Raw genomic sequence first — 115,343 nt, 5'->3', positions numbered from 1 at the left:
GGTCATTACTTAATCGCGATGCGGTGATCACGATATGCAGCGCTTTGAGGTTAATATCGGTGTAATACTTAAGCGCTTCAGAAAGGGGGATAGACAGGTTGTCAACTTGCCCACGCACCGTGGCTAGGCGGCTGAACTTACGCTCAAACTCATCGAGTTCTTTGGCCATTTCGGGCATCAAATCCCAGTGTTTTTGTTTTTCTTTTAAAGACGCTAAAAGCCTATCTGTTTGATTGCGCTGTTGGCGCAAGTTGTCTCTAAACTTTGCTCCCTTTGAACCTATAAAGCCCGCGGATGCCCCGCGCTCCTTTTGCGTTTCATGGATCACGCTCAGCACGGCATGACTTAAAAACGCATTATATTCTGCATCATAAGCGTCATTCATCCGCTTCGCCGACACAGATACATCATAAAAAATCACCGCTCCTAGCAGTAAGCACGGTAGTAACACAACAGTAGTCATATGACTAGATACGTATCGAGCAATTGCTTGTAACATCACTGCACCACTATATTTTATTCAACACAACTTATACGACTGTAAATAATTTACAGCTCACACTCTTACAGAAAAAATCATTATTTTCTAGTTAAATAAATGAAAACACTAAAATAAATAACTAAAACTTTTTTCCTATACCTAATTAAGGGAAAATATCGCCTTAATTTGGTTTTTTACTCTAAAAATGTAGACGATATTTTGTGCAGTGCTCGTGTAAAATGACTTTCATAACAGTGATACGATACAAGGCATATTTATGATGTCTTCATCACCTTGCAAATATGCCCAATTATAACCACTTTATTTATCGACCTTCGCCGATCCGTGCTTTTACCCAAGCCCCCGCTTCTTTAAGCTGGCTGTCAGTAAAGTTTTGATTTGTACAAGCACCCCGCTTGAATACGGCACCACTGCGAAAATCATCCGAGTAATTCCAGTTTGTCCAACTGATTTTCTTTCGTGCCATCAAGTCAATATATTGCTGCGCACTGACAAAGTCATTGGGGCCATCGCCATCATAATTTTGCGTGCCCCACTCACTGACAAACACAGGTAAAACATCTGACGCTTGGTCGAGCACGGTACGATAGTAGTCTTTGTGTGATGCCGCGTAAAAATGGAAGGTATACATAATATTATCGAATTTCACAGGGTCATTGAGTACATCTTGAACACTGCCCCCCGAAGACGCACCAAATGTAGACCAACCGTGTGTCCCCAATAAAATCAATGCATCGGGTTGAATATTTCTGATGACCGGAATCACCTGCTCTGCATAGTGGCGGATCTGAGACCACTCGACTTTATTTGGCTCGTTGGCAATATCATAAATCACATTTTTGCGATGTTTATTGCTGGTGACAATGTCGGTGAAAAACTGTTTTGCTAAGTCCAAATTAAAATTCGGATCGCCCGGATTGAGTTGGTGCCAATCCACCAGAACATAGAGCCCACGCTGACTGGCTTTATCAATTAAGGTATTCATTTGCGCAGTAAACCCTGCTGGATCATTTTCGTAACCACCTTCTTGTACATACAAGCTCAAGCGCACAATATCAGCCTGCCAGTCATACGCTAAAACATCCAAGCTCACATCCGTCATACACTTACCAAGCCCATACCACTGCAATCCATGGCTGCTCATGCCTCGCAGCTGAATGCGCGCGTTGTGTTCACTACACAGCCCTGTACCACACACCTGTAAACGGCCATATTTTTCAATCGGGGATACTTGCGTGCCATCACTGCACCGCCCTAGGTATTGCCATGCCGCATTGCTACCGGGCTCAGATTTGGTCCACCAATTCGCCTGATAGAGCTTATTATCATGCTGCATTTTGTCACCCGTATCGGCATGACTTGGTTTACCCTGCCAATCCAGTTGTGGCCAATTTGGGTAGGCATTTACTCCATCACAACTTTGCGCGTATGCCTGACTACACCCTAACCCAACAGCCAAAGAGATGGCGCTTAGATAAATCGATTTCATTTTGTTTCCTTTACATGTTGTTTACTTTTTAGTTCCCAATAAGGATATACACGGTTGCGCACAAAATGCTTAGCGCTGAGCGTGGTTTTGATCGCAAAGTATTAAAATTAGCGTGATATGTTTAAGGATTCGGGGAGATACAAAGTTCAAAAATGACGAGCAACCTCCATGGCTGAAGGTCAAAACCCCTTTCAGCACTCTTGTATATACAACTTAATTTAGGCGCATGTGCTTAACCTTTAGAGCTAGAAGCTGTCACGGCTGTTATCTCTTCAAATAAATTACGTTTATTCATTAATAGGGCGAAGCCTTCTTTGTCACGGCGCATAAACAGGATAAAAGTACATGTTAAATAAATTCCTTTTGCTATTGTGGGTACTGTGCTTTACAGCCTCCACACAAGCCGCAATAACACTCTTTAGCAACGAACAAATCATTGGCCTAAACAAACAAGGGACACCGGTTTTTCGTAGCCTTGATACCCCAACGGTCGTTACTTTTTGGGCTTCTTGGTGCCCGTATTGCAAAAAAATATTGCCGTTACTAGAGGGACTACAACGTAAGCTGGGCACAGATAAAATCCGTATTATCGTCGTCAATACCCGAGAAGAGGGCACGCTCAGACAAACAAGACGCACATACAAAAAACTTGTGAAACAATTTGAGAAAAAAGGCCTGCAGCTGGAGTTTGTGTTTGATAAAAAACATGCCTTATACAACACACTCAACAAGCCCGGCCTCCCCTATACCATGGTGATCGATAAACAAGGCAAAATCACCTATGCACAAGCAGGTTATAGCGAGCAAATAGCACAACCTATGCTAGCGGCTATACAAGCGGTATTAAGTGACAGCAGTACTGCAAAACATTAAAAAAGCCCTGCAAGCTAACGAGCTTGTAGGGCTTTGCAAATACAAATTTTTAATTGTCAGGCATTGAACTTATTTTAGCTCGCCTGCCTCACATTCACGCCATTCACTCAAAATGCCGTCATTGGCTGCACGCCAGTTTTCTAGTACGAAGGTCACTTCTGGGATCTCTTTAATGTTAAACGAGAAATGGAAACCTTCCGCTTTGTCATCCGTACGGATACACGGTACTTTCGGGTAGGTGGTCTGGAAGTTCAATGCATCACCTTTGGCAATCACTAAGCCTTCACTCAACCCTTCAAAGCGGGGTGTTAAATCGTCTAACCCACCATTAATGTGGCTTACTTTGACATTCTCGATGGTGTAATCACCGTCTACTGCCGTCATGGACCACTGTGTAGCGCCTTCTTCTAAATACGGTTTAGAGCTAGAGTAAAAGTCGCTGGCGAAAGGCGGTTTGTTCTCGTACGGTAATGGGTGCCATAGGCTCTCACCATCTGCGTTTAGGCTACGCAATCTCACCCCTTTGGCATCTTCCATAGAGTCGACATTAACTACAAAGTCGTAGTTCTCGGCGTCATTGATTAAGTCAGTCGCGTAGTAACGGAATACGTAAGTGCCCGGCTTGCTAAATACTTGGCCTCGGCTATCTGGGCAATCCGCTTTGTCTGGGTAGCTGGTAAACGTACCACCACTTGCCGGTGTGCTCACTAGCTCTTGGTGCCAATGTACTTCGTCGCCATCAGCATCCACAATCACTGGGCGATGTAGCAACGACATACAAGGCAAGATTTGATAATAGTTTTCGCCTTGGCTCAATCTGCCCCAACTTCTTGCCCACACTACAGAGCGGATCTCAGGCACGGTGTTCGACACTTTCGCAAACCCAGTGTCTTGTGAATATGACTTCGCCATCAGGCCACGATCGTCTTCAACAATCAAACGCGCGGTATAAGACCCCGGCACATCCGTTTTGACTCTAGCGCGGCGGTATTCTTGGCTTTCTGGCTCAATTACCGCCTCAATCACCGCATTACTGCCATCTGGCTTATCTACTAACTCCCAATGGAATGTCATTGGGTCATTGTTTGGATCTTTACTCGACGCATCAAATACTAGGTCGTTACCGACAATCACCGATTTCGATTGGGCATCGACTCCACGGGTTGAAGGCTGACCATTTACGTTACCAATTTTAGCTTCCATTGACGCTTCTTTGGTGACTTGATTGACGCCGTCAGTCACCGTCATGCGGACAACATAAGTCCCTTCTACATCCAACTTTTGGATCTTTTTTCCAAGCGGTTTCCATGAGCCAATATCAACCAGCTCAACCGTACTGCCTTCTGGTTTTTGGATAAGCTCTGCATCCACAATTGAAATGTCATCGGCTTCTGGGTCATAACCGATAAAGTTAAACTCAGCTCTTAAACCTACTTCTTGCTCGCCAATACTGTACGATGGGTAGTAACCCGTTGCGTGCAATTTACCAATGGGTGCTGCATTGCTCGTCGCTTCAGGATCTTTCTCAACGGTTACTTTAATTTCAGCCGTGTCGCTTTTTTTGTCGCCATCAAAAACAAACATGGTCAAGGCGTACTCGCCCGCCGCCACAGGCGTGAATTTCAGTGTACTTGTTTTGTTACCTTCCAGCGTTGGCAATGGCACATTATCAGGTTCAACTGGGCTGTACGCCCACTGCCAACGGTATTGCAGTGCTTCACCTTCAGGGTCGAAGCTTTCGCCAGCATCTAACACAGCTTGCTGACCTAGCGTGATCGTTAAGTCTTCAACTTTAGCCACAGGAGCAACATTTGCGGTATATATTTTTACAATCACATCTACTGGGTCAGCGGCATTGTCACCTAAGCTCACAACTAGCTGCATCTTGTATTCACCAACCACATCAACGTCTAGCTTCGCGAGTTCTTGATCGCTATCATTGAGCTTTGCGGCACTGTCTTGTGGCTTTTCTACTAGGGTCCAGCTGTAGGTTAATTCGCCTTCAGCACCGGTCGGCAAGATACTGTTACTGGCATCTAAATCGACTGTGGTGGTGCCAAGTGGTTCTTCATAGCTGGTTTTTGTCACTGCAACAGGTTTAGTACTCGTTGCAGTAAACTGCATGGTTGAGGCTTCACTCTCTTTTTCACCGTCTTTAACTGTCAGGCGAACTACATAGTCGCCAGGCAGGTCCGCGGTAAATTGCGTATCCACACCGTCTTCGCTATTTAAAACCGCTTTACTAAATGGCGGTAAAGTCGTGATTTCCCAGTCGTACGTTAATGTACTGTCGGCGCTGCCTTTACTTTCTGCGCCACTGAGTGTGACGGTGACATCCCCTTGCTCAACAGAGAATGAACTGCCTTCGCTCGAGGTAACGTTAATTGCTGCCACTGGCTTTTCGGTCGTTGTGCCCGTGCCTGTTGAAGGCGTCGTTGGTGCTGTAGGCGTAGTCGTTGGGGTTGTTGTATTGTTATCAGAACTGCCACCACAGGCAGTTAGTGTGACTGACACCCCTAATGCAGCCAAAATACTGAGAGCACGATTCATGCGATTCTCCGTTGTTCAGGGTTGGATTGGTCTAAAACGCAAGCGTTAAGCTGAGTTTTGCGGTTCTGCCAGGAGCAGGCACTAAACCTAAACTCAGGGCATCTAAGTAGTAACGATCTGTGATGTTGTCTATGGTTAAGTCCACTGACACCATGTCGTTAAATTTGTATCGAGTGTAAAAATCAATTAGGCGGTAACTGTGCCATTCCACAGGCTCAAGAAAGCCAAAGTCATCGTTGTATTTTGGAATAGGGTTTCGTTTACCCATTAACGTACCGCGCAGACCAAGCTCAAGTTTTTGCTCTAGCAGCTTGTAGCCAAAGTGCACGCTCGCGTGCCACTTAGGGGGCACCATGTTGTTGAAGTAACTGTTTGGTATGCCCCAGTCGGTGCAGTGGTATCGTACAAAGCTCCCCTTGTTACACACCTCTATTTTGCCGTAATGGGTACCACTGAATTCAAATAGCCAATCTGGCGTTTCATAGCTCAGATTGATTTCCACGCCATTTAAGTCAACGCTGTCGATATTCCTCAGGCGAAATTCATCTAACGCACTGCGCTTGTCTTCAAAGGCATTGCGCTGTGTTCGCGTTAAGTAGTCATCCACATGGTTGCTAAATAGCGCCAATTTTGCGCCAAAAACATGGCCCGCATCGAGTGTGTTTTCATTAAAGTAATTAATCCCGATTTCTCTATTTAAAGCGCGCTCAGCCTTAAGCGGAATATCAAGCGCTGGACTGACAGAAAACCCAGAGGTATTTTCAAACAAGCTGGGCATTCTGAGCGCCTCGGCATAACGCAGGTACACTTGAGTATGTTTGGCAAAGGCCCACGTCGCAGACACCATGGGCGCACCACCGGAGTGCTTATTACGGTAGTAAACCGGTAAGCAGCCGTCAGCACCATCTGAGATACATGCCGCATTGTCTTTTGCCAGTGGTAAAGGGTTGTTATCTTTTGAAGAAAAACGGATGTAACGCAACCCCGCTTCAAAGGTCCAATCCTGCCATGGTTGCCAAGTCAGGTTGGAAAACGCACTGAACTCATCTTTATTGCCGCTTCTTGAGCCTGCGTAAAACCCCTCTGAAGCCGGCGTATTGGTATCCACCTCTTCCCACTGGGCGGCAATACCGTATTGCCATTTCAATTCACCCATTGGATAAAACAGCATAGTGTTAGAGACATCAGCACCCAAGCGCTGATAATCATCGGTTCTCGCCGTATTGCTTTCTAGGTCAACTGAGCCGACGCCCGGCGTATTCAGATCTGTCACTGAGTCGGTATGCCACAGGTTGGCTTCCAAATCTATATTGTCGAGATCTACAGGTTGCCACCCATAAGCCAAGGTAAAGGTTTGATTGAGCACCTCACTGTTTAGCCACTGTCTCGATTGGCCAAACGATTTCACTTGTGATGGCATCATCTCACCATACTCGCTGTTGTAGCGAATATAGCTCAGCTCTAAACTCTGATCTGCGGGCATCAATACGGTTGAACTCACCAACCATGATGTGCTCTCAAAATTGGTATTGGGAATGCGCTCACCTGCGCGAAATCGCGACACCCCATCTCTTTCGACCGTTGTCTCCTTATACCAAGCAGCCTGTTTAGGTTCGCTGTATGTCAGCGTCGGCGCTGGGCCATTTGTGCCCGCATAATAGTTGCCCTGTTTACGCTTCGCATAGGCGATCACCAAATCGCCCCAATCGAAGCGCTGTGCGCCAGCAAAGCTGCCCGCATAGCTCGAAAAATCAAACAGACTGGGTCTGTCCATGCCTTCAACAGGCGCGAAGCGCTCTGGCATTTTGCGGTTTTCTGGACAGTTAACACTGTTCTCAAATCGGCAGTCTGAAATATACACTTTATGCGGTAAATAGTAGCCGGCATAAGTACCAGGCTGTGGCTGTGCACTGCTATTGCCAATGCCACTTACGCGCGCTCTAAAACCACTGAGCTCTCCCTCTTTGACAATGTCATCCGCACGCAACGTTTTTACCGTCACTAGACCGCCTGTCGCGCCGGTGCCCGCTGCCGACATTGTTGGCCCTTTATTTATTTGCATAGAGCCAATCAGATCTGGGTCGATATAGCTGCGACTAGACACGCCGGCGTAACCACGATAAACCGTGGTCTCCTGACGGCTGCCATCAACCACAACAGGCACTCGCCCCTGCCCCTGCATGCCGCGAATATTGATGTCCAGCCCGCCGGAGTTTCGATTTTCACTCACTAGCACACCTGCCACACCCTGAAAAATATCACCGACACTGGTACCTCTAAATCGCTCGATATTTTCGCGCGTTACCACATTCACTGACGATGAACTTTGATAGGTTTTGGCTTTCGCACTGTCGCTGTGTGTTTGCACCTGAATGGTGTCGAGTGTCATCACATCTTTACTGGAACTGGCTTGAATGATCCACGCGCCTGCACCCACAGGGATCGCCTGCAAATTGGTGTTGCTCAATAGCGTCAGCAACATCGTTTGGCTGTCAAATACACCTGATATCGCCGGTACCGTCACCCCTTCTACAAGGTGCTCTTCAAAAGATAGCGTCACACGCGCCTGACGAGAGTACATATTGAGCACATCGCCTAACTTACCCGCTGGCAGCTGAAACTCGATTGCGTTTGGTGCCATCACAGCATCGCTGGCGTAGGCAGGTAAACAAATACAATTTAAAGCCACCGCTAATACAGTTGGGACAAAAGGTAAATTAGTGCGATTATGCATTGAGTTTTGGTTCCAGTTTTTTGTTTCTCACTTAAAGAGCCGAACCAACCCTCAAAACCCGTAAAGAAAAATGAAATTTATTATCATTTAAGTATTTTGAGGGTTTAGAAATTCCGGAGATTTGGAATTAAGCGATTGATTTTGCTTTAAGTTGCACCCAAAAACGCGTGCGATATTGAAGTTCAGCACCCACGGTACGTGCGAGTGTTTTTAAAATAAGGTCGTGGTCATTGAGTTGAAATACACCGGAGATCAAATGATTTTCAAGCGTAGGTTCGCTGCGAAGTAACCCCGTCCGGTAACGAGATAACTCTAATAACAAGGTCTTAAGTGGAATATCTCTGACTGAAAACACGCCATCGACCCAAGCACTGTAATCAAACCGCTCAGCATTCATACTGTTTGCTGCCAAATCAGCAAGCTTTACCACCTCACCGGCGCTGATTTGACGTGAATAGCCGCTATTAGCATGCATCCATACTTCACCGTCATCCACTTGCAACAGTGAATAATCATCTTCTTCTCTGAGATTGAACGTCGCTTGCTGGGTTTTGAGTACACCTTGACTCACAGTCACTTCTAAAGGTCGACGGTCGGACGCCGCCGTCAGGTGTATTTCGCCCCTCGCAGCCTTGATTGCACGCTTGGTATCGGTAAATTCAACTTGCACACTAGAGTGCTGATTGAGCCACAGCTGACTGCTATCAGCAAGCTTGACCAACGCTTTACTGCCATCCGTAACATGATCGGCATAGATAGGGTCGAGCCAACCTTGCTCGTACGATATCCAGCTTACAGCCAGTATGCCACACAGGGATCCACCCATATTTTTTAAAGCTTGTCGGCGAGACAGGCTCTCTAACTCAGAGTCGGTTTCCATGATGGTTTGTTTGGCAAGTGTTGGGGCGGCTTGGGCAACCTTGTTAAACGTCGAGTCTAAATTACAGAGCCTTTGCCAAGCCAGTTCATGCTCTGGTTGAGCCAAACGCCAGCGCTCGCAAGCTTGCAAAGTTGCGCCATCTTGACCGCGAGATTCCAGCTTAATACGCCACGCGATTGCTTGGCGTACTACCTCTTCGGGTATCGCGACGGAGGTACGTTGACTTGAATTCATCGCGGCTTACTCATCCAAACCATAGGTGTTCATGTAACAAGTCATCATCGCCTTGGCGACATATTTTTCGGCAGAAGACAAACTCACGCCAAGCTGCTTCGCCACTTCTTTGTATGCTAAGCCCTCTAGTCGAACCATTAAAAAAGCGAGCTTTTCTTTTGGTTTTAGACCATTTAACAGTTTATCGATTTGATCCAGCAGTTCCAGTGTTTCCCACTTTTGTTCAGCTGACGGCGCCATGGCTTCTGGCATGTTCGCCAACATGGCTAAATAGTTTCTTTCTAAGATTTGACGACGCGCTTGGTCAATGACGAGGTTGTCAGCAATTTTGGCAAGCCATGCTTTGGTACTTTTAATCCCCTCGGTCTTATCTGGTCGACCCAATAGTTTGACGAACGTATCTTGCGCTAAATCTTGTGCGTCTCCCCAGTTTTGAGTACGGCGCGCGATCCACTTTACCAACCACTCGTAGTGCGCTTGGTATAAGCTATTTAAACTGTTTGAGGTGTTACTAGACAAAAGTGTTCTACCCGTGCTGTATGCTGGAAATCGCAAAAGTGTAAATGATATTCAATCTCATTTAAAGCGTAAATTCCAATAATTTATTCCTTTAAAAATATTTTCATTTTATTTTACGGGTTTACGGATCCCACCCGTCTATAAAGGTAGAAGCTGTAAAATTATCTACTGCCCAGCGTCAGTAAAACCAGCACAAAAAAATTTAAAATATTGATTTTACTATTTAAAAAATCAATACCACCTTTCTTTAGGAGTTACCCATGCCTCTTCGTCCCTCTCTGTGTTTTTTATTAGTGAGTCTACTCGCAGCGACTCCAGCACTTGCAGGCGAGACTGAAAGCGCTTTTTCTGGCCATGATCTGTCTCCATGGGGGATGTATCTAGCAGCGGATATTATTGTCAAAATCGTAATGATAGGGTTATTGTTGGCATCCGTTGCCACATGGGGGATTTGGCTATACAAAACCATTCAAATTACCAAGGCCAAAAAAAGCGCCCATCAACTGCTTACTCACCTTGTAAATAGCCAAAGTTTCAGTGATGCAGATCAGGCCACCACTGGCACAGAACACGAGGTCATGCTGCTGGTACATGCGACCAAACACGAGCTAAAACTTTCAGCTGCCGGTGCTGTTTCAGACGAGGGCCTCAAAGAGCGTATTGTTGCTCGATTAGAGCGTGTTCAAGCCACTCTTAGTGCAAATATGAACCAAGGCACTGGTGTACTTGCAACCATTGGTTCGGTCGCCCCCTTTGTTGGTCTATTCGGCACCGTGTGGGGGATCATGAATAGCTTTATTGGCATCGCCAAAACGCAAACAACCAACTTGGCCGTTGTTGCGCCCGGTATTGCCGAAGCACTGCTCGCCACTGCCATAGGGTTAGTCGCGGCTATTCCAGCAGTGGTGATCTACAACCACTTTTCACGCTCGATTGCCAGCTACACGGCTCAAACCGCCGATATTGTGACTGCGCTTATGGTGCTTATTAGCCGTGATTTGGACCGCGATCACCCCCATGCCAGAGCACTCTCTAGCAAACTGACGCTAGAATCAACAAAAGACAAAACAAACTTAAAGGCAGCAAGCTAATGGCCTTTTCAAGCACAAATAAAAACCCGTCGGTTCCCAGTGAGCAACATGAAATCAATGTCACACCCTTTATCGATGTCATGCTGGTATTGCTGATTATTTTTATGGTTGCCGCACCGCTTGCAACGGTCAATGTGCCTGTCAATCTGCCCGCTATTGCTGAGGAGGCAAAGCCGCAAGAAGACAAACCGATATACCTCACTTTGCAAAAAGATCTCTCTTTAGCACTGGGGGATGATATCAAGGTGGCTCAATCACAGCTGATAAATACCTTGCAAAACCAAGAGATTGAAAAAACCAAAACCATCATGATCCGCGCCGACAAAGCAGTGCCTTATGGCGACTTTATCGAGCTGATGAATCAGTTGGCAACTGCGGGATATAGCAAAGTAGCCCTCGTCGGCACTGAGCAGGTAGACACCGCCCAATGAGCCTTCTCGCAGGTCCAAACCACACCGCACGCAAGCATGCTCGTAGAAAATGGGTGCTTGCTACCCTCGCCGCATTCGCGCTGCATATCGCAATTGCGGCGGTGCTGATGTGGCAAACACCGCAATCTCTGACGCCACCGCCAGCCTCCAGCCCTAACGCATTTGAAGTCAGTATTGTTGCCGCCTCAAAATATGAACCAAGCAAGCAACCTGTCGGTCCTGAACAACAGGCTGCAACGGCTGTCCAGCCGCAGCAAGTTGCGCCACAAACACCACCAGAGGCACAGCCTAAAACGGCAATTAAACAGATAAAGAACACGCAATCCAAAGTGAAGGTTGCTAAACCTAGCGAGAAGCCGAAACCAAAAGAGCCTAAAAAAGAGACTCCCAAACCTACCGAAGTTAAAAGTCAGCCCGAGGAAGTCAAACCGAGCAAAAAGACCACGAAAAAGCGCCTGTCAGAGAGTCAAACAAGCAGCCAAGCAAGTCAACCAGACAGTGCCCCGCAAAAAGCGACACAGAATACCTCAACTGCTCACAAGGGGGCCCATAGTAACAGCCATATTCAAGCTCAAATGGTGTGGAAAGGGCGAGTTCAAGCTCATTTAGAGCGCAAAAAACGTTATCCGCGCAGCGCCAAAATACGTGCACAACAAGGCGCACCTTGGGTTAAATTTAGTATTAATCGCCAAGGCGAAGTGCTCAGTGTGAGCTTATACAAGGCCAGCGGTATCACAGCACTCGATAAAGAAGCGGTCGCTTTGGTTAAACGTGCTCAACCATTGCCTCCCCCACCAGACAGCATAGAGGGTAACCCCATTACGATGGCAGTTCCTATTGCCTTCTTTATTAAGAAATAAATACCTTGTTATTGGCCCTATTGGGGATTTATTTCAAGAATACTTTGAGGGTTTTCAAAACTCGTTCGTTCTTATTTATAAAAGCCAACGAGTTTTAAAACAGATGAGTAATTTAAGAGCCGCCAACTACCCAAGAATGAGCAAACTGAGAACCTCAACATCGAGTGTGCACGATCAACTTGATAAAAAAATCATGGCGCAATCGCCGTTTGAGAGTAAAGCAAACTATGGTCAGTTTTTGCGTTACCAATACCACCTTATGAAACATGTCGAGTCTCTGTATCAAGATGTAAAGTTAGCTGAACTGATCCCGGGCTTAGCAGCCAGAGATCGTACTCAACAACTCACTTTAGACTTTCAAGACCTTGAACTATCGCAACCTGAGCCGATTCAAAATCTCGAAGCCGTCACTGTATCTCAATACGAAAGTTTAGGCTGGTTATACGTTATCGAAGGTTCTAAGCTTGGCGCGGCCGTGCTCGCCAAAGAGGCTGAAAAACTAGGGCTAAATGGCGAGTTTGGCGCACGCTTTTTAGCGGGCTCAGATATCGGCAGAGGCTATCACTGGCGTCAGTTTATGCAAGGCATTGAAGATGCGCCGCTTAATGAGCAACAAGAGCAAGCCATGTTAGCGGGCGCACAAGCGGCCTTTAAATTTGCCAATCAGCTGGTTGAGCTGAGCTACACACAAGCTCCGAGCCCCCATGCCGCATAATTTAAAGCGTACTGCTGTAAAATATAGCTACCTCCTGGGTGGCTTTTTTTCGCTTGGTTTGGCCTTTATTGGGGCCATCTTGCCGGTGATGCCAACTACGGTCTTTTTGATTATCGCACTGTGGTGCTTTTCTCAATCATCCGACAAACTTGAAAACTGGCTACTTACGCACCCAAAGTTTGGTAAAACCCTCAGCAACTGGCAAACACGGCGCATAGTGCCCAAAAAAGCCAAGTACTTTGCAGCCATCAGTATGGGGGTAAGCTTAGTTATTTCTGGCATGACACTGTCATTTGGTTGGCTACAGGTAGCTCTGCTCATTTTGTTCGCATTTATCTGTAATTACTTATTTGCCAAACCCAGTGAAGAAGGCGAGCATGCAAATCGCTCACGCGAAAAACAACTGAATATGATATTAATTTTAATGACAATCGTCGTCGCGCTTATTTGGGGAGTGACACATTAATTGGCCATAGTGTCGACCCCCAACGCCTTGCGCTTGCCAAGTTATACCAACGATTTAAAGCATAAGCTCGACTGCTATTTAAGACTGAAGAACGCCCCCACAACGCAATGAGTTATTTATGCCATGGTGACATATTCGATTATCCAAAAATATTATACTCGCGTACTCATATTATTTTCCTGACCGGTATAATGAATAAATGGACAGTCAAAATCATCGCCAAAAATTAAGTACATCTCATAGAGTTGGGCCACGGTCATCACCGTTTTACCGGTTTCGAAATTACTGATAGTGGCCTGATCTACATTGAGTTTTGCACCCAACTGGCTTTGTGTCAGCTTGTTTCTTTTTCTTAGTCGACGTAAGTTATGCTGCACTTCCGTCATCAGGCTATTCACTTTTATCTTTCTTCTCACTACATTGTTTTTCATCGCTTCCCTCGCCAATGCGCTCTATCAACTGTGTTTACTCATTTCCATATTTACTTATGAAAATACATTGTTAATAATATAAGGCGCTTAATGCGGAAAAATCTTCGAATTTTATAAAAAGGATTATTTATCAGAAATTTTCTTGCCATCAGCATTTTTAGCAAACTAATCAAAGCTTGATTAACCTCTCAACACGGCACTGGATAGAGGCCATTTAGATCAACCTAGGTGTTAGTAGGTAAAACTTTGATATTTGCACAATAAGGAAATCAAATGTGATAAGCGGTGACGACCTCAAAGCCATGAGGAAAAAAGCAGGTTTAACTCAAAAACAAATGGCCGATAAGCTAAATATCACCAGAGAAACTGTGAGTAATTATGAGCTTGGGGTAGGCGAGCCAAGGATCAGTCATTTTTTCAAATGGTTGGCTTATTGTAAAATTGACATTAACCCTCTGATGATACAGATTAGCAATATATCGAACAAATTGACTAACCAAGAAGATATTAAAGATAAGGAATAATGATGAGATCTCTGGATAAGGCATTACTGAAGGGAGTAGTTGGCGGTTCAGTGTTTAAGCCAAATAGACCGCACTCAGCTAAAATCTGCACGCCTGAAAATACAACGCTACCAAAACAAAACCCGTAAATTTTAGATGGTATTGCTTCAAGCGAAACCTTTTCATCACCAGAAAACCAAGCTTGAAAATACATACTGACTAAAGCTCGCAACATAAGTCATTAACTATATGAAAATAGTACATTTGATACTTATTACAGTCATTGCACTTGTCGCCTTCTATATTCAAGTAGATAACCCTGTTTATTCAATGCAATTTTATCTGTCAGTCTTAGCTTTTTGCTTCGTACTTGGTGTATTGAACCAAGAGCCCAATATTTGGCATATCTCGCTCCTGCTCACCTTTATAGCAGTGGCTGAATATAGTCTATTTGCAACAGGGGTAATAGATTTAGGGCAACATGACGATAACTACCTAGTTATTGGTACGATTGTTTTTGGGTTACAACTCTTAATAAATATATTGGCGGTGTTACTTTTTGTGTTTAGAGTTCAAATATCTCGTTTGTTCTCAAGCTCTAGTAAAATCATACTCACAGACTTTGATGGTTTGTTTCACTGGTTATTTATAGCCGCAGGGGTTGTGAATGTTTTAGCCTTAATTGAAAATGCGTTAAGAAATGTATTTGGCTGGCATTCACTGACGTTTGTCTACGACACCTATGAGATATATGGCTATGCGTTGATGGCCATAGCCTGTGGTCTGTTGCTAACTATGCTGATCTTAAAGGTGAAAAATAAGCAGCTTACTTAACGCTTTATAGTCATTTTTTAACTTCTAAAATATGAAATATTGCATATTAATGAGTTACACAAAGGAAAATATCAAGGAACTAATATGAAGAAAATTTTGTGTCAGGAGTCATCTAAAACAAAGCAGCAAAAGCAAATTAAACTATGCCAAAAGCAATGTGATGCGGTATTTGGCGCAGGCCCTTGGCAACCTGAAGACCCTTACGCACTCGCGCCAAGACAGTAACACTTAAAATTTGACGAGCCAGTTCACACTGGCTCATATCACTGCCCGTTATACTTTTGGTATTAATACAGAGCATCATTACCCCTTTCCTGTTACGCCAATTATCAGCCACTCTTCTAGAATTAAGCTAACATGTCTAATAACACCACTCGAGTCGCCATAGTCGTTTAAGTTTTTCATTACGGGGTGTGCTGGCGCACCGTCTATGGCAAAAAACCTTTAAGGAAAGATGTCAAAAATGACTACTCAACATGCTAATAGCAACCTCGTGATGCTGCTCTCTGTTTTGGCGATGTGCATTGTTTTTGCTGTCGACTCACATATTCCGTTGGGTGTTGCGGGCGGGGTGCCTCATATCATTCCAGTTCTGATCTCTTTGTGGGCCAAAAACATAAGATTCACGTTAGTTTTAGCCGTGCTCTGTTCATTATTCACTGTGATCGCTTTTTTCAGCTCTCCTAGTGGTGGAGAGCTCTGGAAGGTGTTTTTTAACCGTGGTATTGCGCTCCTCGCCATTTGGTCCTGCGCTTTACTCACCATTAAGTACTTTAACGAGCTCATCAAACATGCTGCGTTAGAAAAAGAGCTAGAAAAAATCTCGGTATATCGCGAAACCATTTCTGGCGTTAATCATTTGGTGAGGAATTTACAAAGCAATTTCTTAATTATCAACCATTCGCCAAACCTGAAAAATGATTTAGGAGAGGAGGTCATTGACGCGCTGAATCAATCTTCACGCGAAGTCTGTGAAATTCTAGATAAGCTGGGGGATTTAGACGAAGTAACACCTGAAGTAATTTCTGAAATAGCTTATTCGAATGTTGAAAAGGCGAAATAACTTAGCAAGCTCGGCACAACTGCTACTGTGTATTCAAACGATACCCGCTTGCAATCCTCCTTGCGAAGATACAATGAGCAAATAGATTACCCCCTTTGATGTATGACTATTTCGAATCAGTCACTATCAAAACTATCTACCTCCGAGTACTCTACTCAACACATGCTTGTTAGCTTAGTTGTATACTCATTGGAATACACCACCTTCTCACAGCAGGCTGTACCAGTAAGCCCGTGACGACAAGGCTCAGCCATAAAGGTTCGATTTGTAGACTATTAAGCGCCATTATCTGATTTTGCCAACCAAAAAGGCGCTTGCGCGCCTTTTTCAAATCAACCAAATTACTCAACCGTTACTGACTTAGCTAGGTTACGTGGTTGGTCAACATCAGTGCCTTTAATTACGGCAACGTAGTATGACAACAGCTGTAGTGGGATTGTATATACAACAGGCGCAATAATGTCTTCTACGTGGTTTACGTTCATTACACGCATTGTGTCATCAGATGCAAATGCGGAGTCTTTGTCAGCGAATACATAGATAATACCACCGCGTGCACGCACTTCTTCAACGTTTGATTTAAGCTTTTCAAGTAGTTCGTTGTTTGGTGCAACAACAATGATAGGCATGTCAGCGTCAATCAGCGCCAGTGGGCCGTGCTTTAATTCACCTGCCGCGTACGCTTCTGCGTGAATATATGAGATCTCTTTAAGCTTTAATGCACCTTCCATCGCAATCGGGTATTGAGAACCACGACCTAGGAATAGTGAATGATGCTTGTCTGCAAACTCTTCCGCCAGCACTTCAATGCCATCAGCCATGCTCAGTGCTTCTTCTAACTTATTAGGTAGCGTCTTGATTGCGTTAACAATAACGCTCTGGTCACGGCCTTTTTCTTGTGCGATAGAAGCCGTTAGCATCAATAAACCAACAAGCTGTGTAGTAAATGCTTTGGTTGAAGCAACACCGATTTCTGCACCCGCTTTGGTCATAAATGCCAAGTCTGACTCACGCACTAACGAAGAACCAGGTACGTTACAGATGGTCATAGAGGCCATGTAACCTTGCTCTTTTGCCAAGCGTAGTGCCGCTAAGGTATCTGCCGTTTCACCTGATTGTGAAATCGTGACTAATAAGCTATTTTCGTGAACAAACGACTCACGATAGCGGAATTCTGACGCAATTTCTACATTGCAGCTCACGCCTGCAAATTGCTCAAGCCAGTAACGTGCAACCATACCCGAGTGGTATGACGTACCGCATGCAATGATTTGTACATGCTTCACGTCTTTGAAGATTTGATTGGCGCTGTCACCAAAAGCATCAATTGCCACTTTGTCGTTTTCAAGACGGCCTTCAAGGGTGTTACGAACAGCCAGTGGTTGCTCGTAAATTTCTTTTAGCATGTAGTGACGGTATTCACCTTTACCTGAAGCATCTTGCGTGATGTTTGATTCAATCACTTCACGCTCTACTGGGTTACCCTCAACGTCAAAGATTTCAACCGTATCACGCGTTATACGCGCAACATCGCCTTCTTCTAAAAACATAAAGCTGCGTGTAACAGGTAACAGTGCCAGCTGATCAGAAGCGATAAAGTTTTCACCAAGGCCTAAGCCGATAACCAAAGGGCTACCTGAACGTGCCACGATGATTTCGTTGTCATTATCTTTATCGAATACAACAGTGCCGTACGCACCTTCTAACTGCTTGGTCGCAGCCTGAACAGCCTCAAGTAACGTCTTATGCTGTTGGCGTAATTGATGAATAAGGTGCACCATAACTTCTGTATCTGTATCCGATAAGAAGGTATAACCGTCATCTCGCAGTGCAACACGCAATGCTTCGTGGTTTTCAATGATGCCGTTATGCACGAGTGCGATTTGCTCATTTGATAAATGTGGGTGAGCGTTCGCTTCGGTTACACCACCATGTGTTGCCCAGCGTGTGTGTGCAATACCGGTTGTGCCTTTAACATTCGCGCTATCCAGTGCGCTTTCAAGGTTAACCACTTTTCCAACCGCTTTGACTGTATTCAAAGTACCTGCATCGCTCAAAGCAACACCCGCTGAATCATAGCCGCGGTACTCTAAGCGCTTTAAACCTTCAATTAAAATTCGGTTAACTGGGCGTTCTGCCACAGCTCCTACGATTCCACACATAATCTCTCCATTTTTTGCACGTTTGTGTGTTTAATCTTGTGTGATCTCTGCACAGATCACGTTCACGCCATGGGCCTCGATCGCTTGGCGCATGTCTGGCGCCAAGGTGTTGTCGGTGATCAAGGTTGTGACTTGCTGCCAAGGCAGCTCTAAATTTGGGATTTTGCGACCAATCTTCTCAGACTCCACCAGCACAATAACTTCTCTGGCTGACTCTGCCATCACCTTGCTCAAACCAATTAACTCGTTAAACGTCGTTGTGCCACGAGCCACGTCAATGCCATCTGCGCCAATAAATAGCTGATCGAAGTCATAAGAGCGTAGCACTTGTTCTGCAACTTGGCCTTGGAACGACTCAGAATGGGGGTCCCAAGTACCACCGGTCATCAATAAGGTGGGTTCGTTTTCTAGCGACAGCAGACGGTTAGCAATGTTGATAGCATTGGTCATCACCACCAAGCCTCGTTTGCTCGCAAGTTCTGGGATCATGGCAGCAGTTGTTCTACCGCTATCAATAATTATCCGATTATGATCTCGAATAAGTGCCGCGGCTGCCTTTGCAATTGACACTTTGCGATGTGGGTCTTGTTTATCCACATTGGTTGCAACAATTTCTTTTGGTAATGCCACTGCACCTCCGTAACGGCGCAGCAACAGACCGCTCTTTTCAAGTGCGGTTAAATCCTTTCGAATCGTAACTTCTGATGTTTCGAACTCAGCGGCTAAAGCCTCAACACTCACTTCACCTTCACTATTTACTCGTGAGACTATGGTATGTCGGCGCTGTTGTGTATTACGTTTAGTCATCAAATGTGCACTTAAGTTTCGTTTCGAAATTTAAGTGCATTGTAGTCGAAACTTTGCTGTTTATTCAAGCGCTCTTTGTTTAAAAAACTTGCGACCACTCACAATAATCCCTAAAATCTCAACAAATTGTCTAAATCACCAACAAATTCAAGAGTAAAGATGAAACTTATCATTTTGTTATTAGGTGTATTCTTCCACACCTTTACCTATGCCGCTGTCACTCCTTGGCTTGACTTTACATATAAAAATGGCCTCATTACGATTCCAGTCAAAGCGTCTGGTATCGATAGTTACGCCGTTCTAGACACTGGTGCAAGCATCAACGCTATCAACAGCAGCTTTGTAAATGCAAACAAACTTGACTATACGCATAGCGGCAACATGCACATCCAAGGTGCATTCGATACGCAACGTAATAAAGTCTACCAAAAGGTCCCGGTCTCATTTTTTGGCATAGAAACCTCTTTAGAAGGGCTCCCGGAAGTGACTTTTGATGACGAGACCACGTCTTTACTATTTGGCCGAGGTTTTTTTCAATTATTCAACACACAAATTGATTACCCGAATAAGCGTATTCGCTTATTAACGCATGATCACCTAGATTTGAAAAAGTTTGAAAATATTGATTTTAAAATCCAAAAAGGCTTTGGCCAACCTATTGTTAAGATTGACATTCAGGGCGAGTCAGCGTGGATGTTATTAGATACCGGATTTACGGGTGGAATTATGATTGAACGCCGCTTTGCTGACAGATTTGGTTGGTTAGAATCAGAAAACCAAGTATCCACATTTTCTGGCGTTAATAGCACAGGCAATATGGAAACAGCCAAAGCAAAAGAAGTCACCTTTGGTCCTTTTACGTTGTCAAACGTACCGGTTTCTTTTCCAGCCAAAGGCAATAATGTCAATCTTGTCAGCCAATATAGTTCAACGGCCAGCCATGTAAAAGGCACTAAGGTCAGAGGTATTGTCGGCTACCAAGTCTTTAAACACTTTGTGATGACGATGGACCTTAAAAAGGGCAACATGCATATAAGCACACCGAAAAGCAATTAATCACAAAGCAAAAGGGTCAGCAAATGCTGACCCTTTTTGATTTTATTCATAGCGTAAAATCAGTGACGGGCGCACACTGGCAGCACGAAAGGCCAGTAATGCCACCGTTAGCCACGTACTTAACGCCACAAACACGGCACTGCATAAATATACCCAAGGCACTTGCGAAATACGCTCGTTAAAGTTGCTCAACCAACCCTCCAAGAACCAGTAACTCATAGGAAATGCCAGTAATACCGCCACCGCGATTAATACCAAGTATTCCCGAGCTAAAAGATTCACAAGGCTATATCGAGAAGCGCCCAGTACTTTACGTACCGCCACTTCCTTTTGTCTGCGCAGTGCAGAGAAAGAAGCCAAACCTAGCACCCCAAGGCAAGTTAAAAACACCGCCAATGAGCTGAAAAATAAGACTAACTGTTGAACACGGTGCTCACTAATATGCGCTCGCTGGTATTCATCTTCAATACGCGTGATAGACACTTCATGTAACTTAAGTTGCTCAACGACCATCGTCTGAATTTGTCTCGATACCTGCTCAGTCGATACACTCTTATCCAGTTTTACAACAATGTCTGCTCCAGGTAGGCTATTGACGCCCAAGCGGAAGGAAAGCGGTAGCTTTTGCTGTTTCGCTGATCCCAGCTTTACATCCGCAACGACGCCAACAATGGTCACTTGCGTGCGTCCTCGATGCGCAGTTGCTTGCTTGCCGATGATGTCATTTGGGTTGTCATAGCCTGCCAATTTCATCAAGCTCTCAGTGACTAAAATGGCATAATGTCTGACACCTTGGTCATCCGTGTGTGCCCAGTCAGAGCCATACTGGGGCACAAAATCACGCCCTGCCAGCAGTGTCAGTCCCAATGTATCAACCGCATGGTAGCCCGTTGATACCGTAGGTTGCGTACCTTCAATTTGCTCACCATTGGGCCACGTTAAGAATAACTCACCATTCATATCTACCGTTAAGTTCGTATTGCTGATCGTCACCTGTGATACTCCCGGTAGCGCACGAATACTATCAAATAGTCGGTTATTATCCGCTTTGAAAAGTAATTCGGATGGCAGTGATTTCACCAGTAGTCTGTCTGTTTTGCCATAGCCAACTTCTAACTCATTCACCAGCGCCATTTGTTTGTAGATAGTTACCGCAGCGATGATCAAAGCAATCGACAGGACACTTTGTAAATACAAGGTGAGTTTTCGCACCCAAATAGCAGTTTGGCCTCGCTGTAAATCTCCACTCAGGACACGTTTTGCGCTAAATGAAGAAATAAACAGCGCGGGGTATAACCCAGACAGTACGCCTACTAACATTATCACCCCAATCACAGAGACTAAAAACCAAGCCGAAAAGTCTAAACTTAGGTTTCTGCCCAGCATTTGATTCACCCAAGGCAATGTTATTTCGACTAAAGCCAGTGCGATTAAGCCCGAGATACTGACCACCAACAGTGCTTCAGTTAGAAATTGCTGTATTAGCTGCAACCGACTGGCGCCCAGTGCTTTTCTCACTCCGACCTCTTTTGCACGTCTGGCTGCGGCCGCTATATTCAAGTTAATAAAGTTAGTGCTTGCCACGAGTAGTAAGATGACAGCTAATGCGACGCTTACCCACATCACTTGCTCAGAACCACCTTGCTTCATTTCAAATGGGCCATTGCTATTAAAATACACATCCAGTAGCGGCACCATATGCAAAGTTAGGGTTTTTCTGCGCCCCTGCTGTCTATCATTAAACGTGCGGTTGAGCTCCGCTTCAATCGCCGTTGAATCTGCATTGGACGCTAAACGCATGTAAAGGTAACCATGCACATCTGGATCCGCATGCTTAGGAACCGCTGTTAGAGTATGAAAATAAAAGTGCGTATTTTCGGGTAAATCTTCAAACACAGCGGCAACGGTGTAACTGCCCGAGTCATGATTTAGTTGCTCTCCAACGACATTGGTGTGGCCAAATAAGCTAATCGCTGTACTTTGGCTGAGAGCCAGTTGATCGGGTAGTGAAATGGCATCTTGTACCGACCCTGACAATACGTTCAGATTGACAAAGTCGAGCAAATTGCCTTTGACGGCATAAAAGCTTGGTAGCTGCACCTGTCTGTCAGCCACCTTCACTGTTAGCGCCAATGCAGCATTGTAAAACTCTAAGCCGTCGGCACTCGCAAGTAATAAAACATCCTCAACTTGTGTATGTTCTTTGAGCATTTCTGGGGCATCGCTGCCTGCCGTGCCAACTAATTGTAAACCCCAACTACGGTAGTCTGTATGTACGCGATAAACCTGCTGCGCATGTGGCTGAGTGCGATCAAATGACAGCTCATATACTGCAAACAAAGTCACCATAATTGCCGCTGCCAAACCGATGCTAAGACCCATAATATTTAAAGCAAAATGCTGTTTATGGTTGGAGAATGCGCGTAACGACGTTTTAAGATAATTTGAAAACATAATACCTCCTAGGGCTCCTTGCTGGCCTCGGGTGTTAAGCAACACTCGCTGTGTGATTTACCTGACTCGCTTTATCTACAATGATTGTTCCATCAAGGAGACGTATTACCCTGTCTGCATATTTTCCTTCGGTTTCAGAGTGCGTCACCATAATCACCGTGGTGCCGTCTCGGTTTAACTCTCGTAGCATGGCCATTACTTCTTGAGAATTTTTTGAATCAAGGTTACCCGTTGGCTCATCCGCTAAAATCAGTTTCGGGTTGATCACCAGCGCGCGTGCTACCGCCACCCGCTGCTGTTGGCCACCCGAAAGCTGTTGCGGTAAGTGACTGGCTCGATGGTCGATTGCCACACGTTTTAAAATTTCTTCCACACGCTGAGTGCGCTCGGCCTTAGAGACATTTTGATACTGCAATGGCAGTGCGACGTTTTCAAATACGGTTAATTCGTCGATTAAGTTAAAGCTCTGAAAGACAAAGCCAATCGACGCTTTGCGTAAATTTGCCATCTGTTGCTCAGAAAACGCCGCAACCTCAGTCCCATCAAAATTGTAACTACCGCTAGAGGGAGCATCCAACAACCCTAAAATAGAAAGTAAAGTGGACTTGCCACAGCCGGAAGGTCCCATTATGGCTACAAACTCCCCTTGCTCAACCGTGAGATCAATGCCATTCAATGCGGTTGTTTCGATATCATGTGTTCTAAACACACGATGTAAATTAGACAGCTTAATCATGATTGTTCCTTAATGTTTTATAGGTGCTTATCGTTTTTAGTTTGTTAAATTTAATACTTGGGCTTTGTCAAAATTACCGTAGTTGGAGGTAATCACTTGCTCTCCTGGTGCAAGACCAGAAATCACCTCATAGTAATGTTGATTTTTCTTGCCTAAACGCACGTCACGGCGTGTCGCTTGGCTACCTTCACGATTGAGTACAAAGACCCAATGCCCACCACTGGTGGTAAAGAATGCCCCGCGTGGCAACAATGTCGCCTGTGCTTGTTCGTCGCTGAACATCAATTGAGCATCTAAACCTTGTCCACGTTTGATGTCTTGAATACCAGACGGCAATTCGGCTTCAATTTGAAACTGCGCATTGGTCACTCGGCTATCAATTTTGCTGATTTTTGCTTGCAACATGTTGCTGCCATGAGATATCTCCACAGCCATACCTAACGATACTTGTGTTAAGTAAAACTCATCTAAGCTCACTGCTAATTTGTACTCTCCTGGAATATCTATTTGACCTAAACGCGCGCCAGCTTGCTTGGACTCACCAACTTGCACATCTAGTTCACTGAGATATCCAGATACAGGTGCAGTAACTTGTAAACTTTCAAGATTTTTACGCGCAAATTGCAGATTGTTTTGCAGCATCTTGGCACTGTCTTCCAGTTGAGCCAGTTGCACTTCACGAATGCTGGTCTCTTGCTTTTGACGCTCTAGGGTTAATTTATGAATATCGCGGTTGTACTGTAGGTCTTGACGGATCTCATCCACTTCATCTTGACTCGTTAGGCCCTTTTTAAGCAGTGCCTCAGATTGTCTAAGCCTGCGCTCTAGGTGGCTTATCTGTAACTCTATGTCTAACAAATCGCGCTTAAGGTTTAGCGTGTTAGTGGTCATGGTCATCTGGGTGTTGCGTAAAAAGTTAAGTTGTTCAGTGACTTGAGCTTCACGACTCATCACATCTAGTTGTAAATTGGTGTTAGAGAGCCGCACCAAAGGCTGTCCTTGCTCAACATAAACACCTTGCTCCACCAATTTCCCCTCTACACGGCCACCAGACACTGTGTCTAGAAATATGGTTGTTTTTGGCACAACTTGCCCGCGAATATTCAACGCGTTTTTAAACTCACCACTGATCACAGAGCTGACAGTCACCCCAGCCTTATTAACGGTTTGCATTTGTCCCTGCTCTGCCGACTGGCTCAGACTATATGCGCCAAAACCAACCAACAAAGCGAAGCAGCTAAATAGTGCTGGCTTGATGTAACGACGGTGATTTTTATTAGAGATTTTCTTATCCATAACATCAGCTCCTTTTGCCTAGTTACCTAATTACTAGTCAATTTTGGTGCCAACAAAAAAACTATTAAAATACAATCAGTTAATATAAATATGGAAGGCAGAAACTAAATAAGTGTCCGTTTACAGTACACTTATCTGTCCATAATTGGACACTTTCTGTGGTTTTGCGGTAAGCTGCTCGGGTCAAAAAATAACTACATTGAGTCGCCGGCATGGAAAAGCAGGGAACTATACTGATCGTGGATGACAATACAGATGTATTGCTCGCCGCTAAGCTGCTACTAAAGCAACATCACAAAAAAATCCTCACCACAGACAACCCTTTTGACGTAGAAGGGTTACTTAACATCCATCAAGTAGATGTCATTTTACTCGATATGAATTTTAACCGAGATGCAATTAGCGGGCAGGAGGGGTTTTATTGGCTCAAGAAAATTCATGAACAAGAGCCCTGTATTGCAGTGGTATTGATGACCGCTTATAGCGATGTGCAGTTGGCTGTTGAAGCCATCAAAAATGGCGCGACAGACTTTATTGCCAAACCTTGGCAAAACGACCAATTATTGACCGTCGTTGCTACCGCACTCGCCCACGCGCAAGACAAGCAAGCGATTCATCAACTCTCGCGACAGACTCAAGGGCTGAGTCAGGCACTTAGCCAATCCCAAAGTAAGTTTATTGGGCAAAGTGATGCGATGTTACACGTTTTTGATACCCTGCATAAAGCAGCCAAAACTGATGCCAATATTCTAATCACAGGAGAGAGCGGTACGGGCAAAGAATTAACAGCGCATGCTATACATCAACAGAGTACCCGAGCACATATGCCATTTATCAGCTTAGATATGGGGGCCGTCTCGGGTAGTTTGTTTGAAAGTGAGCTATTCGGCCACAAAAAGGGGGCATTTACCGATGCAAAAACGGATAGAGTTGGTCGTTTTGAATTAGCTCATGGTGGCACCTTATTCTTGGATGAAGTAGGTAATATGCCGCTTGATCAACAAGTGAAATTGTTAGCAGCATTACAAAATAGGCAAATCACCCCGGTTGGCGGCAATCAACCCATCGATGTCGACATTCGTTTGGTCTGTGCGACCAATGATGCCCTGCCACAATCAGTTGTAGATGGTCAGTTTCGTCAAGATTTATTGTATCGAATCAATACCATAGAAATTAACCTCCCCCCTCTACGAGAGCGAAAAGAGGATATTCCCTTGTTGGTTGAGCACTATATGCATAGTTACCAACAAAAGTATCGCCGCGAGCTGACACTTCCGCCCAGTGCGTTGCGGACACTGTGCGAGTATTCATGGCCGGGTAATGTACGTGAGCTTGCCCACACCATAGAACGCGCTGTTATCCTCTCTGAAGGTAAAGAGCTGGCGATCCACCATGTACTCATTGCATCTAATGCGCCAACGTCTGCGCAACCTGTCCATTTGCAAGAATATGACACGTTTGATTTAGATGTGCTTGAACAAAGAGCAATTCGGGCTGCATTAAAACACCATCAGGGCAATGTTAGTCATGCGGCTAAAGCATTAGGTTTGACTCGTGGCGCCATGTATCGCCGCTTAGAAAAGTACGGGCTGTAATCATGAACAGTCAATTTAAGGTGCTGATGGCGGCATGCAGTTTAGTTGGTATGGGTATGTTACTGCAGCTGGCTATTGTCACTTTCGGGCTCAGCGCCACCACGATTGTCATTACCTTTTCGGCAATATTATTGGCCGTTTGGCTTCACCATATTTTTCGTAAAGAAAAACGAGTACCTATGGAGTTGTTCCGAGCGCTTGCGAATGGTGATCACACCTTGGGGTTACCAAGTAACCATCCTTTACGCCAAGACTTTCGTAGCGCACAAGCACAAATGCAAGCTGCACAATTAGCAGCCGAGCAGCAAGTACAATTTATCGACGCCGTATTTAGCCATATGGATCTGGCTATGCTTATCTGTAATGATCACGGTCGAATCATCGAGCAAAGTGCTGCGGTCACAAAGCTGCTGGGCTTGAAAATCAAGCATATAGATGCCCTAGCAAGCAACAACCCGCAAATTAGTGACTTTATTAATAAGACGCTTAAAAACAGCCGTCAAACCTTCTCTTGGCAAAACAATGAGCTCCATGACACCTTGTATATACAGGTAAGTACACTGTGGATCCAAACTAAGTTATACAAAGTTATTACCTTGCAATCGATTAAAGAGGAGCTCAATGCCAAAGAGCAACACGCATACAAACAGCTCACAAAAGTACTTACCCATGAGGTCGCTAATTCAATCACCCCGCTCTCTTCAATGGCACAAACTTGCATCGCATTGTTGCCAGACTCATTGAGTTTTGATGAAGAAGAAGACAAGCAAGACCTCCATTTAGCACTGTCTACTTTGGCGTCAAGAAGTGCCCACCTAAGTGAGTTTATTCAAGAGTTTAGAAAGCTGAGTAGCTTACCTGCACCGCAGCTCACCACGGTTGATCTTGGCGAGCTCTTAAAAAATATTAAACAACTCTTTTGTATGCAGCATACCGGTGTGACCTTTATGACCGAAGTGCCAGACAATGCACGGTGTGTGCTTGATATTAATCAGATAGAACAAGTTTTAATAAATCTCTGTAAAAATGCAGTAGAGGCACTTGATATATGCGACCAAAACAACCCCATGATCACGTTGAAGATCATCAAAAATGACCGTAACAAGCTCTGTGTGGATATCATCGACAATGGCCCAGGGATCACCGAGCAGGCCCAGGCTATGATGTTTGTGCCCTTCTACACCACCAAGCAACAAGGCTCGGGCATTGGCCTGAGCCTGTCTAGGCAAATCATGCTGCAACATGGTGGTGAACTCGTGTATTTGCAAAAACCACAAGGAGCCTGTTTCCGCTGTATATTTGGTTAGCAATATAAGTTCATAATATCGTCGCAATAGTATGGGAAAGTGCCTGAAATTAGGTAAACTAACCCTGCGTTTCTGATTTAGGGTTATATGATGACAGAGCAATTAAAAAAGGAATGGGCCATTTCCATAGGAGGCTGGAGTGCACTGATCTTATTTTTAACTGGCACTTACATACTCTATGACTTTGCTATGCCCGCCTCTCAACAAATTAACAATCACCCCGCATGGGCATTGCAAGAATGGGGGATATGGTACTTGCTCACACCCATAATCTTCCGTCTCTTAGATCAATATCACAGCAAACAACAATTAACACATCAAAAGCTGATTGGTATTTTGGCGCTGATGCTGTGTATTTCTATGACATACCAAAGTATTTTCGATTTATTCGTCTTTGATGACAGCATCGCATACACCTTATTGTATTTTGCGCCGTCACACCCATTGGTCCTGTTCGTCATTAGTTATATTTGGCACACATTTTTACGGGCTGAGCACTGTATCGATAGCAGCATCGAGGTTGAGCGCGGCGCTAAAAAGTCACAGCTTAATTATGATGATATCACCCACATAAACTCAGCCAGCAACTATGTGGAATTTCATACCCAAGAGCAGCAATTTTTAAAACGCACGACGCTTAAACAAGTCGAGCAACAATTACCAGACTCGCAATTTATACGCACCCATCGTTCGCACTTGGTCAATCTAAACTTTATCGAGCGAATTCAAATTAAACCTTCTGGCAGTGGCCTAGTGCTGCTAAAAAACGGGCAATCTGTCGCTTTGAGTAAAGCGTTTAAACCAAAAGTTAAAGCGCGATTAAACAATGCCGCTTAGACACTTCCTATCCACTCATCCCTAAATTCATAGGGATGAGTGCACCGCATCGGTCCGCTCATCCCAAAGTGCGTCCAATAACCCCTAATACTTTGATTTAAGTAGTTTGTTTTTATCCAATAAGCGCAGGATTTTATGTAATTGGAAGCTTAAAAAGCCATGGAAAAGTCACTCAACAAACACTTATCAATGTTAGGGGTGCTCCTCTATACTGCGGCCGCCTCGGTTTCGGCGGCGCCTGAATATACAGATAGCCAAAGCACGATAGACCCGCCACAATTTGCAGTACTCAATTATGATGGTCAGGCACTAGAACAACTATATGGGCAAAATGCACTTGATAAAATTGAACAGATCCCAGGCTTTGCATTAGTGCAAAATACCGCCAGCCGGGGTTTGTCCGCCGCAGGAGGGAATGTACTGATCAATGGCGCTATGCCCGCTTCCAAGAGCGAGTCATTGAGCCAGATACTGAGCCAATTACCTGCCGCGCACATTACCGCTTTGCACTTCTACAGTACTGGGCATCCTTTTGGCAGTGTCAGCCAATATAATCAAGTGATCAATGTGCTCACACACACCAGTAGCATCACAACCAATTGGCAAGCACATAGCAAGCTAACTTCTGCTTACCAATCGTATCGCCCCAGTGAATTGGCAGCGCAGTTGTCTGTTCCCATGGATGTATGGCAACACCAAATCAACGTTCATTATCAGGATGATAGACATCAATCGGTATCCTCTATTGCGTCCCAATCTGCGCAGCAAGTTATCACCGAAGTGGGCTCTGAAGATTTTTTTGAAAAATTGAACAGCCGATTACTGTCGCTGAATAGCACCCGACAGCAAGCTGCAAACCGCTTAATACTCTCAGCAAAGACGCTGCAAGATGATTGGCAAACAGACTTTAGTAGACTCTATGACCGTATGCATCATCCGCTCACTCACACTTGGCAGTACAATGAATCCATTGATACGGTTGAATATGAATTCAGCGCCGACTGGTTGAAAAAATTAGCGCAGGGCAAGCAATTACAACTAGTTGCATTACAGAATAAGAAAACAACAAATAACCTTTCAGTCACCACAGAAACAGGTGAGCAAAACGACATTTTTAAGCAATACAAGTCACATAAAGAGCAAGTAATGCAGTTTCGCTTTGGCGCGCCGCACAGCCTTTTAAAGCCGGAGATCGGCATTGAAATCAGCCGTAATCAACTCGATGCCGTTACACAGGCCAGTGGTAGCCAAATTGCCAGTCGAGTGTCTGAAATTAGGTACCTACCATTTGTTGCGTTCACTTATACGATGAACAAACAATGGCAGCTTTATACCCGGCTCAATACAGAGCATACCAAGCTCAAGAGCATGGCGGCATCGACCCATCGTAGTGACCTGAATTTCGTAAAGCCGCTGGTACGCTTAAGTTATGAAAGCAAGCATAATTGGGACTTTGCACTCACAGCTAGGCACCATGTTGATCAACTCGACTTTCAGCACTTTGTGACCAGCCAAGATGCAGGGTTTGATCGCAGCCAGTCTGGCAATCACCGATTGCAACCGAGTAAATTCAGTGAATTGGCTGCGCAGCTAAATACCCGCCCAACGGACTCCCTCTTTATCAGCCTTAAGGTATTCAATCAGTGGCAAAAAGATATTCATGAGATAGTTACGCTGACAAATGGCAGCGCGGGCCTTGGCAATGCAGGCAATGCGACGCTTTTAGGGAGTACGTTCTCTGCGACTTTGAACACAGATAACTTTTTATCGGGTAGCCAGCTGTCGCTTGACTACGAATATTCAACCGCACGTTATCACGATCCGCTTACAGGTACTCGCGCAACGACAGGGTTAACACCACATAGTGCCAGCATAGAATTTAGACGCGACATGCCAAATTACAGCTGGGGCGTAGACATTAGTCTCCCTGAGTCTGCGACTTATTTTTATCAAGATGAAATCTTTGTCGAGCGCGATCACACTGAAATAAATGCGTTTGGTGAATATTCTTTGTCCAACTCACTGCGCGTCAAAGTCACAATAAACGCGCTAAATTCGGCAAAATATACCTATACGCAAACCTATTTCGACGCAAAGCGAGGTGACATATTCGATGGGGAAACTCGTTTTGATGAACAGGTGCAACCGGTGGTCAAACTGTCTTTGACAGGCACCCTATAACACGGGGCGTTTACGCCCCAATTCTATCTAATGGACGAGTGGCAACTTAAATCGACAGTGCCCATCGCTGACACTGCCTACCATTTCGTCGTAGGCGGTTTCCATATCAAAAGTGGCTTCTTTGGCTCCAAGCTCAACCAGCTCAACCTCAGCTTCACGCAGAGAGTTATATGTGACGATTTTCCCCTGTTTATCGGTGATTAGATGATAATTACCTAGCACATCTAACCCACCAGCGAGGTAATGGTTAGAATCTGCGTAACTCAAAATGACGGGATCCATGTAGCTGTGCTCAAATTGCTCTTTCAATTCTGTGCGGTCCATAAAAATACCCCTTACTGAATGGAACTACTTTACTTAAACGCAACAAACCCAATTTTAGTTCAAAAAAACAGCAATCACTATGTAAGACCTTCAACTTGTACCAGTTTTTTTAACTTGTCTATTTATTTCATAAGCTTATAAAATAGCAGTACAAAAACAACAATAAAGGGACTGAATCATGCTCAAACGTCTATTGCTCATCTCCACTATACTGATGCTCACAGCTTGTCAGTCAACTCAGGTAACAGAGGAAGTCCATGATGTTCCATCAGAAATACCGGAATATCAAAAGACCAGCAGCCACCAAAGCGCGACGGCACCACAAGACATTAATACTGATAGTGCACCTCCTACTGCGCCAGAAGATGCAAAAGATGTGTGGCAGCGTATACGCCAGCAGATTAGCTTCGCGCCATCAGAGCACAGCAGAGTAAAAAAGCGTATAGAGTGGTATTTAAAGCACCCAAACTATATGCACACAATCAGCGAACGCGCAGAGCCCTTGCTTTACTACATCGTGACTGAAATCGAAAAACGAGGTTTACCCATTGAATTAGCGCTGATGCCGCTCATTGAAACTGATTTCGATATGCAAGCCTATTCTCATAAACACGCCTCAGGACTTTGGCAACTCACCCCACTTATTGCAAAACATTATGGTCTTAAAATAAACCCTTGGTACGATGGTCGCCAAGATCTAATAGACTCAACCAATGCAGCGCTGGACTTTCTCACTTACTTACACCGTCGCTTTGACGGCAACTGGTACCATGCTATTGCGGCATATAATACCGGAGAAGGCCGCGTATTTAGAGCAATAGAAAAAAACCGTAAAGCAGGAAAATCAACGGACTTCTTTGCATTAGAATTACCGCGACAAACTCGCCATTATGTACCTAAGTTACTCGCTGCAACCCAGCTACTTAAGCAGCAGCTGATGAATTTTCCAGCCATTGCGAATGCACCTGCGATCTCTGTGGTTTCACTACCCAACGCCACCATACTCGACAACAGTCCAGAATGGTCAATGCTGGCAGAACTGAATACGGGTTATGCCCGCTTTCCTGCGCTGCTTGGCGGCCCTAATCGACTGATTATGCCCGCTAATAAAGTAGAAGATTGGCAGCTCTACGCACAAAACCTGCCGACTATGCCCAATGAACAATGGCAATCCTATACCATACGTCGCGGTGATAGCTTGAGTGTGATCGCACAGAACTACGGATTGAACGTATCGCAACTAAAGTCTTTCAACCAATTACGTTCAGACAAAATTCGCGTTGGCGACAAGTTGATCTTGCCCATCCTCGCAGATCAGCAGTACACCTATACGGTCAAATCGGGTGACAGCCTATGGCGTATCGCCAAACAATTTAACGTCTCAGTGAATAAACTCAAACAATGGAATCAGCTATCTCACTCCACCTTGCAAATAGGCAAGCGGCTCACCATTTTCTTAGCCGCGCCATAATAGGAAGCCAGAGATGTCCACTGAACAGCCAGCAGAACATAATAACGCTGTAAAATTGAAGAAGTTTAAATGGCGCCTTTCTCGTTCGAAGATGAACAGCATATTGGCGCTCTGTGCAATTTTAATCTCCGCGGCTTCTTTTTATGCCACTTATATGCAAGCAAAAGCGGCACAAGAGCAAGTCGCAGCAGCAGAGCGACAGCTTTACGCAGAAACTTGGCCTTGGTTACAAGTGAGCTACAGTGACTATGACCTTGAGGCAGATCGTGCTCGTATGACGGTCAAAGTCACTAACTCAGGCACCGGCCCCGCGCTAATAAAATCCATGCAATTTGAGTTTCAAGGCACAACATATCAAAACCTCAGAGCATTATTAAATGACTGCTGTAGTCTCGATGCCTACAAAGCGGCCTTGACGGAAGTACAAGCCGATAACAACAACATTAATTACATGAAAAAATTTGGCTGGTACGTCACCAGTAACCCCAATAATGCACTATTGGCAGACGGCAATGATTTAGTTTTGTTTGCAATGACTCGCAGTAACTTTAACAGCAACCTATGGGAAAAAATCAGTGAGATGGTACCTGATATCGAGGTAAATACTTGCTATTGCTCCCTACTCAAGCAATGCTACACAGTTAACAAGGCATCAGAAGTCAAAAAGGTTGCGAAGTGTTCCAGCTAAAAACATTAGACCGCCACTTAGCCGCTAAACATATCTGTTTATATGAAGGCGTTATTGCCCACCTATACCTTGATACACGTGGTAATGTAACCCTAGGTGCTGGCTTTCTCATTGACGATGCAAAAATGCTGGCGAAAATCACTTTAAGAGAAAAGTCGACAAAGAAAGCGGCGAGCAGAGACCTTAAAGCGCAAGAGTTTGCCACGATTTCAAAACTCCCAGAAGGGCGGCGCGCTAGTTGGTATGAGCAACACTGCCAGCTATATTTGCCACACGAAGAATGCTTAAAGCTGCTGGATAAAAAGTTGAGCGCTTTCGAGTGTGAGCTAGACACTTTATTTTGTTCTGAAAACGGTTACATTCCTTTCAAAAAAATGCCCAGTCATGTTCAGTTGGCACTCCTTGATATGGCCTATAACCTTGGTACCCCAAACCTGAGTCGAGCGTGGCCAAAATTACTCAACGCCATACGAGCTGAGAATTGGTCAGCCGCCGCAGATGAATGCCACCGTAAGCATGTCAGTGCTGCGCGAAACAAAGCAACTGCCAAGTTATTTCGTCAAAGTGGCTCTGTGAGCATCATACGCCGACTCGCGCATTTTTTACTAACCCAACTCAGCCAACGTATTAAGCGCTGAGACCAAATGAGGCTATTGGCGTATAGTGCAAACCATCTTGTAACGTATGCGAATGATACAAGTGAAAGTTTGACACTGTCAGCGTAAAGGGCTCTATAGATGCTCGCACTTGAGGTATCGGTTTATGATTACGAAACAACGTAATATGTGGTGAATACGCATACGGGTTGGTATACAGTTGCCATTGTTCTGAAATATCTCGTAGTGGCGCAGCCAAGCTTTTCAAAGCTTCGCAAGGTGATGGGGATAAATAAAAAATACCATTGTGTGACCAGTAGCCTGATTGTGCAAAATGAAGTTCAAAGGGCGCACTGTCAATCTGGCTTGCAAAATCAATCAATGCGTCGGTTGTGGGTGTGTCCACTTGTGCTAAAAAGGCTAGTGTGACGTGCCAATTTCGCGACAAAGTCGGCGCTTTACGATACGCCACTGAATCGTCTAGCCATCGCTGAATTACATCCGTTGCTGGACTATCCAAACCGATCCCAAAAAATAACCTTCGCGTTGACATCACTTAAACTTAACTTGTTTGTTGCTCGGACGATAAGTTCTTTGCTCAGGGTTAGTCCACTTGCCATTTTTTAGGTATTGCGTCGAAACGGTGAATGCGCCATGTTTGAAACGACTTGTCGACTTCACTTCAGTAATACCATCTTGATTCCCTTCAACGGACTCATAAGCGACAAACTCATGCTCACTGACGACCTCGATTCTGCCCGAAGTGTAAAAGCCCGCAGTGGTAAAATAATAGAAGACAATACTCTGCTTTGCTTTATCCCAAAACAGCAAAGACTCACCACCATAGGCACCGTCATTAATCGAGTGCAATGTTCGAATGGCAGTGCCATTGAGTGCTCGCTCCCACTGACTTACATCTGTAACCGCAGGTTGCCCACTCGCCATTGAAAAGCTGGCTTGCCATGTTCCTAAGTACGGTTCAAACACCTTGAGTTCATCTGCAATGTTCGCCGCCCACGCACTTTGCACACACAACAATATACCGCCAAACATGCCAATTAAACGTCTCATCTCATTACCTTATTATGTAAAGTTATCTCTATATATAGCCATAGCGCGTAGCTTTAGCTCGTATTAGGCATAAAAAAAGCGCCTTAAATGCGCTTTTCATTATTTATTAAGGCTTACGCTTTTTTATCTGCAGAAAAATACTTACGACGCAGTAAATCATGAATAACCAGTTCTTGTTCACGGCCATAGGCTTTGAACATACGGTTGTTATGCATGTGCAGTAATGAGCTAAGCAAGGAGTTTCGAGTACAATTTAATTGCCCTTCTGCGATTTGTCGGTTAAGCACCTCAATCACAGGCGCAACGCTTGCTTGCCACTGCTCTAGAATAGCCAATATCGCGCTTTGCACTTCGTCACATTGCTGCGCTTGCTCTGGCACCAGCTTGATAAAATCGTCGTCCATCTGAGTTTGATATTCGCGATAACGGTTTCCTAGCTGCTTACGTAGCGCGCTCGTTTCATTAAACTCTCGGCCAAAGGCATCTCTAAGGTGGCTAACCAACTTGAGTCGTGCATCATCGCTATATTCAAACAAGTTAAGTAATCTATGCGTACAGGCCAAAGCGACGCGCCAACGGACATGTTCACCAAATGCGTCAATGAGCCCACACGTTTGCGCTATCAAACGGCTGTCATGCATAAACAATGACTCGACCAAACTCATCGACTCTGGACCACCATAGCGCTCTACTTCACGTTCATAGGTCATCAACTCCACTTTGTGTAGCTCGCCTGACTCTATTTTAGGATCCAGTAACGCATTTAAGCGTGGTAATAGCTGACCACATAGCAAACTAGGGTCACCATGAAAACGCAGTCGAATATGCCAATCTGGATCGCCATATCGAATAAAGAACCACTTGTCATACAGCTCCGAGTTTTGCTCTATCAGCGGCAAGAGTTCTTCGGTAAGCAGTTGCTCAACCAGTGAGTTACCAGAGTAGATCTTGAGACTAAGCCATTCAGAGCCTGCACTAAAGCGGCGTTTAATTGGGGCTGCGGTAATGTTGGCATGAGGGTCATCAGAGAAATGCGTATGCGTTTTTGCGTGCTCATTGATAAAAGGCACTATGACTTCATTGCTGTAATGCATACCCAAGTTATCTACCACGCGGGAACGATAGCTATTAGAGAGCACTTCTTTTAGCTCAACATTGGTATGGCCTTTTGTCTCTGCCAGCAAAATAGCGAACATGTCAGGGTTACGTAAATCAAGCTGTAATACATTGTCTGATATCGCAAAGCTCACTTGTGCATCCAGCGCATACTTGGCGATAAGCGCATCTAATTTTTCACGATTAAACTGCCCTTTTTTGCTTATGGCTTCTAGTTCAGTACGTTCAATACGCCAAACCTTTTCGCTTAAAATTAAATTATCTAACATTACGCGCGGAACGAAGGCTGCACGTTCGGTACTAGACGGCATTCTAAAGTGAGGCGGTCGTCCTTCTTGGCTTTGCAACATACACAAGAATTTATAGGCACTTAAACTGCGAGCTGAATAGTTATGCGCACTAGATAAACGCGGAATGACTTGTTTATCTAAGCGTTTACTCCAAAGCTTCACCTTTTGTCCTTCTACCCATACATGCAAATCGCTGAGCGGGATCTGATAATCTTCATCCAGTGAACTATCCGCCATAAAGACAATTTCATAATCTCTCAAGTGGGGGCGTGCAATCACGTTACCTGGTCGTCCCTCTGGCATATGAACCACTTCAGCAAAGACCACATTTTCACTGTGTGCCTGTTCTTGCTTCAAATGCTCTATCACGTCCTCTTTGAGCGCTGAATCAAGATGACAAAAACGCCCTAATAGGTTGGCTGATGAAGGGCCATAACACCCGTTAAACTTGTATACAGGGTGGCCTTTATCGTCTTCAAACAGACTCAACATAGTGCCAAACGAGAATGGAAAGTTTTGTACAGCCTCTTGGTTATTTACTTTGGATTTGAGCTCTTTGCTCTTAAGTACAACACAGTCTTTATCACGATTTTCAGGTAAGCTAAGGGCGCGCTCTACTAGATTTTCGATCATGCTGACTTCTGGCACAGTCGCTTTATTCGAGCCGCCACGCGCCAAGTTAAGACCCGCAACTAGCGGCGCTTCATACCCAGTTTCGGTGGAGATCCCAATTCCGGATTCATCATCCAAGATCACATCAAGAGGCACAAACTGACCTTCAAAACGGCTATTAAATTGGCTGATAAACTGGCTTAATCCACGAGCAGGCTCTGTGACGGTAAGGCCCGCTATCAACTCAAGTTGCTTTTGTACGCGCTTAATTTCCATTTCAGAGAGACTGCACTGCTCAAAAGCCCGATAGATGTCACTTTGGAAAAGCTTATTTTCTTCCGCTTTTACAGGTAAACTTTCTAAATGCGATAACAGTTGTTTATAAGGCGAAATTTCGCCGCTAGACGCTTCGTCCAATTTATCTATTTGCGATAACGCAGTTGCTAATTTGTCCGCTGCATCAAACTCTTTAATTTCTGAAATCGATTTCAGTAATGCATGATCTGGTGAATCTCCCGTGAGTGGCAATGGTATATCAGCGAGTAAAACGCCTTCGTCGATAAGGTCTTGAATATAGCTTTCAACTTCCTCTTGATCTGCCTCAGGGTAATGGCCCGCAAAGCGTGACACTAGCTCGTTGAAACTTATCCCAGGTTTCGCAAGTGCCAGTGCAAACCTAAAGTATTCGTCACTTTCCACCGCACTTAATCGGTATTGCATGGTGTCATCAGAGAGATATGTTTCAATATAGCGACACTGCTGTGCGACAAAATAGTGGGATGAGTTAGGTTTGTAAGTTAAGTTGTCAGAACGAGAAGCATGCTTGATAAAGTGCTCCTTCAAAGCCGATAAATAAAACATATCTAAGCGTGTTTTACGGCTATCATTGCGATGATCAGCGGGAGTTAATGCGGTATTAGCTGCGACAATGCCCTTGTGAATACCTGAAAATAACCCGAATGGTGTGGGTCTTGAGCACATGCGCACCATGTATTTAATCAGTGCATGGGCAACCTTTTTACCTTGTTTAGAGTCGGGTTTAGTGCGCCACAGTTCAATGCGTTCCAGTAGTGATGGGCTGGCTAAGTAGATCGCTTCTTCAACACCCGGCGTCGCAAGCCAAGCGCTTAATAGTAAGTTGGTATCTGCGCCTTCTTCACCAAAAGCAGATAACTGTTCAAGGGCTAATCTTGGTGTACGAATTACAAAAAAGTTGTCGTTTTTTAGTTGTTTTGTAGACATGTACTTCTCCTTAAGACATCAGTAGGCATTCAGTCCAGCTTGAATCACCATTCAACAAGCTAATAAACGCACAACCAATACCGGCATATCCCATTAAAAAACCAAAGTCTTCTACATGGACTTTCTCTACTCCATTGTATGAATAGAATGCTTTGACGCCGTCTTCGCGGAACTTTTCAAGGCTGTATTCAAGCCAAAAAACACTTCTGGCTTTAAGCTCTGGATGTGGCATCAACTCATCGAGTAAATTGAAAATCAGGGCTAAACCAACGAATCCATGGCATACACCCGCATCGTTAATGTAGCCATCAACAGCACCGCGTTTACAAGCATGAAGAGCGACCTCTAATGCATGCTCAACATAGCTTGGGCGATCGAGTGCTTTACCTGCTCGGGCTAATATCATGGCAATAGTCAAATCACCGTAACACCACCCCAATCTAGAGTGTTCATCTGAACCTGCACACGAACCATAGCAAGAGTGACGCTCGCTTTCGTTATCGCTGTTATTTTGATGTGCGATTAACCAGTCACATGCCCCAGACAATAATTTGCTGACTCGCGCATTCAGAGAAGGGATATTGTGTGCAGGTAAAAGAGCCGCAATCATACCTGGAACCCCGTGTGCCAAACCAAGGTTAAACTCCGGTTTGTCTTTGTCATCTGTATCAAATCGATACACAGACTCCGCAGGTTGAGACCAAGCGATGTGGCCATTGTCAAAATACGTTGCTGTACTTTCAAGGCCCGCAACGATTGTGCTGTATAATTTATGCTGCTCAGAATATTTGGCGCGGCGAGCCGCGTACGGTGCATAACCGCTCAAGCCGAGTACCATTTCAATCTCACCGGGCCAAGGGTCATGATCGAGTGCCTGAGCGAATAGTTCGTCGACATCATCTAGTAGCTGCGGGTCATAGTCTTCTTGATCTGCTTGGTTAAAATACTCAAGTACCCAGGCTTGCCCCGCAAGGCCATTACTTAGTTCAAAGCTTTGATCGGTGAGTTGCTCTTGTAACGCTTCTAGCATATCGCTGAATACAGCTTCATCCACCATACTTTGGTCAAATTGATAAGCGTTGAATAAAAACAAGAGCTGGCCCGCAATACCACTCAAAAGGCCATTTTGGTGTGCTTGCCCTGATTTAAGATTGTCACTCACGCGGCTTGCCAAGAGCGCGATGATCTCCGTTACTTCCTGACGTTGGTTGTCTGTGATAGATAGCTCTGCCATGATCTTCCTTAGATAATAAAGCGTTATTCTTTTTGTTTTATCAATAGAAACTAACTGAAATAAATACACAGCTCAACAGTTAATATCCATTCAAATGTTTATTGAGTTAGGTTGTTTAAACTTTATTTTCGGTGCGCGAAAACATTGCACTCAATCAAAAGTCAGGAAATAAAAAAGTGCTACGCCCCACAAACAGGGGCGCATTCAATTATTCACTTTCCGGTTGGAGTTCTTCTACCTTTACTTTCTGTAGTCGAATCTCGCGATCTGCCGATGCTATCGTCTCTTTACGATGCGCAATGATAACGCGGGTCATATCAAGCCTGCTGACAGCCTCATTGATATCCGATTCTAAATTGGTATCCAAATGGCTGGTGGCTTCATCCATAAACAAAATTTTAGGTTGCTTGTAAAGCGCCCGAGCTAAGATAATTCGCTGCTTTTGGCCACCTGAAAGTGAGGATCCCATATCGCCGATTAAGCTGTCATACCCCATAGGCATTTGACTGATATCATCGTGTATCGCCGCCATTTGTGCGCAATAAACAACTCGCTCCATATCGATTGGCGAGTCAAAAAAAGCGATGTTATCTGCGACCGAGCCAGATAACAGCTCATCATCTTGCATCACCGCTGCAATTTGCTGTCGATACTGCCGTGCACCAATTTGCTCAATGGGTACACCATCAATCAATACATCACCACTTTTGGCTTGGTTAAGCCCCAGCATAATTTTTAATAACGTTGATTTACCGCAACCAGATGGGCCAGTAATGGCGACCGATTCGCCTTCATTAATTTCCAAACATAAGTTGTTTAAAACATTTGGCGTGGCGTCAGAGTATGAAAAGCAGATGTTTTTCAGTTCAACTTTACCTGCAACAGTGTGCTTCTTAAGCTTTTCAGGCTGCAGTGTCTCCTTGTCTGTCAGCGCAATATCCGCAATACGGTCAAAGTGCAAACCTACCATCTTAAATTCGATGAGCTTTTCTATTAAGTTAGCCGTCTTGTCCATAAATTGGCGCTTATAAGACATAAATGCGAACAGCATACCGGTACTAAAACCACCGTCCAAAACAAGGTGTGCCGCTAAGTAAACGACGAGAATATTCTCGATCCCAAACAATGCACGGTTAATGGCTTCGTATCCAATTTGAAAGTTACCTAGCCGAATGCTTTGGTTTATTGCATTTGCGTATCGATTCTGCCATTGCCCCTCGCGTTTTACCTCTGAGCCAAATAACTTGATTGTTTGAATGCCACGCACCGTTTCCATAAAATTGGAATTCTCTTCAGCGCGCGCCATGATCTCTTGCTCACTGATACTTCTAAACGGCTTATACATGGCCACCCTAACCAATGCATAGGCAATGACCGCTGTTAATACCACCAGCGAGAGTGTTGGGCTGTAAAAAAAGATCATCGCAAGTGTAATGATCGCCATCAAACCATCGATGATGGCTTCGATCACACCCGTTGTCAGGATTTGCTTAACTTGCTGCAATGAGCCAAACCGTGAAACCACATCACCCATATGGCGCTTCTCAAAATAAGAAATCGGTAAACGCACCAAGTGGTGAAATAAATTGGCACCCAGTTGGATGTTCATTTGATTACCAAAGTGAAGTAACGTGAACCCTCGCAGCGCATTTGTGGCAATCTCAAACACCAGGACCAAGAAGAAGCCAGTAGCCAATACGGTCAATAAATTTGTATCCCCTGTCAGAACGACATCATCTATGACAAGCTGGATATAGTATGGCGCCGCAAGCGTAAATACCTGCAACAAAATAGACAACAAGAAAATGAGCAGTAAAGAGCGCTTTAAACCAGTAATGCGACTCCAAAAGTCCGCAAATCGCAAACTTGGCTTTTTCTCTTGCTTTTCAAAACTCTTGGTCGGTGTAAGCTCTAGCGCAACACCAGTAAAGTGTTTTGAAGCCTCTTCTAAAGTAAATGTCTTTTCGCCAGAAGCCGGATCATGAATAACAATGCGTTTTTCATTGGCTTTTTTTAACACTACAAAATGGTTCATATCCCAATGTAGGATACAGGGGGTTTGCAACGCGTCTAGATCTTCTAACTCTATTCTCAAAGGTCGAGAACTGAGCTCCAATTGCTCAGCAAAATGCATAATATCAAGTAGCGTTGCGCCTTCTATTGATATACTAAATTTTTGCCTCAAGGTCGTCAAATCACTGTGATAGCCGTGGTAAGCAGCCACCATTGCTAAACTGGCTAGCCCACATTCCGCGGCTTCAGACTGCAAAATAATAGGCAGTGAATTTCTCGACCAAAACTGTAATTTTTGTACCGGTGAATTGTCTTCCTCGTACATATTAAGCCTTTTATTATCGTTATTGCAGCTTACAGCTGTCCTTTAATACTAAATACCGGATCAAATAACCATCGTAATAGCGAGCGCTCTTCAATGATGATATCTGCATCTAACATCATTCCTGCACGCAATGGCGTTGATTTTCCATATGCCTGAATCTCCTGTTCAGACAGCGACACGATGACGCGATAAGCTGGTTCACTAATAATACCGGGAATAATGGCTTCCTCAGGCAATATCAGACTGGTACTAACTTGTTTAATTTCTCCACCGTAAATCCCAAACTTCTCGTAAGGGAAAGCGTGATATCGCAACTTCGCTTGTTGGCCTTGCTCTATAAAACCAAACGCCGAAGTTGGCACATAAATAACGGCCTGCATCTGGCTATTTTCTGGGATCACACTTAATAATTTTTGCCCCGAGGTGACATTTTTCCCGACTTTAGCGAGTAGCCCGGTTACAACGCCAGCTTTAGGCGCTCTTAACTCGCCTAGCCTCTGCTGCTCTATCGATGTTAACTGTATTTTAAGCTGAGCACGTTCAGATTTAAGTTGATTAATGCGCTCATCATGCGCCAGGGGGAGCTTTTCAAGCTGTGTATTAAATTGTTCTATCTGCGATTCTAGATTGAGCTTTTCCGAACGCATATTTGACGACTGTTGCTGAAGAGATAAAAGCGTGTCTTTTTGCCTTTGCAACTCTAGCTCAGAGATATATCCAGTCCCTTTTAAAGTACTGATTTGATTAACCATTTGCTTATTTAATTCGAGACGTTGCGAAAATGTGGCTTGCTGACTGTTTAATTCATCTAAACGCTTTTCTGAGCTGATTTTTTGCTGTGTTAATTCGTTTAAATCTAGCTGATATTGTTGTTCTTGCTGCGCGATGAGGCGTTCGAGATTTTGTAATTGAAAAGTGTATTGATTGACCAATGCCTGATTTAACTCTAGCTCTTGCGTACTGTGCTTTGCAGAAGCAATCCTAAGTATCGGCTGCTCGGCCTCTACAAACTGCCCTTCCTCTACCAACACTTGCGCGATCACGCCTTCTTGCGTAGCAACCATGTTCAGAATACCCGTATTTGGTTCTAATACGCCAGATACACGTTCCTTTCTCGCATAGCTTCCAACGGCAAGATATATAATGCTGATAATCACCACAAATAAGATCAGAAAGGTGAGTGTTTTAAACACGGGTGGTTGAACTAAACTCACAGCTCCTTCTAATCGGTGTCGCTTATTCTCTAGTACTTCTTTGCGAAAGAGATTTTCCATAATAACTTGTACACCTGAATTAATTGTTTTTATTGTTAAATTTTAATTAACCTCTCTTAATGTATCATTTTGGATTCGAGAAAGAAATGAGATACAAAAAAAGGGAATTAAATTCCCTTTTTAATATCAGTTAAGCTTTTTTGGTGGGTCGCTGCCAACCTGAGATATTACGCTGCTTCCCTCTAGCAACCGCCAACTGCTGGTCAGCAACTTTAGTGGTTATAACTGAACCCGCAGCCACAGTCGCTTGTGCCCCAACGTTAACTGGCGCAACTAGCGAAGAGTTCGAGCCAATAAATGCCCCATCACCAATCACAGTTTGTGACTTGTTCACACCGTCATAATTGCACGTAATGGTACCTGCGCCAATATTCACTTTTTCACCGACAATGGTGTCGCCCAAATAAGTAAAGTGGTTTGCCTTAGAGCCAGATCCTAAACGAGACTTTTTCATCTCTACAAAGTTGCCAACATGCGCGTTTTCTTCCAATAACGCACCTGGTCGTAATCGTGCAAATGGACCCACAGTACACAGCGCTTTGACTTGTGCTTCTTCAATTACTGAGTTTGCTTTTATCACTGCACCATCACCAATTTGGCAATCTTTTAATACGCAGTTTGGTCCGATACGAACATTATTTCCAATTTCAACTTTACCTTCAAAAATAACGTTGATATCTATTTCAACATCTTGTCCAGTGGTCACTTCACCACGCACATCAATACGTGCTGGATCAGCAAGGCTTGCACCATTTATCATTAATTCATGAGCTTGGCGGGCTTGGAAAGCACGCTCTAACGCTGCAAGTTGAACACGGTTATTAGCACCTTCAACTTCCATCGCATCATCAGGCTGCGCAGAGTTAATTTCTACACCTTCAGCATGCGCCATCGCAACGATGTCAGTCAGATAGTATTCACCCTGTGCATTATTGTTAGATAACTGCCCTAGCCACTTTTTAAGTAGCCCACCGTTAGCAGCCATAATGCCCGTATTTATCTCTCGAATTTCTAATTGCTCTGCAGAAGCATCTTTTTGCTCAATAATGCCGACCAATTTGCCATTTTCTCGCAGCATGCGACCATAACCCATAGGGTTATCTAGTGTAACCGTCAACACAGACAAACCGTTTTCTGGTGTCGAAGCCAGAAGCCTCTCTAGAGTAGAACGCTTAGTAAGCGGTACATCTCCATACAACACTAGTACAGTATCGTCATCAGCAATATGCTCTTTAGCCACAGCCACAGCGTGCCCAGTGCCAAGCTGCTCTTCCTGAAGTACCCAATTAACTTCATTGTGCGCTAAGTGCTCTTTTAATAACTCTCCGCCATGACCATACACCAAGTTGGTGGCTTTTGCCCCCATGGCAACAGCATTGTCGATAACGTGCTGAACCATTGGTTTGCCAGCAACTGGGTGAAGAACTTTAGGTAAGTTCGATCGCATACGAGTACCTTTACCCGCGGCTAAAATAACTGTATTTAGTGACATCAGTGATGAATCCTTTTTTTACTTACTATCCCCTTTACATTTCACACACTTTAAGACTGCCACTCCATGTGTACAGTCAAACATATTCGCAGTTTGTAAAATGAGCCGGAAATGATTGCTGATATTTTAACTATATTTATCTCAATTAATAGTCAAATTAACGCTATTAACACTCATCTGACGAGCAATGTCGTGTGTTTATAGAGTATTCACTAGGTTCTATAAGCAAATTGAATTTATTATCCACCTTCTATTTAAACAATCATGATGTTAAAACGGGTCTACGGCACATTTGCTCCGCCAAAATAGGCACACCCAAGTGGTGTACTTACCTTAGTTTCCCCAGAAAAACACTGGCAAAAATCGCAGTAATTGGCATAAAAATTGGCCAAAAAAAACGATAAAAAGTTCTAATTAAACCATTCAAGAGTATACCAAAGCTTATAAAACAAAGATTTACACCAAAACCTTATATACAAATCATAACCTTCTAGTAATTAACTTTTGCGAAAATCTTGTTACCTTAGGAACCAGGTTGTAGCGCAGACAAAAACACTTCAACCAACGGAAGTAAAACAAGATAAATAACTAAAAAGAATTACGAGCTCTACATAAAAAATAAGTAAATAAAGGACACACAATGAAACTTGCTATCACAAAGAAGAACATTAAAAACCTTAGCCAAGATAAAAAGCGTCTTCCTGCTGATATGACGAAAGTTATCAAAGGCGGCTCAATGCCAGATTTACATGGCGGCAGCTCCGACACTTCAGTCACGGTTCCTTCTGGTCCGGATCACCAAGCTTAATGCGCAGAGGGCATGAATATGAAACTAGCTATTAATAAAAAGAACATTAAAAACCTTAGCCAAGATAAAAAGCGCCTTCCTGCTGATATGACAAAAGTTATCAACGGTGGCTCAATGCCAGAATTACATGGCGGCAGCTCTGATACGTCGGTCACAGTTCCCTCAGGCCCAAATAATTAAGCATAAACTAAAATATCAAACACCAAGGACACGATGATGCATCTAACAATTATAAAAAAGAACATCAAAAACCTTAGCCAAGACCATAAACGTCTACCCGCTGAAATGACTCAAGTTATTAATGGTGGGGCAACTTCTCAATACAAGCTTAAAACAACAAGCACTCCACCTGTATCGGATGATAGCTCTGACACATCTGTGACTAGCCCTTCTGATATTTAATGAAATACATTGAATGGAGTAGTAGCAATGAATGCAGCACTTTCTACAAAAATGACCACGGACAATTGCACCCAGATTGCTTTTAGTAATATCGTTAAAAAAATAGATAATGTTAAAACAGAAACTGACTTTCGCGACTTAGTAGCTGAACTTCAGGGACCTTCTGTATCTGGATTTGTGGGCTTCATTGCTTTCAATCACATCACACCGACTTCACTTGAAAGTAAAGTATTTGGGCGCCTGCCCGGTGACATACGTCAACTGTTATTAAGAAAGGAAATACAGGAACACTGTCATCGTGATGCCTTACCTGTCGCTTTACATCAATTTGGCAACCTATATCCTCGAAATCTATATTTACTGCCTGTTCACGCGGGCCACAATGAGCATGGGGCAATACTTTTACATATTGAAAACCCCCAAGAAATCGAACATTTATGCTGGTATTGGTCACCCATAGCAACGCATTTAGTGCGTGCTTATATAAAAATATCAAAGCAACAGTTGATACCAATAACTAAGCGGGAAAGAGATTGTTTACTGTGGGCCTGTGAAGGTAAAACGTCGTGGGAGATTAGCCAAATTTTAGGGGTGTCGGAACGTACAGTAAACTTCCACCTCGCCAATTGCATTGAAAAGACCAATAGTGCGAATAGGCTGCAAGCAATCGCAAAGTGCGTAGTATCCAACATCATTTAGAATTGTAAGGAACAACAATGCGAGCGGTTAAATACATTGGACTGTGTTCAGCAATGCTGGTAGTGGCGTGCAACTCCAACCAAACGCCGCTACCAGTTATTAAAAAGCACGCAGACTCTGTAAAACCCTTTGAAAACCTTTATGATTCGCCGTTTGAGGAGCTTTTGCCACGTCATAAAATCGACACGATGGACTTTTTAACAACCGAAGAAAGGAAACCGATAGCAGATAGTTTTTTTCGACTGGCTTATTCAGGGTTCGATAAAAGTCATGGTTATAATTTTGCAAACAACCAGTATCCAACATCAATAAACCGTCAATCTCGTAATGTGATTACTTGGTTAGGCCATGCAAGTTTTTTAATCCAAGATGGTTTGGGCAATAGTTACTTAACTGACCCTGTTTTCGGAGAGTTCGATGGCATTGTAGGCAAGCTTGGCACTATGATATTTGATGAGCTGAAGCGCTTGGGACCTGCGCCTATTGAACCCAAAGATTTAGCCTTTGTTGACAGTGTACTGATATCCCACGGTCATTATGATCATTTTTCAAATGAAACATTATCAAAACTTGGGAAAGACGTAGATATATTTTTACCTTTGGGGATGCAAAGCGAATTAGTCGGACGCTACAACAATGTGTATGCTTTAGACTGGTTTACTGAAGTTAAATATAAACAAAGCAATATTCATTTTGTTCCAGCGCACCACTATTCTAAACATGGTATTTTTGGCCAGCATGACAGCCTTTGGGGTGGCTGGATCATTAAAGCAGGTGAACAGACTATCTATTTTGCAGGTGATACGGGCTATAGCCCTATTTTCAAGGATATTCAAAAGAAATATGGAAATATGGATGTGTGTATGATGCCGATTGTTACCTACGGAAAACATTTCAGAAGTGTGCATTTATCCCCAGAAGATGCGCTACAAGCAGCCCAAGATCTTCAATGTAAAGTATTTGTCCCCTGGGGATATGGTACTTGGCAACTGGGCTTTGAACATGTCAATGAACCCCTGCGCAGATTGGCTTACGCAGCCAAAACATTCAAGCCAAACTTTAAAGTGCGAGTGCTTGGCATGGGAGAGTCATTTAAGTTCACTGAATTACTGTAATCGCGTTACCGACTAATTTTACAAGCGTCCTTACAGCCAGCACCCGTGTCCGCTGATTGTTTTAGGGCGCTTTTTCACTTCTGATTCGCAGACTAATTCAATATTAGGCCGGCTTATGCACCGTTTATAACGCGCTTAATACCGTATAAACGGCCCTAAACCAGAGTTACTTCCTGTCTAAGATGCACATTAATGTATCCTCTAATGTACCTTGTCATACCGACTCTATAAGTTGTGGACCGAAATAGGCACGGCACATTTGAGTGTTCCCATACAGGGTGCTGTCAGCCTTCACCTTAATTAAACAATAGTCCCTTGCTGCTCCTTCAAAAACGAGCATCGATTGAACACCGCTCCTTATTAAATCTGTATTATTGCCATATCTTAAACAGCCGACAGTTCTGTTATCTCCAGAAACCATTTAACCAAATTCAAGTCCCTAAAAGGCATAAAATTGAATAGCACGCAGCAACAGAATTGAAAAATGCGGCTCTAAATGATTCGGAATAATTAATAAATCATAGCCTGCGCTAACATACGTATGAAGATTCTATTACACAACCATTTTAATTATAATAAACAACCTTAAATCATTGTTTTTACTGTTTATTTTTTTAAATTTAAAAATTTGCAAGGAAATACAATTAACGCCACTATACACATAACCAATGCGTATCAAATGCGGGAATTGAGATGACTAACAACAACTTAGAAAGTACATTTGCAGACATACTGAGTTTTAAACCACTCATCAATAAAGCAGAAAGGATTCACTCACTAACTCAAATAGAGGAATGGTTGAGTGAAGTTGCAACTATCACTCAATGCAACTCTATACATATGATAGGTTTCCAACCACTGTCCCCAACCTCTTATCACCATCACATCGTTGGGACTCATTGTCGAGATATCGAAGAAGAAACCTCATTAGACCTAATTTATGAAAATTGCAGAGAATACTGCAGCGCCTACTCGATAGATCTGAAAGGTTGTGCACATGCTCTGGCGATTCCTATTAGAGGTGTGAGTGGTATTTTAGGTTCTATATTCATCACAAGTAGTGCCTTTTTTTCCTCGCAACAACAAGAGTGGTATTGGAGTATTTTAGGGCCCCATTTATTACTTGCTTTAAAAAGGTGTTTATCTAAGGAGAGAATTAACATCACAAAACGCGAACGCGACTGCATTCTATGGGCGTCAGAAGGAAAAACATCATGGGAGATCAGCCAAATACTGGGGATTTCAGAGCGGACGGTGAACTTTCACTTAAGTAACTGTATTATAAAAACCAACAGCGCAAACAGACAGCAAGCAATCGTAAAATACTTATTCAATCACAGCCTCTAAAGAGGCTTTCATCCCGCCTAAACAGTATTATCGCTTATCCACTCAAGCACCAGTGCTTGATTCTGCCTCTTAAATAAAGCTGAATCAGTAAAAGCAAAGCTGTCAAATCACTCCAGCCAAGCTCGCGGTTCGAATTAGCACATGCTATCTAAACCGCGGCGCATTGAAGATATCATAATCACCAAGCCATTGTTTGATGTATGGCGAGCTTTGACACCACCAGCAATGCACATTGCCTCTTGCGCCTTGTCCTCAGTGCTTGTGATAGATAACTTTGGGAAATTGCAATTTCTTAATTTTATTTTCATGATATTACCCTGCTTTTAGTTTTTAAGGAATAAATATAGGCAGCCCTACATCTCCTCTTAGCGGATTTGGTGCCACTGTGCCTGAATCTATACGTCCTCCGGCTATACTCGGTTAGCGTATTTGCCAATATAGAATAGGCCTGTTGTAGGAGGGTTGGCGTCCTTGCCAAAAACGAAAAGGCAAAACTGAATAGTAAACCCAATTACGACCGATCTACTTCAATACCGCACTTTGCTGTGCTGCACTTTTCTGTATCTCCTTATATCAATTGGTGAGGTTAGCTCCCTTGCCAGAAAACGAAAAGGCATTCCGATTCCGTGAGTCAAAGCGCTCCAGTCCTGCCTCAAGCTATCACTATTCTTCCCTGCGAGAACTCAGTATGGTCGGCATCTTGCCCTAATCCGAAAACTCAGATGTGTGTCATAGTCTCCATACTGTTTATTCGCCACTCCCTGATGTGACATCCTTGTCACGACCGAATTTCTCTCTTTATTATTATTTTTAGTGCGCGAACTTCAGTATCCTTTATGCACTCCTTTTACTACTTAATTGGTTGCAACTTTGCTATATCCTTTAAGCCAATAAATCGCATACAGCTATGTATTTGAACAGCCTTGAATACTGTGCATATACCAAAATCGCCTTCAGGAATATTGCTTAACGCGCACGCCCATAGTAGTAAAACAGAAGAATCAGAGTAACTGTCATTTTTTACAGAAGCAGTAAAAAATAGGCGCCCAAAAATGCGTCATGCGACGTCATCGCTGACAGTAAAAATTATCAGTGAATTGAACTTAGCATATAGAAAGCAATGCCGGTGAGTGTAAAGAGGCTAACAATGTATACAGCAATACATAGCATGTAGTCGCTTTGCGCTTCTCTCATATACATAATTAATGAATTACAACGAAAGAAGCTTTTAAGCTGTCAATGGGTAATATGGAGGTAAATTGCGAGCTCTTATTTAATTACAATAGATTGAGCTCAAAACATTGCTTATTTGGCAACCGACACATTCAACAAGTGATTATTTTGCAACCGCTTAGCATAGACATACACTTGCCCTTCTTTAGCCCCTGTAAAAATACCAAAGAAAGAGTCTGTTTTACGCTCAACATTTAATAAACGTGTCACAACGAGACTATTCAAGTCCATTTTACTTACGCTATTACCAGAACTAAAGTAAACAAAATTGCCAGTGATAGACCAACTTAAATGGGTTGTATCCGATAAGTCTAACAGCTCTAGCTCCTTGCCTGTCACAATGTCACGTTTAAAAAGCCTGTAACTCTTATCAAAATAATATAAGTGATGTTCATCTATCATTCTGGCAGAGTGAATGCCCTTTTTAGTCAAGCGGACAAATTTTTTCTCAGCAAGATTATAACTCCATGCATCGCTCGTATCCTTCACTAGCGTCATCAAAATATTGTTTTGAAGTCCCCAATTAGCATCTGCGATTGTGTCACTAACAGCAATACTATCGACAACCTCTAAATTACTCATAGCAATGATTTCTAGGTAATTTTGGTATGCGACGAGTATCTGGCTATCATCTGCAGATAGCGCAATATCAACGATTTCAGTGGTTGGCAACTCTAATAACTTGGTGCGTACACCTTCAATAATTTTCCACAATGATTGATTCCTAGCACCTCGGGCCAGGTATATCCCGCCATTTGCATGGTTGAATGGTGCCACTAAAGATTCTGTCGCATCCGATACAGAGAAGGGAATTAACGAAGGTACGTCATCACCTTCATCAATTCGATAGATATTACCATCTAATAACTTAGTCGAGAATATTAGCTGCTCAGGCGACACAACCATATAACCGTGTATTTCTTTCTCCAGTGGGTAATAGGTGCTCGATACAATTTTTGTCGCTAATTCATAGGTCATAAGCTTGTTTTCATTATGATCAAACCACATTACTCGGCTGTCATCTTCTGACCATTCAACCGAACGAAGCTTATAGTTTAGACGCACTAACAACTCTTGATCACTGCCATCAGCATTGGCTTTGAAAATGGCAGTGCCATTTTTGATCGAGCGTAAAAACAAAATATCATGTTTGTTATGAGACAATTTAACGTAAAAATCGCCACTAAAACGAATATTGGGTGAGGTTACCTGAAACTCAGTCCCACTTTTTAAGTCTTTGCTAAAAATAGCTGATATATATGGCCTGTCGCGATAATCATATTTAGTGTACAGCAAGGTATCATCCATACTCGTTACACTCATTCTACGCTCAGCACTGCAATCCCAGACTTTCTCATGTCGCGCATCGAGCAACCCCGGTTCAAAGGTCGCTGACCAAAGCTCGCAAACTTTATTTTCTCCGATACTGCTTACTTGATAATAAAGCTGTAAATGGTCTTCAGCCCACCCCGTAGGCATGACGTTCACACCTTCCTTTTTCACCAATCTAATATTTTGTAAGGACTTCATATCCTTAACGTAAAGTGCTGAGGTGCGCTCCCCTTCAGCTAAAAATGAATATGCTAATAGTGCACTATCTGGAGACATTTCTTGGAATGCCACAGACCCCTTGCTCCACGTTAGGATCTCTTTATCGAGCTGCGTAACATAGTCATTAAAGTTACCTCTGCTCGAGCCAGGATGTGCGTTTACATTAGGCGAAGATAAATATGAATTGATTAACACCCCAACAAACATACAGGCGCTCAGCGCCACCGAGCCCCACATAAGCTTTGCGTTGTAACGAGTAGAAGTGTTTTTAGAAATATAAGGGGATTGTGAATCCGGAGCCCTCGTACTGTCTTGAGCTAGCCCTTGAGGCTCCTTCGCGAGATGCTGTTTAGCGTCCGTTCCTTTATAGATGATCTCCACATCTAAAACAAAGCTATAGCCAGTCCGATAATGTGTCTTCAAAGTCTGGCCACGTTGCTTGTCAGATTTTAGTGCTTTGCGTAATTCTGAAATCGCTCTGTTAATAGCATTATCATCAACATAAGGCTGTTGCCAAACTTCGTCTGTGAGCTCTTGGCGCGTGACAATGCGATGACTGTTATCAATAAAATATAACAGCATTCTAAATAGCAAAGGCTCCAACTCCCTTTCAATTTTATCGTTGTCTGTTAGTAATTGTTTTTCTGGATATATCGTCCATGATTCCAGTTGTATTTTTTCTATATTTTTACAAAACGCAACAATATTCATATTCTTATTTGAGGATATAGGAATAACAGCAGTGTAAATATGTAAGCTCTTGTATGCTTGCCCACAAGAAAAAGAGCTGACTATTTAATACAATGCACTTAAGTTAAGTACGCCATGGCTGACGCCCAAATATAGGACCTTTAGCTATACTATTTTAAATATCCATGAATGTGAACAATTCTTCACTCAGATTCGATGAATAGTTACTAATAGACTAAAGCATAGATAGTACGCCCCAGCTTAAGAACAGTACCTTTTAATCAAAACTAAAAAGTTAGATAATAAATAAGGACCAGCTTAAACTGCTTTTTCATTCATCCCTTTTCTTTTCGAAGCTGGACTATGCTCTCTATCCCTATGAATAACACCAAGCGCATCAATCTAGACGGTATTGACACACAATAGTTTTACACCCCTATTGCAGAGGTTAGCTTTTTCGACAAAATAAAAAGCCCACGCTAAGTTACCCTAGCGTGGGCTTTAAACCAAATAGGTGGTTGGTTATTTGCGCAACTGGCGAATAACGCGTAGCTGTGCAAGCGCTTCTTCTAGCTGTACAGCCGCTCGATTATAATCAAGATCAGCTGTTGAGCCTGAAGAGATTTGCGCTTGAGCTTCACGTCTGGCTTCTTCAGCAGCTTGCTCATCAAGCTCTTCACCACGGATAGCAACGTCCGCTAGAACAGTTACTGTCTTTGGTTGAACTTCAAGCGTACCGCCTGCGACGTAGATGATCTCTTCTGCACCATCTTCTTTAACCAAACGTACCATACCAGGTTTTAGGCCAGTCAGGAGTGGCGCGTGGCCAGGGTGAATACCTAGTTCACCTTCACTACCTGTTACTTGAATAGTCGCTACAGAACCTGAGAATACACTCTTCTCTGCGCTCACTACGTCAAGTTGTACTGTCATTGCCATAACAACCTCCTAATTACATGTTTTTAGCTTTATCAACTGCTTCGTCGATTGAGCCAACCATGTAGAATGCCTGCTCAGGCATATCATCGTAATCACCGTTTAGGATGCCCTTAAAGCCAGAGATTGTGTCTTTAAGAGATACGTATTTACCAGGTGCACCAGTGAATACCTCAGCAACGAAGAACGGCTGAGATAGGAAACGCTGGATTTTACGTGCACGAGATACAACTTGCTTATCTTCGTCAGAAAGCTCGTCCATACCTAGGATCGCGATGATGTCTTTCAGCTCTTTATAACGCTGAAGTACAGTCTGAACGCCACGTGCTGTCTCATAGTGCTCGTTACCGATTACTTGAGGGTCTAGCTGACGTGAAGTTGAATCTAGTGGGTCTACCGCAGGGTAGATACCTAGAGACGCGATGTCACGTGAAAGTACTACTGTTGCGTCAAGGTGCGCGAACGTTGTAGCTGGTGATGGGTCAGTCAAGTCATCCGCAGGTACGTATACCGCTTGGATTGAAGTGATTGAACCAGTCTTAGTCGAAGCGATACGCTCCTGTAGTACACCCATCTCTTCTGCAAGCGTTGGCTGGTAACCTACCGCTGAAGGCATACGACCTAGAAGTGCTGATACCTCAGTACCTGCTAGTGTATAACGGTAGATGTTATCTACGAAGAATAGTACGTCACGACCTTCGTCACGGAACTTCTCAGCCATTGTAAGACCAGTCAGTGCAACACGTAGACGGTTACCCGGTGGCTCGTTCATCTGGCCATATACTAGAGATACTTTGTCTAGTACGTTTGAGTCGTTCATCTCATGGTAGAAGTCATTACCCTCACGCGTACGCTCACCAACACCTGCGAATACAGAGTAACCGCTGTGCTCGATTGCGATGTTACGGATAAGTTCCATCATGTTTACGGTTTTACCTACACCGGCACCACCGAATAGACCAACTTTACCACCTTTAGCGAAAGGACATACAAGGTCGATTACCTTGATACCCGTTTCTAGTAGCTCAACTGAACTTGATTGATCTTCGTATGAAGGCGCAGCACGGTGAATAGACATACGCTCTTCTTCACCAATTGGACCTGCTTCATCGATAGGCTGACCAAGTACGTCCATGATACGACCTAGGGTCTTAGTACCAACTGGAACCTTGATTGGCTCGCCTGTGCCTTCTACTGAGATACCACGACGTAGACCGTCTGTAGTACCAAGTGCGATACCACGTACCACACCGCCACCTAACTGCTGTTGCACTTCTAGTGTCAAACCAGCTAGGTCGCCTTCTGTAACTTTTAGTGCGTCATATACGGCTGGCACGTTGTCTTGTGGGAACTCGATGTCCACAACGGCGCCGATAATTTGGACGACCTTACCTAAACTCATGTCTATTCCTCTCGTTAAACTTTGCCGAAGCGTTAAACAGCAGCCGAACCGCCAACAATCTCACTAATTTCTTGTGTGATTGCAGCCTGACGTGCTTTGTTGTAAACAAGTTGCAGCTCATCCATTAGGTCGCCTGCGTTATCAGTTGCGGCTTTCATCGCAACCATACGGGCAGCCTGTTCAGATGCAGCATTTTCTACTACACCCTGGTACACCTGTGACTCAATGAAACGAACCAATAGCGTCTCTAAGATCGCTTCTGGATTTGGCTCATATAAATAGTCCCAAGCGTGGGCTGATACTTCTTCTTCAGCTTTTGGCAAAGGTAATAACTGTTCGATCGTTGGCTCTTGCTTCATTGTGTTAACGAATTTGTTGTACACAACGAACAAGCGGTCAATTTTGCCTTCAGCAAATGCATCTAGCATTACTTTTACAGGACCAATTACGTCCTGAATTGAAGGTGTATCTCCAAGACCCGCTTTTTTAGCGAGTAATTCACCGCCAAAACGTTGGAAGAAACCGGCAGCCTTGCTACCTAAAGTAGCATATTCAGCGTCAACGCCTTTTTCTTTCCACGCCTTAACGTCTTGTGTGATTTTCTTAAACTCATTTGAGTTTAAGCCACCACACAGACCACGGTCAGTTGAGATAACAATATAACCAACTCGCTTAACATCACGGTCCTCTAGGAACGGGTGATGGAAGTCAAGATTTGCTTGAGCAACACGACCGATCACTTTGCGTAAGTTCTCAGCGTATGGACGGCTTGATGCCACACGGTCTTGCGCCTTCTTCATTTTAGAAGCGGCAACCATTTCCATCGCGCTGGTGATCTTCTGAGTATTCTTAATACTCCCGATCTTGCTTTTTATCTCTTTTCCGCTGGCCATGACTCTCTCTCCGAATCAGTGGTGACCGAAGCCACCATGAATAACTAAATTACCAAGTTTGCGTCGACTTGAACTTCTCTAGAAGTTCTTTAAGTTGCGCTTCAATCTCAGCGTTGTAGTTACCAGTTTCGTTGATTTGAGTCATCAGCTCTGCGTAAGTGCTGTTTGCGAAACCGATTAGGCCTTCTTCGAAATCACCAATCTTGTTGATTTCGATGTCTTGTAGGAAGCCTTTTTCAGCAGCAAATAGAGACAGAGACATTTCAGCAACAGACATAGGTGCATATTGCTTCTGCTTCATTAGCTCTGTTACGCGCTCACCGTGCTCAAGCTGTGCACGTGTTGCATCGTCAAGGTCTGAAGCGAACTGAGAGAACGCCGCTAGTTCACGGTACTGAGCTAGCGCTAGACGGATACCACCACCTAGTTTCTTAACGATTTTAGTTTGCGCTGCACCACCTACACGAGATACCGAGATACCAGCGTTAACAGCTGGACGGATACCTGCGTTGAATAAGTCAGTTTCTAGGAAGATCTGACCATCGGTGATTGAGATAACGTTAGTAGGTACGAATGCAGAAACGTCACCACCTTGAGTTTCAATGATTGGCAATGCCGTCAATGAACCTGTTTTACCTTTCACTTCACCGTTAGTGAACTTCTCAACGTAATCAGCGTTTACACGTGATGCACGCTCTAGAAGACGTGAGTGAAGGTAGAATACGTCACCTGGGTATGCTTCACGACCTGGTGGACGCTTAAGTAGTAGTGAGATCTGACGGTAAGCAACAGCTTGCTTAGAAAGATCATCATATACGATAAGCGCGTCTTCACCGCGGTCACGGAAGTATTCACCCATAGTACAACCAGCAAATGGCGCTAGGAATTGAAGCGCTGCTGATTCAGAAGCCGATGCAACAACAACGATTGTGTTTTCAAGTGCACCGTGCTCTTCTAATTTACGTACTACGTTTGCAATAGTAGATGCTTTTTGACCAACCGCTACATACACACACTTAACGCCTGTGTCTTTTTGGTTGATGATTGCATCGATTGCAAGTGCAGTTTTACCAGTCTGGCGGTCACCGATTACTAGCTCACGCTGACCACGACCTACTGGGATCATCGCATCGATAGACTTATAACCAGTTTGTACTGGCTCGTCTACTGATTGACGCTCGATTACACCTGGTGCAATTTTTTCAACTGGCTCGAAACCATCGTTGTCTAGTGCACCTTTACCATCGATCGGTGCACCTAGTGTGTTTACAACACGACCTAGTAGACCACGGCCTACTGGTACTTCAAGGATACGACCTGTAGATTGTACTTTTACGCCTTCTTTAAGGTCTGCGTAAGGACCCATAACTACTGCACCTACTGAGTCACGCTCAAGGTTCAATGCAATAGCATAACGGTTGCCAGGAAGCTCGATCATCTCACCTTGCATACAGTCAGCTAGACCGTGGATGCGGATGATACCGTCAGTAACAGATACAATAGTACCTTCGTTACGTGCTTCACTTACAACTTCAAACTGCTCAATACGCTGCTTGATCAGTGCAGAAATTTCTGTGGAATTAAGTTGCATGCTCTTTTTCCCAATTACGATTGTAGCGACACTGCTAGGCGGTCTAATTTACCGCGTACGCTACCGTCAATTACGGTATCGCCAGCTTTGATAACCAAACCACTTACTACGGTTTCGTCAATGCTACAATTCAGCTTAACTTTGCGTGCGAAACGTTTTTCTAACGCAGCGCCCAATTTATCTTGCTGCTCTAGAGCAAGTTCAGTTGCAGAAACCACGTCAACGTCGATTTCTTTATCATAATCCGCTTTTAATTCAGCGAATTGTTCAGCAACTGCAGGGACTGCAGATAAACGCTCATTTTCGGCCATCAGCTTGATAAGATTTTGACCTTGTTCGTTGAGTTGCTCAGCACATAGCTTGATGATGACTTCAGACTGCTCAGTTTGAGTAGCAATACTACCCAATAGTGCCTGAACCTGTTCATCGCTAGTCACTTGACCAGCGAAGAACAGCATTTCATTCCAAGCTTCAACAGCACCTTTCTCAACGGCAAGTTCAAAAGCCGCTTTAGCGTATGGGCGAGCGATAGTAGTCAATTCAGACATGCTCATACCCTCCTAATTAAAGCTCAGCAACTAGCTTATCAACGATATCGCTGTGTGCGTCTTGATTAATTTCACGCTCTAAAATCTTTTCAGCGCCAACCACTGCTAAAGTAGCTACTTGAGAACGTAGTTCTTCTTTAACACGGTTGCGCTCTGAATCAATTTCAGAGTGTCCTTGAGCAATAATCTTCTCACGCTCTTGTTGACCACGAGTTGTCTCTTCGTCAACGATAAGCGCAGCACGCTTTTTAGCTTGCTCAATGATTTCAGCAGCTTGAGATTTCGCTTCATTTAGCTCAACCGCGGCTTCTTTACGAACGCGCTCAAGCTCTTTTTCAGCTTCATCAGAGGCAGCTAAACCATCTTCAATTTTTTTCTGGCGAGCTTCAATCGCACCATTTAGTGGTGGCCATACGTACTTCATACAGAATAATACGAAAACCACAAATGCGATTAATTCACCTAGTAGAGTGGCGTTTAAGTTCACAACCGCTCCTCCTTAAAATAGTAAGCTGTTCAAAAAATAAGGCTATTAAAGTACGAACAACAATACCATCGCGATACCTACACCGATCATTGCTACCGCATCGATTAGACCAGCTAGGATGAACATTTTAACTTGTAGTGAAGGTGCAAGTTCAGGCTGACGAGCACACGCTTCTAGGAATTTACCACCCATGTTACCGAAGCCGATAGCAGTACCGATAGCACCGAAACCGATAAGTAGAGCAACAGCGATGTACTTAAGACCTAATACTAGTTCCATTTTTTTCTCCAAAGTTTCATTTGTAAATTAAAGTTAAAGTTAAAAAATCTTTTTAAAAATTATATTCTTAGTGGTTATCTGAGCTAGCCATGCTTAGGTATACGATCGTCAGCATCATGAATACGAATGCTTGAAGAACGATAACTAAGATGTGGAAAGCAGCCCAAATGAAGTGCAGAGGTAACTGCATCAAACCAACTGCGCCGATCAAGATGAAGATCAGCTCACCCGCGTAAAGGTTACCGAACAAACGTAGTGCAAGCGAGAAAGGCTTAGCAACTAATGCGATTGTCTCTAGTAATAAGTTACAAGGGATTAAGAAAATCATGCCGATTTTGTTCTTAGTGCTGAACGGGTGAAGCGTTAGCTCAGCAATAAAACCGCCGATGCCTTTCATTTTGATTGAGTAACCGATCATCAAAAAGAATACGCCTAGCGCTAATGCAGCAGTCATATTGATGTCTGTTGTCGGTACAATCTTCATGTATACATCATGTGAGTCCATACCAAATGCTGTTTCACCAACGAAACCAGCGAATGCAGGTAGGAAATCAACCGGAATTAAGTCCATTAAGTTCATTAAGAACACCCAAACAAAAATTGTTAGGGCTAATGGTGCGATTAAAGCGCTTTTACCGTGATAAGTATCGCGTACGTTGTCACCAACGAACTCAACAATCATCTCGATGAAGCACTGGAATTTACCAGGAACACCTGTAGTGGATTTTTTAGCGGCGCTACGGAAGATCCATAAAAATACAAGACCTAAACCGATTGACCATGCGAGGGTATCTACGTGCCATGTCCAGAATCCACTGTCCGCACATGCTTTATTGAAGGCTAGACCGGCATCGGTCGAACACATCTTGGCATTGGTCAAGTGGTGCTGAATATGGCTTGATAGAGTAACTTCTTCTGCAGCCATGTTTTATCCCAAAAGTTAATGATTAAAAAAAATCGGTGCTAGCCACTGCGAAAACATCACGAGTATGTAACAGCAGAAAAATGGCAACGCCATGACACTTAAATGTTTAAATACCAGTGCAAATATGCAAATGGTTAGCAAAAATTTTAATCCTTTGCCTCGTTTTAACGAGTCATATACTTGCTCTGCTTTACTTGCGCCAACATATCTGAAGGCATACAAAGCAAATACGAAGTTTGGCAGCACAATTGCAACACCGCCCATCAAAGCTGACAGACCGGCTTGTGCTCCCCAACCTACTAAAACTATTACTGCAGCAAACAGTGCTACGATACCCTGAAGCAAGACACCTTTTAATGCGGCACGCCTATACGGGCCAGCTAACGAATGAGTCACTTTATATTAACCTTAATGACGCTAAAATTTATCAGGGTATAAAAACTGGCGAAATTATACTGATTTCTGCTCAATTTGCAACTTGACGCGACGAATTGACGCATAAAATAGGCACACAATTCGTCGCAATTTTGACCTTTAGGAGGGTTGTTGTAAATCTGGATGGATCCGCCCAAGAATGCCGTCTAATTCATCAAGATCAGCGTAAGAAATAACCAGCTTTCCTTTGCCTTTTTGATTGTAGTTGATCTCTACTTTAGCGCCTAAGTTTTCTGCTAGCTGCTGTTCTAACAGTTTGACATCAGGGTCCTTTTCTTTTGTTTCTTTTTTAACCGCAGGTTCTTGCATTGCACGGACAAGTTTCTCGGTTTCACGTACCGTTAAACCCTTCGCGACTGCTGTGCGTGCAGCTTCAGATTGGGCTTCCCCTTGCAGTGATAATAGGCAACGTGCGTGGCCCATTTCGATATCACCATGTTCTAACAAGATTTTTACATCATCATTGAGATTGATTAAACGCAACAAATTAGTAACGGTTGTACGCGATTTACCTACAGCATCGGCCACTTGCTGATGGGTCAATTCAAACTCATTGAGTAATCTATCCAGTGCAACCGCCTCTTCCATCGCGTTTAAATCTTCACGTTGGATGTTCTCAATGAGCGCAATCGCAACGGCGGCATCATCTTCAACCTCTTTAAGAAGACATGGAACGACGTCAAGACCAGCCAACTGAGAAGCTCGCCAGCGGCGCTCACCTGCGATGATTTCGTACTGTTCAAGCGCAACTTTACGCACAACGATGGGCTGTAACACCCCCTGTGCTTTGATTGAATTAGCCAGCTCTTCCAATGCCTGTTCAGACATATCTTTACGCGGTTGATATTTTCCGCGTTGTAAAAATTCAATAGGTAAATGCTGCAATTCGTTCTCAGAAACAACAATTTGCTCAGTAGCAGGCTCACGAGGGGAGACCTCACTCGGTTGCGCTTCTAAAGTTTCCTTTGGTGCGGCAGCTGGTGGCTTGGCAGAGCTGAGTAATGCATCCAACCCTCGTCCCAATCCTCTTTTTTTTACCGACATGTTTTTATTATCCTCTTATGCTACTGCTGCAGCTTGCTTTTCTTGACGACGCAACATTTCTCCAGCCAGTGCAAGGTAGGCTTTTGCACCGCTTGAAGCGCGATCATAATACATCGCTGGCGCACCAAAACTTGGCGCCTCGGCTAAACGAACATTTCTTGGAATGACTGTGCGGTATACTTTTTCACCAAAATGCTGTTTCAATTGCTCAGATACATCATTCGCTAAACGGTTGCGCGGATCATACATAGTACGAAGAATACCCTCGATTTGTAATGATGGGTTAACCAATTTAGACAGCTGAGTAATTGTGTCCATGAGTGCCGTTAATCCCTCAAGTGCGTAATATTCGCACTGCATTGGTACCATCACCGAATCAGCGGCAGCCATAGCATTGACCGTCAACATATTAAGTGAAGGTGGACAGTCAATGAAAATAAATTCGTAATCATCTTGAACAGTTTCAATTGCATTACGCAGACGCACTTCACGCGCAAACAGTTCCATTAGCTTTACTTCAGCTGCGGTTACATCGCCATTTGCAGCGATTAGATGATATTCACCTGAAGTTTCGGTGCAAATCACTTCATTGATTGGCGTCTCTTCAATCAGCAAATCGTAAATCGTCGCAACATCAGAATATTTATCAACACCACTGCCCATGGTGGCATTACCTTGAGGATCCAGATCGATCAGCAATACTTTTCTTTTTGTTGCTGCCATCGAGGCAGCAAGGTTAACCGCAGTGGTTGTTTTACCAACGCCACCTTTTTGGTTTGCAATTGCAATGACTCTAGCCACAGTGTCCTCGACTTTTAGTCTTTTGTAAGAATAATTAAATGACGTTCACCTTCCAGTTTAGGTACTTGCAAGGTGATATTCTGTTCTAAAGAAATGCCATCAGGCAGATTATCCAGCTCATCTTGCGGATACATTCCCTTGAGTGCTAAAAATCGCCCAGATGTATCTATCAAATGTGTACACCATTGCACCATGTCTTGCAAAGATGCAAAAGCGCGACTCAGCACACCGTCTAATTTAACACTTGGTTGATATTCTTCAACACGAGACTGCACAGGCGTCACGTTTTTTAGTCCAAGCGCATGTTTTACTTGGGTTAAAAATCGTACTCTTTTTCCAAGACTGTCAAGTAAAACAAATTCAGTATCAGGAAGTGCAATCGCTAATACAATACCAGGTAAGCCTGGGCCTGTTCCTACATCAATGTAATGTTTGCCTGTTAAATGTGGCGCGACAACCAGTGAATCCAAAATATGCTTAATCATCATTTCTTTTGGATCACGCACAGATGTGAGGTTATAAGCTTTATTCCACTTGTCGAGCAGCCCGACGTAATCGACCAGCTGCTGTTTTTGATTTTCGGTCAGCGTAATGTCTGTTTCAGATAACAGAGCGTTGAGTTGTTCTAATAACACAGTTTTCCATCGCTGTTACGCCGACTTGCGCAACAGCCCTTGCTTTTTCAGATACACTAATAATAGCGAAATAGCCGCTGGGGTGATACCAGAAATACGCGAAGCTTGCCCAATGGTTTGCGGTCGCGTATCAGTTAACTTAGCCACAACTTCATTTGATAAACCACTCACTTGGCTGTAGTCAAACTCTGCCGGTAGCACAGTTTCTTCATGACGTAGTTGCTTATTGATCTCATCCTGTTGTCTCGCAATGTAACCTGCATACTTGGTTTGTATTTCTACTTGCTCAAGTGCTTGCCAATTATCATACTCACTCGCCAATCCTTCAATTGCAGTTAGATCTTTGTAATTTACTTCAGGACGACGGATCAAATCTTCTAAGCTTGCCTCACGAGTTAAAGGTGACTTCAACAAACTATTTACCTGCTCAAGCGCTGGATGATCCTTATGGATCCAAGTTGAGCGAATGCGTTGTGCCTCTAGCTCCATAACCTCAAGTTTGTTATTAAATGCAGCCCAGCGTTCATCATTTACTAATCCTAGTTCACGACCTTTTTCAGTTAATCGCAGATCTGCGTTGTCTTCACGCAGTAGCAAGCGGTACTCGGCACGACTCGTAAACATACGATAAGGTTCTTTTGTACCTAGTGTCGCAAGGTCATCAATTAATACGCCCGTATATGCCTCGTCTCTACGAGGTGTCCATGGCGCTTCACCTTTAACTTGTAACGCAGCATTCATACCTGCGATCAAACCTTGAGCACCAGCTTCTTCATACCCGGTAGTACCATTGATTTGACCAGCAAAGAATAAGCCGTTAATAAACTTAGTCTCTAAAGATTGTTTTAAGTCTCTAGGATCAAAGAAATCATACTCAATTGCATAACCTGGACGGCAAATATGCGCATTTTCAAACCCTTTGATTGAGCGCACAATTTCTAGTTGAATATCAAATGGTAAACTAGTTGAAATACCATTCGGGTACAATTCATAGGACGTTAACCCTTCCGGCTCGACAAATATTTGATGTTTTTCTTTATCGGCAAATCGTACGATCTTATCTTCGATTGAAGGACAATACCTTGGTCCAATACCTTCAATAACACCTGCATACATTGGCGAGCGATGCAGATTATCACGGATCACATCGTGGGTTTTCTCGTTGGTATAGGTGATATAACAAGGGATCTGCTGTGGGTGATCCGATTGTTTACCCATAAAAGAAAATACTGGCGTAGGTGTATCTCCTGGTTGCACTTGCATAACAGAAAAATCAACCGTCCGTGCATCAATGCGGGGAGGAGTACCAGTTTTCAGTCGATCTACACGAAATGGTAATTCACGCAAACGATCTGCAAGCGCGATAGAAGGTGGATCTCCAGCTCTGCCACCTTTGAAGTTTTCTAAACCGATATGAATTTGGCCACCAAGGAAAGTACCAACAGTCAAAACGACTGTTTCAGCACTGAAGCGTAACCCCATTTGAGTTACAACACCTTTCACTTGATCTTGTTCAACAATGAGATCATCGCAGCTTTGCTGGAAAATCTTTAAATTATCTTGATTTTGCAAAGTGTCTTGGATCGCTGCTTTATACAATGCGCGATCTGCTTGCGCTCTGGTTGCTCTTACAGCAGGTCCTTTAGAAGAATTTAAAGTTCTAAATTGGATCCCACCTTTATCAATGGCTTCTGCCATTGCGCCACCTAAGGCGTCAATTTCTTTTACTAAGTGCCCTTTTCCGATCCCGCCGATCGCTGGGTTACAAGACATTTGTCCCAGTGTGTCCATATTGTGAGTTAACAATAAGGTATTCATACCCATACGTGCAGCTGCAAGTGCAGCTTCAGTACCAGCATGACCGCCACCAACAACGATTACGTCAAAATGTTCATGATAAATCATTTACGGGATCCTACTTAAATACAACCAGCAAATTTCGAAAGGATGCGTATTCTACCTAGAAAAACGCAGAAGTGAAACGATTAAATTTTAACCTATAGGTAAAATGGATCACTTAATATATATAAGGATCTTTTTAAAGATCTTTATTGATCTTATATTTAGTAACGCCCTGATCTGTGAATAAGGCTATATTCTCACTATGATCCATAGACTTAGCTTAGATCAAATGATGTGAATTAGATCGGATCATAGGGCGTATAAGCTTTGATCAAAACGGCTATTTATACACAGCCACTCAAGCCAATAAAATTATCCAATGGATAAGTAAGTGTAGATCAGCAGTTAGATCAAGGGTTATCCACATATGGAATGAAATATACGTAAATATGTGGATAACTTATGAGAAACCGATCTTGTGCTAACTTGCTGCCACGATTTCACTAAACTCGGGCAACCATTCTAGGGCTGTATCTTCTGGTAATGCTTCATCTAATACATCTATCTTTAGTATTGGCAATAAAGCTTGAGCACCTTTGTCTGATAAGAGCTTGGCACCATTGATTGCAGCATAGTTATAAGTATCGTAACTTGAATCGCCAATACCAACCACAGCGAACTTTATATGGCTCATATCTGCCTGTTCTTGGAGTTGTGAGATAAAAGGCAATAAGTTTTCTGGGTAATCACCGGCTCCGTACGTAGATGTGACGATTAGCCAAGTGTTGCTAGTGCAATTCGATAGATCGGGTTGTTCATGAACATTACATGACACTGATCTCGATTCAAGATCCTCCGCCAGCTGCTCCGCAACATATTCAGCAGATCCCATTTGGCTACCAATTATGATCTCTAAGTTACTCATTTTTTCTCAAATTAGCACTATTTATGCCGCTCATAATAAAGCCCCGTGAGCAGAAGTAAAGAGATAGTTTTTGCCTTGGATAAATTTAGACTGACTAATATTTGATTTTTTGTGGAGAGTTACCTCTATCTATCTGTTTATAAAGTCTTTAATAAAATATTCCTGGCGAGTAAGGTGCTGAATTGCTGTGGATAAGCAGGGTGCAAGATCGGGTTTTATGTGATCCAACAAGTCACAAGATCTGCTTGTTTACTGTGTTACTCACTTAGTGTGGATAGTTTTATGCTTAAACTGATCGATCTGAAAAAATCGATCTGATTGTTTGGGATCTATAATTTGTGCTTTATATAATAAAATGTTCTAAAAAAATGTGTTTGTTACCTCGTTGTGTGGAAAATCGCAGGCCATTTACGGGAAAATCGTACAGCGTGGGTGTTTAATTCGCCGGTTTTTCTAAGTTAAGTCCGATACTAAAGCTCAAGATAGGGCATGAGTGGCGTAAGACATGTGTTCATTGTCGTTAAAAAATGACTGAATGTTGAATAACTAACGGGCTTTAATAAAAGACTTAGGCAACCTAGTCTGCGTTACCATTAGGTGCTCAAATGCGGCAACAAGTTGTTGTAGACGCGCTCAATGCATGCAGACATCAACATGGCGAGCTTCCGTTGATGTATCACTCAAGGCCAGGTTAAGCACTTTGAGCAATCGGATATGCGCTTTATTAAGTAATACATCAAAAAGATTGAGTGTTTGAAAGAGAAACTAACATGCGTTCATGGTAGGGCCCGTTAACACGGGTAAAAATATCTCGATAAGGCCATGCTACGAAGAGTTATAATGCTTTTTTAATACTAATGACAGGTTCTATACACTTAGTCGTTAATAAGTGGTGCTTTAGAGGCGAGTGCTTTGATATTATATTTAGATGTAGCGTTATTTGTACTTGATGATGTAAAAAAACCTTAACAACCCAAGTTGCTAAGGTTTAATGTAATATTTATAAATATTACAGGCTACGGCCGCCTACACATTCTTGTGCACAAGGCTGATCATCACATGTACGACATGGTCTGCAACCATCATCATGTGGTGTACCGCCTGAAACTTCATCAAGTAATGCTGATTCAATTAGTTCAACTTTGCTTAACTGCTCTAGTTCATTAGCATTTTTCATAATATACTCCTTTTTATTGCTAAATAATTACTTCCTGTTTTGGAAGTGTTATTAATATATTTTATAGTTTATTATATTTCAAGTTATTTATTTAATATTTCTCTTTTTTATTTTTTAAATTAAAACAAGTTGGCATCACCTTTTTACTGCTTTTAAAAAGTGATGTTGCTTCTGTTTTTATTGTTTTAAGTGATTGTTTTTAATGGTTTATTTTTATGTTGCGTTTCCCGCTTTTATTTTTAAATGGATTTATTAAATTATACTAAATGTTTCATCGTTGTTTAGTATTCCTCCAAATGGAGCTAATGATTCTGTAATTAAATCTTCTATGATGTCTAACTTAATAGATAAATCACTTTCTTTTAATGATGTTTGTATTTTTTTATATGTGTTAGGTCTTAAGGTTTTAATATCTTTAAATACTTTCTTACTTGATTTTTCCCATGATTTTTCTTCAAGGCAAATAAATCGATATATTAATTGTATTAGTTGAATGTGCATTAATTGAAAAGACATCGGGTCATCTAGCGCATCCTTAAGGTCAAATAAGAGGGTTCTTGTTAGACTCCTACTTTGATTTATATACTTCATATCGTCGACCAAGGACGATCCCAAAGCACAATGGGTTTGTGCTTTGGTAATCACTTTTTGGCCAAATCCATTTTTATCAAAAACAAGACTGCTGTCAGAAACTGAACGGGTAAAGTCACTGGCTCTAAACTCCATTATTTTCATTAAACGGCGAATATTAATATGCATTACTTCAAAATCGATGCCACCAATATTGATAATGGTTTTCTCATAGCTGTCTGATTTAGATAAAATGATTAGATCAATATCACTGTTTTCAGTAAAACGACCATTGAAATATGAGCCATGGCCTAGAATTGCTTCAATGTTTATTGAACGCTCAAAGTAAGCAACAGCTTCTTGAAAGTACGGCATGTGCTGCTTTTTGATATGGTTTAGAGATAGATCCATGTCTAAATTTCCTTCATCGTATCGTTAGGTGGAGTCGGTTGATCATGTTTTTTTTGAAAATAGGCATCTTTTTCTAATTGGAAAATTCCTTTCTTAGTTAGTTTGAGTACTCTATCTGCACTGCGTATTGTTTGTGGGCGGTGTGCCACGACAATGCGGGTGATGTCTAATTGGGAAATTGCCTGATTTACGGCTTTTTCAGTCACCATATCTAGATGGCTTGTTGCTTCATCCATGATCAATAATTTAGGCTTTTTATACAGTGCACGTGCAAGAATAACTCTTTGCTTTTCACCTCCTGACAATGCGCCACCCATGTGGCCAATTAAAGAGTTGTACCCCATTGGTTTTGACATAATATTATTGTGCACTTGTGCTACCTTTGCGCACTCCTTTGCCCAGTCTAAGTCTGGTTCAGGTTCAAAGAAGGTTATATTGTCCAGTAGAGTGCCTGTGTAGAGTTTATCGTTTTGTAGTACTGAAGCGGTATGACGCCTAAAGTTTTTACGGCCAAATTCAGCAAGTGGTTTGCCATCCACCAGCACGTCACCTGAAGACGGTTCTAAAAGACCCAAAAGGATCTTTGTTAGGGTGGATTTACCTACGCCAGACGGGCCGGTGATTGCCACGTGTTCACCGGCATTTATATCTAAATGTATATTGTGTAATACATCTTTCGAGAAATCGTCATATTTAAAGGCAATGTTTTTAAGTTTGATATTGCCTGAAAATGTCTGTTTGTGATCTACAGGTAAGTCTCTTATTGGTTGCGTTAATGCAACTTCGGAGACTCGCTCTAGATGTAGGCCGAGCATTCTAAATTCCATTATTTTATTGATTAGATTGCCATATCGCTGAATGAAGATCCCTTTGTAGGCGATATAGGCTGTTAGCATACCAATAGAAAGTTCTTTAGAAAGAATACCTTGTGCTAAAAAGTAAATAACAAGAATGTTCTCGATACCAAAAATGATACCGTTGATAACCTGATACCATAAACGTGTTTTTCTAACTTCAATGGCACTATTTACGTAGTCAACATGTAAGTTACTCCATTGCGAAGATTGCTTATGTTGCGCGTCAAAAGACATGAGTGTTTGAATGTTTTGAATGTTCTCAATAAAGTTACTGCGTTCCTTGGCTCTAGAGCGGATCTCGTTCTCATTAAGGCGTCTAAATGCCTTAAACGCGATGATGCGAAACCCTGTGTAGAGTGCGACAAAAAAGAGCACTAAAAAGGTTAAAGAAGAATCGTAATAAAACATCAAAGCGATAATGCTTATGGCCATAAAGCCATCAATAATGGTTTCAACAAAGCTAGTTGTTAAGAACTCTTCAATTTTCTTTAATGAATCAAAACGCGTGACAATGTCACCTACGTCTCGCTTTTCAAAAAATGCAAGGGGCAGTCGCAAGAGGTGATGGAATAAATTACTCGAGACTTGAATACTAAATGCGGAACTCAGATGGAGCACCACGTAGGTACGGATTAATGTAGTGGCTTGTTGGAAAACGAGCACGAGTAAAAATGCACTGGCTAAAATAATCAGTAAGTTTTCATTGTAGGTTGGAATGACCCGGTCTATGACAGTTTGCAAATAGTAGGGGGTCAAAATAGTAAAGAATTGTGCAAATAATGAGAGAACAAAAATTTTAGCCATGCTGCTTTTCAAGCCAACAATGTCACTCCATAGTTGGCGCATTGAGAAGACCGATTTTGGCTCTTTCTTTTTAAAAGTGGTTTTTGGTAATAATTCTAGCGCTACGCCAGTAAATCTTTTATTCACTTCTGCAAAGCTTATCTCACAGCAGCCTTTCCCTGGATCATGAATAATGATGCTTTTAGACTTAACCTCTTTTAACACGACAAAGTGGTTCATATTCCAATGCAATATACAGGGGGCTTTTAGTGCTTTGAGTGCATCAGGCTCTAGTTTCAATGGTCTAGACGATAGCTCTAGATCATTTGCAATTTGGATCATGCTGTCTAACGTTAAGCCATTAGATGAAATACTGTATTTTAGTCTGAGCTCCAGTAAAGAAGTTTCAAAGCCGTAGTAGGATAAAACCATAGCTAAGCTGGCTAAGCCACATTCGGCCCTTTCAGATTGATGTATAACAGGAAGAACTCTTTTCAATTTTTTTACCTATTACTGCATTTTATTTTTTATTTCTAAGATCGGGCTTAATATATATTCTAAGAATGATTGTTCTTCTAAAATAATATCGGCGTCTAAAAGCAGGCCATTTTGTAATTGCAGGACTTTTCCATTTGCGTGTATTTCTTGTGCATGTAATTTTGCTCTAGCGCGATAAACTGGCATGTTGAGGCCTACAGGATTTGGCCATTCTGATGGTTGGATCAACATCCTTGAAACTTCAAATATCTCGCCTTCAATATCGCCATACAACTGCGTCGGAAAAGCTTCAAACCTCAGCCTCACTCCTTGACCTTGTTCTACGAAGCCAATGGCTCGCGTTGGTATATACAAGTCTGCTATCAAGACTGTGTCATTGGGGGCGATACTAAATAGAGGGTAATTAGCGGAGACTCTCTCACCTTCGCGGGCAATAATGTTAGTAATAATACCTGCGTTTAGCGCCTCTACTTTATACTCTGTGTCGCGTGTCAGGCTGAGAAGCTGAAGCTGTAATTTTGAGATGTTGTTGTCCAACTCAATTAAAGCACTGGCTTGTTCTATTGGTAGAGATTGGGCGTCGTTTACGAGTGCTTGTCGTTGTCCAGATAGATCTGCGAGCGTATTGGTTTGATCAAGTAGCGTTTCCTGTAATTTGAGGTAGTCGCTTTCAGAAGCATCAATGTCTAATTTAGAAATCCCGCCATCATGTAAAAGGGTTTTTTTGTCTTCGAATATGCGTTTAACGATAACAATTCGTTCTTCAAGAATTTTTCGCTTCTCTTTCAGTGATTGCGTTTTAGCATCTATGTTGGCTATTTTTTGGCTAATTATCTCTTCTTGTAATGTTAGCTTCTTTACCAATTGCGCTTTTGATTTAATCAAATTTTGAATTTGATGATTAACTTCTTTTATTTCAAGATCAACACTCGCATTGCCCTCTATTTGCAAAAAGTCAGCTCTTAAATCGAATAGAAGTTGTCCTTTTTCAACCGTTTGGCCTTCTTCAACATATGACTTTTCTATGATTGCAGAGGAGGGGGGATAGACTTTTAAAATACTTTGATCGCTAATTAAAGAACCCTTTACGGTTTCATAATTGCTGAATTTTGAATTTGCAACGAAAAATATAACGACGGTAAAAAATAACACTAAAAAAGCAATTATCGCATTATAAGAAGGCGATTTTATTAGGACTACTTTTCCTTCTAACCTGTTTAGATTAGTTTCAACTGCCTCTTTTCTAAAAAGATCCGACGCTTTCAACCTTTTCTCCATGCACTTTTACCTGTGGCATTAACCGGTTAGAGAGATAAATGAGTTTTATATACCTCTCTATCCAGGGTAATTTTTTATTAGTTGTTCGTACAGATGCACCTAGCGTTACAGCCGCTTGGTGGTGCGCACATATCTGGAGCATCTGGATCTCCTCCACTTACTGATTTAATTAAAATTTCATCAATAAGCTCTGCTTTTTCTTTTGCAATTATCTCACTAAAATCGCTCATTTTATTTCCTTTGATTGATTTTTATTTATATTCTTATCGAAGAGGAAACTTTACTCTTTTAAATACCCCTTCGGTTTTTACATCAGGGTAAGAACTGGTTAATAAGTGCTGAGTGTACTCATTTATTAATTGAGACCTTACGTCTATACTAATCGTACTCATCACTTTATCTAAAACGTTATGTAACTCAGGGAACTCTTCAGAGATATGCTTTCCTTTTAGCACTGGGCTTTCAAATGGCGGCTTTTTCTTCACCATACAATTGAGTTTATAGCACTCGTCACTCCAATCTGACATATAACGAATAAACATAAATTTATTAGATTGATGTTGCTCTAACTTTCGAGCGCAATTGGCAATAAAGGCTTTGCAATTTTTAATATCGAATTGATTAGGCGGTCGTTGCGTCTCTTGCGCATATTGCTGGATGCGATTTAAGCACTGGGACACTCGATTATCTGTGTCTTTGATTAGGTGTGCCGTACGCAATGTTTCTTGTAGAAATGCGAAGAACTTTCCTTTTGTTGCACTGAAATACAGAGCTTTCAACGAACATACGGTAATATCGAAGCGGACTCCTTCAAAAAATATTGATTTTTTTACATACATATCAGTGTCTTTTATGACATAAATATCAATGTCACTTTTCTCATTATATGTATTGTTGAAGTATGAGCCTACACCAAAAGCACCAAAGCATGATTTAAAATCTTCTAACTCACCCATTGCTCTATTAATAATGCACACAAATATACCTTAATGAATTTACTAAATTTTAAGCACGACATTTCATACCCATCAAAATATTGATAGGTTTTTTAGTAAATATCTTATTTCTTTCTTAATTCAAGAATTGATGAATAAGTATATTTTTGGGGATATAAATGATACCAACTAATAAAGGTCTCTTTACCAAGAACATCATACACCAACTCTAATTGGCGTCTTTTTTCGGCGGTTCTTTCTTCAGGAGTAAGCTTTTTATATTCTTCTATTTCTGAGTTTCTTGTTGGGGAGTGGTGAATATACATACCGAAGTATTTATGGCAAAACTTGAAGTAATCATTTGTATATAGAATGAACGTATGCCACATTTCATCTATTATGAGTAAGTTTTTATCTATCGTTCTGCTGCCCTGCGTATCAGGGTGACGACAGTACCATAGCCACTTTAAAGTGTCTTTAAAAATATTATTAGCTTCTTCTTCCGTAACATCTAACGATTTTAAAAAACCGTCAATAATATCTTGATTATGATATGCAAGAACCTCTTCTAGAGGTGGGTGATTATGAACCTTAGGTTGGTTCTCTTGTTCTAATGCTAGGCCTACCACGTACAACATTCCTTCTAAAGTTTTAGATCCTATTTATCGAAATGATACTAATAGATAATATCAATATTGTAAATATTTAATTATTTTAATTAATAGGCTTTATGAATTGGCTATTTTAAAAGCAGGTAGGTTTTGGATTTTAGATTTTATTTAATTTATTATTTTTGTACTTAAACATAACAGATAGTTACAATGAAATATCTGCTATGTTTATATGAAATTTTGTTCAACTATTTACCAATACAGAAAGAGCTGAAGATCTTTCCTAAGAGATCATCGGATGTAAATTCACCAGTAATTTCATTTAAATATTGCTGGGTTAGTCGCAGCTCTTCTGCCAAAATTTCGCCTGCCACATGCATTTCAAGTTGAGTTTGGCCTATTTCTAGGTGTTCAGCAGCTCGTTCAAGTGCATCTAGGTGCCTGCGGCGTGCCATAAAGCCCCCTTCATTAGCACCAGTAAATCCAATACACGCTTTGAGATGTTCACGCAGTATATCAATGCCGGTATTGGTCTGTGCGCTCAGCCTGAGTACGGGGTAATCCCCTTGTTGGCATAAACCTTGATGCTCATTACATAGATCGATTTTATTGCGTATGACCGTAATATCCATGCCTTGAGGTAATTTTTCCATAAACTCAGGCCAGATCTTTAACGGGTCTGTTTCAAGCGTTTCAGTGCCGTCTACCATAAACAACACATGATCTGCACCACTGATCTCTTCCCATGCGCGCTCAATACCGATTTGTTCGACTTTATCTGGGCTTTCTCGTAGACCTGCGGTATCAATAATATGCAGTGGCATGCCATCAATATGAATATGTTCTCGCAGTACATCTCGCGTCGTACCAGCTATGTCTGTGACGATGGCGGCTTCGCGACCTGCCAATGCATTAAGTAAAGAAGATTTACCTGCATTGGGTCGCCCTGCGATGACTACGCGCATGCCCTCACGCATGATGCTGCCTTGTTTAGCCTGTTGTCTGACTTCAGCTAGTTGCGTAATGATAGCTTGCAAGTCACCTGCTACTTTACCGTCAGAAAGGAAATCAATTTCTTCGTCTGGGAAGTCAATTGCCGCTTCAACATACATGCGCAAATGAATGACTTGTTCAACTAAAGTGTTGATATGTTTAGAAAAATCACCTTGTAGTGAATGAAGCGCGCTCTTTGCTGCTTGTTCACTGGTGGCGTTAATCAGATCAGCAATGGCTTCTGCTTGAGTAAGATCGAGCTTGTCATTCATAAAAGCACGTTCAGAGAATTCACCGGGTTTAGCCAATCTGACATCTTCTAATTGGCTTATTTCTTTGAGCAGCATATCGATCACAACTGGCCCACCATGGCCCTGTAATTCAAGTACATCTTCACCGGTAAACGAGTTTGGCCCTTGGAAGAATAGCGCAATGCCTTGATCCAAGTTTTCACCTGAAAGAGTGTTAAACGGCAGATACTCTGCGTATCTTGTTTTAGGACATTTGCCGAGAATTTTTTCGGCTACGACTTTGGCTTTACTACCCGAAATACGGATGATCCCCACGCCACCGCGACCTGGTGCGGTGGCCTGAGCTGCTATGGTGTCTTGTGCAATCATATTGTCTCTTGCTGAATGACTGTGTTCTGACGTTAATTGTACAGCAATTGGCTTTTCTCAGGTATAGTGGAGAGAAATGAATAAAAATAATTACTCGAGATGTAGAGATAAGGATAATCTAAACCGTGTTGTTATTCGGTCAATTTCGTTTCGACTCTGAACGCTTGGTGCTTTATTGTGGGCAGCAAGAAATCGCCTTGCGCCCTAAGGTTGCTCAATTACTTGCCTACTTTGTTGCCCGACCAAATGAATTGGTTAAGCGGGAAGTCGTGCTTAAGGATCTATGGCAGCATGGTGAGTTTCGAGAAGCGGCGCTGAATCAAAGTATCACCGAATTGCGTCAAGCGCTGGGAGATAGCGCTAAACATCCACTGTTCATTAAAACTTTACCACAACAAGGTTACATGTGGATCTGTGACGTAAAAGTAGCGCCTTGCCTTCGAAAACGAAATCGAATTTTGATTGGTATTGCTTTAGGGGTGGCAGTATCACTCGGTAGCATGGTGTATCTGTACAATAACTCTCCGTTTGCTCACAGCCAACTTCAAGCACAACCGCAACTAATCATCCATTCCATGCAAAATCATACTGGTGTACAAGCAAATGCGTGGTGGGGATATGCACTCGAAGGTGTACTGCGGTCGCGTTTACAGCAGGACTACCAGCTACTGCCAAAAAGTCGTACACCTGATTATATTGACAGTGTCACTAAAGAGGCGCCACAGCAATTTTATTTATCGCTCAAGCCTTTGCAACAGCGCTTTTTACTGCAAGCGGAGCTGGCTGGGCGCAGCACCGAAGTGATTGTTGAACAGCTTGATGATAACTTTTCTGATATCGCGACGCAGCTGATTGCATCTTTAACCGATAGCTCAGGATTTGTTGCAGATCAACCTCTGGCTGTTAACGGTCTCAGTGACTACTATCGGGGCGTGCAAGCATTAACGGAGCATGGTCCACAGTTAGCTGAGCAATATTTTGAAGCCGCTTTGATACAAACCCCTGAGCACGTTCCCTCACGCTTAGAATTGGCTAAAATAGCTTGGTTGCAAGGTGATATACCTAAGGCCAAAGCACATTTTTCATTAATCGAGTTATCTCCCACCTCACTGGCTTTGCGAGCTCGATATTATTTATATCTTGGTACTTTTGAGAAAGCGCTAGGGGAGTTTGACAATGCCAAACACAGTGCGCAGCTGGCACTTCGCGCTGCACAAAAGAGTCAGCAAATAGAGTTAATCGCGAGTGCTTATCAGTTGATTGCAGATGCAGCGTGGAGCACAACACAGTGGCAAGACTATACGCATGCAATGAGTGCGGCGTATGCATTAATAGGTAGTCGTTCTTTTGCTTATAGTGAAGCACAGCGCTCTTTTTATCTCGCTAATCCACCAGCTGCTGGCCCACAGCAAAAAAATACGCTTAATTTGGCACAAAGCAAAGAGGTGCTCGAGGTTGCCACTCGTTACTACCGACAAACAGAACGACAGATTGATTTGGCGAGAAGTTTATTTGCTTATGGGCAAAATTACTTGGTCCCAGTGTCAGAAAGTGAGGACAGTCTATTAGAAGCTCTGGAAATCGCTTCAAGCAGTGGTGATAAGTATTTTAAGGTGCAAGTGCTTACTTACTTGGGGTTTTACTATATTCAGTTACATCGAGGTGATGAAGCGCTGAGTTATCTCAATCAAGTCGATATAGATGACGCCTTTATACCTGCTATTGAGCAGTTGAGCGTACTGAAGGCGATGGCATATATGGACATTGGTTTAACCACCAACAATCATGAGCCATTGCAAGAAGCGCATCGGCGTTTAACACAGTTGTTAGCCAATGAAAAAACATCAGCAATGACGCATGCTAACGCTCAACTACTGTTGGCTTGGGTTGCGCTTAAACAAGGTGATGTTGACAATGCCGAGTCCCTCACTCAAAGCGCTTTTCAGGCTTATAAATTGAGTGGGCTTGACGATGCTATTGTTTATGCAAAGTATACGCAGATGTATATTTACCTGTTACGCAACAAACCCGATCAAGCGCTTGATTTAATCGATTTTGAGCAAGATAAAGAAGCCCATTTAATGTTATTTTACGCCTCAGTAGCTGCACATATGGCAAAAAATGATGTTGTACTTATGCGGTCAAAGCGGATGCTCGGTGAACTTCAAAACAGTCAAATGTTACTTGAACAACTGGGCCTACTCACACAGCAACCGCAGAAAAGCGTCGAGCTGATCACCGAGTTGCTCGACGCACCTTACAGCGTTTACTGCCAAAGTAAGTGGATTTTAGAGTGACAAATGGTGTTTTTTAGGGGGCGTGTTGCCCCTGTAGATAACCGCTCCTTGGCTGTTTTGCACTATCCAGTAGGGCAACTCCGATACTTCAAAGTATCTAAATAACTGGTTTTGATAATCAAAGGTCATTTGATGGTTTACCTGAAAACGCTGTTGATAGTTACGTGCACTGGTCTCATCGGCATAAAAGGGTTTTATAATCGTCAGTATCTTATCTGGCATTTGTTCCGCTAGTTGGTTGTTTTGTGCGATACGCTGCTGGCAGTGCGGAATGTGCTGAAATGGACATAGGCTGTCACTAAAAAATAATACCGCGTATTCATGCCTGATTTTATTGAGGTCTAAGCGCTTTCCTGACAAAGTGCGCAGTGCTTTGTTGACGGCTGTGTTGGTGATGGCTTTGGGCTTTTGCAATAAAGGCTCTATTGATTTTACGGACCCTTCATGAACGATTACGCGGGTAGGGGTTTGCCTTACCTGATATTTAAACATCAATTGATTGTGGGTATCGATAGTGATGTTTTTATACTTTGGATATCTATCCGCAAATTGCTTCAGGCTCGCTTGGTCAATGTTGATGTCTGGTTGCAGAAAAAGTCGTTCACCCAGTTCGACAGGCAAAATGGTTGTTTGATTATATTCATCCCAAATATTAATAAAAACATACTCTTGAACTTTTGATTTGGTGCTATAGCTGACAACCAAGAGGCACAATAGAACATGTTTGAGCAGTTGTATATACATTAGTTTGTCTCCTGTAATTGTCTTAGTTTTTGCGCAAGTTCATCGGTGAATAGTGCACTGCGATATAGCTCGTTTCCTTGTTCATCAAGCAAAATATGCTGTGGCGTACCCAGCACTGAATAGTGCTTTGTTATTGCGCCATTCCCATCATATACAGTAGGGAAGTTATACTTATTTTTGGTTAAATAGTGCGTCACTCTGTCACGGTTTTGGTTGAACCCTATATTGATAGATACCACCTGATAAGTGCCATTAGCGCTATTATGGCTTTGCTGAAGAAGTGGCATTTCTTCGACACAATATGCGCACCAGGTGGCCCAAAATTTTAAGTAGGTCACTTTTCCCTGTGTAGAAATGGTACGGGCATCTAATGTTTGTGCCTGTAAAGGGAGGTATTGTTTAGCATGTGCGGTCGCACTGAATAAACACATTAGCCATACGAGAGTTCTCATTTTTAATGTCCTTTAATGGTAGGTTAAAGCCAGCTTTTGCCCGCTTGGATCAGAAAGTACTGCGCCATAACAAGGAGTATGAGCGCTGTTAACGTGTTGATATAGGAAAGCCATTTTCCTGAAGGTGGTAAACTGGAAAGTACCCGAGCACTACAGCCTGCACATAGCAACAAAGCGCTCATGCCGAGCGCAAAGCTAAATAGCAATACACCGCCCAGTATTGGTTGTTGCGTTGTCGCTACAAACAATAACAGGCCACCTAGTACTGGGGACGTGCAGGGCGCTGCAACCAATGCGCTGGCCATGCCCATTATCAAAGGGAGTGAGCTACGAGATCTTTTTGAAGGGAGTGAGAGAGATGGCATGGTTAAGATACCTTTATTGATTGCAGCTAAATAAATCAGTCCGTTGGCAAACAGCACAAGTACCCATGGGTTAGTGGCTACTAGGCCAAATAAGTGGCCACTCCAAGCGGCAAAAAAACCGAGGGCGGCATAAATGAGTGCAAAGCCGATACAATACAAAAGAGGTGCAAAGCGCGTGTGTTTACGATGTGAGAAAGTGGCAATCGTAATTGGCAGGATAGGATAAACACAGGGAGTTAAGCTAGTAAGTATACCAACCAGTAATACTGTTGGAATATGCCACCAACTTATCTCATGTGTGCTTAGTGTTTCTACAAGAAGTGATTCCATAACATTAGACTCATCGATTTCAAAGTTGTCGCTGAGCATCTATGAAACGGCTAAGAAGGCCTATCAAGGGGCTATCAAAAAGCAGTAAAATTTTATCAAATATATGTTTTATATTGATAAAAACTGAGTGCGAATTGAGCAGCACAGCTCTTTTTAAGTCACCCGAATAAACTACGGGTACTGTGATGGTCGTTGGAAAAAGGAGTGTTAATGTTTGAAGAACGCGAGTCTAGCAGGGTTAACTGTACTTGTATGTACAACTTCAGTTGAAACAAAAACGCCCGCAAATAAAGCGGGCGTTTTTATAGTGTATCGAGATATTAGTCTCTTACTTTGATGCCTTTTTTCTCCATACCGCGGTAGATGATAAGCATCTGCGCAATAGAGATAAGGTTAGACACTAGCCAGTAAAGAACCAGACCAGATGGGAACCAGATGAAGAAGACAGAGAATACCACCGGCATATATGTCATCATTTTCTGTTGCATTGGATCTGTAATTGTCATTGGCTGCAGCTTTTGAGTTAAGAACATACTTGCACCAAATAAAATTGGTAGCACATAGTATGGATCCATTGCTGAAAGGTCTGTTAACCACAGACCAAATTCTGCGTGTCGCAATTCTGTAGATTCTAAGAATACATAGAATAGGGCTAGGAAGATTGGCATCTGAAGGAGCAGAGGGAAGCAGCCACCCATTGGGTTTACTTTCTCTTTGCGGTACATTTCCATCATTGCCTGACCGAATTTCTGACGGTCATCTCCATAACGTTCTTTTAGTTGCTGCATCTTTGGCTGTAATGCACGCATTTTTGCCATCGATGTGTACTGCGCTTTAGTCAGTGGGTACAACAGTGTCTTAACAAGGATAGTAATACCGATGATTGCGAGACCCCAGTTGCCTAATACACCATACAATAGCTTAAGCAACACTAATAAAGGCTGAGAAATAAACCATAACCAGCCATAGTCTACAGTTAAGTCCAAATCTTCATGAAGTGCTTCTAGCGCATTCGTGTCTTTTGGGCCCATGTAGTAAGTCGCAGACAGCTTCGCTTCTGAATTTGCCTGAATGTTTACTGGTTCACCTTTTGCACCGATGATGCCTTGGTTATTTCTAAGTGATGTATAGATAGTGTTGTTGATATCTTGCTTTGGTACCCATGCACTTACAAAGTAGTGCTGAATAAAAGACACATAACCACCTAGAGTATTCTTGTTAAGGTTTGCTTCACGCATCTCGTCAAAAGAATACTTCTCGTAAGGCTCGTCCTGAGTACCGTATGCCGTACCTAAGTATGTTTGGTCAACCATACTGTCTTTGTCTTGAACTGAACGCTTAATCTGCGTATAGAGCTGAACTTGGACTGGGGTATCAGTTGTGTTTACGACATCATACTCTACAGATACGTCGTATTGACCTGCTTTAAATACAAATGTCTTGGTAAATTGAACGCCTTTGTTATCAACAAAAGTCAGCGGTACGCGCAGTTCATCACCTGATAAAGTGTAGGCGTTTTGCTCTGTTTGGTAGACTGGGCGGCCAGCACTTGACGCGTCTGGACCATTAAGACCTATCAGACCACTTTGTGCTAAGTATTGCTTCCCATCAAATTCACCAAGTAGTAGATAAGGTGTATCGCTACCATGCGTTTCAGCATGTTGAAGTAGTTTTGCTTCAACAATATCACCACCTTTAGTATCAATTTTAACGGCAAATACGTCAGTCGTTACTGTAATGACAGAACGGACTGCTTGAGTTTGCGCAACCGGTACATCCGCTTCGCTAGAAGCTGGAATATCCGCTTGATCGTTATTTGAAGGTGAAGTGGCCACTTGTGTGACAGCACTGGTATCGGCTTTGCTTTGAGCTTGTTCGTCTTGCCATTCACTGAATAACAAAAACGACACTAAAAGCAATCCGATCAATAAAAACGTGCGTTGCGATTCCATAACAGCTCTTATTTCTCGTGTTGTTTAACTTGATTCGATTTCTCAGGGACGGGGTCATCCCCACCTGCGCTTAAAGGGTGACATTTTAATATGCGTTTAACCGCTAACCAACTCCCTTTTGCAATTCCGTGTAAATTAATTGCCTGAATTGCGTAACTAGAGCATGTTGGATTGAATCGGCAATGAGGTCCAAGCAAAGGACTGATAAATTTTTGATAACCACGAATGATTGCTATCAATAAATTACGCATTGCCAAAAGCGGATAATCCACTCGTCGTTTACTCTCACTCTTTGTCTTCAAGGCGTGTTTCATAGTTGCGAGATAGACTCGATAATAGAGTGATTAAAAGGTGAGCTAACCTTACATGAATTAGCGTAAAATAGCCATGACTGGAGGTTTGTTAACACAAAAATGTGGTGTTATTTTTTGGCTTTATGACCACGCGATGGGCGTTTCTTATGTGGCTTAGGTTTGGGGGCACCTGGTTTACAACGTTCATTGACTTTACGCCAAAGTTTATTAAGTTGCTTAGTCAGCTCTTCGTTACTTTGTTCATCTACACCAGTTTTAACCATCAAGACAATATCAATGTTATCCAACTTGTGGCGATTTAGACGAAAGCTTTCGCGTGCTAGTCGCTTGATGCGATTTCGTTGGCATGCAAGTTTACAGCGCTTTTTAGCGACAGTAAGACCAAGACGAGGATGACCTACATCATTAGGTTTAGCTAGAAGAGTAAATACAGGGGTTGCTGCGCGAGCAGGCTCTTGAAATATTCGGGAGTAATGCGAGGGAGTTAACAGACGTAACTCCCTGCTGAAGCCAAAACCTTCCACTTATATTAAGCAGATAGTTCTTTACGGCCTTTAGCACGACGACGTGCTAGTACTTTACGGCCATTTTTAGTAGCCATGCGAGCACGGAAACCGTGAGTACGCTTGCGTTTTAGTACGCTTGGTTGAAAAGTTCTTTTCATAACTAATCCATCCGATCGGTTAAAGTTAAAACATCCTATGCAGGTCGCGATCCTGGCACAGGTGCCATTGCGAGCGCGAGATATTAAAGCCGACGCGCGTGAAAGTCAATCATATTTGTGCCGATAAGCTTATTTTATGGCCTAAATAGGTAAAAAACGGTGTTCATTATATAGAAGAGGGTCGCTTATACGGTTTATTACGGTTATAGAGTGACTATATATAGAGTAGGTTAAATTGAGCTGATCGTGGCATTTGATCTTGTTATAAAGATCAAGATCTGGGGTTGTGGATCAAGTGTGTTGATCTTTGTAAGGTTTTCCACAGTGCTTGGGTGAAAATTGGCGACATCCTCTGGAAAACTAAAATTGATCTCAATTTTTTGGTGAGATCTTGGTGTTTTTTTGATAAGATCTTTATAAATAAGTGAAATTAAAAATCCTTTTTAAACAAAGAGTTGTGTTTTTTGATGGTTGAGATCTTATTTTTTATAAAAGTCAATATTGATGTTGTGGATAAGATCGCTTCATAATACCCGGCTTCCACCTGTGAATAATTGATAATATACAAACTTTTCCGTTGATCTTTGAGTTAGCTGTGAATAACTCTGTTGGTTACTTTGTAAATAATAATAAATAACCAACACTATTGATGTACGGGAATAATAACTATTTCGGAGTGCAATGTGTATCTGTCGGTTTGGCAAAGTTGTTTATATGTTTTGCAAGATGAGCTGCCGTCGCAGCAGTTCAATATGTGGGTTAGACCACTACAAGCAGAAAGTACCGAAGATACTTTAACCATCTATGCACCAAATCGCTTTGTGTTAGATTGGGTTCGAGAGAAGTACTTAAATCGAATTAACGAATTACTGATCGAAATTTGTGGTGATGAAGCACCTGAATTACGTTTTGATGTAGGTAGTAAGCCTATGACGCAAGCGCAGCCGCAAGTTTCAGTTGAAACACATGCGGGAGAAGCGCCTGCGCAATCACCTCAAGTTGCAACCAGAAGTACGGCACAATCACCTGTTAGCGAAGCGAAAGTAGAACCAGCTCCGAAATCGAGCGTGAAATCAAATATCAAAGAGAATTACACCTTTGATAATTTTGTCGAGGGTAAGTCAAACCAGCTCGCAAAAGCTGCTGCAACACAAGTTGCAGATAACCCAGGTTCTGCTTTTAACCCCGTATTTATTTACGGTGGTACAGGCTTGGGTAAAACACACTTATTACATGCAGTTGGTAATGGCATCATCGACAAAAAGCCGGATGCCAAAATTGTATATATGCATTCTGAACGTTTTGTGCAGGATATGGTTAAGGCGCTGCAAAATAATGCAATCGAAGATTTTAAACGTTACTACCGAAGTGTAGATGCTTTAATGATCGATGACATTCAATTCTTTGCAAACAAAGAGCGTTCGCAAGAAGAGTTTTTCCATACGTTTAACGCTTTACTTGAAGGCAATCAGCAAATTATTTTAACGTCAGACAGATACCCGAAAGAAATTGAGGGTGTTGAAGATAGGCTGAAATCTAGATTTGGCTGGGGCCTCACGATTGCAATCGAACCACCTGAATTGGAAACGCGAGTTGCCATTTTGATGAAAAAGGCACAGCAAAGTAATATTAACTTACCCCATGAAGTCGCGTTCTTTATTGCTAAAAAGCTGCGCTCAAATGTGCGAGAGCTCGAAGGGGCGTTAAACCGAGTTATTGCCAATGCAAACTTCACAGGTCGTCCAATCTCGATTGAATTTGTCAAAGAAGCACTGCGAGACTTATTGGCGTTACAAGACAAGTTAGTCACCATTGACAATATCCAGCGCACGGTCGCTGAATATTATCGTATCCGTGTATCTGATTTACTGTCAAAGCGTCGTAGCCGCTCGGTAGCGCGCCCAAGACAAGTTGCTATGGCCTTGTCGAAAGAATTAACCAATCACAGTTTGCCTGAGATTGGTGATGCGTTCGGGGGTCGTGACCATACGACGGTTCTACACGCATGTCGTAAAGTGAAAGAACTTCGTGAAGAAAGCCACGAGGTAAAAGAAGATTATCAAAACTTGATCAGAACATTGTCATCTTAAGGGTTAAGTGATGCAAATAACGATAGTAAGAGAACAGTTTTTAAAGCCGTTAATGCAAGTGTCAGGTGCGATTGAGCGTAAACACACACTACCTATTTTGTCTAATGTGCTGCTAGAAGTTAAAAATGGCGTGTTAGCCATGACAGGCACAGACTTAGAAATTGAGTTGGTAGCATCTGTCATTTTGCAAAACGACACCGCCGATGCAAAACTGACTTTACCTGCTAAGAAGCTGCTTGATATATGTAAAAGTCTACCAGATAGCTCAGAAATAAACTTGTCTACACAAGAGCATCAGGTGCTGCTTACAAGTGGTAAAAGCCGTTTTTCGTTGACTACACTTGCCGCTGAAGATTTTCCAAATTTGGAAGAATGGCAGGGCGAGGTTGAGTTCAAGTTGACGCGAATGGAGCTTCGGAAATTACTCGAAGCGACGCATTTTTCAATGGCTAACCAAGATGTTCGTTACTACTTGAATGGTATGTCATTTGAAGTTGACGGGAACGAAATCAAAACGGTAGCGACAGATGGCCACAGGTTAGCGATTGCGCAAAAGCAAATCGAGCAGTCTTTGGGTGCTCAGCGTCAACTGATTATCCCAAGAAAAGGGGTGTTGGAGATTATGAGATTGCTTCCAGCTGATGACGAAGAGTTGACTATACAATTTGGTGCAAACCATTTCCGCATTATTGATCAAGAAGTTATCTTCACTAGCAAGCTAGTTGATGGACGTTTTCCTGATTACCGACGCGTACTTCCTCGTGGTGGAGACAAGATTGTTACGGCGAACAGAGAGTGGATAAGAAGTGCTTTTCAACGAGTTTCTATCTTATCTAACGAAAAATTTAGAGGCGTTCGCTTAAATCTCAGCAATGGCATTTTAAAGATTAGCGCCAACAACCCAGAACAAGAGCAAGCTGAAGAGACGGTTGAAGTGAATTACCAAGGTGATGACCTAGAGGTTGGGTTTAACGTTTCTTATTTGTTGGATGTACTTAATACATTGAAAACTGAAGATGTTCAGTTTACGCTGGCGGATTCAAACAGCAGTGCATTGATTGAAGGTGCTGGTGAAGAAGACGCAATGTATGTCGTAATGCCAATGCGTTTATAAATAATAGTAGCGCTCTATATGAGTTTGACACATATTAGCCTCAATGATTTTAGAAACATTGAGGCAATCTCTTTTTCTCCTTCCAAAGATCTCAATTTAATTTTAGGCCAAAATGGCAGTGGCAAGACGAGCTTACTAGAGGCCATTTACTTTTTATCCAATGGACGCTCATTTCGTACTAACAAATACAAAATGATGATTCGCGGTGGGCAGGATAAATGTGTCGTGCACGGAAAAAAGCAACTACACAACTTGTCTATACCAATCGGAATCAGTAAAAGTCAAAGCGGTGAAACCCAGTTAAGGATTCAAGGTCAAGCTAGTAGGAAAATCGCAGAGCTAGCACAAATATTACCAGTCCAAGTCATCACGCCCGAAAGCTATGAGTTATTTTTTGGAGGTCCAAAGGAGAGAAGAAAATTTCTCGACCTTGGAGTGTTCCACGTGGAACATTTGTTTTATGAAGTGTGGAAAAACTTTAATAAAGTACTCAAGCAAAGAAATGCACTCCTTCGGAATAAACCAGCTAACTGCGTTGAGCAGATAAAGTTTTGGGATAAGCAATTCATTGACCTAGCTGAACAAATAAATATCTATCGAAAAGCTTATATAAGTAGGTTTGAAGGCTATTTTTTTGATAAGATAGGGGGGATTAGCTCTGTATTTGATGGCCTTGAAACTCGCTATGATGCGGGCTGGAAAGGGGAACTAAGTGAAGTGCTTCAATCGCAAATTGATCGAGACCTTAGACTTGGGTATACAAGTAAAGGCCCTCACAAAGCTGATTTTAATTTTAAGATCCATGGGCACAATGTTGAAGAGATGATGTCCAGAGGACAATTAAAATTACTTTTGTATGCGCTTAAAATTACGCAGAATAATCTGATTGAACAAGAAACTGATAAACAATCAATATTGCTAATCGATGATTTACCATCTGAACTGAGCTCAGAAACTCTGGGAAGTGTTGCTAAGTTACTAGCTAAATGTAATTCTCAGTTGTTTGTCTCAGCAATCAGTTCAGAAAGTTTAACGCCTGTTGTGGAACTACTTGAAAAAGATATCGAGATGTTCCACGTGGAACATGGTCGTTTAATAACAAATTAATTGGAATTAACCATGTCTGATAATTATGATTCATCCAGTATTAAAGTACTGAAGGGATTGGATGCTGTAAGAAAGCGTCCAGGAATGTATATCGGCGACACTGATGATGGAACTGGATTACATCACATGGTCTTCGAAGTTGTTGATAACTCAATTGATGAAGCATTAGCTGGATATTGTGATGATATTTTCGTTACGATTCATACTGATGGTTCAGTATCAGTAAGAGATAACGGTCGAGGTATACCTACTTCAATTCACCCTGAAGAAGGGGTATCAGCTGCAGAAGTTATTATGACCGTACTGCATGCTGGTGGTAAATTCGATGATAATTCATATAAAGTATCGGGCGGCTTACACGGTGTAGGCGTGTCTGTTGTTAATGCACTTTCCGAAAAACTACAATTAACTATCCGCCGTGATGGCCAAGTGCATCAACAAAAGTACACGATGGGCGTGCCAGATGCTCCTCTTGCGGTAATTGGTGAAGCTGAGACTACTGGTACAGAGCTAAGATTCTGGCCAAGCCCTGAAACGTTCTCAGATATTAATTTCCATTATGACATTCTAGCCAAACGTCTTCGCGAACTGTCTTTCTTGAACTCGGGTGTCAGTATTATTCTTACTGATGAGCGTGAAGAAAATAAGCAGGACCACTTCAAATATGAAGGTGGTATACAAGCTTTTGTTGAATATCTAAACCGTAAAAAAACACCAGTACATCAGAGTGTTTTCCACTTCACCACTGAACGCGAAGATGGCATCAGTGTAGAAGTTTCAATGCAGTGGAATGATGGCTTCCAAGAAAACATTTACTGTTTTACAAACAACATTCCTCAGCGAGATGGTGGTACGCACTTAGCTGGTTTCCGAGCGGCTTTAACAAGAACTCTGAATACCTATATGGAAAAAGAAGGGTTTAACAAGAAGAACAAGACCAGCGCAACGGGTGATGATGCACGTGAAGGGTTAACCGCTGTTGTCAGTGTTAAAGTACCGGATCCTAAGTTCTCCTCTCAGACAAAAGATAAACTAGTATCAAGTGAAGTGAAAGGTGCCGTCGAGCAGGCAATGGCTGAAAAGCTTAATGAATTCCTACTTGAAAACCCGCAGGACGCGAAAACAGTCGTAAATAAAATTGTTGATGCAGCGCGTGCTCGTGAAGCGGCTCGTAAAGCAAGAGAAATGACTCGTCGTAAAGGTGTCATGGACTTAGCCGGTTTACCTGGTAAGCTAGCTGACTGCCAAGAAAAAGACCCAGGTTTATCTGAACTCTATATCGTGGAGGGTGACTCGGCGGGTGGTTCTGCTAAGCAAGGTCGTAATCGTAAAAACCAAGCCATTCTGCCTTTGAAAGGTAAAATTCTAAACGTGGAAAAAGCGCGTTTTGATAAAATGTTATCTTCACAAGAAGTGGCGACGTTAATTACTGCACTAGGTTGTGGTATAGGTCGTGATGAATATGATCCAGAAAAGCTGCGTTATCACAGCATTATTATCATGACCGATGCGGACGTTGATGGTTCACACATCCGAACATTGTTATTGACGTTCTTCTACCGTCAAATGCCTGAGATCATCGAACGTGGGTACGTTTATATTGCACAGCCGCCACTATATAAAGTGAAAAAAGGTAAGCAAGAGCGCTATATTAAAGATGACCATGCACTTACTGAATACCTAACAACGCTTGCTCTAGACGGTGCATCTCTATATTCAAGCGAAAGTGCAACAGCGATTGAAGGTAATCGCCTAGAGAATCTAGTGCATGATTACCAAAAAACTGTAGACGTTATTGGCCGACTACAACGTAAATACCCAGCCGCGATTATGAATCGTTTGGTTTACCAACCTGAATTAGCGGAAGCTGACTTAAGCGATGAATCAAAGGTTACAGCGTGGAGCGATGCTCTTGTGGCTGATCTTATTAAACATGATGATGATGCGACAATATTCTCAGCATCTGTTAGTTATGATGATGAGCGTCACATGTATTACCCGGTTGTGAACATTCGTCAGCATGGCGTGGATAAAGCACATACCTTGAACTATGACTTTATTACGTCTAAAGATTATGCGCGTATTGCTAACACCGGAAAACAAATTGCACACATCGTAGAAGATGGTGGCTACATTCAACGTGGTGAAAAGACACACCCGATTGGCAGTTTTGTTGAGGGTCTTGATTGGTTAATTAATGAATCAAAGCGTGGCTTGTATACACAACGTTATAAGGGTCTTGGTGAGATGAACCCAGATCAACTTTGGGAAACAACAATGGACCCAGATGCACGTCGTATGCTACGAGTGACAATTGAAGATGCAATTGCTGCCGACCAATTGTTTGCAACGCTAATGGGTGACCAAGTTGAGCCGCGTCGTGACTTTATCGAGCAAAATGCACTGAGAGTAGTTAACCTCGACGTGTAACTACAACAGATGTAACGCATGATAAAAAAGGAGGGGAAACCCTCCTTTTTTTCTTAGAAGTGCTTAATTCTATGTACTGCACACGGTATACTGAGCATAATTTTCAATCATAAAAGCTCAAGTCAGCGAGATGTAAATTCTGGTTTGAGTCCCATGTACCAAATAAATATAAAAGCCAACTATGCAAAAATATGATATCAAAACCTTCCAAGGGTTGATCCTGGCTTTACAGGACTATTGGGCACAGCAAGGCTGTGTAATTGCGCAACCACTGGATATGGAAGTTGGTGCGGGCACATTCCACCCGATGACCTTCTTGAAATCAATTGGCCCAGAGCCAATGTCGAGCGCGTATGTTCAACCTTGCCGCCGTCCAACGGATGGTCGTTATGGTGAGAACCCGAATCGACTACAACACTACTATCAATTTCAAGTTGTGTTGAAACCATCTCCTGACAACATCCAAGAGCTATATTTAGGTTCACTGGAAGCGCTGGGTATTGATACATTAACTCACGAAGTTCGCTTTGTAGAGGATAACTGGGAATCACCAACACTGGGTGCTTGGGGTCTTGGTTGGGAAGTCTGGTTAAATGGTATGGAAGTAACTCAGTTTACTTACTTCCAACAAGTTGGTGGTATCGAATGTTCACCTGTAACTGGTGAAATCACCTATGGCCTAGAGCGTCTTGCCATGTATATACAAGGTGTTGATAGCATTTACGACCTAGTTTGGACTGATGGGCCAATGGGCCGTGTCACTTATGGTGACGTATTCATGCAAAATGAAATCGAGCAGTCTACTTACAATTTTGAGCACGCTGATGTTGATGCGTTATTTGCGCAATTCGACCAATGTGAAAAAGAAAGCCAGAAACTAATCGAAGCGGGCTTACCACTGCCTGCCTACGAGCAAGTAATGAAAGCATCGCATGCGTTTAACTTATTAGATGCACGTCATGCAATCTCTGTAACAGAGCGCCAGCGATACATACTTCGTGTACGCGCGCTGTCTAAAGCATGTGCTCAAGCATATTTTGAAGCACGTGAAGCTCTTGGTTTCCCGCTTTGTAAGGACTGATCATGACAACTGAAAATTTACTAGTAGAAATTGGTACTGAAGAACTACCACCAAAAGCATTGCGTAAATTAGCTCAAGCATTTGCAGAAAACATGGCAACTGAGTTAGAAGCTTTAGAACTTGGCCATCAGGGTATCAAATGGTATGCATCTCCGCGTCGTTTAGGTGTACAGGTAGCTGCACTTGAAACGCAACAGCAAGATAAAGTCGTAGAGAAGCGCGGCCCAGCAATTAAAGCTGCATTTGATGCTGACGGAAATCCAACTAAAGCTGCTCAAGGTTGGGCACGTGGTTGTGGTATCGACGTGAGTGAAGCTGACAAACTTGAAACAGAAAAGGGCGCTTGGTTGCTACACAAGGCAACCGTCGAAGGGCAGCAAGCAAGTACATTACTCGCGGATGTTATTGCCAAGGCGCTTGCTAAGTTACCGATCCCTAAACCAATGCGTTGGGGCGCGAACAAGACCCAGTTTATTCGTCCGGTTCACACAGTTGCGGCACTACTTGGTAGCGAAATCATTAACGGCGAAGTACTGGGTAAACGAATCAGCAATGAGTTGCAAGGTCATCGTTTCCACCATCCTGCTCGTACAACGCTTGCACATGCTGATGAAATTTTTGAAACGTTAAAGAACGTCTATGTCATTGCTGATTATGATGCGCGTAAAGCTCAGATCCGTGCTCAAATCGAAGCGGAAGCTGAAAAGCTTGGTGCACAAGTTGCAATGGATGAAGACTTACTTGAAGAAGTAACATCTCTTGTTGAGTGGCCTGTGACGTTGACTGCTTCTTTTGATGAAGCTTTCTTATCTGTACCAGCAGAAGCACTTATCTATACCATGAAAGATGATCAGAAGTACTTCCCACTGTTGAATAATAACGGGGAGCTGATCAATAAGTTCTTGTTCGTATCAAATATTGAAAGCAAAGATCCAAGTGTCGTTATCTCGGGTAACGAAAAAGTGGTTCGTCCTCGTCTTGCTGATGCACAGTTTTTCTTTGAAACGGATAAGAAGAAAACTCTGGAAAGTCGCCTTGAGTCTTTGGGCTCCGTTTTATTCCAGAAGCAACTGGGTACGCTCAAAGATAAATCAGAACGTATTGCAGCGCTGGCTGGGTACATTGCTGAGAAATTGGGTGCAGATAAAGGCTTGGCTGAACGCGCAGGTTTACTTAGTAAAACTGACTTGATGACTGAAATGGTCATGGAGTTCACGGATGTTCAGGGTGTAATGGGTATGCACTATGCCCGTATCGATGGCGAAGCTGAAGAAGTTGCTTTGGCACAAAATGAACAGTATATGCCACGTTTTGCTGGTGATAACCTACCATCAAATCCAATTAGCTTCGCAGTTGCGCTGGCAGATAAGTTCGATACATTGGTTGGTATCTTCGGTATTGGTCAAATACCAAAAGGTGATAAAGACCCATTTGCACTGCGTCGTGCAGCGATAGGTGCACTTCGCATCATGGTCGAAAAATCACTGCCGTTAGATATCCTAGATATTGTCGCTAAAGCGCAATATCTATTTGGTGAAAAGCTGACCAACGACAATGTCGCTCAAGACGTGTTTGAGTTTATGTTAGGCCGTTTCCGTGCTTGGTATCAGGATGAAGGTATCAGTGTTGATGTGATTCAAGCTGTACTCGCTCGCCGCCCAACTCAGCCAGTTGACTTCGACCGTCGTGTTAAAGCGGTAAGTCACTTCCGTACCTTGGAAGAAGCTGAAGCATTGGCAGCAGCCAACAAGCGGGTGAACAATATTCTAGCTAAGAATAATGTAACCAGTGATGCCGCAGTATCATCTGAGCTACTTGTAGAAGCTGCTGAGAAGCAGTTAGCTGAGCAGGTCGCTGCATTAACTGAGGAACTTGCGCCCGTATATGAACAGGGTGATTATCAGCAAGCTCTGACACGCTTGGCAAGTCTACGCGAAGTGGTTGACACATTCTTTGATAACGTCATGGTAATGGCTGATGATGAAGCGGTTAAACAAAACCGTCTTGCATTGCTAAGCCAGTTAAGTCGTTTGTTCTTGAACACTGCTGATATTTCAGTGTTACAAAACTAAACGCAGCACGTTAATTTGAGCCAGCAATGATTGCTGGCTTTTTTATTTTTATGATCGGTTAGAGAAATGCAAAAGAATACGGCTATATCATTATTGCTGGTATTAGGTATCACAGGGTGTGCATCTCCAAACATCACACCTGAAGGACCAGCGTCTATCCAGCGTAGTGCAAAATTTATTGAGAGAGCTATGTACTTGCGTGGTGATTTCAGTTTATGGGATGTGGAAGACATTTATCGCTTGCAGCCCCAAGGTGATGGTCGCTATCTAGTCCGTGCGCGTTTTATGAGCCCCGGAAAAGTATATGAATTTAAGATAGCGGATGAAAAGTGGAGCGAAGGATACAATTGTGGGTACCGTTTTCAAGGCATGCTCCAGCTTGGACAGCCACTCCCTGTAGATTGCAATACGGTGTACAATTATCTGAGCTTTGCACCAGATAAAAAAGGTTGGTACTCCATTACACTTGATTATCGAGACAGCTCAAATCCGACAATTTTAGTGCAAAGAGACTAGTCTCGTAGGGTTTGAAAAAAGAAGGACAGCAGAATGACAACTCGGTGGCTGACAATTCAGTGGCTGTCCTCTTACTTTCCTTTTTTCAGTAAGTAGCGATACGGCATATTGTCCGTTTCTTTTGCTACTAAGGTGTGGTCCATAAACTCGCAGAAACTTGGGATATCTCGAGCCGTAGAAGGATCATCAGCCAATATTAGCAATGTTTCTCCATTATTCATCTTACGCACCATTCCTCGGATCATCATAACGGGTTCAGGACAGCGTAAGCCAATTGCATCCAATGTATGGTCGGTATTATCAAAGCTCATAATGCCACTCTTGAAGAAAGTTTAAGGGTGCTATTCTAACGTGCCAAGCCTATAGATTAAAAGTAGCTCTGGTATAAATGACAGGGAAATAATGTAAGTAAAAAATTCTAGAAAGAAAAAAGGCAAAGTACTAAAAGTAACTTTGCCTTGGTCACCAAGTTGAATTTGGCTATGACAACAAATAGGCGTTATTCAACGCGCTCGAATATGGTCGCAATACCTTGGCCTAAGCCGATGCACATAGTTGCAAGGCCATACTTTGCACCTTTCTCTTCCATAATATGGATAAGAGATGTACTAATACGTGAACCTGAACAACCCAATGGGTGGCCGAGTGCAATTGCTCCACCATTTAAGTTCACTTTCTCATCAGCAACATCCAGTAATCCTAAGTCTTTCATTACAGGTAATGACTGGGCTGCAAATGCTTCATTCAGTTCAACAACGTCCAAATCTTCCACACTGATACCTGCGTGTTTTAGCGCTTTTTGAGTTGCTGGAACTGGCCCGTAACCCATGATTGAAGGATCGCAACCGGCAACTGCCATTGACTTGATACGAGCGCGAATTGGCAGACCAAGTTCAATCGCTTTGCTTTCACTCATGACTAACATTGCCGACGCACCGTCAGACAATGCCGATGATGTACCGGCTGTCACGGTACCGCTCGCAGGGTTGAATACTGGGCGAAGCTGACTCAGTCCTTCGAGGTTTGTTTCAGGTCTGATAACTTCATCTTGCTCAACAAGTACCGGTGTACCATGTTCATCGTGACCTTCTGTTGGCAATATTTCTTTGGCAAAGCGACCCTCTACACTTGCGGCGTGGGCACGTTGATGTGAACGTACAGCAAACGCATCTTGTTGCTCTCGTCCTATGCCGTGCAAGCTGGCGAGGTATTCTGCTGTCAAGCCCATTACACCAGCGGCTTGAGCTACTGAGGTAGACAATCCAGGATGAAAGTCAACGCCATGTGTCATTGGTACATGACCCATATGCTCAACTCCACCAATTAAATAGGTATCACCTGCGCCTGTCATAATTGCGCGTGCGGCATCATGTAATGCTTGCATCGACGAACCACACAAACGGTTGACTGTCACTGCTGGCACTGAGTGAGGAATACCGGCTAACAGAGCTGCGTTACGTGCAACATTAAAACCTTGCTCTAATGTTTGTTGTACACAACCCCAATAGATATCATCAATTGATTCAGGCGCAACTTGAGGGTTGCGCTCAAGAATGCCTTTCATCAGGTGGGCACTTAAGTCCTCTGCACGGCGATGCTTAAATACACCCCCTTTGGAGCGACCCATCGGAGTACGAATACAATCTACAATAACGGCTTGTTCCATGTTACTGGCCCTCCACTTGATAGAACACTTTACCTTCAGCTGCCCATGCACGAGTTTGCTCTGAGACCTGATAGATTTCGCCTAGGTCGGCATACTTATCTGCCATAGCCACAAATTCGCTTAACCCAATTTGATCTAGGTAGCGGAATACGCCTCCTCTAAATGGTGGGAAGCCGATGCCATAGATAAGCGCCATGTCAGCTTCTTGTGGAGAAGCCACAATATTTTCTTGTAGGCAAAGCAGCACTTCGTTAATCATTGGAACCATACAGCGTTCGATAATCGTTTGTTTGTCGAACTGCTGATTGTTGTCACAGATTTGGCTCAGTAGCTCAACTGATTCAGCATCTTTTGACTTTTTCAAACGGCCTTTACGATCAGGTGCATACTGATAAAAGCCTTTTTGATTCTTTTGACCAAAGCGCTCTGCGTTTGCAAGCAGCGCAACAGGGTCTTTTTCTTGGCGAGCCATACGAGTTGGGAAACCGTCGGCCATAACACCTGTACAATGGTTTGCTGTATCAATGCCCACAACGTCTAGCAGGTAAGCTGGACCCATTGGCCAACCAAAAACATTTTCCATGACTTTATCAATTTGCGTAAAGTCAGCACCTTCAACAACGAGTTTGCTAAATCCAGCAAAATAAGGGAAAAGAACACGGTTCACAAAGAACCCTGGACAATCATTTACAACAATTGGTGATTTACCTAGTTTCAACGCGTAGTCGACCACGGCGGCCACGGTTTCATCAGAGGTTTTTTCGCCGCGAATAATTTCAACCAAGGGCATTTTGGGTACTGGGTTGAAAAAGTGCATGCCACAAAAATACTCTGGGTTGTCCAGTGCAGAGGCGAGTTCGTCGATTCGGATGGTAGAGGTATTTGATGTTAAGACAGTACCTGTGGGCATTTGCTGCTCAAGCGCAGCTAACACAGATTTTTTAACTTGTGGGTTCTCAACAACAGCTTCCACAATAATGTCAGAATTCTCTAAATCGCGGTCATTGAGTGTTGGTTTGATTTTACCCAAGGTGGCCACCATTTTGTCGGTGGCCATATGTCCGCGCTTAACTTTCTTACCTAAGATAGTTGCCGCTTCGTTCATACCTAAATCTAGGGCCGCTTGATTGATATCTTTCATGACAATTGGTGTGCCTTTGTAGGCAGACTGGTAAGCGATACCACCACCCATAATACCAGCGCCGAGCACTGCGGCTTGCTTAATTTCAGTTTGATTAAGTTTAGCCTGCTTTTTAGCAACACCTTTGATGTATTGATCAGCCAAGAAAATCCCAGTTTGTGCTGCGGCTTCTGCGGTTTTTGCTAATTTAGCAAAGTTGGCATTTTCAATCGCCATTGCTTCTGCACGTGTGTGGTTCGCTGCGGCTTTGATAGTTTTGACAGCCATAACTGGCGCAGGGTAATGGCCTTTAGTTTTGGCCATGACCATACCTTCGGCCATCGCAAAGCTCATACCTTGCTCAACGCGATTCATTTTTAATGGACTAAGCTTAATTTGCCTTTTCGCTTGCCAATCTAATTTACCGTCAATTGCTTGCTCTAGTGTTTTAATAGCCGCATCACGTAGCTTTCCTGCATCAACAACGGCATCGACTGCACCGACTTTAAAAGCGTCTGGTGCACGATTTTCTTTACCTGTCGTTATCCACGTCATGGCATTATCAGCACCAATAATACGTGGTAATCGCACAGTTCCACCAAAGCCAGGCATGATCCCAAGCTTAACTTCAGGCAAGCCAATTTTTGCATTTGGTGTAGCAATACGGTAATCGGTAGCAAGTACCCACTCACAGCCACCGCCAAGCGCTAGGCCATTGATTGCTGAAAGTGTTGGAAATGGTAAGTCTTCAATGGCATCAAAGACGTCTGTTGCATCTTTGATCCAACCTACGAGTTCTTGTTCTGGTCTATTGAAGGTAGGTAAAAATTCAAAGATATCCGCGCCAACAATAAAGTGGTCTTTATCGCTGGTAAAAATAAGGCCTTTTACATCATCACGTGCGCTTAATTCGGCTAGTGCTTGAGCACAGTCTTGTAGAGTTTGCTGAGATAGCTTGTTGACCGAGCCTGGCGTACAAAACTTAAACTCAGCGATATTGCCTTTGCAAAATTCAACAACAAAGGACTCGCGTTTGATTAACATACTGGTTCTCCGTGACACTGGTACGATGAGTTGTCATTTCATCCAGTGTGGCCCCTTTAAATGAAAATTGCAATGAAAAATTTACCGCAGATTTACTGAAAACCAAGAATCGGGATGATAAGGTGGCTAAGTGCATGGATTCGACTAAGGTGTCTTATGGTTAGCGCATTCAGTTTATTTAAACCTTTAATCATGCATAACTTTATGAACGTGGTATATGAAACTGATATACCCCACGCGTACTGCGCGAAAAAGTTAAGGAAAGTGCCTGAGTTAGCGTTTTATTTTAGTTGGTTTTATTTTTCTCAGTGCATTGATATACAAGCATTTATGTAAAGTATAGGTCGTTATGAAATTATGGTTCTCTGGTCTTGTTGCCAGTAGTATTTGCGCCTGTTTCTCCATTGTGAGTGCCAACTCATATGCGCAAAAGGCACATCAAGATTTTCTCAATGCTGAGCGTGTTGCTTGGTCTGGTAATCATGCCAAATTTAAGCAGTCTTTGAACTCGTTAGATCATCCGCTCAAACCTTATGTGGAAATGACATTTTATAAACGTCATCCAAAGTTAAAGTATCAAGGTGACATTGCCCAGTTTTTATCTGTGTATGATCACACGCCACTTGATTGGCCAGTGCGCAAAAGCTGGTTAAATTACCTCAAACGACGTGGTAAAAAAGCACTGTTTATAGAGCATTATCAAGCAACAAATAATGCCGAGTTGAAATGTACCTATTTGCAATTTCAGCTGGATTTGGGGGCTCCGAAAAAGGCCATTTTAGATCAAGTTGAACCTTTGTGGGTAGTGGGTAAGTCTCAACCTAAGGCTTGTGACAAATTGTTTTCTGCATGGCAAAAAGCAGGCTATCGCTCGCAAGCGTTGATTTGGCAACGCATCACCAAAGCGGCACAAGGTGGGCAAACTTCGTTGGTGAAATATCTTAAAACCCTGTTACCTAGAAATGAAGCCTACTTAGCGGACTTATATGTTGCGGTTCGTCGAGACCCAAGTGCGTCTGCAGGGTTATATCGCTATAAAAAGCGCACTGTCAAAGAAAGCGAAATCGCAGTTTATGGTGTACGTAGGTTGATTTGGCGAGACCCCAAATTGGCATTACGTGCATGGGATAAATTGCAAGGGATGTTTGATTTTACTCAAGCGCAAAAAGACAACGTGGCGTATCGATTTGCCCTAGCTTTGGCTTCTAAAGGGCATGATCAAGCCCGTTTTTGGTTGAACAAAGTTCCGGTAGAAAAACAAGATGTAAAGCTGCGTCAGTGGCTCATGAGCAATATGCTTAAAGAGCAAGATTGGGCAGGGATTGCTGCGTTGTTTACGGGTATGCAAAACCTGAGTAACGGCCAGACATACTGGCTGGGGTACAGTTACTTCAAGCGTGGTGATAATGCAAAAGCCACAGAGCTTTGGCAGTCACTGGCTACAAAGCGGGATTACTATGGTTTTTTAGCCGCAGCAAGGTTGGACTTACCTCCTGCTATGAATGCCAAAGAGCTGGACATTGCAGAAGAAACTTTACAAACCGTTTCGCAAGCTCCGGGTTTTAAACGGGCCAAAGCTCTGTATGAATTAAAGCGCTTCACTCAAGCAAGGAGAGAGTGGAATTATTTAACCAATACCTCTAGTACAGAAGAAAAGTTAGCTGCCTCTTTACTCGCAGCAGAGTTAGATTGGTACGACAGCACCATTTATACACTTGCTCAGATCAAAGCATGGAATTATGTCGACCTTCGCTTCCCAATGGCGTTTGATGCATTATTTGAACGTTATAGTGAGAGAAATAGAGTGGATTTGGCGTGGAGCTATGCAGTTGCTAGACGTGAGAGCAGTTTTGCGCCGGATGCGAGGTCGACGGCTGATGCATATGGGTTAATGCAGCTGCTGCCAAGTACAGCAAAGTATGTGGCAAAAAAACGGGTTTCAAAACAGCAGTTGATGAAGCCGGCAACGAATATCCGTTTGGGTACCGACTATCTAGAGTATTTAAAACGAAAAGCGAGTGGTAACGAGATTATTGCGACAGCTTCATATAATGCAGGGTACCACCGTGTTAAACGCTGGGTACCTCGCGAAGAGATGCCCGCTGAGCTATGGATAGAGCTAATCCCATATAGAGAAACGCGTGATTACGTGAAAAACGTGATGGCATATCGTCAGGTTTATCATACAAAACTTGGTCGCGAGGGTAATGTGTTGGCAGGGATCTTGGATATGAGTATTGGTGGCAAACAAAAGCGTTAATTGCACTGGCAGTTGCGTGGGGGGGACGAGCATGGCATCGTTTTTAGGACGGTGCTATGTTAGACTCAGGAACAATAAAAATTCAATTAATATGGGTACATCGTGGACAAATTAGCCAACTTGTATGCAGAGCATATCACGACGCTTCAAGCGCGCACCAAAACCATCGTCGAACGAGAAGGCTTAGACGGATTAGTTATCCACTCTGGGCAGGCTAAACGCCAGTTTTTGGATGATATGTATTATCCGTTTAAAGTTAACCCTCAGTTTAAAGCTTGGTTACCGGTGATTGATAACCCGCACTGTTGGTTAGTGGTTAACGGGGTAGATAAACCTAAATTAATTTTTTATCGACCTGTAGATTTTTGGCATAAAGTGCCTGATGAGCCCAATGATTTTTGGGCCGATTACTTTGATATCACTTTATTGGTTCAACCTGAGCAAGTAGAGAAACTACTCCCATATGACAAAGAGAAGTTTGCCTATATTGGTGAGTATCTCGAAGTGGCGCAGGCGTTAGGTTTTGGTCAAATGAACCCTGAGCCTGTGATGAACTTCTTGCACTATCATCGTGCTTATAAAACAGCATATGAAATGACTTGTATGCGCGAAGCAAACCGCATTGCAGTATTAGGTCACCAAGCGGCAAGAGATGAGTTTTATGCTGGTGGCTCAGAGTTTTCGATTCAACAAGCATACTTAAATGCGACTGCACATATGGAAAACGATACGCCATACGGCAATATCGTTGCACTGAACCAGCATTGTGCGATTTTGCACTACACGCACTTTGAACGCCAAGCGCCGAGTCAACATTTATCATTTTTAATTGATGCCGGTGCTAACTTCAATGGCTACGCCTCAGATATTACCCGTACGTATGACTTTGCCAAGCAGGGTGAATTTGCAGAAATGGTGGATTCTTTAAATACCCATCAAATTGCGCTCGGCAAAGCGCTTGAGCCAGGTAAATTGTATGGTGAGTTACATATTGATTGTCACCGCCGTATGGCACAAATTTTAGCGGATTTCAAAGTGGTCAACTTAGGTGTTGACGAGATTGTAGAAAAAGGCATTTCATCTACTTTCTTCCCGCATGGTCTAGGTCACCATATTGGGTTGCAAGTACATGATATGGGTGGGTTTATGGCTGATGAGCAGGGGACACACCAAGCGCCGCCAGAGGGTCACCCATTCTTACGCTGTACTAGAAAAATTGAAGCAGGTCAGGTGTTTACTATCGAACCTGGGCTTTATTTTATTGATTCATTACTGGCCGATTTGGCGAAAACCGATCACGGGAAGCATGTAAACTGGGACAAAGTTGCGCAGTTTAAACCGTACGGTGGTATTCGTATTGAAGATAACATTATCGTTCACGAGGATCGCCTTGAAAATATGACGCGAGATTTCAATCTCGACTAATTCGCGCATTGCGCTATTAAAGTCATATCGATTAAAACCATAAAAGGAGTCTCAAAGGGCTCCTTTTTTCACAACTATTGTAGTGTATGTCAGAATATAAAATCCCTTGTGAGACTATTCGTTATCACGAAGAAATAAAGAAAAGCACCTTCATTGTACATATTGCTCATACGCCAACATTGGAGGAGGCGAAGGCATTTATTCGCAGTATCAATGATGAGTTTCCTGATGCTAGGCACAATTGCTGGGCACACGTCGCTGGTGCACCGGGTGGCAGCCATGTACTTGGCTTTTCTGATGATGGAGAGCCCAATGGCACTGCGGGTAAGCCTATGCTCAACGTTTTAATGGGCTCAGGGATTGGAGAAATTACCGCAGTCACGACACGCTATTTCGGCGGCATCAAGCTAGGTACTGGTGGTTTAGTCCGTGCGTACGGTGGTACTCTGAATAATGCATTGCGGGAGCTCACAACTGCGTTAAAAGTCCCTTCAGTGATCATTTATGGTGAATCTGACTATGGGTTGCAAGGAGTGATTGAGCAGCATTTAGCGAGTCAGTATCAAGTTCTCGAAGTGAAGCATGATTTCGCTGCGAAGATTGGCTGGCAAATAGCAATAGATGCGCGAGAGGCTGATGCTGCTATTCAGTCAATCTATGATTTAACCCATGGTAGTGTGTCATTTAAAATACAAAAGTGATTGATTTACCGAGTTACGTGGTTTACTAACGCCTGAGGGTATTAGACAATCAAAACTAATCATAACAACAAGCGATCTGCGTTATGCAATTTCGTACCATTATAAAAATTCTCGGCCAACTTGTTGCGCTGTTTAGCATTACTATGGTGCCACCGGCAATAGTGTCTTTAATATACAAAGATGGTGGTGGTGTACCATTTGTACTTGCTTTTATTTTCAGTGTACTCATTGGTCTTATGGCCTATTACCCCAACCGTAAGGAGCGAGGCGAACTCAAAGCCAGAGAAGGCTTCTTAATCGTGGTTCTTTTTTGGCTGGTACTGGGCTCCTTTGCATCAGTGCCTCTCATATTCTTAGACGAACCGAACTTATCCTTTGCAGATGCCGTATTTGAAGCTTTCTCCGGTCTCACTACGACAGGTGCTACCGTGTTAACGGGCATTGAGTACTTGCCTAAATCCGTCTTATTCTATCGCCAACAACTACAGTGGTTGGGCGGTATGGGGATCATCGTATTAGCGGTGGCTGTACTTCCCATGCTTGGTGTCGGTGGCATGCAGTTATACCGAGCAGAAACGCCGGGTCCTGTGAAAGACTCAAAAATGACGCCGCGTATTGCTGATACTGCAAAGCACCTTTGGTACATTTATGTTGCACTCACCGCCGCTTGTACTGCTGCTTATAAAGTCGCTGGAATGGGGTGGTTTGATGCTATTTGTCATGCATTTGCCACCATCGCCATCGGTGGTTTCTCCACCTATGATGCCTCGATCGGTCACTTCGATAGCCCCATGATCAATTTTATTTGTGTGGTATTTTTATTGATAGCGGCCATTAATTTTTCACTTCACTATGCCGCCGTTGCTAGTCGTAGTGTACGAGCTTATTTAAGAGATCCTGAATTCAAGGTCTTTCTGTTTATTCAGTTAGCGCTGGTGGTTATTTGCTTCGCTGTGCTCTCTTCAAATCAAGTTTATAGTGATGGTGATGAAACGCTGGATCACGCGCTATTTCAGGCTGTTTCAATCAGTACAACTGCAGGCTTTGCAACCGATAGCTTTTCGGCATGGCCATTGTTCTTACCGATTCTCTTAATCTTTTCTAGTTTCATTGGTGGTTGCGCCGGCTCCACTGGTGGTGGCATGAAAGTAGTGCGCGTGTTCCTGCTTTATTTGCAAGGGATCCGCGAGCTTAACCGTTTGGTACATCCCAGAGCCATATACTCTATTAAGCTTGGTCGAAAGGCCTTGCCAGATAAAGTGGTAGAAGCGGTGTGGGGGTTCTTTTCTGCCTATGCCTTGGTTTTTGTGATCATCATGATTGCCTTACTTGGCACTGGATTGGATAACATCACGGCATTCTCAGCTACAGCAGCCTGTTTGAATAACTTAGGCCCTGGTTTGGGTGATGTGGCTGCGCATTATGGTGATATTAGTGATACTGCAAAGTGGATTCTGACGCTGGCCATGGTTTTTGGTCGATTGGAAATATTCACTTTATTGGTTTTATTTACCCCTACCTTCTGGCGCGGTTAACCTACGAATTTTCAAGAGATTAATATCGATTTAGCCCTATGGATAGGGCTAACAACCCACTCTCATAACAAAGCATGAAATTGGCTTTTTTAATCATTACTATTTCTTATTTGTCTGAAATTATTAAAGTTTTTATTCATTTTTACGATATAAACACTGTAGTTAAATTATGGCGTCATAAAATTTTGCCATGCTGCTAAAATTAATAAAGGGCAAGTGAAGGGCTTTAACCATGACTAAAAGTGAGTTGGCAGAAAACCGACTGCAGGTGTTACAAATGCAAGCGGGTAGTATTGTTGATATGGAAATCGTGTTGCCAGCGAATCGTAAACGTATTAAGACTGAATTTGTCGGTGCGCTTGAAAATCAGTTTATCATCCTAAATCAACCTAGCCATAAGCGTTTAGGTGCAGCATTAGACTATGTCAAAGAGGGCACTGAAGTAATCGTTCGCGCATTGCCTGAAGAAGCTGATGGGCAAATTATTGCATTCAAAGAGACCATTAAAGCGGTGACCACACACCCCGCACGCTTAATTTACCTCTATTACCCGAATGAAGTGCAAACCTATAAATTGCGAGCGCAAACACGTATTCCAACTTTGATACCGGCGGTCCTGAGTGTTGAAGGCAAAAGTGAAGTAGGGGTAATTAAAGATATCTCACTGGCAGGTTTGATGTTTGATGTGCAAAGAACGCATCTGCCTGAAGAGCTGAAAGAATTAACCTGTGAAATATTGATCGAAGGAAAAGAGTCTCAAAAGGCTGTACTTACCGGGACTGTGTGTCGTGTCAAAGAGAGCCATGAAGACATCATTTCATTAGGGATCCATTTGGAAAGCCAAGACAAAGAAGTTCAGGCTATTTTAAAAGACTATTTAATTGATATTTCTGCGCTTAATCACGATTAAAGCGAAGCTCTGCAGAATTAGGCATGCTAGATATTAGGCATGCCTAACTAGGTCGGAGTTAAACGAACAAGGCACTCACTTGGAATAGCTTTTCAACTACACCAATTTGCTTTTTATCAATCAAAAACATAATCACATGGTCGCCGGATTCGATCACAGTATGGTCGTGCGCGATAAGTACTTCAGCATCGCGTACTATTGCGCCGATGGTGGTGCCATGTGGCAGCTTAATATCTCGGATGGCTCTACCTACAACTTTTGAGGTATTTTCATCGCCATGGGCAACGGCTTCAATGGCTTCAGCTGCACCTTTTCGCAAAGAGTAAACATTGACGATATCACCCCGTCTGACATGCGTCAGCAAGGCCGAAATTGTGGCTTGCTGGGGAGAAATGGCAATATCAATTTCGCCACCTTGTACTAAGTCGACATAGGCGCTGCGCTGAATGAGTACCATGGTTTTTTGTGCGCCCATGCGCTTTGCAAGCATAGCAGCCATGATATTGGCTTCATCATCGTTGGTTACCGCGATAAATACGTCAACCTGCTCGATATGCTCTTCGGAAAGTAGCTCTTGATCTGAGGCGTCTCCACAAAATACCACGGTGTTATCCAGCATTTCAGACAATTGGGACGCACGACTATGGTTGCGCTCAATCAGCTTCACACTGTGATTTTTCTCTAGCGAACGAGCTAAACCTGCGCCAATATTACCGCCCCCAGCAATCATGATCTTTTTATACGATTGCTCGAGCTTTTGCAGCTCGTTCATAACTGCACGAATATGTTTTGTCGCGGCGATAAAGAAGACCTCATCATCCGCTTCAATTACTGTGGTACCTAGCGGCTTAATGGCCTTCCCTTGACGATAAATAGCCGCAACACGTGTGTCGACATTTGGAATATGCTCTTTCAATGCTGAGAGGGCATAACCCACGAGTAGTCCACCGTAGTATGCCTTAACAGCAACTAAGGAGAGCATACCGTCGGCAAATTGCAATACTTGCAGGGCGCCGGGGTAGTCGATTAAGCGGCGAATATACTTAGTGACCAGCTGTTCAGGTGCGATGTAGTGGTCAACAGGTAAGTCGTCGTTGTGGAATAGCTTTTCTCGATAATCAAGGTATTGCTCGGAACGGATCCGAGCAATTTTAGTTGGCGTATTGAAAATACTATAGGCAACCTGACATGCGATCATATTCACTTCGTCTGAGCTCGTTACTGCGATGATCATGTCGGCATCTTCAGCACCAGCTTGTCTCAATACTTCTGGGTGGGCACTGTGGCCATTCACGCCTTGCAAGTCGTATTTGTCTTGCAACTCGCGCAGGCGCTCACCGTCGATATCGACAACGGTAATTTCGTTTTGCTCTCCGACAAGGTTTTCAGCGAGCGTGCCACCAACTTGTCCGGCACCTAAAATAATGATTTTCATAGCTCAAACTTACAGTTTTTATTGTTTTTGCAACTTGGCGTAATAGAAGCCATCCGTGGTGCCTGGCAATAATTGTAAACCGGGCCGCTCAGCGTTATCTTGATCGTGTAATGCAATATGCTGTGCATTGTCGGTACGCGCTAAAAAGGCTTTAATTTGCTCATGGTTTTCGTCCGGAAGTACCGAGCAAGTTGCGTACACTAACACACCGCCTGTTTTTAATAACGGCCAAATATTGTCTAATATTTTAGCCTGTAGTGCCGCAAGCTCATCGATATCGGCAGCCCTTCTTAACCACTTAATATCTGGGTGGCGACGTATTACCCCTGTAGCTGAGCAAGGTACATCCAAGAGAATACGATCAAACTGCTCACCTTGCCACCAGTCATCAGGTTGATCAGCTAAGCCGTGCACACAGTCAGCATGCAAAGAAAGACGATTTAGGTTGTCAGCTACACGTTCTAGTCGCTTCGCATCGGCATCTAATGCTGTTACTTTGGCATCCGCGAGTTCTAGTATATGGCAGGTCTTGCCACCCGGAGCTGCACACGCGTCCAAAATATTGTCAGCGTCTTGTGGAGCAAGTAGTCTTGCCGCCATTTGTGCTGCTGCATCTTGTACAGAACATGCCCCTGCGTCAAAACTGGGTAGCACTTTTACGTCCACTGGCTGAGTAAGCAATATACCATCTTCAAAGTCGTCTGTGACGCTGTGGGCGATATCCGCTTTATTCAACTTTGCCGAGTAAGCTGATGTTGATCCTTGCTGCTGATTAACGCGTAACCACATTGGAGCTTGTTGTTGGTTTGACTCCAAAATTGTTTGCCAATTTTGGGGGTATGCAGCCTGTAGCTTTTTTATAAACCAGCTCGGGTGGTTGTATTGGCACACCAAAATTGCATTAGCACTTGCTTCTAATTCTGCTTGCTGGCGTTGGAAGTTACGCAATACGGCGTTAACGAGGCTCTTCATGCCTGGCGCTCGTAAAGGATTCAATGCATTAACTGTCTCGGCAACCGCTGCATGTGCGGGTACTCGCATATGCTGTAATTGATAGATACCCACGTATAGTAAGAATTGAAAGACTCGACGTTTGCCTCGAAGTGGTTGATCTAATAAATTCTGACAATAGTGCTCTAGGCTTGGCAAATAGCGCAAAACGCCATAGCACATTTGCTGAAGTAAGGCGCGGTCTTTATGTGGCAATTGCTGGCTGGCATAAGGAAGCTGCGCAGTCAGCGAGTTTCCTTTATCTACAACCTGAAATAATGTTTGCGCCGCCAGCGCTCGTACATTTGCCATTATGCTCCCACCTTATTGCCTGGCGTTACCCAATCAGCGCGACCATTTAAAAAGTCTTGCGCAGTCATCGGTTTCTTGCCCTGTGGTTGTAATTCATTGATTTGTAATGCACCTTCACCACAGGCAATAATGATCCCATGTTTTGAGGCCTCAAGCACAGTGCCTGGTTCACCGGTCTGAGCAACCACTTCCGCTTGCCAAACTTTCACCGTTTGCGATTGCATTTGGGTGAAGCACATTGGCCAAGGGTTGAATGCTCGGATATTACGCTCGATTTGTTCTGCACTCATTTGCCAGTCAATTTCAGCTTCTTGTTTAGATAGCTTTTTCGCATAATTTGACAGCGCATCATCTTGCTTTTGGGGAGTGATTTCGTCTGCGGCCAATTTGTCGAGTGTTTCGACAAGCGCGCTTGGACCGAGATCAGCCAACTTGGCGTATAGACTGGCACTGGTTTCTTTACTATCAATAGGACAAGTAGCAATATGCAGCATATCACCTGTATCTAACCCTTCGTCCATTTGCATGATGGTGACGCCAGTTTTATTGTCGCCCGCCCAGATTGAGCGTTGAATAGGCGCGGCTCCTCGCCAACGTGGCAGTATCGACCCATGCACATTGAGGCAGCCAAGTTTTGGCGTGTCTAAAATCGCTTTTGGTAATAGCAACCCGTAAGCAACGACTACCATCACATCAGCATTAAATGCTGCTAACTGCTCAGTAGCTTCATCACTCTTTAATGAAGCGGGTTGCACAACAGGTAGATCGTGCGCTAGCGCCAATGTTTTAACTTCACTGGCCTTTAGTTTTTTACCACGGCCAGCGTGCTTATCTGGAGTGCTATATACAGCAATGACTTCGTGATGAGAGTCGATTAATGCTTGGAGGTGTCGCGCGGCAAAATCAGGCGTGCCCGCAAATACAATACGCAGAGGGTTGTTCACTAGTAAACTGTCCAATTAAATAATGTCTGATTAAGCTTTAGCCGCGAGACGAGCTTCTTTCTCAATTTTCTTTTTGATGCGTTGACGCTTTAGTGGCGACAAATAATCAATGAATAACTTACCAACTAAGTGGTCTAGCTCATGTTGAACACAGTTAGAAAGCAGCTCTTGTGCATCAAATTGATATTCTTCACCGTTTTCGTTAAGCGCTTTCACCGTTACTTTTTCAGCTCGGTCTACTTTTGCATACGAATAAGGGACTGATAGACAGCCTTCTTCACAGACCATATTACCTTCAGTGGCGACGATTTCTGGGTTGATCAATACATAAGGTTCATTGCGTTCTTCCGAAACATCAATCACCACAATGCGCTGATGAATATCAACTTGAGTTGCAGCGAGGCCAACGCCATTTTCGTCGTACATGGTTTCTAACATGTCTTTGACGATTTGACGGATTTCATCATTTACTTCTTTAACGGGCTTTGCAACGGTGCGCAATCGCTCGTCAGGAAACTTAAGCACTTCTAACTTTGCCATAGATACCTTTTACAGTCTTTCTAAATGGGGTAATGTATGCTCTTATTTTAGCCATTCACGTTCCCCTTTAACAGGTTTTGGTGGATAATATCTAAAAATAACTCAAGGAAGCATGCATGAAATCTCAAATTGCCGCCTTATTCATCGCTGCTATTGCCGCATTCCCTGTCATCGCAGACACACTCACGGTAAAAGCAGATGCACCCAAGCGCTATGTCGTCAAAAAAGGAGATACTCTATGGGACATTTCGAGCTTGTACCTTCGCAGCCCGTGGAAGTGGCCTGAGTTATGGCAAAACAACCCTCAAATAGATAACCCGCACCTGATCTATCCGGGTGATATTTTGGCTTTAGAGGTCGATGAAAATGGCAATCCAGTACTAAGAATCGATAAAGGGGTAAGAAAGTTATCCCCAAAAGCGCGTATTATTACGGCAAAAGGAGAGGCTATACCAACTTTACCGCTGTCGATTTTGGAACCGTACCTCATATTCGATCAAGCTTTAAGTAATGATGAGTTAGAAAATATCCCGATTGTACTAGGCTCAAATAAAAACTTTAAAATGAGTATTATTGGTCACTTGCTATATGTGAAAGGGGACTTATTGCAAGGGGGAGCTTATGGCATTTATCGTAAGGGTCAACCATACCAAGATGGTTTTACTACGCTTGCGTATGAAACTAAATTGGTGGCTACAGGTCGTGTTGTAAAAGCGGGTGATATTCAAGATGGGTTACCTAGCACGTTAAGAGTTGATGACGTTAAACAAGAGATTAAAGCGGGCGACTTTGTGATGCCAATTGCACAAGGGCAAGATCACAAAGCGGCTTTTCAAATGAGTAAGCCAAGCCAAGAAATTGATGGAAAAATCATTGCCAGCGGTAATCGCCATACTGAATTTGGCGCTATGTCGGTTGTGGTTCTAAATTTAGGCAGTAGTCAAAAACTGGTAGAAGGGAGTGTATTAAATATACTGCGCCAATCACCTACTGTAATCGAAAATGAAGACGGCCCTCGTTACTTAGAAGATTCCAGCAGTCTAGACAAACTCATCGGAGACATTGGTTCTTTGTTTGGTGAGGACAATAGCGAGGACAGTACAGTGTGGCATATGCCCAGTGAAAAAGTGGGTGAGCTGATGCTATTTAAGGTGTATGACAACATTAGTTATGCCATGGTGATTCAGACGTCCCACCCCATTAGAGTGGGAGATAGCGTCACTAATTAATTTGCATTTGATGCTCAAGGAGGGAGCATGGATACATTAACAATACGACAAGCACTTGCTTTACAATTATGTCGGGGTCTTGGCGTCTCAACGCTGTTGGCCCTGAAACAAAAAATACCACTCCCTTCATTATTTTCATGTGATTTTTCAGACCTAGTTCAACTTGGACTTACCGCAGATATCGCCACTCAATTGCGTAACGTCAACTGGTCGCAAGTTGACCGCATGATAGAGCTGTGTGATGTGCAGGGCCTGCAAATCATCCAATTTTTTGATAGCAACTACCCAGTTGCACTGACGCATATTTGCAATCCACCTTGGCTATTATTTTGCAGGGGAAATACTGCATTGCTAAAGCACCCTCAGATAGCTGTTGTGGGTAGTCGCTCTGCTTCTCGTACAGGGCTCGATATAGCCTACGATTTTGCCAAACAGTTGAGCCAATCAAATTTACTCGTAACATCCGGTATGGCGCGCGGAATTGATGGGGCAGCGCACACAGGAGCGTTGGACTGTAACAAGGGAACCATCGCGGTATTAGGCACTGGGGTTGATGTGATTTATCCGCAGCGACATCGTGATTTATATTGGCGTATTGCGGAGCAAGGGTTACTCATTAGCGAGTTTTTACCGGGTACCCGTGCACATGCCAGTCATTTTCCTAGACGCAATCGAATTATATCCGGGTTGTCACTGGGGGTGTTGCTAGTAGAAGCGGAAATTAAAAGTGGGTCGCTGATTACCGCGCGATACGCACTTGAGCAAAACAAAGAAGTGTTTGCAATTCCTGGATCAATTCGCCATAGCTTGTCCCAAGGGTGCCATTTTTTGCTCAAACAAGGCGCTAAACTCACAGAACATGTCAGCGATATTCTCGAAGAGGTGAGCTTTTTACCCGAAAACAGTCTATATATTATAGAAAGTGAAGAACCAAAGGAGAGTTGCCCCATTTTGCAAAATCTCGGCTATGAGGTGACAGACGTAGATACCTTAGTGCAGAGGACCCAGTGGCCAGTAGAGCAGGTACTTGCCAGACTATTGGACTTAGAGCTTGAAGACAAAGTAGAACGTGTATTAAACGGCTACATCAAATTAGCGAGGGGTTAAACATGTTTGATATCCTAATGTATTTATTTGAGAACTATATTCACAGCGAAGCGGATATCTTCGTAGAGCAAAATCAATTGACCGATGAACTAGTAGGGGCTGGTTTTAATCAAGACGAAATTTATAAAGCGCTTGATTGGTTGGAGCAGCTAGCAGATTTACAACACAGTGACGAATTCCCATACTTAAATGCAAAACCAGACTCGGCCATTCGCATTTATACAGAAGAAGAAAGCCGAGTATTAGATGTAGAATGCCGTGGCTTTTTAATGTTTGTTGAGCAGATAGGGGTGATTGACAGTACGACCAGAGAGATGGTGGTCGACCGCATGTTGGCACTAGAGAAGTCGTCCATTTGTTTAGATGATCTAAAATGGGTGATCTTAATGGTGTTATTTAATGTGCCAGGTAAAGAGCATGCCTATGCACAAATGGAAGACTTAATCTTTGAACAACCTACCGGGTTATTGCATTAGGCAATAACCCCCAATTGACAAAACTCAGACCAGGTTACAAAAGCAATATGTTTTTGGGTCAAGCCTGATAATACGTACTCATGAGACTTTCTTCCAAATTTTGTTTGTATAACTTTGAATTCACTATTTAACACATATTATCGGCTGATTAGATTTTGTGTGAAATAGCGCTATATTTCGTATTCTTAAGCTGAAACGGAAATTGACTGTACCTATTTAACTAAACCCATACACAGAGTAAAATAGCGCAAAGCGTGCACAATCCAAGGTTATTTCAATGAGCAAAATTGACCACTCACTTTTTAATGCCAAACAGCATGCATTAGAAAAAGAATATGAAGTCTGTCCAAAGTGTGGTTCTGAGCTGGTGGTCAAGCATTCTAAAAATGGGGCATTTCTTGGCTGCGCCAGCTATCCAACTTGTGACTATATGCGCTCTTTTGCACATCATGACAGTCATGACATAAAAATTCTGGATGATGCTGATTGCCCTGAATGTGGTAAACACCTTGTGATTAGGAATGGTCGCTACGGTATGTTTATTGGGTGCACGGGCTATCCCGAGTGTCATTTTATTGTGCACGAAGAGGAAGAAGAGACTGAGTCTTTACCTGCGTGTCCTAAATGCCAAAAAGGCCAGCTACAAAAGCGTAAAAATAAATACGGCAAGTTTTTTTATGCCTGCGATGCCTACCCAAAATGTAAGTACAGTTTGAATCAGCACCCTATTGCGCATCAGTGTGAACAGTGTAACTGGCCAGTAATGGTGCAAAAACAGCGCGCTGGTAAAGCTATGCTACAATGTCCGCAAAAAACTTGTCAGCATATGATTGAGGATCCTAATGAGTCACAATGAAACACCTAATGAACAGCCGCAATCGGCGATTGAAGCGTTGCAACAAGGCGAGTTGATCTGTTATCCCACAGAGGCAATTTTTGGCCTTGGCTGCGACCCTGATAGTGAGAGTGCGGTACACAAGTTATTGGCTTTGAAAGAGCGCCCAATAGAAAAGGGGTTAATTTTAATTGCGGATAATTTTGCTCAGTGTTTGAATTATGTTGATGACGCCAAAATCCCCATGGATAAGCGAGCTGAAATTTTTTCGGCTTGGCCAGGCCCTGTCACTTGGGTGTTGCCTGCGAAACCGACAACGCCAAAATGGTTAACTGGTGAGCATACTAGCATCGCGGTTCGTGTGACCGATCACCCTGTTGTTAAACAACTCTGTCAGGAATTTGGTAAACCTTTGGTATCTACCAGTGCCAACTTCAGTGGCGAAGAACCCGCAATGACCATTGACGAAGCCAAAGCGATGTTTAATGGACGCGTTGGTTTTTATCAAGATGGCGAATTAGGCGGGCGAACTTCTCCAAGCCAAATTCGCGATGCAATGACTGGTAAAGTATTTAGGAGCTAATTAGGTGAGTAAGGTCAATCTAGAGACAGTCAAAGCATTCTTGCTTAAATTACAAGATGACATTTGCCAAGGCTTAGAGCTAGCTGATGGCAGTGGCAAGTTTGTTGAAGATAAGTGGGAGCGTGCAGAAGGTGGTGGTGGCCGAACGCGTGTACTAAGGGGCGGTGATGTTATCGAGCAGGGGGGGGTTAACTACTCTCATGTGTATGGTGCGTCAATGCCTGCGTCTGCAACGGCACATCGCCCTGAATTGGCGGGCCGTAGTTTTCACGCCTGCGGTGTATCATTGGTGATCCACCCTAAGAACCCGCACATCCCAACAAGTCATGCAAATGTGCGCTTCTTTATTGCTGAAAAAGAAGATGAAGAACCTATTTGGTGGTTTGGTGGTGGGTTTGACTTAACACCATTTTACCCTCAATTGGAAGATGTTAAGCATTGGCATAAAGTAGCCAAAGAGCTATGTGATCCCTTTGGGGAAGCTGTTTACCCAAACTACAAAAAGTGGTGTGATGATTACTTTTACCTCAAACATCGAGATGAGACGCGCGGTGTCGGCGGTTTATTCTTTGATGATTTGAATGAATGGGGATTCGATAAGAGTTTTGCGTTTATGCAGGCAGTAGGGGAAGGTTTCTTACCGGCTTACATGCCTATAATTGAACGTAGAAAGGCACAACCTTTTACTGAACAAGAACGAGAGTTCCAGTTATACCGTCGTGGTCGCTACGTCGAATTTAATCTTGTCTGGGACAGAGGCACTTTGTTTGGTTTGCAAAGTGGCGGCCGAACGGAGTCTATTTTAATGTCGATGCCACCATTGGCGCGTTGGGAGTATGATTTCAAACCAGAATCTGGCTCTAACGAAGCACGTTTATATGAGCACTTTTTAAAGCCACAAGATTGGCTGAATATCAGTAATCTGTAATTGATGAGTAGTTTGCCATAAATGACAAAATAAAAAGGAACCGAAAGGTTCCTTTTTTAGTTGGAGTAATCGTTCAGCCTAATCTAGCTTAAAACCTCTTACTTGCTCGTCGAGCGAGCGGGCCAGATCTAATAGCTCTTCACTCACCTGTTTACTACCATGGGCATCGATCAGTGATTGCTCTGCATTGTCTCTGATTGCAATGACACTTTGGTTTATTTCTTCAGCTGCCAAGTTTTGCTGCTCAGTGGCGTCGGCAATTTGCACATTAAGCGCATTGATCTCATGCATTTGCGATGAAATATCTTTTAGCGCCTGCGCGACTTGCTGCACCTGTTGCGCGCGATCGTCCGCTTCGGCGCAAGAAGCATTCATAGCATTGACCGTTTGCTCAGCCTCTTGTTGCAGTTTATCTATTGTTCTGCGGATTTCATCTGTAGAGTCGTGTGTACGAGTTGCCAGTGTTCTGACTTCATCTGCAACGACGGCGAACCCTCTACCAGCTTCACCTGCACGGGCGGCTTCGATTGCTGCATTAAGCGCTAATAAGTTGGTTTGCTCTGCAATACTACTAATAACTTCTAACACTTTACCTACGGCCAAGGTTTGGGTTTGTAGTTGACTCACTTGGTTTGACGCGTCTCTAATATCTTGTGCTAACTGATTAATGCTTTGTTCAGTCGTATGTGCAATCGACATACTTTGCTCGGCAAGATGATTACTGCTATCTGACTTTTCAGAGGCAAAGTGCGTGGTGTTTTTCACTTCACTAGATGAACTTTCTAACTCATTAATGGCTGCTGCAACTGAGTCTGTGCCTTGTTTTTGCGACTGTATTGCGGTCTCTGTTGTTTCTGCGGCTGTATAAATGTGCTCGGCAGAGTGTATGAGTACTTTTGAAGAGCGTGATACTTCAGCAATACTGTCTTTAAACGCCGCCATCATTTTATTGAAGTTTGTAGCTAACCGACCTAGTTCATCGTCTATCTCATCATCTATGCGTAAGCTAAGGTCTTGGTTCGTAGTCGCCAGTCGCATGGTTCTACCAAGGTTTTTTAGCCTAACAATAAAGAGCTTGCGGAACAGGACCCCCAGTATCAAGAATGCGGTGGCAAATATGGTTGTCAAAATACCGGTGCTTAGTAGGGTGTTTTCATGGACTGTGTCGTCAATCTCTTCTAGCGAGTAACTAATTTTCACTGCGCCCAATACATCACCTTCTTGAGCCTGGTGACAACCAAGGCAATTTGTACCTTTATAATCAGCGCTGGCGACCATAGGTTTTAAATAGGTCATAATCCGCTTATCACCCTTTTGCTCAATCACGAGCAACTCTTTGCCGTTGAGAGCTGCTCGTTCGGAATCTGATTGGGGTGATTCATTAGGATTACCTTGACCATATAAGGCATTTACTTTTTCACCACGGATAATATGTGCATCTTCAATGTTATCGTGGTTGCGTAACTTATCACCTAAGATTTGGCGGTTTGCCATTGTACCTGTGAGCATCATAGTGTTGATGGAATCGAAATAATTATCAGCAAGCAGTCTAATATTGGTTTCGACGGTTTTTTCGGCAAGGGATTTCTGTTGATTGCTGTTACTCAGAATACTGGCGATCAATACCAGCACACCGGTAATGGCGAGTAGGGCATATATTTTATGTTGAATAGACTTCACACGCATCGCACCTAATTTTGAATTAAGTGTCTATTATGCGTGCGAACTCTAGATTGAGATTTGACTCAGCGCAAATGTAGCTTGTCTAGTGCATTTATTTAAATAGCACTTTAGTCTTGGTTAATCATATGTGTCGCGAGTTGGGCAAAGGATTTTCTTAGTCCTTCTCGCAGTAGTGGGTTATCAACTTCCGTTTCTAATGCCTTATCCATGCAATGCATCCATTGGTCGCGCAGATCTTGATTGATAGGGAATGGCATATGTCTCATACGCAGGCGAGGGTGGCCGTATTTCTCTGCAAACAAATCTGGGCCGCCCAACCACCCTGAAAGGAATTCAAAAAATACATGGCGGATCCTATCAAGCGGCAGTGGGTGCATATCGTAAAGCGTCTTCGCATACGGATCGCTTTCCATGATATCGTAAAAGCGATTAGCTAGTGCCAGCGTGCCTTGCTCGCCACCCAATATTTCATAAGGGGTGCGCTCCGGTGTTGGTGCTTGATGATTTTGTTGTGTAGTCTGATCTTCACTTGCATCTTTGCGAAAGATGCGTTTAATTAACTGCTTCATTCACTATCACTATTGTTAGGCTAAAAATGGACAAATATGCGGTTTTTGGTAACCCGATAAAGCATTCTAAATCGCCGGAGATTCATTCGCAATTTGCATCTCAACTCAATGAGCATATCGAATATACTGCGATACTCGCACCAGAGGATGGCTTTATAAGCAGTATCAAAGACTTCTTTGCTGGTGGAGGTAAAGGTGCAAATGTCACACTGCCTTTTAAAGAAGTGGCATTTGACTATGCAGACACACTTACGGAGCGAGCAAAATTGGCCGGTGCGGTGAACACATTAAAGTTACTAGAAGACGGATTAGTCCTAGGTGACAATACCGACGGCGCGGGGTTGGTCGCAGATCTGCAAAGACACCAAGCGCAATTAAAAGGTGCGGTGGTTTTATTATTAGGAGCTGGTGGCGCCGCAAGAGGGTGTATCTATCCTTTATTGAACGCGGGTGTAAAGAAGATAGTGATTGCTAATCGTACAGCCACAAAAGCACAAGCATTGGCAGATCTGTTTACGCCACATGGAGATGTGGTGGCTGCGCCACTTGACGGTATACCTGAGTTACCTTATACCGGTGTGATAAATTCAACCTCATCAAGTGTCACCGGCGATACGCCAAATATTTCAAGTCAACTTGTGACAAGGGTCGCTTGGGGCTATGACATGTTTTATAGCGATGAGCGTACGAGTTTTCTGACATGGCTAGCTAACAGTAATAGTGCGTGCTACTTAATGGATGGGATGGGGATGCTAATTGGCCAAGCTGCTGAGGCATACGCGGTATGGCGAGGAAAATATCCGAATGTTGACCTTATGCTAGAGAAGGCTAAATAAAATGAATCAAGCAATTTTATTCAATGATGATATACACTTTGATGGATCGCGACGCTGCTTGGTTTTTACGGCCATGGTGTCAGGCATGATAGTACCCTGTGTAGTGACCGTACCTGAAACCGAAGCTGAGCCAATCACCCACTTTAGAAATCACCAGTTTGATTACGAAATGCAGGCCGAGCAACGTATTGAAGATGAAGATTACTCGGCGTCTGGCGAAATAGAATTAACTTTCTTGTAGATACTCGTCTTTTAACTCTACATAATTTTGTGCGGACACTTTCAAAAAAGTGCGCTCTTTATCTGTTAAAGGGCGTGCTTGTTTTACTGGGCTCCCAACATACAAATAGCCAGACTCTAACGTTTTATTGGGTGGGACTAAAGCACCACCACCTATAATGACGTCGTCTTCGACGGTGACATTGTCCATAACGATTGCCCCCATACCAACCAGTATACGATTTCCCAACTGACAACCGTGTAGCATTACTTTATGTCCAACGGTCACGTCGTTCCCAATAATGAGCGGGTAGCCTTCTGGGTTTGACGCACTTTTGCGTGTTAAATGCAGGACGCTGCCGTCTTGTACGTTAGTTCTTTCACCAATTTTGATGTAATTGACGTCACCTCTAGCTGCGACCAAAGGCCAAACACTACTATCTTTGCCAATACTAATGTCACCGACCAATACAGCGCTTTCATCAATATATACCCCTTCGGATAATTTAGGGGCAATACCTTTATATGTTCTTATCATGATCCAAGACTCTTAAGAGAAGATTCGCCTAGTTTAGAGTTTAATCATATAAATCGCTATAGGGTCTAAACACGACTTTTGTACGTTAAATATTCTATTTTAGTGCGTTTAGGTTGATAATTGCGCGAACTACGTGTTTTTATAACTTTTCTTAAAAAAGTGCTTGCACTACTTCAGGAACTCCCTATAATGCGCACCCACTGACACGGCGGGATGCAGCGAAAAGCGCAAACTAAAGTGAAGGTAAAGTTAAAC

Annotated in this window: 107 protein-coding genes (1 of these 107 running past the window's edge); 46 read left to right on the top strand and 61 right to left on the bottom strand. The window is 43.2% G+C overall.

The annotated features are described in order from the left end of the window. Both N480_RS08440 and N480_RS08435 read right to left on the bottom strand, forming a co-directional pair. Positions 1-499, bottom strand: partial view of a methyl-accepting chemotaxis protein gene (locus N480_RS08440; protein WP_063372073.1) — the 5' end (the start) only. 1,493 nt of this gene lie to the left of the window's left edge; 499 of the gene's 1,992 nt are visible here — the first part of the coding sequence; the start codon lies at positions 497-499; its stop codon lies off the left edge, out of view. Positions 500-806: 307 nt separating this feature from the next. After that, a complete protein-coding gene (locus N480_RS08435) occupies positions 807-1,991 on the bottom strand; it encodes a cellulase family glycosylhydrolase (RefSeq protein WP_063372072.1) in 1,185 nt (394 codons plus the stop codon). 345 nt (positions 1,992-2,336) lie between these two features. Between N480_RS08435 and N480_RS08430 the strand changes: the two genes are divergently transcribed. Then, positions 2,337-2,864: a TlpA disulfide reductase family protein gene (locus N480_RS08430; RefSeq protein WP_063372071.1), complete on the top strand. Its 528-nt coding sequence runs from the start codon at positions 2,337-2,339 to the stop codon at positions 2,862-2,864. Positions 2,865-2,933: 69 nt separating this feature from the next. Here N480_RS08430 and N480_RS08425 read toward each other — a convergent pair whose 3' ends face one another. The 4 genes from N480_RS08425 to N480_RS08410 form a co-directional block, all read right to left on the bottom strand. Beyond that, positions 2,934-5,414: a PKD domain-containing protein gene (locus N480_RS08425; protein WP_063372070.1), complete on the bottom strand. Its 2,481-nt coding sequence runs from the start codon at positions 5,412-5,414 to the stop codon at positions 2,934-2,936. 31 nt (positions 5,415-5,445) lie between these two features. After that, complete coding sequence (locus N480_RS08420) at positions 5,446-8,148, bottom strand: TonB-dependent receptor domain-containing protein (protein ID WP_081231798.1); 2,703 nt, start codon at positions 8,146-8,148, stop codon at positions 5,446-5,448. Between the two features lie 127 nt (positions 8,149-8,275). Further along, positions 8,276-9,262 carry a FecR domain-containing protein gene (locus N480_RS08415; RefSeq protein WP_063372069.1) on the bottom strand — a complete coding sequence of 329 codons (987 nt, stop codon included), beginning with the start codon at positions 9,260-9,262 and terminating at the stop codon, positions 8,276-8,278. 6 nt (positions 9,263-9,268) lie between these two features. Further along, the gene (locus N480_RS08410; RefSeq protein ID WP_063372068.1) at positions 9,269-9,781 is read right to left on the bottom strand and encodes a sigma-70 family RNA polymerase sigma factor; all 513 of its coding nucleotides are present in this window, start codon (positions 9,779-9,781) and stop codon (positions 9,269-9,271) included. Positions 9,782-10,041: 260 nt separating this feature from the next. On the opposite strand from N480_RS08410, the gene exbB reads away from it, so the two are divergent. The 5 genes from exbB to N480_RS08385 all read left to right on the top strand — a co-directional run bounded on the left by exbB (position 10,042) and on the right by N480_RS08385 (position 13,344). Continuing rightward, a complete protein-coding gene (exbB, locus tag N480_RS08405) occupies positions 10,042-10,872 on the top strand; it encodes a tonB-system energizer ExbB (protein ID WP_063372067.1) in 831 nt (276 codons plus the stop codon). Continuing rightward, positions 10,872-11,303 (top strand): TonB system transport protein ExbD, encoded by a 432-nt coding sequence (gene exbD / locus N480_RS08400; protein ID WP_063372066.1) that lies wholly within the window; start codon positions 10,872-10,874, stop codon positions 11,301-11,303. Before exbB ends, exbD begins: the two co-directional genes overlap by 1 nt. After that, positions 11,300-12,163: an energy transducer TonB gene (locus N480_RS08395; protein WP_063372065.1), complete on the top strand. Its 864-nt coding sequence runs from the start codon at positions 11,300-11,302 to the stop codon at positions 12,161-12,163. Before exbD ends, N480_RS08395 begins: the two co-directional genes overlap by 4 nt. Positions 12,164-12,266: 103 nt before the next feature. Continuing rightward, positions 12,267-12,878, top strand: a complete 612-nt coding sequence (locus tag N480_RS08390; RefSeq protein WP_063372141.1) for a biliverdin-producing heme oxygenase — start codon at positions 12,267-12,269, stop codon at positions 12,876-12,878. Further along, on the top strand, positions 12,868-13,344 hold the full coding sequence (locus tag N480_RS08385) for a YbaN family protein (protein WP_063372064.1): 477 nt from the start codon (positions 12,868-12,870) through the stop codon (positions 13,342-13,344). The genes N480_RS08390 and N480_RS08385 overlap by 11 nt, the downstream gene beginning before the upstream one ends. A gap of 152 nt (positions 13,345-13,496) precedes the next feature. Here the strand turns inward: N480_RS08385 and N480_RS08380 are convergent, their stop codons facing one another. Further along, positions 13,497-13,775, bottom strand: a complete 279-nt coding sequence (locus N480_RS08380) for a helix-turn-helix domain-containing protein (RefSeq protein WP_063372063.1) — start codon at positions 13,773-13,775, stop codon at positions 13,497-13,499. Positions 13,776-14,050: 275 nt separating this feature from the next. Between N480_RS08380 and N480_RS08375 the strand changes: the two genes are divergently transcribed. From N480_RS08375 to N480_RS08360, 5 genes are all read left to right on the top strand, one after another. After that, positions 14,051-14,299, top strand: a complete 249-nt coding sequence (locus tag N480_RS08375; protein WP_063355901.1) for a helix-turn-helix domain-containing protein — start codon at positions 14,051-14,053, stop codon at positions 14,297-14,299. Then, positions 14,299-14,427, top strand: coding sequence for a hypothetical protein (locus N480_RS25905; protein ID WP_269200979.1), 129 nt, complete (start codon positions 14,299-14,301; stop codon positions 14,425-14,427). The genes N480_RS08375 and N480_RS25905 overlap by 1 nt, the downstream gene beginning before the upstream one ends. A 100-nt stretch (positions 14,428-14,527) precedes the next feature. Continuing rightward, the gene (locus tag N480_RS08365; protein WP_063372061.1) at positions 14,528-15,112 is read left to right on the top strand and encodes a hypothetical protein; all 585 of its coding nucleotides are present in this window, start codon (positions 14,528-14,530) and stop codon (positions 15,110-15,112) included. Between the two features lie 84 nt (positions 15,113-15,196). Then, positions 15,197-15,337, top strand: a complete 141-nt coding sequence (locus N480_RS25280) for a hypothetical protein (RefSeq protein WP_155732796.1) — start codon at positions 15,197-15,199, stop codon at positions 15,335-15,337. Between the two features lie 238 nt (positions 15,338-15,575). Then, the gene (locus N480_RS08360; RefSeq protein ID WP_155732795.1) at positions 15,576-16,175 is read left to right on the top strand and encodes a hypothetical protein; all 600 of its coding nucleotides are present in this window, start codon (positions 15,576-15,578) and stop codon (positions 16,173-16,175) included. Positions 16,176-16,516: 341 nt separating this feature from the next. Here the strand turns inward: N480_RS08360 and glmS are convergent, their stop codons facing one another. Both glmS and N480_RS08350 read right to left on the bottom strand, forming a co-directional pair. Beyond that, positions 16,517-18,337, bottom strand: coding sequence for a glutamine--fructose-6-phosphate transaminase (isomerizing) (gene glmS, locus N480_RS08355; RefSeq protein WP_063372059.1), 1,821 nt, complete (start codon positions 18,335-18,337; stop codon positions 16,517-16,519). A gap of 30 nt (positions 18,338-18,367) precedes the next feature. Next, a complete protein-coding gene (locus tag N480_RS08350) occupies positions 18,368-19,144 on the bottom strand; it encodes a DeoR/GlpR family DNA-binding transcription regulator (protein WP_063372058.1) in 777 nt (258 codons plus the stop codon). Between the two features lie 159 nt (positions 19,145-19,303). On the opposite strand from N480_RS08350, the gene N480_RS08345 reads away from it, so the two are divergent. Continuing rightward, entirely contained in the window at positions 19,304-20,200 is an 897-nt protein-coding gene (locus N480_RS08345) for an aspartyl protease family protein (protein WP_063372057.1), read from the top strand. Between the two features lie 42 nt (positions 20,201-20,242). Here the strand turns inward: N480_RS08345 and N480_RS08340 are convergent, their stop codons facing one another. From N480_RS08340 to N480_RS08330, 3 genes are read right to left on the bottom strand one after another with little or no spacing between them, the layout of a single operon-like run. Then, complete coding sequence (locus tag N480_RS08340; RefSeq protein ID WP_063372056.1) at positions 20,243-22,654, bottom strand: ABC transporter permease; 2,412 nt, start codon at positions 22,652-22,654, stop codon at positions 20,243-20,245. 34 nt (positions 22,655-22,688) lie between these two features. Further along, positions 22,689-23,390, bottom strand: a complete 702-nt coding sequence (locus tag N480_RS08335) for an ABC transporter ATP-binding protein (protein WP_063372055.1) — start codon at positions 23,388-23,390, stop codon at positions 22,689-22,691. Positions 23,391-23,426: 36 nt separating this feature from the next. Beyond that, positions 23,427-24,686, bottom strand: a complete 1,260-nt coding sequence (locus tag N480_RS08330) for an efflux RND transporter periplasmic adaptor subunit (protein WP_063372054.1) — start codon at positions 24,684-24,686, stop codon at positions 23,427-23,429. A gap of 212 nt (positions 24,687-24,898) precedes the next feature. Here N480_RS08330 and N480_RS08325 point away from each other — a divergent pair, with 212 nt between their 5' ends. From N480_RS08325 to N480_RS08310, 4 genes are all read left to right on the top strand, one after another. Next, positions 24,899-26,281, top strand: a complete 1,383-nt coding sequence (locus N480_RS08325; protein ID WP_063372053.1) for a sigma-54-dependent transcriptional regulator — start codon at positions 24,899-24,901, stop codon at positions 26,279-26,281. Between the two features lie 2 nt (positions 26,282-26,283). After that, positions 26,284-27,588: a sensor histidine kinase gene (locus N480_RS08320; protein WP_063372052.1), complete on the top strand. Its 1,305-nt coding sequence runs from the start codon at positions 26,284-26,286 to the stop codon at positions 27,586-27,588. A 90-nt stretch (positions 27,589-27,678) separates the two neighbouring features. Beyond that, positions 27,679-28,425, top strand: a complete 747-nt coding sequence (locus N480_RS08315) for a LytR/AlgR family response regulator transcription factor (protein ID WP_063372051.1) — start codon at positions 27,679-27,681, stop codon at positions 28,423-28,425. 159 nt (positions 28,426-28,584) lie between these two features. Beyond that, positions 28,585-30,606, top strand: coding sequence for a hypothetical protein (locus tag N480_RS08310; RefSeq protein WP_063372050.1), 2,022 nt, complete (start codon positions 28,585-28,587; stop codon positions 30,604-30,606). 27 nt (positions 30,607-30,633) lie between these two features. On the opposite strand, the gene N480_RS08305 is transcribed toward N480_RS08310, so the two are convergent. Beyond that, on the bottom strand, positions 30,634-30,930 hold the full coding sequence (locus tag N480_RS08305) for a DUF6482 family protein (RefSeq protein WP_063372049.1): 297 nt from the start codon (positions 30,928-30,930) through the stop codon (positions 30,634-30,636). Positions 30,931-31,108: 178 nt separating this feature from the next. On the opposite strand from N480_RS08305, the gene N480_RS08300 reads away from it, so the two are divergent. From N480_RS08300 to N480_RS08290, 3 genes are read left to right on the top strand one after another with little or no spacing between them, the layout of a single operon-like run. Next, positions 31,109-32,401 carry a LysM peptidoglycan-binding domain-containing protein gene (locus N480_RS08300; protein WP_063372048.1) on the top strand — a complete coding sequence of 431 codons (1,293 nt, stop codon included), beginning with the start codon at positions 31,109-31,111 and terminating at the stop codon, positions 32,399-32,401. A gap of 13 nt (positions 32,402-32,414) precedes the next feature. Beyond that, positions 32,415-33,089 (top strand): hypothetical protein, encoded by a 675-nt coding sequence (locus N480_RS08295; protein WP_063372047.1) that lies wholly within the window; start codon positions 32,415-32,417, stop codon positions 33,087-33,089. Continuing rightward, entirely contained in the window at positions 33,077-33,727 is a 651-nt protein-coding gene (locus N480_RS08290) for a glycoside hydrolase family protein (protein ID WP_063372046.1), read from the top strand. The genes N480_RS08295 and N480_RS08290 overlap by 13 nt, the downstream gene beginning before the upstream one ends. Here N480_RS08290 and thpR read toward each other — a convergent pair. From thpR to glmU, 7 genes are all read right to left on the bottom strand, one after another. Beyond that, positions 33,717-34,238, bottom strand: coding sequence for an RNA 2',3'-cyclic phosphodiesterase (gene thpR / locus N480_RS08285; protein ID WP_063372045.1), 522 nt, complete (start codon positions 34,236-34,238; stop codon positions 33,717-33,719). The two genes, N480_RS08290 and thpR, sit on opposite strands and share 11 nt — an antisense overlap. Next, positions 34,238-34,756 carry a hypothetical protein gene (locus N480_RS08280; protein ID WP_063372044.1) on the bottom strand — a complete coding sequence of 173 codons (519 nt, stop codon included), beginning with the start codon at positions 34,754-34,756 and terminating at the stop codon, positions 34,238-34,240. Before N480_RS08280 ends, thpR begins: the two co-directional genes overlap by 1 nt. A 113-nt stretch (positions 34,757-34,869) precedes the next feature. Further along, a complete protein-coding gene (locus tag N480_RS08275; RefSeq protein WP_063372043.1) occupies positions 34,870-38,016 on the bottom strand; it encodes a lantibiotic dehydratase in 3,147 nt (1,048 codons plus the stop codon). Positions 38,017-38,026: 10 nt separating this feature from the next. After that, positions 38,027-39,250 (bottom strand): lanthionine synthetase C family protein, encoded by a 1,224-nt coding sequence (locus tag N480_RS08270; protein WP_063372042.1) that lies wholly within the window; start codon positions 39,248-39,250, stop codon positions 38,027-38,029. 208 nt (positions 39,251-39,458) lie between these two features. Then, the gene (locus N480_RS08265) at positions 39,459-41,588 is read right to left on the bottom strand and encodes a peptidase domain-containing ABC transporter (protein ID WP_063372041.1); all 2,130 of its coding nucleotides are present in this window, start codon (positions 41,586-41,588) and stop codon (positions 39,459-39,461) included. Between the two features lie 29 nt (positions 41,589-41,617). Further along, complete coding sequence (locus tag N480_RS08260) at positions 41,618-42,862, bottom strand: HlyD family efflux transporter periplasmic adaptor subunit (RefSeq protein WP_063372040.1); 1,245 nt, start codon at positions 42,860-42,862, stop codon at positions 41,618-41,620. Between the two features lie 130 nt (positions 42,863-42,992). Further along, positions 42,993-44,354 carry a bifunctional UDP-N-acetylglucosamine diphosphorylase/glucosamine-1-phosphate N-acetyltransferase GlmU gene (gene glmU, locus N480_RS08255; protein WP_063372039.1) on the bottom strand — a complete coding sequence of 454 codons (1,362 nt, stop codon included), beginning with the start codon at positions 44,352-44,354 and terminating at the stop codon, positions 42,993-42,995. A 640-nt stretch (positions 44,355-44,994) separates the two neighbouring features. On the opposite strand from glmU, the gene N480_RS25275 reads away from it, so the two are divergent. The 6 genes from N480_RS25275 to N480_RS25900 all read left to right on the top strand — a co-directional run bounded on the left by N480_RS25275 (position 44,995) and on the right by N480_RS25900 (position 48,725). Continuing rightward, positions 44,995-45,162: a hypothetical protein gene (locus tag N480_RS25275; protein WP_155732794.1), complete on the top strand. Its 168-nt coding sequence runs from the start codon at positions 44,995-44,997 to the stop codon at positions 45,160-45,162. A gap of 18 nt (positions 45,163-45,180) precedes the next feature. Further along, positions 45,181-45,342, top strand: coding sequence for a hypothetical protein (locus N480_RS25270; protein ID WP_155732793.1), 162 nt, complete (start codon positions 45,181-45,183; stop codon positions 45,340-45,342). A gap of 36 nt (positions 45,343-45,378) precedes the next feature. Further along, positions 45,379-45,564, top strand: a complete 186-nt coding sequence (locus tag N480_RS08250; protein WP_063372038.1) for a hypothetical protein — start codon at positions 45,379-45,381, stop codon at positions 45,562-45,564. A 27-nt stretch (positions 45,565-45,591) separates the two neighbouring features. Next, positions 45,592-46,263 carry a helix-turn-helix transcriptional regulator gene (locus tag N480_RS08245; protein ID WP_063372037.1) on the top strand — a complete coding sequence of 224 codons (672 nt, stop codon included), beginning with the start codon at positions 45,592-45,594 and terminating at the stop codon, positions 46,261-46,263. A 17-nt stretch (positions 46,264-46,280) separates the two neighbouring features. Beyond that, on the top strand, positions 46,281-47,378 hold the full coding sequence (locus tag N480_RS08240; protein ID WP_063372036.1) for an MBL fold metallo-hydrolase: 1,098 nt from the start codon (positions 46,281-46,283) through the stop codon (positions 47,376-47,378). A gap of 693 nt (positions 47,379-48,071) precedes the next feature. Next, positions 48,072-48,725 carry a helix-turn-helix transcriptional regulator gene (locus N480_RS25900; protein WP_063372035.1) on the top strand — a complete coding sequence of 218 codons (654 nt, stop codon included), beginning with the start codon at positions 48,072-48,074 and terminating at the stop codon, positions 48,723-48,725. 134 nt (positions 48,726-48,859) lie between these two features. Here the strand turns inward: N480_RS25900 and N480_RS25265 are convergent, their stop codons facing one another. The 24 genes from N480_RS25265 to mnmE all read right to left on the bottom strand — a co-directional run bounded on the left by N480_RS25265 (position 48,860) and on the right by mnmE (position 73,675). After that, on the bottom strand, positions 48,860-49,033 hold the full coding sequence (locus N480_RS25265) for a hypothetical protein (protein ID WP_155732791.1): 174 nt from the start codon (positions 49,031-49,033) through the stop codon (positions 48,860-48,862). A 997-nt stretch (positions 49,034-50,030) separates the two neighbouring features. After that, positions 50,031-52,220, bottom strand: a complete 2,190-nt coding sequence (locus N480_RS08230; protein WP_063372034.1) for a winged helix-turn-helix domain-containing protein — start codon at positions 52,218-52,220, stop codon at positions 50,031-50,033. Between the two features lie 501 nt (positions 52,221-52,721). Next, positions 52,722-53,138 carry a F0F1 ATP synthase subunit epsilon gene (locus tag N480_RS08225; protein ID WP_063372033.1) on the bottom strand — a complete coding sequence of 139 codons (417 nt, stop codon included), beginning with the start codon at positions 53,136-53,138 and terminating at the stop codon, positions 52,722-52,724. A gap of 13 nt (positions 53,139-53,151) precedes the next feature. Next, positions 53,152-54,537, bottom strand: coding sequence for a F0F1 ATP synthase subunit beta (gene atpD, locus N480_RS08220; protein ID WP_023400934.1), 1,386 nt, complete (start codon positions 54,535-54,537; stop codon positions 53,152-53,154). Positions 54,538-54,569: 32 nt separating this feature from the next. Further along, entirely contained in the window at positions 54,570-55,430 is an 861-nt protein-coding gene (gene atpG / locus N480_RS08215; RefSeq protein WP_063372032.1) for a F0F1 ATP synthase subunit gamma, read from the bottom strand. 49 nt (positions 55,431-55,479) lie between these two features. Then, positions 55,480-57,021 (bottom strand): F0F1 ATP synthase subunit alpha, encoded by a 1,542-nt coding sequence (gene atpA, locus N480_RS08210; protein WP_063356015.1) that lies wholly within the window; start codon positions 57,019-57,021, stop codon positions 55,480-55,482. 14 nt (positions 57,022-57,035) lie between these two features. Beyond that, positions 57,036-57,569 (bottom strand): F0F1 ATP synthase subunit delta, encoded by a 534-nt coding sequence (gene atpH, locus N480_RS08205; protein ID WP_063372031.1) that lies wholly within the window; start codon positions 57,567-57,569, stop codon positions 57,036-57,038. A gap of 16 nt (positions 57,570-57,585) precedes the next feature. Further along, positions 57,586-58,056, bottom strand: a complete 471-nt coding sequence (atpF, locus tag N480_RS08200) for a F0F1 ATP synthase subunit B (protein ID WP_063356017.1) — start codon at positions 58,054-58,056, stop codon at positions 57,586-57,588. Between the two features lie 45 nt (positions 58,057-58,101). Then, on the bottom strand, positions 58,102-58,335 hold the full coding sequence (gene atpE / locus N480_RS08195; RefSeq protein WP_004335261.1) for a F0F1 ATP synthase subunit C: 234 nt from the start codon (positions 58,333-58,335) through the stop codon (positions 58,102-58,104). A 67-nt stretch (positions 58,336-58,402) separates the two neighbouring features. Continuing rightward, complete coding sequence (gene atpB, locus N480_RS08190; RefSeq protein ID WP_063356018.1) at positions 58,403-59,260, bottom strand: F0F1 ATP synthase subunit A; 858 nt, start codon at positions 59,258-59,260, stop codon at positions 58,403-58,405. A 15-nt stretch (positions 59,261-59,275) separates the two neighbouring features. After that, positions 59,276-59,656: an ATP synthase subunit I gene (locus N480_RS08185; RefSeq protein ID WP_063372030.1), complete on the bottom strand. Its 381-nt coding sequence runs from the start codon at positions 59,654-59,656 to the stop codon at positions 59,276-59,278. 138 nt (positions 59,657-59,794) lie between these two features. Further along, a complete protein-coding gene (locus N480_RS08180; protein ID WP_063372029.1) occupies positions 59,795-60,739 on the bottom strand; it encodes a ParB/RepB/Spo0J family partition protein in 945 nt (314 codons plus the stop codon). Between the two features lie 15 nt (positions 60,740-60,754). Continuing rightward, a complete protein-coding gene (locus N480_RS08175) occupies positions 60,755-61,540 on the bottom strand; it encodes a ParA family protein (protein WP_063372028.1) in 786 nt (261 codons plus the stop codon). Between the two features lie 14 nt (positions 61,541-61,554). Then, complete coding sequence (gene rsmG / locus N480_RS08170) at positions 61,555-62,175, bottom strand: 16S rRNA (guanine(527)-N(7))-methyltransferase RsmG (RefSeq protein ID WP_063372027.1); 621 nt, start codon at positions 62,173-62,175, stop codon at positions 61,555-61,557. A 15-nt stretch (positions 62,176-62,190) separates the two neighbouring features. Next, complete coding sequence (gene mnmG, locus N480_RS08165; RefSeq protein ID WP_063372026.1) at positions 62,191-64,080, bottom strand: tRNA uridine-5-carboxymethylaminomethyl(34) synthesis enzyme MnmG; 1,890 nt, start codon at positions 64,078-64,080, stop codon at positions 62,191-62,193. A 418-nt stretch (positions 64,081-64,498) separates the two neighbouring features. Next, positions 64,499-64,942, bottom strand: a complete 444-nt coding sequence (gene mioC, locus N480_RS08160; RefSeq protein ID WP_063372025.1) for an FMN-binding protein MioC — start codon at positions 64,940-64,942, stop codon at positions 64,499-64,501. A gap of 1,009 nt (positions 64,943-65,951) precedes the next feature. Beyond that, a complete protein-coding gene (locus tag N480_RS25260; protein WP_155732790.1) occupies positions 65,952-66,119 on the bottom strand; it encodes a hypothetical protein in 168 nt (55 codons plus the stop codon). A 252-nt stretch (positions 66,120-66,371) separates the two neighbouring features. Continuing rightward, positions 66,372-67,100 carry a nucleotidyltransferase domain-containing protein gene (locus N480_RS08155; protein WP_063372024.1) on the bottom strand — a complete coding sequence of 243 codons (729 nt, stop codon included), beginning with the start codon at positions 67,098-67,100 and terminating at the stop codon, positions 66,372-66,374. Between the two features lie 2 nt (positions 67,101-67,102). Continuing rightward, the gene (locus tag N480_RS08150; protein WP_081231795.1) at positions 67,103-69,238 is read right to left on the bottom strand and encodes a peptidase domain-containing ABC transporter; all 2,136 of its coding nucleotides are present in this window, start codon (positions 69,236-69,238) and stop codon (positions 67,103-67,105) included. A 12-nt stretch (positions 69,239-69,250) separates the two neighbouring features. Next, on the bottom strand, positions 69,251-70,516 hold the full coding sequence (locus tag N480_RS24965) for an HlyD family secretion protein (RefSeq protein ID WP_081231794.1): 1,266 nt from the start codon (positions 70,514-70,516) through the stop codon (positions 69,251-69,253). 77 nt (positions 70,517-70,593) lie between these two features. After that, the gene (locus N480_RS25255) at positions 70,594-70,746 is read right to left on the bottom strand and encodes a hypothetical protein (protein ID WP_155732789.1); all 153 of its coding nucleotides are present in this window, start codon (positions 70,744-70,746) and stop codon (positions 70,594-70,596) included. A 33-nt stretch (positions 70,747-70,779) separates the two neighbouring features. Then, the gene (locus tag N480_RS08145; RefSeq protein WP_155732788.1) at positions 70,780-71,493 is read right to left on the bottom strand and encodes a hypothetical protein; all 714 of its coding nucleotides are present in this window, start codon (positions 71,491-71,493) and stop codon (positions 70,780-70,782) included. Between the two features lie 83 nt (positions 71,494-71,576). Further along, positions 71,577-72,080 (bottom strand): hypothetical protein, encoded by a 504-nt coding sequence (locus tag N480_RS08140; protein WP_063372022.1) that lies wholly within the window; start codon positions 72,078-72,080, stop codon positions 71,577-71,579. A gap of 230 nt (positions 72,081-72,310) precedes the next feature. Further along, positions 72,311-73,675 (bottom strand): tRNA uridine-5-carboxymethylaminomethyl(34) synthesis GTPase MnmE, encoded by a 1,365-nt coding sequence (mnmE, locus tag N480_RS08135; RefSeq protein ID WP_063372021.1) that lies wholly within the window; start codon positions 73,673-73,675, stop codon positions 72,311-72,313. Between the two features lie 125 nt (positions 73,676-73,800). On the opposite strand from mnmE, the gene N480_RS08130 reads away from it, so the two are divergent. After that, positions 73,801-75,972, top strand: a complete 2,172-nt coding sequence (locus tag N480_RS08130) for a winged helix-turn-helix domain-containing protein (protein WP_063372020.1) — start codon at positions 73,801-73,803, stop codon at positions 75,970-75,972. Here N480_RS08130 and N480_RS08125 read toward each other — a convergent pair. The 7 genes from N480_RS08125 to rpmH all read right to left on the bottom strand — a co-directional run bounded on the left by N480_RS08125 (position 75,964) and on the right by rpmH (position 80,793). After that, positions 75,964-76,716 (bottom strand): TlpA family protein disulfide reductase, encoded by a 753-nt coding sequence (locus N480_RS08125; protein WP_063372019.1) that lies wholly within the window; start codon positions 76,714-76,716, stop codon positions 75,964-75,966. The two genes, N480_RS08130 and N480_RS08125, sit on opposite strands and share 9 nt — an antisense overlap. Further along, on the bottom strand, positions 76,716-77,168 hold the full coding sequence (locus N480_RS08120) for a TlpA family protein disulfide reductase (RefSeq protein WP_063372018.1): 453 nt from the start codon (positions 77,166-77,168) through the stop codon (positions 76,716-76,718). Before N480_RS08120 ends, N480_RS08125 begins: the two co-directional genes overlap by 1 nt. A gap of 23 nt (positions 77,169-77,191) precedes the next feature. Next, positions 77,192-77,863: a cytochrome c biogenesis protein CcdA gene (locus N480_RS08115; protein ID WP_231102239.1), complete on the bottom strand. Its 672-nt coding sequence runs from the start codon at positions 77,861-77,863 to the stop codon at positions 77,192-77,194. Positions 77,864-78,183: 320 nt separating this feature from the next. Continuing rightward, positions 78,184-79,815: a membrane protein insertase YidC gene (gene yidC, locus N480_RS08110; protein WP_063372016.1), complete on the bottom strand. Its 1,632-nt coding sequence runs from the start codon at positions 79,813-79,815 to the stop codon at positions 78,184-78,186. An 8-nt stretch (positions 79,816-79,823) separates the two neighbouring features. Then, positions 79,824-80,066, bottom strand: coding sequence for a membrane protein insertion efficiency factor YidD (yidD, locus tag N480_RS24960; RefSeq protein ID WP_231101542.1), 243 nt, complete (start codon positions 80,064-80,066; stop codon positions 79,824-79,826). A 170-nt stretch (positions 80,067-80,236) separates the two neighbouring features. Further along, a complete protein-coding gene (gene rnpA, locus N480_RS08105; RefSeq protein WP_063372015.1) occupies positions 80,237-80,653 on the bottom strand; it encodes a ribonuclease P protein component in 417 nt (138 codons plus the stop codon). Positions 80,654-80,658: 5 nt separating this feature from the next. After that, a complete protein-coding gene (rpmH, locus tag N480_RS08100; protein WP_005492430.1) occupies positions 80,659-80,793 on the bottom strand; it encodes a 50S ribosomal protein L34 in 135 nt (44 codons plus the stop codon). Positions 80,794-81,476: 683 nt separating this feature from the next. Between rpmH and dnaA the strand changes: the two genes are divergently transcribed. From dnaA to N480_RS08065, 7 genes are all read left to right on the top strand, one after another. Beyond that, on the top strand, positions 81,477-82,883 hold the full coding sequence (gene dnaA, locus N480_RS08095; RefSeq protein ID WP_063372014.1) for a chromosomal replication initiator protein DnaA: 1,407 nt from the start codon (positions 81,477-81,479) through the stop codon (positions 82,881-82,883). Between the two features lie 10 nt (positions 82,884-82,893). Then, on the top strand, positions 82,894-83,997 hold the full coding sequence (gene dnaN / locus N480_RS08090; protein ID WP_063372013.1) for a DNA polymerase III subunit beta: 1,104 nt from the start codon (positions 82,894-82,896) through the stop codon (positions 83,995-83,997). An 18-nt stretch (positions 83,998-84,015) separates the two neighbouring features. After that, on the top strand, positions 84,016-85,104 hold the full coding sequence (gene recF / locus N480_RS08085; RefSeq protein ID WP_063372012.1) for a DNA replication/repair protein RecF: 1,089 nt from the start codon (positions 84,016-84,018) through the stop codon (positions 85,102-85,104). A gap of 12 nt (positions 85,105-85,116) precedes the next feature. Beyond that, positions 85,117-87,534 carry a DNA topoisomerase (ATP-hydrolyzing) subunit B gene (gene gyrB, locus N480_RS08080; protein WP_063372011.1) on the top strand — a complete coding sequence of 806 codons (2,418 nt, stop codon included), beginning with the start codon at positions 85,117-85,119 and terminating at the stop codon, positions 87,532-87,534. 181 nt (positions 87,535-87,715) lie between these two features. Then, positions 87,716-88,615 (top strand): glycine--tRNA ligase subunit alpha, encoded by a 900-nt coding sequence (glyQ, locus tag N480_RS08075; RefSeq protein ID WP_063372010.1) that lies wholly within the window; start codon positions 87,716-87,718, stop codon positions 88,613-88,615. Between the two features lie 2 nt (positions 88,616-88,617). Beyond that, entirely contained in the window at positions 88,618-90,687 is a 2,070-nt protein-coding gene (gene glyS, locus N480_RS08070; RefSeq protein WP_063372009.1) for a glycine--tRNA ligase subunit beta, read from the top strand. 66 nt (positions 90,688-90,753) lie between these two features. Continuing rightward, positions 90,754-91,203: a hypothetical protein gene (locus tag N480_RS08065; RefSeq protein ID WP_063372008.1), complete on the top strand. Its 450-nt coding sequence runs from the start codon at positions 90,754-90,756 to the stop codon at positions 91,201-91,203. A 71-nt stretch (positions 91,204-91,274) separates the two neighbouring features. Here the strand turns inward: N480_RS08065 and tusA are convergent, their stop codons facing one another. From tusA to fadB, 3 genes are all read right to left on the bottom strand, one after another. Then, on the bottom strand, positions 91,275-91,514 hold the full coding sequence (gene tusA / locus N480_RS08060; protein WP_063372007.1) for a sulfurtransferase TusA: 240 nt from the start codon (positions 91,512-91,514) through the stop codon (positions 91,275-91,277). A 188-nt stretch (positions 91,515-91,702) separates the two neighbouring features. Further along, positions 91,703-92,869 carry an acetyl-CoA C-acyltransferase FadA gene (fadA, locus tag N480_RS08055; RefSeq protein WP_063372006.1) on the bottom strand — a complete coding sequence of 389 codons (1,167 nt, stop codon included), beginning with the start codon at positions 92,867-92,869 and terminating at the stop codon, positions 91,703-91,705. Between the two features lies 1 nt (position 92,870). Further along, positions 92,871-95,033: a fatty acid oxidation complex subunit alpha FadB gene (gene fadB / locus N480_RS08050; protein WP_063372005.1), complete on the bottom strand. Its 2,163-nt coding sequence runs from the start codon at positions 95,031-95,033 to the stop codon at positions 92,871-92,873. Between the two features lie 349 nt (positions 95,034-95,382). Here fadB and N480_RS08040 point away from each other — a divergent pair, with 349 nt between their 5' ends. The 5 genes from N480_RS08040 to N480_RS08020 all read left to right on the top strand — a co-directional run bounded on the left by N480_RS08040 (position 95,383) and on the right by N480_RS08020 (position 101,864). Beyond that, the gene (locus tag N480_RS08040) at positions 95,383-97,293 is read left to right on the top strand and encodes a transglycosylase SLT domain-containing protein (RefSeq protein WP_063372003.1); all 1,911 of its coding nucleotides are present in this window, start codon (positions 95,383-95,385) and stop codon (positions 97,291-97,293) included. Between the two features lie 102 nt (positions 97,294-97,395). Then, on the top strand, positions 97,396-98,718 hold the full coding sequence (pepQ, locus tag N480_RS08035; RefSeq protein WP_063372002.1) for a Xaa-Pro dipeptidase: 1,323 nt from the start codon (positions 97,396-97,398) through the stop codon (positions 98,716-98,718). Positions 98,719-98,804: 86 nt separating this feature from the next. Beyond that, positions 98,805-99,419: a YigZ family protein gene (locus tag N480_RS08030; protein WP_063372001.1), complete on the top strand. Its 615-nt coding sequence runs from the start codon at positions 98,805-98,807 to the stop codon at positions 99,417-99,419. A gap of 83 nt (positions 99,420-99,502) precedes the next feature. Further along, positions 99,503-100,954, top strand: a complete 1,452-nt coding sequence (locus tag N480_RS08025) for a TrkH family potassium uptake protein (RefSeq protein WP_063356045.1) — start codon at positions 99,503-99,505, stop codon at positions 100,952-100,954. Positions 100,955-101,186: 232 nt separating this feature from the next. After that, a complete protein-coding gene (locus tag N480_RS08020; RefSeq protein ID WP_063372000.1) occupies positions 101,187-101,864 on the top strand; it encodes a flagellar brake domain-containing protein in 678 nt (225 codons plus the stop codon). Between the two features lie 58 nt (positions 101,865-101,922). Here N480_RS08020 and trkA read toward each other — a convergent pair whose 3' ends face one another. Genes trkA through def form a run of 4 tightly spaced genes read right to left on the bottom strand, consistent with a single transcriptional unit; the run spans position 101,923 to position 106,085 of the window. Then, complete coding sequence (gene trkA / locus N480_RS08015) at positions 101,923-103,299, bottom strand: Trk system potassium transporter TrkA (RefSeq protein WP_063371999.1); 1,377 nt, start codon at positions 103,297-103,299, stop codon at positions 101,923-101,925. Between the two features lie 18 nt (positions 103,300-103,317). Further along, positions 103,318-104,601: a 16S rRNA (cytosine(967)-C(5))-methyltransferase RsmB gene (rsmB, locus tag N480_RS08010; protein ID WP_063371998.1), complete on the bottom strand. Its 1,284-nt coding sequence runs from the start codon at positions 104,599-104,601 to the stop codon at positions 103,318-103,320. After that, positions 104,601-105,545, bottom strand: a complete 945-nt coding sequence (gene fmt / locus N480_RS08005) for a methionyl-tRNA formyltransferase (protein WP_063371997.1) — start codon at positions 105,543-105,545, stop codon at positions 104,601-104,603. Before fmt ends, rsmB begins: the two co-directional genes overlap by 1 nt. 30 nt (positions 105,546-105,575) lie before the next feature. Beyond that, positions 105,576-106,085, bottom strand: a complete 510-nt coding sequence (def, locus tag N480_RS08000; RefSeq protein WP_063371996.1) for a peptide deformylase — start codon at positions 106,083-106,085, stop codon at positions 105,576-105,578. A gap of 116 nt (positions 106,086-106,201) precedes the next feature. On the opposite strand from def, the gene N480_RS07995 reads away from it, so the two are divergent. The 6 genes from N480_RS07995 to hemF all read left to right on the top strand — a co-directional run bounded on the left by N480_RS07995 (position 106,202) and on the right by hemF (position 111,243). After that, positions 106,202-107,314, top strand: a complete 1,113-nt coding sequence (locus tag N480_RS07995) for a LysM peptidoglycan-binding domain-containing protein (protein WP_063371995.1) — start codon at positions 106,202-106,204, stop codon at positions 107,312-107,314. Between the two features lie 27 nt (positions 107,315-107,341). Next, entirely contained in the window at positions 107,342-108,421 is a 1,080-nt protein-coding gene (gene dprA, locus N480_RS07990) for a DNA-processing protein DprA (protein ID WP_063371994.1), read from the top strand. Positions 108,422-108,423: 2 nt separating this feature from the next. Continuing rightward, a complete protein-coding gene (locus N480_RS07985; RefSeq protein WP_063371993.1) occupies positions 108,424-108,897 on the top strand; it encodes a DUF494 family protein in 474 nt (157 codons plus the stop codon). A 277-nt stretch (positions 108,898-109,174) separates the two neighbouring features. Further along, the gene (locus N480_RS07980; protein ID WP_063371992.1) at positions 109,175-109,753 is read left to right on the top strand and encodes a type I DNA topoisomerase; all 579 of its coding nucleotides are present in this window, start codon (positions 109,175-109,177) and stop codon (positions 109,751-109,753) included. Next, on the top strand, positions 109,740-110,315 hold the full coding sequence (locus N480_RS07975; protein ID WP_063371991.1) for an L-threonylcarbamoyladenylate synthase: 576 nt from the start codon (positions 109,740-109,742) through the stop codon (positions 110,313-110,315). The genes N480_RS07980 and N480_RS07975 overlap by 14 nt, the downstream gene beginning before the upstream one ends. Positions 110,316-110,319: 4 nt before the next feature. After that, on the top strand, positions 110,320-111,243 hold the full coding sequence (gene hemF, locus N480_RS07970) for an oxygen-dependent coproporphyrinogen oxidase (protein WP_063371990.1): 924 nt from the start codon (positions 110,320-110,322) through the stop codon (positions 111,241-111,243). 78 nt (positions 111,244-111,321) lie between these two features. Here the strand turns inward: hemF and N480_RS07965 are convergent, their stop codons facing one another. Together N480_RS07965 and N480_RS07960 are read right to left on the bottom strand one after the other, a co-directional pair. Continuing rightward, positions 111,322-112,929 (bottom strand): methyl-accepting chemotaxis protein, encoded by a 1,608-nt coding sequence (locus N480_RS07965; RefSeq protein WP_063371989.1) that lies wholly within the window; start codon positions 112,927-112,929, stop codon positions 111,322-111,324. A 104-nt stretch (positions 112,930-113,033) separates the two neighbouring features. After that, the gene (locus N480_RS07960) at positions 113,034-113,495 is read right to left on the bottom strand and encodes a group II truncated hemoglobin (RefSeq protein WP_063371988.1); all 462 of its coding nucleotides are present in this window, start codon (positions 113,493-113,495) and stop codon (positions 113,034-113,036) included. Between the two features lie 26 nt (positions 113,496-113,521). Here N480_RS07960 and aroE point away from each other — a divergent pair, with 26 nt between their 5' ends. Both aroE and N480_RS07950 read left to right on the top strand, forming a co-directional pair. Beyond that, entirely contained in the window at positions 113,522-114,331 is an 810-nt protein-coding gene (aroE, locus tag N480_RS07955; RefSeq protein WP_063371987.1) for a shikimate dehydrogenase, read from the top strand. Between the two features lies 1 nt (position 114,332). Beyond that, entirely contained in the window at positions 114,333-114,572 is a 240-nt protein-coding gene (locus N480_RS07950; protein ID WP_063371986.1) for a DUF1488 domain-containing protein, read from the top strand. Here N480_RS07950 and N480_RS07945 read toward each other — a convergent pair. Further along, complete coding sequence (locus N480_RS07945) at positions 114,558-115,091, bottom strand: gamma carbonic anhydrase family protein (RefSeq protein WP_196761467.1); 534 nt, start codon at positions 115,089-115,091, stop codon at positions 114,558-114,560. The genes N480_RS07950 and N480_RS07945 overlap by 15 nt on opposite strands. Positions 115,092-115,343 lie beyond the last annotated feature (252 nt).

This window comes from Pseudoalteromonas luteoviolacea S2607 (assembly GCF_001625575.1).
GTDB classification, from domain to species: Bacteria; Pseudomonadota; Gammaproteobacteria; order Enterobacterales; family Alteromonadaceae; genus Pseudoalteromonas; species Pseudoalteromonas luteoviolacea_E.
Note: the sequence above shows the minus strand (reverse complement) of the source record. Positions and strands in the feature narration are given on the sequence as shown.

Excerpts from the sequence above, each read along its gene's own strand:
- N480_RS08435 (WP_063372072.1), bottom strand. The coding sequence starts at position 1,991 with ATGAAATCGATTTATCTAAGCGCCATCTCTTTGGCTGTTGGGTTAGGG.
- N480_RS08430 (WP_063372071.1), top strand. The coding sequence starts at position 2,337 with ATGTTAAATAAATTCCTTTTGCTATTGTGGGTACTGTGCTTTACAGCC.
- N480_RS08425 (WP_063372070.1), bottom strand. The coding sequence starts at position 5,414 with ATGAATCGTGCTCTCAGTATTTTGGCTGCATTAGGGGTGTCAGTCACA.
- N480_RS08420 (WP_081231798.1), bottom strand. The coding sequence starts at position 8,148 with ATGCATAATCGCACTAATTTACCTTTTGTCCCAACTGTATTAGCGGTG.
- N480_RS08415 (WP_063372069.1), bottom strand. The coding sequence starts at position 9,262 with ATGAATTCAAGTCAACGTACCTCCGTCGCGATACCCGAAGAGGTAGTA.
- exbB (WP_063372067.1), top strand. The coding sequence starts at position 10,042 with ATGCCTCTTCGTCCCTCTCTGTGTTTTTTATTAGTGAGTCTACTCGCA.
- exbD (WP_063372066.1), top strand. The coding sequence starts at position 10,872 with ATGGCCTTTTCAAGCACAAATAAAAACCCGTCGGTTCCCAGTGAGCAA.
- N480_RS08395 (WP_063372065.1), top strand. The coding sequence starts at position 11,300 with ATGAGCCTTCTCGCAGGTCCAAACCACACCGCACGCAAGCATGCTCGT.
- N480_RS08390 (WP_063372141.1), top strand. The coding sequence starts at position 12,267 with ATGAGTAATTTAAGAGCCGCCAACTACCCAAGAATGAGCAAACTGAGA.
- N480_RS08385 (WP_063372064.1), top strand. The coding sequence starts at position 12,868 with ATGCCGCATAATTTAAAGCGTACTGCTGTAAAATATAGCTACCTCCTG.
- N480_RS08380 (WP_063372063.1), bottom strand. The coding sequence starts at position 13,775 with ATGAAAAACAATGTAGTGAGAAGAAAGATAAAAGTGAATAGCCTGATG.
- N480_RS25905 (WP_269200979.1), top strand. The coding sequence starts at position 14,299 with ATGATGAGATCTCTGGATAAGGCATTACTGAAGGGAGTAGTTGGCGGT.
- N480_RS08365 (WP_063372061.1), top strand. The coding sequence starts at position 14,528 with ATGAAAATAGTACATTTGATACTTATTACAGTCATTGCACTTGTCGCC.
- N480_RS25280 (WP_155732796.1), top strand. The coding sequence starts at position 15,197 with ATGAAGAAAATTTTGTGTCAGGAGTCATCTAAAACAAAGCAGCAAAAG.
- N480_RS08360 (WP_155732795.1), top strand. The coding sequence starts at position 15,576 with ATGACTACTCAACATGCTAATAGCAACCTCGTGATGCTGCTCTCTGTT.
- glmS (WP_063372059.1), bottom strand. The coding sequence starts at position 18,337 with ATGTGTGGAATCGTAGGAGCTGTGGCAGAACGCCCAGTTAACCGAATT.
- N480_RS08350 (WP_063372058.1), bottom strand. The coding sequence starts at position 19,144 with ATGACTAAACGTAATACACAACAGCGCCGACATACCATAGTCTCACGA.
- N480_RS08345 (WP_063372057.1), top strand. The coding sequence starts at position 19,304 with ATGAAACTTATCATTTTGTTATTAGGTGTATTCTTCCACACCTTTACC.
- N480_RS08340 (WP_063372056.1), bottom strand. The coding sequence starts at position 22,654 with ATGTTTTCAAATTATCTTAAAACGTCGTTACGCGCATTCTCCAACCAT.
- N480_RS08335 (WP_063372055.1), bottom strand. The coding sequence starts at position 23,390 with ATGATTAAGCTGTCTAATTTACATCGTGTGTTTAGAACACATGATATC.
- N480_RS08330 (WP_063372054.1), bottom strand. The coding sequence starts at position 24,686 with ATGGATAAGAAAATCTCTAATAAAAATCACCGTCGTTACATCAAGCCA.
- N480_RS08325 (WP_063372053.1), top strand. The coding sequence starts at position 24,899 with ATGGAAAAGCAGGGAACTATACTGATCGTGGATGACAATACAGATGTA.
- N480_RS08320 (WP_063372052.1), top strand. The coding sequence starts at position 26,284 with ATGAACAGTCAATTTAAGGTGCTGATGGCGGCATGCAGTTTAGTTGGT.
- N480_RS08315 (WP_063372051.1), top strand. The coding sequence starts at position 27,679 with ATGACAGAGCAATTAAAAAAGGAATGGGCCATTTCCATAGGAGGCTGG.
- N480_RS08310 (WP_063372050.1), top strand. The coding sequence starts at position 28,585 with ATGGAAAAGTCACTCAACAAACACTTATCAATGTTAGGGGTGCTCCTC.
- N480_RS08305 (WP_063372049.1), bottom strand. The coding sequence starts at position 30,930 with ATGGACCGCACAGAATTGAAAGAGCAATTTGAGCACAGCTACATGGAT.
- N480_RS08300 (WP_063372048.1), top strand. The coding sequence starts at position 31,109 with ATGCTCAAACGTCTATTGCTCATCTCCACTATACTGATGCTCACAGCT.
- N480_RS08295 (WP_063372047.1), top strand. The coding sequence starts at position 32,415 with ATGTCCACTGAACAGCCAGCAGAACATAATAACGCTGTAAAATTGAAG.
- thpR (WP_063372045.1), bottom strand. The coding sequence starts at position 34,238 with ATGTCAACGCGAAGGTTATTTTTTGGGATCGGTTTGGATAGTCCAGCA.
- N480_RS08280 (WP_063372044.1), bottom strand. The coding sequence starts at position 34,756 with ATGAGACGTTTAATTGGCATGTTTGGCGGTATATTGTTGTGTGTGCAA.
- N480_RS08275 (WP_063372043.1), bottom strand. The coding sequence starts at position 38,016 with ATGTCTACAAAACAACTAAAAAACGACAACTTTTTTGTAATTCGTACA.
- N480_RS08270 (WP_063372042.1), bottom strand. The coding sequence starts at position 39,250 with ATGGCAGAGCTATCTATCACAGACAACCAACGTCAGGAAGTAACGGAG.
- N480_RS08265 (WP_063372041.1), bottom strand. The coding sequence starts at position 41,588 with ATGTACGAGGAAGACAATTCACCGGTACAAAAATTACAGTTTTGGTCG.
- N480_RS08260 (WP_063372040.1), bottom strand. The coding sequence starts at position 42,862 with ATGGAAAATCTCTTTCGCAAAGAAGTACTAGAGAATAAGCGACACCGA.
- glmU (WP_063372039.1), bottom strand. The coding sequence starts at position 44,354 with ATGTCACTAAATACAGTTATTTTAGCCGCGGGTAAAGGTACTCGTATG.
- N480_RS25275 (WP_155732794.1), top strand. The coding sequence starts at position 44,995 with ATGAAACTTGCTATCACAAAGAAGAACATTAAAAACCTTAGCCAAGAT.
- N480_RS25270 (WP_155732793.1), top strand. The coding sequence starts at position 45,181 with ATGAAACTAGCTATTAATAAAAAGAACATTAAAAACCTTAGCCAAGAT.
- N480_RS08250 (WP_063372038.1), top strand. The coding sequence starts at position 45,379 with ATGCATCTAACAATTATAAAAAAGAACATCAAAAACCTTAGCCAAGAC.
- N480_RS08245 (WP_063372037.1), top strand. The coding sequence starts at position 45,592 with ATGAATGCAGCACTTTCTACAAAAATGACCACGGACAATTGCACCCAG.
- N480_RS08240 (WP_063372036.1), top strand. The coding sequence starts at position 46,281 with ATGCGAGCGGTTAAATACATTGGACTGTGTTCAGCAATGCTGGTAGTG.
- N480_RS25900 (WP_063372035.1), top strand. The coding sequence starts at position 48,072 with ATGACTAACAACAACTTAGAAAGTACATTTGCAGACATACTGAGTTTT.
- N480_RS25265 (WP_155732791.1), bottom strand. The coding sequence starts at position 49,033 with ATGAAAATAAAATTAAGAAATTGCAATTTCCCAAAGTTATCTATCACA.
- N480_RS08230 (WP_063372034.1), bottom strand. The coding sequence starts at position 52,220 with ATGAATATTGTTGCGTTTTGTAAAAATATAGAAAAAATACAACTGGAA.
- N480_RS08225 (WP_063372033.1), bottom strand. The coding sequence starts at position 53,138 with ATGGCAATGACAGTACAACTTGACGTAGTGAGCGCAGAGAAGAGTGTA.
- atpD (WP_023400934.1), bottom strand. The coding sequence starts at position 54,537 with ATGAGTTTAGGTAAGGTCGTCCAAATTATCGGCGCCGTTGTGGACATC.
- atpG (WP_063372032.1), bottom strand. The coding sequence starts at position 55,430 with ATGGCCAGCGGAAAAGAGATAAAAAGCAAGATCGGGAGTATTAAGAAT.
- atpA (WP_063356015.1), bottom strand. The coding sequence starts at position 57,021 with ATGCAACTTAATTCCACAGAAATTTCTGCACTGATCAAGCAGCGTATT.
- atpH (WP_063372031.1), bottom strand. The coding sequence starts at position 57,569 with ATGTCTGAATTGACTACTATCGCTCGCCCATACGCTAAAGCGGCTTTT.
- atpE (WP_004335261.1), bottom strand. The coding sequence starts at position 58,335 with ATGGAACTAGTATTAGGTCTTAAGTACATCGCTGTTGCTCTACTTATC.
- atpB (WP_063356018.1), bottom strand. The coding sequence starts at position 59,260 with ATGGCTGCAGAAGAAGTTACTCTATCAAGCCATATTCAGCACCACTTG.
- N480_RS08180 (WP_063372029.1), bottom strand. The coding sequence starts at position 60,739 with ATGTCGGTAAAAAAAAGAGGATTGGGACGAGGGTTGGATGCATTACTC.
- mnmG (WP_063372026.1), bottom strand. The coding sequence starts at position 64,080 with ATGATTTATCATGAACATTTTGACGTAATCGTTGTTGGTGGCGGTCAT.
- mioC (WP_063372025.1), bottom strand. The coding sequence starts at position 64,942 with ATGAGTAACTTAGAGATCATAATTGGTAGCCAAATGGGATCTGCTGAA.
- N480_RS25260 (WP_155732790.1), bottom strand. The coding sequence starts at position 66,119 with ATGAAAAATGCTAATGAACTAGAGCAGTTAAGCAAAGTTGAACTAATT.
- N480_RS08155 (WP_063372024.1), bottom strand. The coding sequence starts at position 67,100 with ATGGATCTATCTCTAAACCATATCAAAAAGCAGCACATGCCGTACTTT.
- N480_RS24965 (WP_081231794.1), bottom strand. The coding sequence starts at position 70,516 with ATGGAGAAAAGGTTGAAAGCGTCGGATCTTTTTAGAAAAGAGGCAGTT.
- N480_RS25255 (WP_155732789.1), bottom strand. The coding sequence starts at position 70,746 with ATGAGCGATTTTAGTGAGATAATTGCAAAAGAAAAAGCAGAGCTTATT.
- mnmE (WP_063372021.1), bottom strand. The coding sequence starts at position 73,675 with ATGATTGCACAAGACACCATAGCAGCTCAGGCCACCGCACCAGGTCGC.
- N480_RS08125 (WP_063372019.1), bottom strand. The coding sequence starts at position 76,716 with ATGTATATACAACTGCTCAAACATGTTCTATTGTGCCTCTTGGTTGTC.
- N480_RS08120 (WP_063372018.1), bottom strand. The coding sequence starts at position 77,168 with ATGAGAACTCTCGTATGGCTAATGTGTTTATTCAGTGCGACCGCACAT.
- N480_RS08115 (WP_231102239.1), bottom strand. The coding sequence starts at position 77,863 with ATGGAATCACTTCTTGTAGAAACACTAAGCACACATGAGATAAGTTGG.
- yidC (WP_063372016.1), bottom strand. The coding sequence starts at position 79,815 with ATGGAATCGCAACGCACGTTTTTATTGATCGGATTGCTTTTAGTGTCG.
- yidD (WP_231101542.1), bottom strand. The coding sequence starts at position 80,066 with ATGCGTAATTTATTGATAGCAATCATTCGTGGTTATCAAAAATTTATC.
- rpmH (WP_005492430.1), bottom strand. The coding sequence starts at position 80,793 with ATGAAAAGAACTTTTCAACCAAGCGTACTAAAACGCAAGCGTACTCAC.
- dnaN (WP_063372013.1), top strand. The coding sequence starts at position 82,894 with ATGCAAATAACGATAGTAAGAGAACAGTTTTTAAAGCCGTTAATGCAA.
- recF (WP_063372012.1), top strand. The coding sequence starts at position 84,016 with ATGAGTTTGACACATATTAGCCTCAATGATTTTAGAAACATTGAGGCA.
- gyrB (WP_063372011.1), top strand. The coding sequence starts at position 85,117 with ATGTCTGATAATTATGATTCATCCAGTATTAAAGTACTGAAGGGATTG.
- glyQ (WP_063372010.1), top strand. The coding sequence starts at position 87,716 with ATGCAAAAATATGATATCAAAACCTTCCAAGGGTTGATCCTGGCTTTA.
- glyS (WP_063372009.1), top strand. The coding sequence starts at position 88,618 with ATGACAACTGAAAATTTACTAGTAGAAATTGGTACTGAAGAACTACCA.
- N480_RS08065 (WP_063372008.1), top strand. The coding sequence starts at position 90,754 with ATGCAAAAGAATACGGCTATATCATTATTGCTGGTATTAGGTATCACA.
- tusA (WP_063372007.1), bottom strand. The coding sequence starts at position 91,514 with ATGAGCTTTGATAATACCGACCATACATTGGATGCAATTGGCTTACGC.
- fadA (WP_063372006.1), bottom strand. The coding sequence starts at position 92,869 with ATGGAACAAGCCGTTATTGTAGATTGTATTCGTACTCCGATGGGTCGC.
- fadB (WP_063372005.1), bottom strand. The coding sequence starts at position 95,033 with ATGTTAATCAAACGCGAGTCCTTTGTTGTTGAATTTTGCAAAGGCAAT.
- N480_RS08040 (WP_063372003.1), top strand. The coding sequence starts at position 95,383 with ATGAAATTATGGTTCTCTGGTCTTGTTGCCAGTAGTATTTGCGCCTGT.
- N480_RS08030 (WP_063372001.1), top strand. The coding sequence starts at position 98,805 with ATGTCAGAATATAAAATCCCTTGTGAGACTATTCGTTATCACGAAGAA.
- N480_RS08025 (WP_063356045.1), top strand. The coding sequence starts at position 99,503 with ATGCAATTTCGTACCATTATAAAAATTCTCGGCCAACTTGTTGCGCTG.
- N480_RS08020 (WP_063372000.1), top strand. The coding sequence starts at position 101,187 with ATGACTAAAAGTGAGTTGGCAGAAAACCGACTGCAGGTGTTACAAATG.
- trkA (WP_063371999.1), bottom strand. The coding sequence starts at position 103,299 with ATGAAAATCATTATTTTAGGTGCCGGACAAGTTGGTGGCACGCTCGCT.
- rsmB (WP_063371998.1), bottom strand. The coding sequence starts at position 104,601 with ATGGCAAATGTACGAGCGCTGGCGGCGCAAACATTATTTCAGGTTGTA.
- def (WP_063371996.1), bottom strand. The coding sequence starts at position 106,085 with ATGGCAAAGTTAGAAGTGCTTAAGTTTCCTGACGAGCGATTGCGCACC.
- N480_RS07995 (WP_063371995.1), top strand. The coding sequence starts at position 106,202 with ATGAAATCTCAAATTGCCGCCTTATTCATCGCTGCTATTGCCGCATTC.
- dprA (WP_063371994.1), top strand. The coding sequence starts at position 107,342 with ATGGATACATTAACAATACGACAAGCACTTGCTTTACAATTATGTCGG.
- N480_RS07985 (WP_063371993.1), top strand. The coding sequence starts at position 108,424 with ATGTTTGATATCCTAATGTATTTATTTGAGAACTATATTCACAGCGAA.
- N480_RS07980 (WP_063371992.1), top strand. The coding sequence starts at position 109,175 with ATGAGCAAAATTGACCACTCACTTTTTAATGCCAAACAGCATGCATTA.
- N480_RS07975 (WP_063371991.1), top strand. The coding sequence starts at position 109,740 with ATGAGTCACAATGAAACACCTAATGAACAGCCGCAATCGGCGATTGAA.
- N480_RS07965 (WP_063371989.1), bottom strand. The coding sequence starts at position 112,929 with ATGCGTGTGAAGTCTATTCAACATAAAATATATGCCCTACTCGCCATT.
- N480_RS07960 (WP_063371988.1), bottom strand. The coding sequence starts at position 113,495 with ATGAAGCAGTTAATTAAACGCATCTTTCGCAAAGATGCAAGTGAAGAT.
- aroE (WP_063371987.1), top strand. The coding sequence starts at position 113,522 with ATGGACAAATATGCGGTTTTTGGTAACCCGATAAAGCATTCTAAATCG.
- N480_RS07950 (WP_063371986.1), top strand. The coding sequence starts at position 114,333 with ATGAATCAAGCAATTTTATTCAATGATGATATACACTTTGATGGATCG.